The sequence below is a fragment of the Betaproteobacteria bacterium genome, from assembly GCA_016709965.1.
GTDB classification, from domain to species: Bacteria; Pseudomonadota; Gammaproteobacteria; order Burkholderiales; family Rhodocyclaceae; genus Azonexus; species Azonexus amarohabitans.
In genome coordinates, this window is sequence record JADJLT010000003.1 from 1 (window position 1) to 113,817 (window position 113,817).

General features: G+C 58.0%; 110 protein-coding genes, 1 tRNA gene and 4 pseudogenes (1 of these 115 only partly in view). 65 read left to right on the plus strand and 50 right to left on the minus strand.

From position 1 onward, the window contains the following. From IPJ12_12560 to rplQ, 35 genes and pseudogenes are all read left to right on the plus strand, one after another. Positions 1-164: hypothetical protein (locus tag IPJ12_12560; GenBank protein ID MBK7647956.1), on the plus strand; the 164-nt coding region annotated here is incomplete at its 5' end. A 21-nt stretch (positions 165-185) separates the two neighbouring features. Beyond that, positions 186-4,394: a DNA-directed RNA polymerase subunit beta' gene (gene rpoC / locus IPJ12_12565; GenBank protein MBK7647957.1), complete on the plus strand. Its 4,209-nt coding sequence runs from the start codon at positions 186-188 to the stop codon at positions 4,392-4,394. Positions 4,395-4,553: 159 nt separating this feature from the next. Continuing rightward, entirely contained in the window at positions 4,554-4,931 is a 378-nt protein-coding gene (gene rpsL / locus IPJ12_12570) for a 30S ribosomal protein S12 (GenBank protein ID MBK7647958.1), read from the plus strand. 110 nt (positions 4,932-5,041) lie between these two features. Continuing rightward, positions 5,042-5,512, plus strand: coding sequence for a 30S ribosomal protein S7 (rpsG, locus tag IPJ12_12575; protein ID MBK7647959.1), 471 nt, complete (start codon positions 5,042-5,044; stop codon positions 5,510-5,512). An 18-nt stretch (positions 5,513-5,530) separates the two neighbouring features. Then, the gene (gene fusA / locus IPJ12_12580; GenBank protein ID MBK7647960.1) at positions 5,531-7,624 is read left to right on the plus strand and encodes an elongation factor G; all 2,094 of its coding nucleotides are present in this window, start codon (positions 5,531-5,533) and stop codon (positions 7,622-7,624) included. A 17-nt stretch (positions 7,625-7,641) separates the two neighbouring features. After that, entirely contained in the window at positions 7,642-8,832 is a 1,191-nt protein-coding gene (tuf, locus tag IPJ12_12585) for an elongation factor Tu (GenBank protein MBK7647961.1), read from the plus strand. Positions 8,833-8,893: 61 nt separating this feature from the next. Continuing rightward, positions 8,894-9,205 carry a 30S ribosomal protein S10 gene (gene rpsJ / locus IPJ12_12590; protein MBK7647962.1) on the plus strand — a complete coding sequence of 104 codons (312 nt, stop codon included), beginning with the start codon at positions 8,894-8,896 and terminating at the stop codon, positions 9,203-9,205. A 110-nt stretch (positions 9,206-9,315) separates the two neighbouring features. Beyond that, complete coding sequence (gene rplC, locus IPJ12_12595; GenBank protein ID MBK7647963.1) at positions 9,316-9,954, plus strand: 50S ribosomal protein L3; 639 nt, start codon at positions 9,316-9,318, stop codon at positions 9,952-9,954. A 9-nt stretch (positions 9,955-9,963) separates the two neighbouring features. Continuing rightward, on the plus strand, positions 9,964-10,587 hold the full coding sequence (rplD, locus tag IPJ12_12600) for a 50S ribosomal protein L4 (protein ID MBK7647964.1): 624 nt from the start codon (positions 9,964-9,966) through the stop codon (positions 10,585-10,587). Further along, a complete protein-coding gene (gene rplW / locus IPJ12_12605; protein MBK7647965.1) occupies positions 10,584-10,886 on the plus strand; it encodes a 50S ribosomal protein L23 in 303 nt (100 codons plus the stop codon). The genes rplD and rplW overlap by 4 nt, the downstream gene beginning before the upstream one ends. Next, positions 10,886-11,713 carry a 50S ribosomal protein L2 gene (gene rplB, locus IPJ12_12610; GenBank protein ID MBK7647966.1) on the plus strand — a complete coding sequence of 276 codons (828 nt, stop codon included), beginning with the start codon at positions 10,886-10,888 and terminating at the stop codon, positions 11,711-11,713. The genes rplW and rplB overlap by 1 nt, the downstream gene beginning before the upstream one ends. A gap of 10 nt (positions 11,714-11,723) precedes the next feature. Beyond that, complete coding sequence (rpsS, locus tag IPJ12_12615) at positions 11,724-11,999, plus strand: 30S ribosomal protein S19 (GenBank protein MBK7647967.1); 276 nt, start codon at positions 11,724-11,726, stop codon at positions 11,997-11,999. A gap of 9 nt (positions 12,000-12,008) precedes the next feature. Further along, positions 12,009-12,338: a 50S ribosomal protein L22 gene (gene rplV, locus IPJ12_12620; GenBank protein ID MBK7647968.1), complete on the plus strand. Its 330-nt coding sequence runs from the start codon at positions 12,009-12,011 to the stop codon at positions 12,336-12,338. Positions 12,339-12,347: 9 nt separating this feature from the next. Next, positions 12,348-13,139, plus strand: a complete 792-nt coding sequence (rpsC, locus tag IPJ12_12625; GenBank protein ID MBK7647969.1) for a 30S ribosomal protein S3 — start codon at positions 12,348-12,350, stop codon at positions 13,137-13,139. 1 nt (position 13,140) lies between these two features. Next, positions 13,141-13,554: a 50S ribosomal protein L16 gene (rplP, locus tag IPJ12_12630; protein MBK7647970.1), complete on the plus strand. Its 414-nt coding sequence runs from the start codon at positions 13,141-13,143 to the stop codon at positions 13,552-13,554. A 2-nt stretch (positions 13,555-13,556) separates the two neighbouring features. Then, positions 13,557-13,751 carry a 50S ribosomal protein L29 gene (gene rpmC, locus IPJ12_12635; protein MBK7647971.1) on the plus strand — a complete coding sequence of 65 codons (195 nt, stop codon included), beginning with the start codon at positions 13,557-13,559 and terminating at the stop codon, positions 13,749-13,751. Continuing rightward, positions 13,748-14,014: a 30S ribosomal protein S17 gene (rpsQ, locus tag IPJ12_12640; protein MBK7647972.1), complete on the plus strand. Its 267-nt coding sequence runs from the start codon at positions 13,748-13,750 to the stop codon at positions 14,012-14,014. Before rpmC ends, rpsQ begins: the two co-directional genes overlap by 4 nt. A 154-nt stretch (positions 14,015-14,168) precedes the next feature. Next, the gene (rplN, locus tag IPJ12_12645; protein ID MBK7647973.1) at positions 14,169-14,537 is read left to right on the plus strand and encodes a 50S ribosomal protein L14; all 369 of its coding nucleotides are present in this window, start codon (positions 14,169-14,171) and stop codon (positions 14,535-14,537) included. A gap of 10 nt (positions 14,538-14,547) precedes the next feature. Then, complete coding sequence (gene rplX / locus IPJ12_12650) at positions 14,548-14,865, plus strand: 50S ribosomal protein L24 (protein ID MBK7647974.1); 318 nt, start codon at positions 14,548-14,550, stop codon at positions 14,863-14,865. Positions 14,866-14,874: 9 nt separating this feature from the next. Beyond that, positions 14,875-15,414 carry a 50S ribosomal protein L5 gene (gene rplE / locus IPJ12_12655; GenBank protein MBK7647975.1) on the plus strand — a complete coding sequence of 180 codons (540 nt, stop codon included), beginning with the start codon at positions 14,875-14,877 and terminating at the stop codon, positions 15,412-15,414. Positions 15,415-15,421: 7 nt separating this feature from the next. Next, the gene (gene rpsN, locus IPJ12_12660; GenBank protein ID MBK7647976.1) at positions 15,422-15,727 is read left to right on the plus strand and encodes a 30S ribosomal protein S14; all 306 of its coding nucleotides are present in this window, start codon (positions 15,422-15,424) and stop codon (positions 15,725-15,727) included. A gap of 15 nt (positions 15,728-15,742) precedes the next feature. Further along, positions 15,743-16,138, plus strand: a complete 396-nt coding sequence (rpsH, locus tag IPJ12_12665) for a 30S ribosomal protein S8 (protein MBK7647977.1) — start codon at positions 15,743-15,745, stop codon at positions 16,136-16,138. A 10-nt stretch (positions 16,139-16,148) separates the two neighbouring features. Then, positions 16,149-16,679 carry a 50S ribosomal protein L6 gene (rplF, locus tag IPJ12_12670; GenBank protein ID MBK7647978.1) on the plus strand — a complete coding sequence of 177 codons (531 nt, stop codon included), beginning with the start codon at positions 16,149-16,151 and terminating at the stop codon, positions 16,677-16,679. Positions 16,680-16,688: 9 nt separating this feature from the next. Further along, positions 16,689-17,045 carry a 50S ribosomal protein L18 gene (gene rplR, locus IPJ12_12675; protein MBK7647979.1) on the plus strand — a complete coding sequence of 119 codons (357 nt, stop codon included), beginning with the start codon at positions 16,689-16,691 and terminating at the stop codon, positions 17,043-17,045. 26 nt (positions 17,046-17,071) lie between these two features. Beyond that, complete coding sequence (gene rpsE / locus IPJ12_12680; protein MBK7647980.1) at positions 17,072-17,599, plus strand: 30S ribosomal protein S5; 528 nt, start codon at positions 17,072-17,074, stop codon at positions 17,597-17,599. A 3-nt stretch (positions 17,600-17,602) separates the two neighbouring features. Beyond that, positions 17,603-17,785 carry a 50S ribosomal protein L30 gene (gene rpmD, locus IPJ12_12685; GenBank protein MBK7647981.1) on the plus strand — a complete coding sequence of 61 codons (183 nt, stop codon included), beginning with the start codon at positions 17,603-17,605 and terminating at the stop codon, positions 17,783-17,785. A 3-nt stretch (positions 17,786-17,788) separates the two neighbouring features. Then, a complete protein-coding gene (gene rplO / locus IPJ12_12690; protein ID MBK7647982.1) occupies positions 17,789-18,223 on the plus strand; it encodes a 50S ribosomal protein L15 in 435 nt (144 codons plus the stop codon). Positions 18,224-18,242: 19 nt separating this feature from the next. After that, the gene (gene secY, locus IPJ12_12695; GenBank protein ID MBK7647983.1) at positions 18,243-19,565 is read left to right on the plus strand and encodes a preprotein translocase subunit SecY; all 1,323 of its coding nucleotides are present in this window, start codon (positions 18,243-18,245) and stop codon (positions 19,563-19,565) included. An 80-nt stretch (positions 19,566-19,645) separates the two neighbouring features. Then, a pseudogene (gene infA, locus IPJ12_12700) lies at positions 19,646-19,789 on the plus strand (translation initiation factor IF-1). Positions 19,790-19,864: 75 nt separating this feature from the next. Next, positions 19,865-19,978: a 50S ribosomal protein L36 gene (gene rpmJ / locus IPJ12_12705; GenBank protein ID MBK7647984.1), complete on the plus strand. Its 114-nt coding sequence runs from the start codon at positions 19,865-19,867 to the stop codon at positions 19,976-19,978. A gap of 51 nt (positions 19,979-20,029) precedes the next feature. After that, entirely contained in the window at positions 20,030-20,392 is a 363-nt protein-coding gene (gene rpsM, locus IPJ12_12710; protein ID MBK7647985.1) for a 30S ribosomal protein S13, read from the plus strand. 12 nt (positions 20,393-20,404) lie between these two features. Continuing rightward, positions 20,405-20,794 carry a 30S ribosomal protein S11 gene (gene rpsK, locus IPJ12_12715; GenBank protein MBK7647986.1) on the plus strand — a complete coding sequence of 130 codons (390 nt, stop codon included), beginning with the start codon at positions 20,405-20,407 and terminating at the stop codon, positions 20,792-20,794. 12 nt (positions 20,795-20,806) lie between these two features. Continuing rightward, positions 20,807-21,436 (plus strand): 30S ribosomal protein S4, encoded by a 630-nt coding sequence (rpsD, locus tag IPJ12_12720; protein MBK7647987.1) that lies wholly within the window; start codon positions 20,807-20,809, stop codon positions 21,434-21,436. Positions 21,437-21,459: 23 nt separating this feature from the next. Further along, positions 21,460-22,434 (plus strand): DNA-directed RNA polymerase subunit alpha, encoded by a 975-nt coding sequence (gene rpoA, locus IPJ12_12725; protein ID MBK7647988.1) that lies wholly within the window; start codon positions 21,460-21,462, stop codon positions 22,432-22,434. Between the two features lie 56 nt (positions 22,435-22,490). Beyond that, complete coding sequence (rplQ, locus tag IPJ12_12730) at positions 22,491-22,889, plus strand: 50S ribosomal protein L17 (protein ID MBK7647989.1); 399 nt, start codon at positions 22,491-22,493, stop codon at positions 22,887-22,889. A gap of 75 nt (positions 22,890-22,964) precedes the next feature. Here the strand turns inward: rplQ and IPJ12_12735 are convergent, their stop codons facing one another. Together IPJ12_12735 and IPJ12_12740 are read right to left on the minus strand one after the other, a co-directional pair. Then, positions 22,965-24,506 (minus strand): SpoIIE family protein phosphatase, encoded by a 1,542-nt coding sequence (locus IPJ12_12735; GenBank protein MBK7647990.1) that lies wholly within the window; start codon positions 24,504-24,506, stop codon positions 22,965-22,967. Between the two features lie 109 nt (positions 24,507-24,615). Further along, positions 24,616-26,436, minus strand: coding sequence for an ABC transporter ATP-binding protein/permease (locus IPJ12_12740; protein ID MBK7647991.1), 1,821 nt, complete (start codon positions 26,434-26,436; stop codon positions 24,616-24,618). Positions 26,437-26,540: 104 nt separating this feature from the next. Here IPJ12_12740 and IPJ12_12745 point away from each other — a divergent pair, with 104 nt between their 5' ends. From IPJ12_12745 to IPJ12_12760, 4 genes are read left to right on the plus strand one after another with little or no spacing between them, the layout of a single operon-like run. Further along, a complete protein-coding gene (locus tag IPJ12_12745; protein ID MBK7647992.1) occupies positions 26,541-26,954 on the plus strand; it encodes an acyl-CoA thioesterase in 414 nt (137 codons plus the stop codon). A 45-nt stretch (positions 26,955-26,999) separates the two neighbouring features. Beyond that, on the plus strand, positions 27,000-28,157 hold the full coding sequence (locus IPJ12_12750) for an outer membrane protein transport protein (GenBank protein ID MBK7647993.1): 1,158 nt from the start codon (positions 27,000-27,002) through the stop codon (positions 28,155-28,157). A gap of 21 nt (positions 28,158-28,178) precedes the next feature. Next, positions 28,179-28,679 carry a DUF2802 domain-containing protein gene (locus IPJ12_12755; protein ID MBK7647994.1) on the plus strand — a complete coding sequence of 167 codons (501 nt, stop codon included), beginning with the start codon at positions 28,179-28,181 and terminating at the stop codon, positions 28,677-28,679. Between the two features lie 8 nt (positions 28,680-28,687). Beyond that, positions 28,688-29,485, plus strand: coding sequence for an SPOR domain-containing protein (locus IPJ12_12760; protein ID MBK7647995.1), 798 nt, complete (start codon positions 28,688-28,690; stop codon positions 29,483-29,485). A gap of 5 nt (positions 29,486-29,490) precedes the next feature. On the opposite strand, the gene IPJ12_12765 is transcribed toward IPJ12_12760, so the two are convergent. The 4 genes from IPJ12_12765 to IPJ12_12780 all read right to left on the minus strand — a co-directional run bounded on the left by IPJ12_12765 (position 29,491) and on the right by IPJ12_12780 (position 31,334). Next, the gene (locus IPJ12_12765; protein MBK7647996.1) at positions 29,491-29,832 is read right to left on the minus strand and encodes a hypothetical protein; all 342 of its coding nucleotides are present in this window, start codon (positions 29,830-29,832) and stop codon (positions 29,491-29,493) included. Positions 29,833-29,922: 90 nt separating this feature from the next. After that, positions 29,923-30,465: a hypothetical protein gene (locus tag IPJ12_12770; protein MBK7647997.1), complete on the minus strand. Its 543-nt coding sequence runs from the start codon at positions 30,463-30,465 to the stop codon at positions 29,923-29,925. Further along, positions 30,466-30,900, minus strand: a complete 435-nt coding sequence (locus IPJ12_12775; GenBank protein MBK7647998.1) for a hypothetical protein — start codon at positions 30,898-30,900, stop codon at positions 30,466-30,468. Positions 30,901-31,007: 107 nt separating this feature from the next. Beyond that, entirely contained in the window at positions 31,008-31,334 is a 327-nt protein-coding gene (locus IPJ12_12780; GenBank protein ID MBK7647999.1) for a tetratricopeptide repeat protein, read from the minus strand. A gap of 53 nt (positions 31,335-31,387) precedes the next feature. Here IPJ12_12780 and IPJ12_12785 point away from each other — a divergent pair, with 53 nt between their 5' ends. The 3 genes and pseudogenes from IPJ12_12785 (at position 31,388) to IPJ12_12795 (ending at position 34,805) form a co-directional block, all read left to right on the plus strand. After that, complete coding sequence (locus tag IPJ12_12785) at positions 31,388-31,768, plus strand: RidA family protein (GenBank protein ID MBK7648000.1); 381 nt, start codon at positions 31,388-31,390, stop codon at positions 31,766-31,768. Between the two features lie 6 nt (positions 31,769-31,774). Then, on the plus strand, positions 31,775-33,820 hold the full coding sequence (recG, locus tag IPJ12_12790; GenBank protein MBK7648001.1) for an ATP-dependent DNA helicase RecG: 2,046 nt from the start codon (positions 31,775-31,777) through the stop codon (positions 33,818-33,820). 898 nt (positions 33,821-34,718) lie between these two features. Further along, a pseudogene (locus tag IPJ12_12795) lies at positions 34,719-34,805 on the plus strand (PEP-CTERM sorting domain-containing protein). Positions 34,806-34,914: 109 nt separating this feature from the next. Here the strand turns inward: IPJ12_12795 and IPJ12_12800 are convergent. Further along, positions 34,915-35,775: a LysR family transcriptional regulator gene (locus tag IPJ12_12800; protein ID MBK7648002.1), complete on the minus strand. Its 861-nt coding sequence runs from the start codon at positions 35,773-35,775 to the stop codon at positions 34,915-34,917. Positions 35,776-35,874: 99 nt separating this feature from the next. Between IPJ12_12800 and IPJ12_12805 the strand changes: the two genes are divergently transcribed. From IPJ12_12805 to IPJ12_12820, 4 genes are read left to right on the plus strand one after another with little or no spacing between them, the layout of a single operon-like run. Then, positions 35,875-37,077 (plus strand): YbfB/YjiJ family MFS transporter, encoded by a 1,203-nt coding sequence (locus IPJ12_12805; GenBank protein ID MBK7648003.1) that lies wholly within the window; start codon positions 35,875-35,877, stop codon positions 37,075-37,077. A 14-nt stretch (positions 37,078-37,091) separates the two neighbouring features. Further along, positions 37,092-38,075 carry an oxidoreductase gene (locus tag IPJ12_12810; GenBank protein ID MBK7648004.1) on the plus strand — a complete coding sequence of 328 codons (984 nt, stop codon included), beginning with the start codon at positions 37,092-37,094 and terminating at the stop codon, positions 38,073-38,075. Next, positions 38,075-38,278, plus strand: coding sequence for a 4-oxalocrotonate tautomerase family protein (locus IPJ12_12815; GenBank protein MBK7648005.1), 204 nt, complete (start codon positions 38,075-38,077; stop codon positions 38,276-38,278). The genes IPJ12_12810 and IPJ12_12815 overlap by 1 nt, the downstream gene beginning before the upstream one ends. A gap of 57 nt (positions 38,279-38,335) precedes the next feature. Then, positions 38,336-39,418 (plus strand): NADH:flavin oxidoreductase/NADH oxidase, encoded by a 1,083-nt coding sequence (locus tag IPJ12_12820; GenBank protein MBK7648006.1) that lies wholly within the window; start codon positions 38,336-38,338, stop codon positions 39,416-39,418. A 301-nt stretch (positions 39,419-39,719) separates the two neighbouring features. Here IPJ12_12820 and IPJ12_12825 read toward each other — a convergent pair whose 3' ends face one another. The 19 genes from IPJ12_12825 to IPJ12_12915 all read right to left on the minus strand — a co-directional run bounded on the left by IPJ12_12825 (position 39,720) and on the right by IPJ12_12915 (position 67,710). Further along, a complete protein-coding gene (locus IPJ12_12825; GenBank protein MBK7648007.1) occupies positions 39,720-40,607 on the minus strand; it encodes an alpha/beta hydrolase in 888 nt (295 codons plus the stop codon). A gap of 6 nt (positions 40,608-40,613) precedes the next feature. Further along, a complete protein-coding gene (locus tag IPJ12_12830) occupies positions 40,614-40,976 on the minus strand; it encodes a response regulator (protein ID MBK7648008.1) in 363 nt (120 codons plus the stop codon). A 122-nt stretch (positions 40,977-41,098) separates the two neighbouring features. Then, the gene (locus IPJ12_12835; protein ID MBK7648009.1) at positions 41,099-41,887 is read right to left on the minus strand and encodes a trypsin-like peptidase domain-containing protein; all 789 of its coding nucleotides are present in this window, start codon (positions 41,885-41,887) and stop codon (positions 41,099-41,101) included. A gap of 191 nt (positions 41,888-42,078) precedes the next feature. Continuing rightward, entirely contained in the window at positions 42,079-43,620 is a 1,542-nt protein-coding gene (locus IPJ12_12840) for a diguanylate cyclase (protein MBK7648010.1), read from the minus strand. Beyond that, positions 43,617-44,309 carry a hypothetical protein gene (locus IPJ12_12845; protein MBK7648011.1) on the minus strand — a complete coding sequence of 231 codons (693 nt, stop codon included), beginning with the start codon at positions 44,307-44,309 and terminating at the stop codon, positions 43,617-43,619. Before IPJ12_12845 ends, IPJ12_12840 begins: the two co-directional genes overlap by 4 nt. Beyond that, positions 44,306-45,787 carry a tandem-95 repeat protein gene (locus IPJ12_12850; GenBank protein MBK7648012.1) on the minus strand — a complete coding sequence of 494 codons (1,482 nt, stop codon included), beginning with the start codon at positions 45,785-45,787 and terminating at the stop codon, positions 44,306-44,308. Before IPJ12_12850 ends, IPJ12_12845 begins: the two co-directional genes overlap by 4 nt. Continuing rightward, positions 45,759-53,525: a DUF4347 domain-containing protein gene (locus IPJ12_12855; GenBank protein MBK7648013.1), complete on the minus strand. Its 7,767-nt coding sequence runs from the start codon at positions 53,523-53,525 to the stop codon at positions 45,759-45,761. Before IPJ12_12855 ends, IPJ12_12850 begins: the two co-directional genes overlap by 29 nt. An 82-nt stretch (positions 53,526-53,607) precedes the next feature. Next, entirely contained in the window at positions 53,608-54,966 is a 1,359-nt protein-coding gene (locus tag IPJ12_12860) for an efflux RND transporter periplasmic adaptor subunit (GenBank protein MBK7648014.1), read from the minus strand. 191 nt (positions 54,967-55,157) lie between these two features. After that, on the minus strand, positions 55,158-57,131 hold the full coding sequence (locus IPJ12_12865; protein ID MBK7648015.1) for a prepilin peptidase: 1,974 nt from the start codon (positions 57,129-57,131) through the stop codon (positions 55,158-55,160). Beyond that, entirely contained in the window at positions 57,128-59,305 is a 2,178-nt protein-coding gene (locus tag IPJ12_12870; protein MBK7648016.1) for an efflux RND transporter periplasmic adaptor subunit, read from the minus strand. The genes IPJ12_12865 and IPJ12_12870 overlap by 4 nt, the downstream gene beginning before the upstream one ends. 3 nt (positions 59,306-59,308) lie before the next feature. Continuing rightward, positions 59,309-61,078 (minus strand): HlyD family efflux transporter periplasmic adaptor subunit, encoded by a 1,770-nt coding sequence (locus IPJ12_12875; protein MBK7648017.1) that lies wholly within the window; start codon positions 61,076-61,078, stop codon positions 59,309-59,311. Between the two features lie 122 nt (positions 61,079-61,200). Further along, complete coding sequence (locus IPJ12_12880; GenBank protein ID MBK7648018.1) at positions 61,201-62,973, minus strand: EAL domain-containing protein; 1,773 nt, start codon at positions 62,971-62,973, stop codon at positions 61,201-61,203. Between the two features lie 192 nt (positions 62,974-63,165). Next, complete coding sequence (locus IPJ12_12885; protein MBK7648019.1) at positions 63,166-63,444, minus strand: type II toxin-antitoxin system HicA family toxin; 279 nt, start codon at positions 63,442-63,444, stop codon at positions 63,166-63,168. A gap of 55 nt (positions 63,445-63,499) precedes the next feature. Then, a complete protein-coding gene (locus IPJ12_12890; protein MBK7648020.1) occupies positions 63,500-64,027 on the minus strand; it encodes a phosphatidylglycerophosphatase A in 528 nt (175 codons plus the stop codon). Next, positions 63,969-64,946, minus strand: a complete 978-nt coding sequence (gene thiL / locus IPJ12_12895) for a thiamine-phosphate kinase (protein ID MBK7648021.1) — start codon at positions 64,944-64,946, stop codon at positions 63,969-63,971. Before thiL ends, IPJ12_12890 begins: the two co-directional genes overlap by 59 nt. 4 nt (positions 64,947-64,950) lie before the next feature. Beyond that, entirely contained in the window at positions 64,951-65,439 is a 489-nt protein-coding gene (gene nusB / locus IPJ12_12900; protein ID MBK7648022.1) for a transcription antitermination factor NusB, read from the minus strand. Next, positions 65,436-65,909, minus strand: coding sequence for a 6,7-dimethyl-8-ribityllumazine synthase (locus IPJ12_12905; GenBank protein ID MBK7648023.1), 474 nt, complete (start codon positions 65,907-65,909; stop codon positions 65,436-65,438). Before IPJ12_12905 ends, nusB begins: the two co-directional genes overlap by 4 nt. 3 nt (positions 65,910-65,912) lie before the next feature. Continuing rightward, positions 65,913-67,022, minus strand: coding sequence for a 3,4-dihydroxy-2-butanone-4-phosphate synthase (ribB, locus tag IPJ12_12910; protein ID MBK7648024.1), 1,110 nt, complete (start codon positions 67,020-67,022; stop codon positions 65,913-65,915). Positions 67,023-67,122: 100 nt separating this feature from the next. Beyond that, the gene (locus IPJ12_12915) at positions 67,123-67,710 is read right to left on the minus strand and encodes a polyisoprenoid-binding protein (GenBank protein MBK7648025.1); all 588 of its coding nucleotides are present in this window, start codon (positions 67,708-67,710) and stop codon (positions 67,123-67,125) included. A gap of 89 nt (positions 67,711-67,799) precedes the next feature. Here IPJ12_12915 and IPJ12_12920 point away from each other — a divergent pair, with 89 nt between their 5' ends. After that, on the plus strand, positions 67,800-69,299 hold the full coding sequence (locus tag IPJ12_12920; protein MBK7648026.1) for a polyamine aminopropyltransferase: 1,500 nt from the start codon (positions 67,800-67,802) through the stop codon (positions 69,297-69,299). Positions 69,300-69,306: 7 nt separating this feature from the next. On the opposite strand, the gene IPJ12_12925 is transcribed toward IPJ12_12920, so the two are convergent. From IPJ12_12925 to IPJ12_12965, 9 genes are all read right to left on the minus strand, one after another. Next, positions 69,307-71,058: an EAL domain-containing protein gene (locus IPJ12_12925; protein MBK7648027.1), complete on the minus strand. Its 1,752-nt coding sequence runs from the start codon at positions 71,056-71,058 to the stop codon at positions 69,307-69,309. Positions 71,059-71,280: 222 nt separating this feature from the next. Beyond that, positions 71,281-72,372 (minus strand): redox-regulated ATPase YchF, encoded by a 1,092-nt coding sequence (gene ychF, locus IPJ12_12930; GenBank protein ID MBK7648028.1) that lies wholly within the window; start codon positions 72,370-72,372, stop codon positions 71,281-71,283. A gap of 10 nt (positions 72,373-72,382) precedes the next feature. Continuing rightward, complete coding sequence (gene pth / locus IPJ12_12935) at positions 72,383-72,961, minus strand: aminoacyl-tRNA hydrolase (GenBank protein MBK7648029.1); 579 nt, start codon at positions 72,959-72,961, stop codon at positions 72,383-72,385. Between the two features lie 69 nt (positions 72,962-73,030). Continuing rightward, entirely contained in the window at positions 73,031-73,636 is a 606-nt protein-coding gene (locus tag IPJ12_12940) for a 50S ribosomal protein L25/general stress protein Ctc (protein MBK7648030.1), read from the minus strand. A 54-nt stretch (positions 73,637-73,690) separates the two neighbouring features. Beyond that, a complete protein-coding gene (locus tag IPJ12_12945) occupies positions 73,691-74,641 on the minus strand; it encodes a ribose-phosphate pyrophosphokinase (protein ID MBK7648031.1) in 951 nt (316 codons plus the stop codon). Between the two features lie 91 nt (positions 74,642-74,732). Then, positions 74,733-74,809 (minus strand) — tRNA-Gln (locus tag IPJ12_12950). A gap of 75 nt (positions 74,810-74,884) precedes the next feature. Further along, positions 74,885-75,733 carry a 4-(cytidine 5'-diphospho)-2-C-methyl-D-erythritol kinase gene (gene ispE, locus IPJ12_12955; protein MBK7648032.1) on the minus strand — a complete coding sequence of 283 codons (849 nt, stop codon included), beginning with the start codon at positions 75,731-75,733 and terminating at the stop codon, positions 74,885-74,887. Further along, the gene (gene lolB, locus IPJ12_12960; GenBank protein ID MBK7648033.1) at positions 75,730-76,302 is read right to left on the minus strand and encodes an outer membrane lipoprotein LolB; all 573 of its coding nucleotides are present in this window, start codon (positions 76,300-76,302) and stop codon (positions 75,730-75,732) included. The genes ispE and lolB overlap by 4 nt, the downstream gene beginning before the upstream one ends. Then, a complete protein-coding gene (locus IPJ12_12965; protein MBK7648034.1) occupies positions 76,299-78,014 on the minus strand; it encodes a tetratricopeptide repeat protein in 1,716 nt (571 codons plus the stop codon). The genes lolB and IPJ12_12965 overlap by 4 nt, the downstream gene beginning before the upstream one ends. A gap of 99 nt (positions 78,015-78,113) precedes the next feature. Between IPJ12_12965 and mutM the strand changes: the two genes are divergently transcribed. Continuing rightward, entirely contained in the window at positions 78,114-78,947 is an 834-nt protein-coding gene (gene mutM, locus IPJ12_12970) for a bifunctional DNA-formamidopyrimidine glycosylase/DNA-(apurinic or apyrimidinic site) lyase (protein MBK7648035.1), read from the plus strand. 66 nt (positions 78,948-79,013) lie between these two features. After that, on the plus strand, positions 79,014-80,963 hold the full coding sequence (locus IPJ12_12975; protein MBK7648036.1) for a dynamin family protein: 1,950 nt from the start codon (positions 79,014-79,016) through the stop codon (positions 80,961-80,963). Positions 80,964-81,071: 108 nt separating this feature from the next. Here IPJ12_12975 and IPJ12_12980 read toward each other — a convergent pair whose 3' ends face one another. From IPJ12_12980 to IPJ12_13005, 6 genes are read right to left on the minus strand one after another with little or no spacing between them, the layout of a single operon-like run. After that, positions 81,072-81,329 carry a YfhL family 4Fe-4S dicluster ferredoxin gene (locus IPJ12_12980; GenBank protein MBK7648037.1) on the minus strand — a complete coding sequence of 86 codons (258 nt, stop codon included), beginning with the start codon at positions 81,327-81,329 and terminating at the stop codon, positions 81,072-81,074. Between the two features lie 20 nt (positions 81,330-81,349). After that, on the minus strand, positions 81,350-81,844 hold the full coding sequence (gene coaD / locus IPJ12_12985) for a pantetheine-phosphate adenylyltransferase (protein MBK7648038.1): 495 nt from the start codon (positions 81,842-81,844) through the stop codon (positions 81,350-81,352). Further along, a complete protein-coding gene (gene rsmD, locus IPJ12_12990; GenBank protein MBK7648039.1) occupies positions 81,841-82,395 on the minus strand; it encodes a 16S rRNA (guanine(966)-N(2))-methyltransferase RsmD in 555 nt (184 codons plus the stop codon). Before rsmD ends, coaD begins: the two co-directional genes overlap by 4 nt. Then, positions 82,392-83,711 (minus strand): insulinase family protein, encoded by a 1,320-nt coding sequence (locus tag IPJ12_12995; protein ID MBK7648040.1) that lies wholly within the window; start codon positions 83,709-83,711, stop codon positions 82,392-82,394. Before IPJ12_12995 ends, rsmD begins: the two co-directional genes overlap by 4 nt. Further along, on the minus strand, positions 83,678-84,082 hold the full coding sequence (locus IPJ12_13000) for a hypothetical protein (GenBank protein ID MBK7648041.1): 405 nt from the start codon (positions 84,080-84,082) through the stop codon (positions 83,678-83,680). The genes IPJ12_12995 and IPJ12_13000 overlap by 34 nt, the downstream gene beginning before the upstream one ends. 17 nt (positions 84,083-84,099) lie before the next feature. Further along, positions 84,100-85,458, minus strand: a complete 1,359-nt coding sequence (locus tag IPJ12_13005; GenBank protein ID MBK7648042.1) for an insulinase family protein — start codon at positions 85,456-85,458, stop codon at positions 84,100-84,102. A gap of 129 nt (positions 85,459-85,587) precedes the next feature. Between IPJ12_13005 and ftsY the strand changes: the two genes are divergently transcribed. Genes ftsY through IPJ12_13025 form a run of 4 tightly spaced genes read left to right on the plus strand, consistent with a single transcriptional unit; the run spans position 85,588 to position 89,705 of the window. After that, positions 85,588-86,565, plus strand: a complete 978-nt coding sequence (gene ftsY / locus IPJ12_13010) for a signal recognition particle-docking protein FtsY (protein MBK7648043.1) — start codon at positions 85,588-85,590, stop codon at positions 86,563-86,565. Further along, positions 86,562-87,212: an ATP-binding cassette domain-containing protein gene (locus tag IPJ12_13015; protein MBK7648044.1), complete on the plus strand. Its 651-nt coding sequence runs from the start codon at positions 86,562-86,564 to the stop codon at positions 87,210-87,212. The genes ftsY and IPJ12_13015 overlap by 4 nt, the downstream gene beginning before the upstream one ends. Then, positions 87,209-88,108, plus strand: a complete 900-nt coding sequence (locus IPJ12_13020) for an ABC transporter permease (protein ID MBK7648045.1) — start codon at positions 87,209-87,211, stop codon at positions 88,106-88,108. The genes IPJ12_13015 and IPJ12_13020 overlap by 4 nt, the downstream gene beginning before the upstream one ends. Further along, on the plus strand, positions 88,101-89,705 hold the full coding sequence (locus IPJ12_13025) for an FAD-dependent oxidoreductase (GenBank protein ID MBK7648046.1): 1,605 nt from the start codon (positions 88,101-88,103) through the stop codon (positions 89,703-89,705). The genes IPJ12_13020 and IPJ12_13025 overlap by 8 nt, the downstream gene beginning before the upstream one ends. On the opposite strand, the gene IPJ12_13030 is transcribed toward IPJ12_13025, so the two are convergent. From IPJ12_13030 to IPJ12_13040, 3 genes are all read right to left on the minus strand, one after another. Beyond that, positions 89,690-92,797 (minus strand): PhnD/SsuA/transferrin family substrate-binding protein, encoded by a 3,108-nt coding sequence (locus IPJ12_13030; GenBank protein ID MBK7648047.1) that lies wholly within the window; start codon positions 92,795-92,797, stop codon positions 89,690-89,692. The two genes, IPJ12_13025 and IPJ12_13030, sit on opposite strands and share 16 nt — an antisense overlap. Before the next feature lie 148 nt (positions 92,798-92,945). After that, a complete protein-coding gene (locus tag IPJ12_13035; protein MBK7648048.1) occupies positions 92,946-94,160 on the minus strand; it encodes a DUF1343 domain-containing protein in 1,215 nt (404 codons plus the stop codon). Beyond that, the gene (locus IPJ12_13040) at positions 94,157-94,711 is read right to left on the minus strand and encodes a DOMON-like domain-containing protein (protein MBK7648049.1); all 555 of its coding nucleotides are present in this window, start codon (positions 94,709-94,711) and stop codon (positions 94,157-94,159) included. Before IPJ12_13040 ends, IPJ12_13035 begins: the two co-directional genes overlap by 4 nt. A gap of 168 nt (positions 94,712-94,879) precedes the next feature. On the opposite strand from IPJ12_13040, the gene IPJ12_13045 reads away from it, so the two are divergent. From IPJ12_13045 to IPJ12_13070, 6 genes are all read left to right on the plus strand, one after another. Then, the gene (locus IPJ12_13045) at positions 94,880-96,244 is read left to right on the plus strand and encodes a TrpB-like pyridoxal phosphate-dependent enzyme (protein MBK7648050.1); all 1,365 of its coding nucleotides are present in this window, start codon (positions 94,880-94,882) and stop codon (positions 96,242-96,244) included. 4 nt (positions 96,245-96,248) lie between these two features. Beyond that, entirely contained in the window at positions 96,249-96,959 is a 711-nt protein-coding gene (locus tag IPJ12_13050; GenBank protein MBK7648051.1) for an SPOR domain-containing protein, read from the plus strand. Continuing rightward, positions 96,956-97,579, plus strand: coding sequence for a dephospho-CoA kinase (locus IPJ12_13055; protein MBK7648052.1), 624 nt, complete (start codon positions 96,956-96,958; stop codon positions 97,577-97,579). The genes IPJ12_13050 and IPJ12_13055 overlap by 4 nt, the downstream gene beginning before the upstream one ends. A gap of 60 nt (positions 97,580-97,639) precedes the next feature. Beyond that, a complete protein-coding gene (gene zapD, locus IPJ12_13060) occupies positions 97,640-98,398 on the plus strand; it encodes a cell division protein ZapD (GenBank protein MBK7648053.1) in 759 nt (252 codons plus the stop codon). A 273-nt stretch (positions 98,399-98,671) separates the two neighbouring features. Beyond that, positions 98,672-101,278 (plus strand): hypothetical protein, encoded by a 2,607-nt coding sequence (locus IPJ12_13065; protein ID MBK7648054.1) that lies wholly within the window; start codon positions 98,672-98,674, stop codon positions 101,276-101,278. Positions 101,279-101,404: 126 nt separating this feature from the next. Beyond that, a complete protein-coding gene (locus IPJ12_13070; GenBank protein MBK7648055.1) occupies positions 101,405-101,614 on the plus strand; it encodes a DNA gyrase inhibitor YacG in 210 nt (69 codons plus the stop codon). Positions 101,615-101,687: 73 nt separating this feature from the next. On the opposite strand, the gene IPJ12_13075 is transcribed toward IPJ12_13070, so the two are convergent. Further along, positions 101,688-102,632 carry a Nudix family hydrolase gene (locus IPJ12_13075; GenBank protein ID MBK7648056.1) on the minus strand — a complete coding sequence of 315 codons (945 nt, stop codon included), beginning with the start codon at positions 102,630-102,632 and terminating at the stop codon, positions 101,688-101,690. Beyond that, positions 102,629-103,519 carry an ATP-binding protein gene (locus IPJ12_13080; protein ID MBK7648057.1) on the minus strand — a complete coding sequence of 297 codons (891 nt, stop codon included), beginning with the start codon at positions 103,517-103,519 and terminating at the stop codon, positions 102,629-102,631. The genes IPJ12_13075 and IPJ12_13080 overlap by 4 nt, the downstream gene beginning before the upstream one ends. A gap of 46 nt (positions 103,520-103,565) precedes the next feature. On the opposite strand from IPJ12_13080, the gene IPJ12_13085 reads away from it, so the two are divergent. Together IPJ12_13085 and IPJ12_13090 are read left to right on the plus strand one after the other, a co-directional pair. Further along, the gene (locus IPJ12_13085) at positions 103,566-104,795 is read left to right on the plus strand and encodes a murein transglycosylase A (GenBank protein MBK7648058.1); all 1,230 of its coding nucleotides are present in this window, start codon (positions 103,566-103,568) and stop codon (positions 104,793-104,795) included. Between the two features lie 159 nt (positions 104,796-104,954). Then, entirely contained in the window at positions 104,955-106,157 is a 1,203-nt protein-coding gene (locus tag IPJ12_13090; GenBank protein MBK7648059.1) for an ammonium transporter, read from the plus strand. Between the two features lie 109 nt (positions 106,158-106,266). On the opposite strand, the gene IPJ12_13095 is transcribed toward IPJ12_13090, so the two are convergent. Next, the gene (locus IPJ12_13095) at positions 106,267-107,364 is read right to left on the minus strand and encodes a hypothetical protein (protein MBK7648060.1); all 1,098 of its coding nucleotides are present in this window, start codon (positions 107,362-107,364) and stop codon (positions 106,267-106,269) included. Beyond that, on the minus strand, positions 107,357-107,800 hold the full coding sequence (locus IPJ12_13100; GenBank protein ID MBK7648061.1) for a hypothetical protein: 444 nt from the start codon (positions 107,798-107,800) through the stop codon (positions 107,357-107,359). The genes IPJ12_13095 and IPJ12_13100 overlap by 8 nt, the downstream gene beginning before the upstream one ends. 177 nt (positions 107,801-107,977) lie before the next feature. Between IPJ12_13100 and IPJ12_13105 the strand changes: the two are divergent. The 3 genes and pseudogenes from IPJ12_13105 to IPJ12_13115 all read left to right on the plus strand — a co-directional run bounded on the left by IPJ12_13105 (position 107,978) and on the right by IPJ12_13115 (position 111,540). Beyond that, positions 107,978-109,474, plus strand: a pseudogene (locus tag IPJ12_13105) (IS21 family transposase). Next, positions 109,467-110,213 carry an ATP-binding protein gene (locus IPJ12_13110; protein ID MBK7648062.1) on the plus strand — a complete coding sequence of 249 codons (747 nt, stop codon included), beginning with the start codon at positions 109,467-109,469 and terminating at the stop codon, positions 110,211-110,213. Before IPJ12_13105 ends, IPJ12_13110 begins: the two are co-directional and overlap by 8 nt. A gap of 463 nt (positions 110,214-110,676) precedes the next feature. Continuing rightward, positions 110,677-111,540 (plus strand): tetratricopeptide repeat protein, encoded by an 864-nt coding sequence (locus tag IPJ12_13115; GenBank protein MBK7648063.1) that lies wholly within the window; start codon positions 110,677-110,679, stop codon positions 111,538-111,540. A gap of 75 nt (positions 111,541-111,615) precedes the next feature. Here the strand turns inward: IPJ12_13115 and IPJ12_13120 are convergent, their stop codons facing one another. Together IPJ12_13120 and IPJ12_13125 are read right to left on the minus strand one after the other, a co-directional pair. Beyond that, positions 111,616-112,377: an MgtC/SapB family protein gene (locus IPJ12_13120; GenBank protein ID MBK7648064.1), complete on the minus strand. Its 762-nt coding sequence runs from the start codon at positions 112,375-112,377 to the stop codon at positions 111,616-111,618. A 79-nt stretch (positions 112,378-112,456) separates the two neighbouring features. Next, positions 112,457-113,626, minus strand: coding sequence for a DUF2252 domain-containing protein (locus IPJ12_13125; protein MBK7648065.1), 1,170 nt, complete (start codon positions 113,624-113,626; stop codon positions 112,457-112,459). Between the two features lie 95 nt (positions 113,627-113,721). Here IPJ12_13125 and IPJ12_13130 point away from each other — a divergent pair. Then, positions 113,722-113,817: pseudogene (locus IPJ12_13130) on the plus strand (IS21 family transposase) (it continues 1,409 nt past the right edge of the window).

Consider the following 113,817-nt stretch of genomic DNA (forward strand, 5'->3'; position numbering starts at 1 on the left):
AAATGTTGACCGTGAAGTCCGATGACGTGAATGGCCGTACCAAGGTTTACGAGAATATCGTCAAGGGCGAGCACAGGATCGACGCCGGCATGCCGGAATCTTTCAATGTGCTGGTCAAGGAAATCCGTTCGCTGGCGATCGATATCGATCTGGAACGTTACTGATTTAGGGCTGGGAGTTAAACGATGAAAGCATTGCTCGATCTATTCAAGCAGGTAACGGCGGAAGAGGAATTTGACGCGATTACCATTGGTCTCGCCTCGCCCGAAAAGATCCGTTCCTGGTCCTACGGTGAAGTCAAGAAGCCGGAAACTATCAACTACCGTACTTTCAAGCCGGAGCGTGATGGCCTGTTCTGCGCCAAGATCTTCGGCCCGATCAAGGATTATGAGTGCCTGTGCGGCAAGTACAAGCGCCTCAAGCATCGCGGCGTGATCTGCGAGAAGTGCGGCGTCGAGGTGACGCTGGCCAAGGTTCGTCGTGACCGTATGGGTCACATTGAACTCGCCTCGCCGACCGCTCACATCTGGTTCCTGAAGTCACTGCCGTCCCGTCTCGGCATGGTGCTCGACATGACGCTGCGCGATATCGAGCGCGTGTTGTACTTCGAAGCATATGTCGTGACCGATCCAGGTATGGTCAGCAACCTCCAGCGTGCCCAGTTGCTCACCGAAGAGCAGTATCTGGAAATGATGGAAGAGCATGGCGACGAGTTTGTTGCTTTCATGGGTGCTGAAGGCATCCGTGAGTTGCTGCGCAATCTCGACCTCAATAGCGAAGTCGAATCGCTGCATGCGGAGCTCGAAGTCACCGGCTCCGAAGCAAAGAACAAGAAGCTCGCCAAGCGTCTGAAGATTCTCGAAGGTTTCCAGAAATCCGGCATTAAGCCGGACTGGATGATCCTCGAAGTTCTGCCAGTGCTGCCGCCGGACTTGCGCCCGCTGGTTCCGCTCGATGGCGGTCGTTTTGCCACATCCGACCTGAATGATCTTTATCGTCGCGTGATTAACCGGAATAATCGTCTGAAGCGTCTGCTTGAACTGAAGGCACCGGAAATCATCGTCCGCAACGAAAAGCGCATGCTGCAGGAGTCCGTCGACTCCCTGCTCGACAACGGTCGTCGCGGCAAGGCCATGACCGGTGCCAACAAGCGCCCGCTGAAGTCGCTGGCCGACATGATCAAGGGCAAGGGCGGTCGTTTCCGTCAGAACTTGCTGGGCAAGCGCGTTGACTACTCTGGCCGTTCAGTCATCGTGGTTGGTCCGCAGCTCAAGCTGCATCAATGCGGCCTGCCCAAGCTGATGGCGCTGGAACTGTTCAAGCCATTCATCTTCCACAAGCTGGAAGTGCTTGGCTACGCGACCACCATCAAGCAAGCCAAGAAGATGGTCGAAAGCCAGGAGCCGGTGGTTTGGGACATCCTCGAAGATGTCATCCGCGAACACCCGGTCATGCTGAACCGCGCGCCGACACTGCACCGCTTGGGTATCCAAGCCTTTGAGCCGACCCTGATTGAAGGCAAGGCCATTCAGTTGCATCCGCTGGTTTGCGCCGCGTTCAACGCCGACTTCGACGGTGACCAAATGGCTGTCCACGTCCCGCTGTCGCTCGAAGCACAGATGGAGGCACGCACGCTGATGCTGGCTTCTAACAATGTGCTGTCGCCTGCGAACGGTCAGCCGATCATCGTGCCCTCACAGGACATCGTGCTCGGCCTGTATTACGCTACGCGTGAAAAGATCAACGGTAAGGGCGAAGGCATGTACTTCGCTGACATCAATGAAATCGAGCGTGCCATGGCAGCCGGCCAGCTGGATGTGCACTCGCGCATTTCGGTTCGCCTCAAGCAATATGAGCCTTCTGCGGTCGACGGCGAATTTGTCGAAAAACTGGTTCGCGTCGAAACGACCGCCGGTCGTGCGCTGCTTTCGAAGATTCTTCCGAAGGGTATGCCTTTCAAGACGATTGATCGTGCCTTGAAGAAGAAGGAAATTTCCAAGCTGATCGACGAATCCTTCCGTCGCTGTGGCCTAAAGGAAACGGTTGTCTTCGCCGACAAGTTGATGCAGAACGGTTATGCCTTGGCTACCCGCGCTGGTATTTCCTTTTGCTCTGACGACATGCGCGTCCCGGCCAAGAAATACGAAATCATTGCTTCTGCCGAGGCTGAAGTTAAGGAAATCGAAATCCAGTACACCAACGGTCTGGTGACCAACGGCGAACGCTACAACAAGGTCGTCGATATCTGGGGCCGTACTGGCGATCAGGTTGCCAAGGTGATGATGGACGAACTCGGTCACGAGGAAACCGTCGACCGTCACGGCAAGAAGGTCAAGCAGGACTCGTTCAATTCTATCTACATGATGGCCGATTCCGGCGCCCGCGGCTCCGCGGCTCAGATTCGCCAGTTGGCCGGTATGCGTGGTTTGATGGCGAAGCCGGATGGCTCGATTATCGAGACACCGATTACGACTAACTTCCGCGAAGGTCTGAACGTTCTCCAGTACTTCATCTCGACCCACGGTGCCCGTAAGGGGCTGGCCGATACGGCGTTGAAGACGGCGAACTCCGGTTACCTGACACGTCGTCTGGTCGATGTCACGCAGGATCTGGTTATCACCGAAGATGACTGCGGAACCCGCAACGGTTTTGTCGTCAAGGCCTTGGTTGAGGGCGGTGAAGTTATCGAAGCCCTGCGCGAGCGTATTCTCGGCCGCGTCGTGGTTGATGACCTGATCGATCCGGAAACTCAGGAATCGGTGATTTTCGCCGGCACCATGCTGGACGAAGACTTGGTCGACCTGATCGACAAGCTGGGCATCGACGAAGTCAAGGTACGTACTCCGCTCACCTGCGATACGCGTTATGGCCTGTGTGCCCAGTGTTACGGTCGCGACCTTGGTCGCGGCACGATGGTCAATGCCGGTGAGGCTGTCGGCGTTATCGCTGCCCAGTCGATCGGGGAGCCGGGAACCCAGCTCACTATGCGTACCTTCCACGTCGGTGGAGCGGCTTCCCGTGCTGCCGTCGCTGACAAGGTCGAGGGCAAGTCTGCCGGTACCGTGCGCTATAGCACGAACATGCGCTATGTGACCAGTGCCAAGGATGAAAAGGTTGTTATTTCGCGTTCTGGCGAAGTCTTGATTGTCGATGATCATGGCCGCGAGCGCGAGCGTCACAAGGTGCCTTACGGAGCCATCCTTTCGGTTGATCAGGACAGGGCTGTCAAGGCCGGCGCCAAGCTGGCAACCTGGGATCCGCACACCCGTCCGATCATTACCGAATACGCTGGTACCGCCCGCTTCGAGAACGTTGAAGAAGGCGTCACTGTGGCCAAGCAGGTCGATGATGTAACCGGCCTTTCCACGCTCGTCGTTATCGACAACAAGCGTGGTGGTAAAGCGGCCGTCAAGGGTTTGCGTCCAGTCGTCAAGCTGCTTGATGAAAGTGGCCAGGAAGTTCGCGTTGCTGGTAGCGATCACACTGTTTCCATCGCCTTCCAGGTCGGATCCATCATTTCCGTGCTGGATGGTCAGCAGGTTGGTGTCGGTGACGTACTGGCCCGTATGCCGCAAGAGTCCGCCAAGACTCGCGACATTACCGGCGGTCTGCCGCGTGTGGCCGAACTGTTCGAAGCGCGTACGCCGAAGGATGCTTCCGTGCTTGCGGAATATACCGGCACAATTGGTTTTGGTAAGGATACTAAAGGAAAGCAGCGCCTGATCATTACTGATCTCGAGGGTGTTGCTCATGAGTATCTCATTCCCAAGGACAAGCACGTACTGGTGCATGACGGCCAGGTCGTCAACAAAGGCGAGAAGATTGTGGAAGGTGCTCCGGACCCACACGATATCCTGCGATTGCAGGGCGTCGAGGAGTTGGCCCGCTACATCACAGACGAAGTTCAAGATGTTTATCGTTTGCAAGGCGTAAAGATTAACGACAAGCATATTGAAGTCATTGTTCGCCAGATGCTTCGCCGTGTGGCGATAACTGAGCCAGGGGATACCAAATTTATCAAGTCTGAGCAGGTGGAACGCGCAGAATTGTTGGCAGAAAACGATCGAGCGATTGCGGAGGGTAAGTTGCCTGCTAATTTTGATCATATGCTGCTCGGTATTACGAAGGCTTCCCTGTCCACTGACTCGTTTATTTCTGCAGCGTCTTTCCAAGAAACTACGCGAGTGCTGACCGAGGCTGCCATTATGGGTAAGCGCGACGAACTTCGCGGGCTGAAGGAAAATGTAATCGTCGGACGTCTAATCCCGGCCGGTACCGGTTTGGCTTATCACCGCAGCCGCAAGGCTCAGGTGGCAGCCGAGGGTGCAGCAACCAGCCGTCCGATTGACGATGTCTTTGCCGAGAATGCAACGCAAGGAGTGGCAGAAGACTAGTTATTTGATTACCAAGCCCCAGTCTCGTTGACATGGGGCTTGATCGGCCATAAAATTTATGGTTCTTGTCGGCGGGGACTAATCATTGTCTCCGCTTTGGATAACAAAATAGCCGTCGTGTACTAGTTATTGGTGCCCGGCCGTTAAAGGAAGTTTGATATGCCGACCATCAACCAGCTCGTGCGCAAGCCGCGCGTAGCCGAAAAGGCCAAGAGCAAGGTGCCTGCTCTGGAAAAATGCCCGCAGAAGCGTGGCGTCTGTACCCGTGTGTATACAACTACTCCGAAGAAGCCAAACTCCGCTCTTCGTAAGGTGTGCAAAGTGCGCTTAACCAACGGCTTTGAAGTGATTTCCTATATTGGTGGCGAAGGTCACAACTTGCAAGAGCACTCCGTAGTTTTGATTCGCGGTGGTCGTGTCAAGGACTTGCCGGGTGTTCGCTACCACACCGTGCGTGGCTCCTTGGATACCCAGGGCGTCAAAGATCGTAAGCAGTCCCGTTCCAAATACGGGGCCAAGCGTCCGAAGGCTGCTTGATTTATATAGTGGCTTGAGTAAGTGGCTGCTCTTTTGGGTGGTCGGGAGAGGCCGGGAGGGTAAAACCCTAGCCCGGCTTTTCAACTGAATCGTATTTATTAGAGGTTAATATGCCCCGTCGTCGTGAAGTACCTAAGCGTGACATTCTGCCGGATCCGAAGTTTGGCAATGTCGATGTTTCGAAGTTTGTGAACGCCATTATGCAAAGTGGAAAAAAGTCTGTTGCTGAGCGCATTGTCTACGGCGCTTTCGATATCATTACTACCAAATCTGGCAAAGATCCGCTTGAGGTCTTCGGTTCTGCCATGGCCAATGTTCGCCCGATGGTTGAGGTGAAGTCGCGCCGAGTTGGCGGTGCCAACTATCAGGTTCCGGTTGAAGTTCGTCCGGCTCGTCGTGCCGCGCTAGCTATGCGCTGGTTGCGTGAGTCTGCTCGCAAGCGTTCCGAAAAGTCCATGGGTCAGCGTCTGGCTGCCGAAATGCTGGAAGCCGCCGAAAACCGCGGTGGTGCCGTCAAGAAGCGCGACGAAGTGCACCGTATGGCTGAGGCCAACAAGGCCTTCGCTCACTTCCGCTTCTAATTTTCAAAGGGCTTTAACGTGGCACGCAAAACCCCCATCGAGCGCTACCGTAATATCGGTATCAGCGCTCACATCGACGCCGGCAAAACGACGACGACCGAACGTATCCTTTTCTATACCGGTGTTAACCACAAGATCGGTGAAGTACACGATGGCGCTGCTACTATGGACTGGATGGAGCAGGAGCAAGAGCGCGGCATTACCATTACGTCGGCGGCAACGACTTGTTTCTGGAGTGGCATGGACAAGCAGTTCCAGCCGCACCACATCAATATCATTGATACTCCGGGGCACGTTGACTTCACAATCGAGGTTGAGCGCTCGATGCGAGTCCTCGATGCAGCCTGCATGGTTTACTGTGCGGTTGGTGGCGTTCAGCCACAGTCGGAAACGGTTTGGCGTCAGGCCAACAAATACGGCGTGCCGCGTCTGGCCTTTGTGAATAAAATGGACCGTTCGGGTGCCAATTTCTTCAAGGTTGTTGATCAGCTGAAGTTGCGCCTGAAGGCCAATCCGGTGCCTATCGTTATTCCTATTGGCGCCGAAGATAAGTTCGAAGGTGTCGTAGATCTGATCAGGATGAGGGCTATCTACTGGGATGAGGCTTCTCAGGGCATGAAGTACGATGCTCGCGAAATTCCTGCGGACTTGGCTGATGATGCCGCGACTTGGCGTGAGCAGATGGTCGAGGCGGCTGCCGAGGCTTCTGAGGAGCTGATGAATAAGTACCTCGAAGAGGGTGACTTGTCGGAGGCTGATATTATTGCGGGCCTGCGTATCCGTACCCTTGCTTGTGAAATCCAGCCGATGCTCTGTGGCACAGCCTTCAAGAACAAGGGCGTGCAGAAGATGCTGGACGCTGTTATCGAGTTGCTGCCTTCGCCGGTCGATATCCCTCCCGTTAAGGGCATTCTCGAAAACGAGTCCGAAGGCGAGCGTCGTGCTGCTGATGATGAGGCTTTCTCGGCGCTGGCATTCAAGATCATGACTGACCCGTTCGTTGGTCAGCTGATCTTCTTCCGCGTTTATTCCGGTGTTATCAATTCTGGCGATACCGTTTACAACCCGGTCAAGGGGCGTAAAGAGCGTCTCGGCCGCATCCTTCAGATGCACGCCAATCAGCGTGAAGAAATCAAGGAGGTGCGCGCTGGAGACATCGCCGCTGCCGTTGGTCTCAAGGAGGCTACAACCGGCGACACCTTGTGCGATCCGTCCAAGGTCATTACGCTTGAACGGATGATCTTTCCGGAGCCGGTGATTCACGTTGCTGTTGAGCCGAAGACAAAGGCAGACCAAGAGAAGATGGGTCTAGCGCTGGGCCGTTTGGCTCAGGAGGATCCGTCTTTCCGTGTGCGGACCGACGAAGAGTCCGGTCAAACCATTATTTCCGGCATGGGTGAGCTGCACCTTGAGATTCTGGTTGATCGTATGCGCCGCGAGTTCAATGTCGAAGCGACAGTTGGTGCTCCTCAGGTGGCATACCGCGAATGCATCAAGAAGTCGGTCGAGCAGGAAGGTAAATTCGTCAAACAGTCGGGTGGTCGTGGACAGTTCGGTCATGTCTGGCTCAAGATCGAGCCGAACGAGGCTGGTAAAGGCTACGAGTTCATCGATGCCATCAAGGGAGGTGTTGTGCCTCGTGAGTTTATCCCAGCGGTCGACAAGGGGTTGCGTGATGCCGTAACCAGCGGCGTGCTGGCAGGGTTCCCGGTTGTTGATGTTAAGTTCACGCTATTTGATGGCTCATACCACGATGTTGACTCTAACGAAAATGCTTTCCGTATGGCTGCTTCGATGGCGTTCAAGGAAGGTATGAAGAAGGCGAGTCCGACGTTGCTCGAGCCGATGATGTCGGTTGAGGTAGAGACTCCAGAGGAGTACATGGGTAACGTCATGGGCGACCTTTCGTCGCGTCGTGGCATCGTTCAGGGTATGGAAGATCAAGTTGGCGGTATCAAGCTCGTCAAGGCCGAAGTTCCTCTTTCCGAAATGTTCGGTTACTCGACTTCTGTCCGCTCCTTGTCACAGGGTCGGGCCACCTACTCGATGGAATTCAAGCACTACACCGAAGCGCCGAAAAACGTCGCTGAGGCCGTCATTAACAAGAAATAATTGCCGGAGAACTGATAATGGCTAAGGAAAAATTCGCGCGTACGAAACCGCACGTCAATGTTGGCACGATTGGTCACGTTGACCACGGCAAGACGACGCTGACGGCTGCAATCACCACGGTGCTGGCTGCCAAGTTTGGCGGTTCCGCCAAGGCGTATGACCAGATTGACGCGGCGCCGGAAGAAAAGGCGCGCGGTATTACGATTAATACCGCCCACGTCGAATACGAAACCGCCAACCGTCACTACGCCCACGTTGACTGCCCGGGCCACGCTGACTACGTCAAGAACATGATTACCGGTGCTGCCCAGATGGACGGCGCCATTCTCGTCTGTTCCGCTGCTGACGGCCCGATGCCGCAGACCCGCGAGCACATCCTGCTTGCCCGTCAGGTTGGCGTGCCGTACGTTCTCGTGTTCATGAACAAGTGCGACATGGTTGACGACGCCGAGCTGCTCGAGCTCGTCGAAATGGAACTGCGCGAGCTGCTCTCCAAGTACGACTTCCCGGGTGACGACACCCCGATCATTCACGGCTCTGCACTGAAAGCCCTCGAAGGCGACCAGTCCGAAATCGGCGAACCCTCCATCTTCCGCCTGGCCGATGCCCTTGACTCCTACATCCCGACCCCGGAGCGCGCTGTTGATCTGCCGTTCCTGATGCCGGTTGAAGACGTCTTCTCCATCTCCGGTCGCGGTACCGTCGTTACCGGTCGTATCGAGCGCGGTATCGTCAAGGTTGGCGAAGAAATCGAAATCGTCGGTATCCGTCCGACCGTCAAGACCACATGTACCGGTGTCGAAATGTTCCGCAAGCTGCTCGACCAAGGTCAGGCGGGCGACAATGTTGGTGCGCTGCTCCGTGGTACCAAGCGTGAAGACGTCGAACGCGGCCAAGTGCTGTGCAAGCCGGGCTCCATCACCCCGCACACCCACTTCACCGGCGAAGTGTACGTTCTGTCCAAGGACGAAGGTGGTCGTCACACCCCGTTCTTCAACAACTACCGTCCGCAGTTCTACTTCCGCACGACCGACGTGACGGGCGCGATCTCCCTGCCGGAAGGCACGGAAATGGTTATGCCGGGTGACAACATCCAGATGACTGTCAAGTTGATCGCGCCGATCGCCATGGAAGAAGGTCTGCGCTTCGCCATCCGTGAAGGCGGTCGTACCGTCGGCGCCGGCGTCGTCGCCAAAATCATCGAGTAATTGTTCTTTTCGAAAATCGGGGCGAGTTGACGCTCGCCCCATTGTTCTTTGGAAGCCAAAAATGCAAAGCCAAAAAATCCGTATCCGTCTGAAGGCCTTCGACTATCGCCTGATCGATCAATCCGCTCAGGAAATCGTCGAAACCGCCAAGCGTACCGGTGCTGTTGTTCGTGGCCCGGTTCCGCTGCCGACGCGTAAGCAGCGTTTCGACATCCTTCGTTCGCCGCACGTCAACAAGGCTTCCCGTGATCAACTTGAAATTCGTACCCATCTGCGTCTGATGGATATCGTTGATCCGACTGACAAAACCGTTGATGCGCTGATGAAGCTGGACCTCCCCGCAGGCGTCGACGTCGAAATCAAGTTGCAGTAATACGGTAGTTGCGGATATAATCCGCGCCTTTCGGGGGTGGCCGGCGACGGCTGCCCATTTGTTGTTTTACATCGACCGGCCAATCGCAGCCGGCGATGAGGAGAATAACCATGAGTCTAGGCCTTGTTGGTCGCAAGGTTGGCATGACTCGCATTTTTGCCGAGGATGGCGCGTCCATTCCGGTAACTGTGCTTGACGTGTCTAACAATCGAGTGACCCAAGTAAAAACGCCGGAGATCGATGGCTACTCAGCCATTCAGGTCGCATTCGGCAAGCGCCGTGCCTCTCGTGTTTCGAAGCCCCTTGCTGGCCATCTGGCCAAGGCGGGTGTTGAAGCCGGGCATGTGCTCAAGGAATTCCTGATCGGTGCTGATCAGCTCGCCACTTTCAAGGCGGGCGACCAGGTTGCTGTCACTATTTTTGCCGAAGGGCAAAAGGTTGACGTGACCGGTAGCTCCATCGGTAAGGGTTTCCAGGGTGGCATCAAACGCCACAACTTCAGTTCAAACCGTGCAACCCATGGTAACTCGCTGTCGCACAACGCGCCGGGTTCTATCGGTATGGCGCAGGATCCGGGTCGTGTTTTCCCGGGTAAGCGCATGGCCGGGCATATGGGTGATGTTCAATCCACGATGCAGGGACTGACGATTGTTCGCGTTGATGTCGAGCGCCAGTTGCTTCTGGTCAAGGGTGCTGTTCCTGGCGCCAAGGGTTCCGACGTCGTTGTGCGTCCGGCGGTCAAGGCTTAAGGGGGCGGCATGGAACTTAATGTAATTAACGAACAAGGTCAGGAAGCTGCCAAGTTGCAGGCTTCCGACGTGCTGTTCGGTCGCGATTTCAACGAAGCTCTGGTTCACCAGATCGTCGTCGCCTATCAGGCGAATGCACGTTCCGGAGATCGCCAGCAGAAGGATCGCTCCGAAGTCCGTCACACCACGACCAAGCCGTGGCGCCAGAAGGGTACGGGCCGTGCCCGTGCTGGTAGCAATGGCAGCCCGCTGTGGCGTGGGGGTGGTCGGATTTTCCCGAACTCTCCTGAAGAAAATTTCAGCCAGAAGGTCAACAAGAAGATGTTCCGCGCCGGTATGGCTGCAATCCTCTCCGAGTTGGCTCGTCAAGGTCGCATGGTCGTCATCGACGATCTGACCATTGAGGCTCCCAAGACCAAACTATTCACGCAAAAGCTGAAGAGCTTGGGTCTTGAGGGCAATCTTCTGGTTATTACGGATACGCTGAACGAGAATCTTTATCTGTCGTCGCGTAACCTGCCCAACGTTCTGGTCCTGGAGGCGCAAGAGGCCGATCCGGTTTCTCTGGTCCGCTTCGCCAAGGTTCTGGTAACCAAGAATGCGGTGGCCAAGTTCGAGGAGATGTGGGGATGAACCAACAGCGTCTGATGCAGGTGCTGCTAGCACCGCAAATCTCCGAGAAGGCAACCTACGTTGCTGACAAACACGATCAGGTTATTTTCCGTGTTTGCTCCGATGCAACCAAACCCGAGATCAAGGCCGCAGTCGAGCTCTTGTTCAAAGTTGAAGTTGAGGCCGTTCAGGTCGCCAACGTCAAGGGCAAGGTCAAGCGCTTCAAGGGTGCAACTGGTCGTCGCAAGGGCTGGAAAAAAGCCTACGTTAGCCTTAAGGCCGGTCAGGAAATTAATTTTGTTGAAGGGGGGAATGCCTAATGGCTCTCGTTAAAGTCAAGCCGACTTCCCCTGGTCGTCGCGCCGTCGTGCTGGTGGTCAATGCCAATCTGCACAAAGGTAAGCCATTCGCCGCCTTGGTTGAGGCCAAGTCGGGTAATGCCGGCCGCAACAACAATGGTCGCATCACTGTTCGCCATCAGGGCGGTGGTCATAAGCAGGCTTATCGTGTCATCGATTTCAAGCGCAACAAGGACGGGATCCCGGCCAAGGTTGAGCGTCTGGAATATGATCCGAACCGCACTGCCAATATCGCGCTGCTGTGTTATGCCGATGGCGAGCGCCGCTACATCATCGCCAACAAGGGCATGGTGGTTGGTCAGCCGATCATGAGTGGCTCTGAAGCTCCGATCAAGTCTGGCAATGCTCTGCCGATTCGCAATATTCCGGTTGGTACGACCATTTGCTGTGTTGAAATGCTGCCAGGCAAGGGTGCGCAAATCGCTCGCTCTGCCGGTACTTCCGTTCAGCTGCTGGCTCGTGAAGGTTCTTACGCCCAGATCCGTCTCCGCTCTGGCGAAGTGCGTCGCGTGCATGTCGAATGCCGCGCAACCATCGGTGAAGTTGGCAACGAAGAGCACAACCTGCGCAAGTTCGGCAAGGCCGGTGCTATGCGTTGGCGTGGTATTCGCCCGACCGTTCGTGGTACCGCCATGAACCCGGTCGATCACCCCCACGGTGGTGGTGAAGGTCGTACCGGCGAAGGTCGCGTGCCAGTCAATCCGTGGGGTCAGCCCACCAAGGGTTACCGCACCCGCAGCAACAAGCGCACGAACAGCATGATCGTTCAGCGCCGTCATAAGCGTTAAGGGGTAGGAAATGGGACGTTCTCTCAAAAAGGGCCCGTTTGTTGATGCACACCTGATCGACAAAGTCGAAGCAGTTCGTGCTACCAGCGACAAGCGCCCGATCAAGACATGGTCGCGTCGTTCAACGATCCTCCCCGAGTTTATCGGTCTGACTATTGCTGTCCATAACGGAAAGCAGCATATCCCGGTGTTCGTCACCGAGAATATGGTCGGTCACAAGCTCGGCGAGTTCTCGCTGACCCGGACGTTCAAGGGTCATACCGCCGGCAAAAAGGCCAAGAAGTAAGGAGCTGACATGGAAACTCGTGCAAGTCTACGGGGCGTACGCCTCTCCGAGCAAAAAGGCCGCCTAGTGGCGGACTTGGTGCGCGGCAAGCCGGTTGGTCAGGCTCTAAACATCCTGGCTTTCTGCCCGAAAAAGGGCGCTGGTATTGTCAAGAAGGTTCTTGAGTCGGCAATCGCCAACGCCGAGCACAACGATGGTGCTGATATCGACGAACTGATGGTCAAGACCATCTACGTCGAAAAAGGCATGGTGCTGAAGCGCTTTACGGCGCGCGCCAAGGGTCGTGGCAATCGGATCGTCAAGCCGACCTGCCATATCTATCTGACCGTTGGTAACTAAGGAAGAGCCATGGGACAGAAAATTCATCCGACTGGCTTTCGTCTGGCAGTCACCAAAAACTGGAGTTCACGCTGGTACGCTAACAGCAAGGACTTTCCGGGCATGCTTAATGAAGACATCAAGGTTCGTGAGTATCTGAAGCGTAAGCTCGCGCACGCGTCTGTCGGCCGTGTGCTGATCGAGCGTCCAGCGAAGAATGCTCGTGTCACGGTTTACTCGGCTCGACCGGGTGTCGTTATCGGCAAGAAGGGCGAAGATATCGAACAACTTCGTTCGGATCTTCAGCGCATCATGGGCGTTCCTGTCCATGTGTCGATCGAAGAAATCCGCAAGCCGGAAATCGATGCGCAGCTGATCGCAGATTCGATTGCCCAGCAACTCGAAAAGCGCATCATGTTCCGTCGTGCCATGAAGCGTGCAATGCAAAATGCAATGCGTCTTGGTGCCCAGGGTATCAAGGTCATGAGTGCTGGTCGTCTTAATGGTGCTGAAATTGCTCGCAGCGAGTGGTATCGCGAAGGCCGTGTGCCATTGCATACCCTGCGTGCTGACATTGACTACGCAACCTCGGAAGCGCTGACCACCTACGGCATCATTGGTATCAAGGTCTGGGTTTACAAGGGTGACATGCTTGATCGCAATGAGCAGCCGGCAGTTGAAGAGCCAGCAGCTGATGACCGTCGTCCGCGTCGCGCTCCGGGCAAGCCGGAAGGCGACAAGCCGCGTACCCGTACCGTCAAGAAGGCTGATGGTAATGGCGCTGGCGCTCCGGACAAGCGTGTAAGAAAGGCAGGTGCTTAACATGCTGCAACCAAATCGCCGCAAGTTCCGCAAGGAGCACAAGGGGCGCAACGAAGGTCTGGCTACCCGCGGCACCAAGGTGTCGTTCGGTGAGTGGGGCCTGAAGGCGACCGGTCGTGGTCGCTTGACGGCTCGTCAGATCGAAGCTGCCCGCCGTGCAATGACTCGTCACATTAAGCGTGGCGGCCGCATCTGGATTCGTATTTTCCCGGATAAGCCAGTTTCGAAGAAGCCTGCCGAAGTCCGTATGGGTAACGGTAAGGGGAATCCGGAATACTGGGTTGCTGAAATCCAGCCGGGTAAAGTTCTATATGAAATGGATGGCGTGAATGAAGCGCTGGCTCGCGAGGCTTTTGCCCTTGCTGCTGCCAAGTTGCCGATTGCCACCACCTTCGTGACTCGTCATCTGGGGTAATCATGAAAGCTAGTGAATTGAGAACCAAGAGCGTGGACGAGCTCAACAAGGAATTGCTGGACCTGTTGAGGGCCCAGTTCGGTATGCGTATGCAGCTCGCTACCCAGCAGCTGTCCAATACCAGCCAAATGTCCAAGGTGCGTCGCGACATCGCTCGCGTTCGCACGCTTATCCGTGAAAAGGCGGTGCAGCAATGAGCGAAACCACCAGTAGCAAACGTACTCTCGTCGGTCGTGTTGTCAGCGACAAGATGGAAAAGACGGTTACCGTCCTCGTCGAACGTAAGGTCAAGCACCCCATGTACGGCAAGGTGATGGTTCGTTCCAAAAAGTATCACGCCCACAATGAGGGTAATTCGGCCAGGGCTGGCGATCTCGTCGAGATCGTCGAAACCCGTCCGGTTTCTCGCACGAAGACTTGGGCAGTGACAAGTGTTCTTGAGAAGGCGATCGTCGTATAACGAAAGTTTCTTAAAATGCTTGCGCAGTCTTGAGAGAAGCCGGTATAATCCGGCTTCTTTTTTGCAGACGTCTTCCTGACAGACTGCAAATTTGTTCAACCCGTACGGGTTCCAAGACTGACCGCGCAGGCGGATTAAGTTGGAGTTAATTTAAATGATTCAGATGCAGACAACTCTGGATGTCGCCGATAACACCGGCGCACGTTCAGTAATGTGTATCAAAGTGCTGGGTGGGTCCAGGCGCCGTTATGCAGGCATTGGTGACATCATCAAGGTCAGCATCAAGGATGCTGCGCCGCGTGGCCGCGTCAAAAAAGGCGACGTATATAACGCCGTGGTGGTTCGTACCGCCAAGGGTGTTCGTCGTGCGGATGGCTCGCTGGTTCGCTTTGATGGCAATGCCGCAGTTCTTCTCAACAACAAGCTCGAGCCGATCGGCACGCGCATCTTTGGCCCGGTGACCCGCGAACTGCGTACCGAGCGCTTTATGAAGATCGTGTCCTTGGCTCCAGAAGTGCTGTAAGGGGCTGGCCATGGAAAAAATTCGTAAAGGCGACGAAATCGTCGTTGTTACCGGTAAAGACAAGGGCAAGCGCGGTACCGTGCTACGTCGTGTCGATGATGAGCATGTGCTTGTCGAGGGTGTCAATCGTGCCAAGAAGCACGTGAAGCCGAATCCTGTAAAGGGTGTGGCTGGTGGCATCGTAGATAAAGATATGCCTATTCATATCTCCAATGTTGCGCTGTTTAATCCTGCTACCAAGAAAGCCGATCGCGTTGGCTTCAAGGCGCTTGATGACGGCCGCAAGGTTCGCGTGTTCAAGTCGAACGGCGAACTGGTAAACGCATAAGGAGTGGTCATGGCGCGTTTGCAGCAGTTTTACAAGGACACCGTTGTTGCTGATCTGAGTAAACAATTCGGTTACAAGTCCGTTATGGAAGTCCCGCGTATCACCAAGATCACCCTGAACATGGGTGTCGGTGAGGCTGTCGCGGATAAGAAGGTTCTCGAAAATGCCGTTGGCGACATGCAGAAGATCGCAGGTCAAAAGCCGGTGACGACCAAGGCCCGCAAGTCTATTGCTGGCTTCAAGATTCGTGACGGCTACCCGATTGGTTGCATGGTCACGCTTCGTGGTCCGCGCATGTTCGAATTCCTTGATCGCTTGGTGACTATTGCTTTGCCTCGTGTTCGCGACTTCCGTGGTGTTTCTGGCAAGGGTTTTGATGGCCAGGGCAACTACAACATGGGTGTCAAAGAGCAGATCATTTTCCCGGAAATCGAGTACGACAAGATCGATGCTCTCCGGGGTATGAACATCAGCATCACCACGACCGCGAAATCCGACGCAGAAGCCAAGGCTCTGTTGGCGGCGTTCAAGTTCCCGTTCAAGAATTGAGGCAATCATGGCAAAACTTGCTCTGATCAACCGTGAAGAAAAGCGCCGCAAGCTGGTGGCTCAGTACGCCAAGAAGCGTGCTGCCCTCGAGGCGATTTTCAATAACGCGAGCCTGTCTGACGATGAGCGTTACGCTGCCCGTCTGAAGTTCCAGGCCTTGCCGCGTAACTCGAGCCCGTCTCGTCTGCGCAATCGTTGCCAGCTGACCGGTCGTCCGCGTGGTGTTTTCCGTAAGTTCGGTCTGTGCCGTCACAAGATCCGCGAACTGGCCTTCAATGGCGAAGTTCCGGGTGTTGTTAAAGCCAGCTGGTAAAAAGGAGATTCAGAAATGGCTATGAGCGATCCGATCGCGGACATGCTGACTCGCATCCGCAACGCCCAGCTCGCCGAAAAGGCGTCTGTCTCCATGCCCTCGTCCAAAGTCAAGGTGGCCATTGCTGCTGTGCTGAAAGATGAAGGCTACGTCGATGATTTCGCAGTTCGTCAGGCTGATGGCAAGCCGACCCTCGAGATTGCACTCAAGTATTACGCCGGTCGTCCGGTCATTGAGCGCATCGAGCGTGTTTCCAAGCCTGGTCTGCGTATTTACAAGGGCTGCGAGGATATTCCTCGCGTCATGAACGGTTTGGGTGTCGCCATTGTGTCGACTCCCAAGGGCGTCATGACTGATCGCAAGGCTCGCGCCAGCAAGGTCGGCGGCGAAGTTCTTTGCATCGTGGCGTAAGGGGAAATTTATGTCTCGTATTGGTAAGAATCCAATTATTCTCCCCGCCGGCGTTGAAGTTTCGGTTGGTGAGCAAATCACTGTCAAGGGCCCGCTGGGTTCCTTGAAGACGATTGCTCATCCGTCCGTAAAGGTTTCCGTCGAAGGTCAGAATGTTCAGGTGTCCAAGATTGATGGTGCGGTGAATGCCGATGCCATGTGGGGCACGATGCGTGCGAATCTGAACAATATGGTTAACGGTGTGTCCAAGGGCTTCGAGCGCAAGCTTCAGTTGGTTGGCGTGGGATATCGCGCCCAGGCTCAGGGCGATGTCCTGAATCTGTCGCTGGGCTTTTCACATCCTGTGGCGCATAAGATGCCCGCAGGTGTGAAGGTCGAGTGCCCGACCCAGACCGAAATCCTGATCAAGGGGGCTGACAAGCAACAGGTCGGCCAGGTTGCTGCCGAAGTTCGTGCATATCGTAAGCCGGAGCCCTACAAGGGCAAGGGCGTTCGGTACTCGGACGAAGTGGTGGTTATCAAGGAAACCAAGAAGAAGTAAGGGTGGCATATGTTTAATAAGAAACAAGCGCGTTTGCGCCGTTCCCGCCAAACCCGGGCCAAAATTGCCGAGCTTAAGGCTGTTCGGTTGTGTGTCAATCGCACCAACTGTCATATTTACGCACAGATCATTTCGCCTTGCGGCGGTAAGGTTCTGGCTTCGGCTTCCACGCTGGAAACGGGTGTCCGCAATGACATTCCGAACGGCGGTAACAAGGCTGCTGCCACTTCGGTGGGCAAGCTGATTGCCGAGCGCGCCAAGGCGGCCGGCATTGAGCAGGTGGCTTTTGATCGTTCCGGCCTTCAGTATCACGGTCGTGTTCAGGCGTTGGCGGAAGCTGCGCGTGAAGCCGGTCTGAAGTTCTGATTGCTGCGAAAGGATAAGGTTAGAAAATGGCTAAACCTGATAGAAACAAGAAGCCGCAACAGAATGAAGAGCGCGATGATGGCATGCGCGAAAAAATGGTTGCGGTCAATCGCGTCACCAAAGTGGTTAAGGGCGGCCGTATTCTCGGTTTCGCAGCCCTGACCGTTGTCGGTGACGGCGATGGCAGCATCGGCATGGGCAAGGGCAAGTCCCGCGAAGTCCCGGTCGCTGCCCAAAAGGCAATGGATGAGGCTCGTCGCAAGATGGCCAAGGTCAGCCTGAAGAACGGCACTGTTCATCACACCGTGATGGGCCGTCATGGCGCAACGACCGTGATGATCCAGCCGGCTCCCGAAGGTACTGGCATTATCGCTGGCGGCGCTATGCGTGCCGTCTTCGAGGTCGTCGGCGTCACCAATGTGGTTGCCAAGGCTCATGGCTCAACCAATCCCTACAATATCGTGCGTGCCACTATCGACGGTTTGTCGAAGGTGAATACGCCGGCCGAGATCGCCGCCAAGCGTGGTCTATCGGTTGAGCGAGTCCTGGGGTAAGTCATGGCTGACAAGAAAATCACAGTGAAGCTCGTCAAGAGCATCATCGGTACGAAGCAGGATCACCGCGCTACGGTGCGTGGTCTTGGTCTTCGTAAGCTGAATAGTTCTTCTGAACTGGTGGATACGCCGGCAGTGCGCGGCATGATCCAGAAGGTTCAGTATCTCGTCAAGGTTGAGGGTTAAGCCATGCGTCTGAATACCATCAAGCCGGGTGAAGGCTCCAAGAAAGCCGCCAAGCGCGTCGGTCGTGGCATCGGTTCCGGTCTCGGCAAGACCTGCGGTCGTGGCCACAAGGGTCAAAAATCCCGTTCGGGCGGCTTCCACAAAGTTGGCTTCGAGGGCGGTCAAATGCCTTTGCAGCGTCGCCTGCCGAAGCGCGGTTTCAAGTCGCTGACCCGCGCCCGCAACTACGAAGTTCGTCTAACCGATCTGGATCGTCTGCCGGTTGAGGAAATTGATCTTCTCGCACTGCAGGCTGCCGGTATTGTCCCGGGTGACGCTCTCTCTGCCAAGGTTATCCTTTCCGGTGCTATTGCCCGCAAGGTGGTCTTGAAGGGTGTTGGTGCCACCAAGGGTGCAAAGGCAGCTATTGAAGCAGCCGGCGGATCGATCGCTGAGTAAGTAGGGAAAGGTTAGAATTTTGGCTGCAAATCCTAATACCGTTGGCAAGGGCGGAAAGTTCGGCGATCTAAAGCGCCGGCTCTGGTTCTTGCTTGGCGCGCTGGTTGTTTACCGCATTGGCGCCCATATTCCGGTTCCCGGGATTGATCCCAATGCTCTGGCCGATCTCTTTAATTCGCAACAGGGCGGCATTCTGGGCATGTTCAACATGTTCTCGGGTGGCGCTTTGTCGCGATTTACAATTTTCGCACTGGGGATCATGCCGTACATTTCGGCGTCGATCATCATGCAACTGATGAGTGTTGCTAGCCCGCAACTTGAAGCCCTTAAAAAAGAGGGTGAGGCTGGGCGGCGCAAAATCACGCAATATACCCGCTACGGCACCGTCGTCCTTGCGCTCTTCCAGGGTCTTGGTATCGCTGTGGCGCTTGAGGCGCAGGCCGGGCTGGTTAACGATCCTGGCTTCATGTTCCGTCTGACCACGGTGTCCACGTTACTAACCGGTACGATGTTCCTGATGTGGCTTGGGGAGCAGATTACCGAGCGTGGTTTAGGCAACGGCATCTCGATCATTATCTTTGCTGGGATTGCTGCGGGCCTTCCTAATGCGATCGGTGGGTTGCTCGAACTGGTTCGAACTGGCGCGATGCATCCCCTTACGGCGTTGATTATTTGCGTTCTGGTCGTCCTCGTTACCGCGTTCGTAGTTTTCGTTGAGCGTGGTCAGCGCAAGATCTTGGTGAATTACGCCAAGCGCCAGGTTGGAAACAAGATTTATGGTGGTCAGAGTTCGCATCTGCCACTCAAGTTGAATATGTCCGGTGTTATCCCGCCGATCTTCGCTTCCTCAATCATCCTGTTTCCGGCGACCGTCGCTAACTGGTTTGGTGCTAGCGAATCAATGCACTGGTTGAAGGACGTCGCTGGCACCTTGTCGCCGGGCCAGCCGATTTACGTAATGCTTTACGCCTCGGCAATCGTATTTTTCTGTTTTTTCTATACCGCCCTTGTGTTCAACTCCAAGGAGACGGCGGATAACCTGAAAAAGAGTGGTGCATTTGTTCCTGGTATTCGTCCGGGTGAACAAACTGCTCGCTACATCGACAAGATCTTGATGCGCCTGACGCTGATTGGCGCGGCCTACATCACTGTCGTTTGCCTGTTGCCGGAATTCTTGATTTTAAAGTGGAATGTGCCGTTCTATTTCGGCGGTACGTCGTTGCTGATTATCGTTGTTGTGACCATGGATTTTATGTCGCAGGTTCAGGCATACGTCATGTCCCACCAATATGAAAGCCTGCTGAAAAAGGCAAATTTCAAAGGCTCGCCGATGATCAAGTAATCGCCTATGGCAAAAGATGATTACATGGAAATTCAAGTGAGGTCGTTGAAAACCTCCCAAATGCGACCTTCAAGGTCAAGTTGGAAAATGGCCACGTTGTGCTGGATTTTATTTCCTGAAAGATGCGTATGCACTACATACGAATTCTTCCTGGGGATAAGGTAACCGTGCAATTAACGCCGTACGATTTAAGCAAAGCCCGGATAGTTTTCCGGGCCGAGTAAAGAGTTCTCTACGCAATAAACCGCAGGGCAAGGAATCACGGCTGCTTCCAAGCTCTCGCAGACGAGGAGTAAAACATGAAAGTGCAACCTTCAGTGAAGCGCGTTTGCCGCAATTGCAAAGTTATCCGTCGCAAGGGTGTCGTTCGCGTCATTTGCAAGGATCCGCGTCATAAGCAGCGCCAGGGTTGATTTCCTGGTGAGTCCGGCATTCGTTAATTTTGGAAATATTGGAGTGATTCAATGGCCCGTATTGCAGGGGTAAACATTCCGAACCATCAGCATGCAGAAATCGCTCTGACTGCGATTTTCGGCATCGGCCGTACCCGCGCACAGAAAATCTGTGACGCGGCCGGCATCGTTCGTTCTACCAAAATGAAGGACCTGTCCGATGCGGACATGGATCGTCTGCGTGACGAAGTGGGCAAATTCACCGTAGAAGGTGATCTGCGCCGCGAAGTCACAATGAACATCAAGCGCTTGATGGACCTCGGTTGCTACCGTGGTCTGCGCCATCGCAAGGGCTTGCCCTGCCGTGGTCAGCGCACCCGGACCAATGCTCGTACTCGCAAGGGTCCGCGCAAGGCCATTGCTGGCAAGAAGTAATAGGGACAGAACATGGCAAAGACTGCTACCAAAGTTCGCAAAAAGGTTAAAAAGAACGTCGCTGAGGGCATCGCCCACATCCACGCATCGTTCAATAACACCATCATCACCATTACCGACCGCCAGGGCAATGCATTGTCCTGGGCGACATCGGGTGGCGCAGGCTTCCGCGGTTCGCGTAAGTCCACGCCGTTCGCTGCCCAGGTTGCTGCTGAAGCCGCCGGTAAGGCTGCTCAAGAATGCGGCGTCAAGAATCTGGAAGTGCGTATCAAGGGCCCAGGTCCTGGTCGTGAATCGTCGGTCCGCGCACTCAATGCGCTGGGCATGAAGATCACCGCTATTTCCGACGTGACGCCGGTGCCGCATAACGGTTGCCGTCCGCCCAAAAAGCGCCGCATCTAAGGAGAAAGACAAGTGGCTCGTAATCTCGATCCGAAATGCCGTCAGTGCCGCCGCGAAGGCGAAAAGCTGTTCCTGAAGGGCGAAAAGTGTTTTACCGACAAGTGCGCCATTGAGCGTCGCTCGTACGCTCCTGGTCAACATGGTCAAAAATCAGGTGCTCGCCTGTCTGACTATGGCGTCCATTTGCGCGCAAAACAGAAGATCCGTCGTGTTTACGGCGTATTGGAAGGCCAGTTCCGCAAGACGTTTGCCGAAGCTGATCGTCGCAAAGGCCAGACTGGTGAAAATCTGCTTCAGTTGCTTGAAGCCCGTCTGGACTCGGTTGCCTACCGTATGGGTTTTGGTGCCTCGCGTACCGAATCCCGTCAGATCGTTCGCCACAACGGCGTTCTGGTAAACGGCAAGCGCTGCAACATCCCTTCCTTTATCGTCAAGCCTGGTGATGTCGTCCAGTTGACCGATCGTGCACGTGCGTCCTTGCGTTGCAAGGCTGCGCTGGAAGCTGCAGAGTCTCGCGGTTTCCCAGAGTGGATTTCTGTGGATATCAAGGAAGGCAAGGGCACATTCAAGGCCATGCCGCAGCGCTCTGAGCTGCCGGCGACCCTGAATGAAGGTCTCGTCATCGAACTTTACTCGAAGTAAGCACTGAGCAGAGGATCTAGCCCATGCAAAGCAGTGGACTTCTTAAGCCCCGTATTATCGACGTGCAGAGTGTTTCGCCCGTGCAAGCCAAAGTGGTCATGGAGCCGTTCGAACGCGGTTATGGCCACACCCTTGGCAACGCGCTGCGTCGCATCCTTCTGTCCTCGATGGTCGGGTACGCACCGACTGAGGTTGGTATCGATGGCGTTCTTCACGAATACTCCACCGTTGATGGCGTTCAGGAAGATGTCGTTGACATCCTTTTGAATCTCAAAGGCGTCGTATTCAAGCTTCACAATCGTGACGTTGTCAATCTGAAATTGGTCAAGGAAGGTGAAGGCCCCGTCCGTGCCGGCGATATTGAATTGCCGCACGATGTGGAAATCATCAATCCGGAACACGTGATTGCTCACCTCTCTACCGGCGGCAAGCTGTCGATGGAGATCAAGGTGGAAAAAGGCCGTGGCTATGTGCCTGGCAATATGCGCAATCTCGGCGATGCCAAGACAATCGGCAAACTCGTGCTGGATGCTTCTTTCAGCCCGATTCGTCGCGTTGCCTACTCGGTTGAAAGCGCTCGCGTCGAACAGCGTACTGATTTGGACAAGTTGATTGTCGATATCGAAACCAACGGTGTTGTCGAGCCGGAAGAAGCCATCCGCTACGCCGCACGCGTGCTGATGGAGCAGCTTTCGGTCTTCGCCGATCTGGAGGGCACCGCTCCTGTGGCCGAGGCTTCCAAGCCGGCTCAGGTTGACCCGGTTCTGCTCCGCCCGGTAGATGATCTTGAACTGACGGTTCGTTCCGCGAACTGCCTGAAGGCCGAGAACATTTATTACATTGGCGATCTGATTCAGCGTACCGAAAATGAACTTCTCAAGACTCCGAATCTGGGTCGCAAATCTCTTAACGAGATCAAGGAAGTTTTGGCCGCTCGTGGTTTGACGCTTGGCATGAAACTGGAGAATTGGCCGCCCGCCGGTCTGGAAAAGGCGTAAGCCTTTTTCAGCACGGGTCGTCAAGGGACGCCTGCAGAATATAGAAAGGATTAACCATGCGTCACCGCAATGGACTTCGCAAACTGAACCGTACCAGCAGCCATCGTTTGGCGATGCTGCGCAACATGACTGTTTCCCTGCTCAAGCACGAGGCTATCAAGACCACCGTGCCGAAAGCAAAGGAACTTCGTCGTGTTGTCGAACCAATGATCACCCTCGGCAAGACTCCGACGCTGGCTAACAAGCGTCTGGCTTTTGACCGTCTGCGTGACCGCGATATCGTGGTCAAGTTATTCGCCGAAATCGGCCCGCGTTACGCAACTCGCCCGGGTGGCTACCTTCGCATTTTGAAGTGTGGTTTCCGTGTTGGTGACAATGCACCGATGGCGTTCGTCGAGCTGGTCGATCGTCCGGAAATTACGGAAGCAGTTGAAATTGAAGAGACCGCCGCCTGATAGGGCTGGATGCTTCTTTGAAATTAAAAAGGCCGGAATTTCCGGCCTTTTTAATGGGTGCAATCTTCTGCGATATCATGGGCAGTCGATTAACATCAGAGAAATATCGTCGCTCGCCGGGCAGGTGCTCTGATGACGAATGAGTGCTGTCTCGATTTTTTCGAATCGGCTGGAAGGTGAGGTATTCGCTGCTGCGGCGATCAGGCCTTCAGCGCCAAATTGAATATTGTCCGGGTTGGTCGCTTCGAGCAGTCCATCCGAGCAAAGAACAAGTTGGCTTTCGGCTTCCCAGCTGAAGTGATGCGGATCTCCTCCCAGTTCGTTATTATTAACGATGCCAAGCGGGAGATTGTCTGACGGGAATCGTTGTGCAACACGTCCCCAACGGTCGAATAGAAACGCTTCCGGCGTTCCGCCAACCCAGATATCTCCCTTGCGGGTTGTTTCGTCCAGGCTCAACAATGTAATTGCTACAAATCGACCAATTGGCATCGATTGCTTTAGCTGCTGATTAAGTTCCAGCACGATATCGCGAATAGATCGACTTCGGGTGGTCATGCGATAGAACAACGCCAAGACCGGCAGCACGCTGATCGCTGCAGTTAGGCCATGGCCTGTGGCGTCTGCGAGTAATGCGTAAAAACGACCGTCAGGGGATCGGGATGCAGCGACGATATCGCCACTGAAATTTTCTGCTGCGATTACTTTGTAGCGTAGTCGGGGGTCTTGTAATTCACTACGGTGCAACTGCTTTTCCATCAAGCGAAGCGCTAGCTGCTGTTCTGCCTGTGTCTGGTCAAAATAAGTTTGTAGTTGCCTAGCATTTTCGCGGAGCTTTTGCTCGGTTCGCTTGCGCTCAGATATATCCCGAATGACACCAATGATCATTCGTTGATTCTCGAGAGTGATCTGGGATAGGGAAATCGTGCCGGGAAACAGGTGGCCATCCTTGTGTAGCGCTTCGATCTCTCGCTCTTGGCCGATAGTCAGTTGCAGATTGACTGATCCAAAATTTCTAACAGCCTCTTCGTCTCCAGAAGCAGCAGTCGCCGGCATCAGCATGGATATGTTTTTTCCAACCATTTCGGCGCTGCTCCAGCCGAAAATACGTTCAGTGGACTGATTTACTGAAACGATTTTCCCGTCTTCGTCGCTTGTAATGATTGCGTCAAGCACGTTGTCCGAAATGGTTTGAACACGCCGTAGTGATTCGATTGACTGCTGCTGCAACGCGAGGGAGCGTTGCATGGACCGTAATTTCGCTTCGAGAACGACAAAATTGATTGGTTTGGTCAGATAGTCGTCGGCACCAGCATCAAGTCCTTCGACTAGATTCTCATCGCGATTGAGGGCTGAGAGAAAAATGACCGGGGTCCATCGGTCTCGGGTCATCGCTTTGATGCGGCGAGCAGCTTCGAAGCCGTCCATAACCGGCATCATGATGTCCAGCAATACCAAATCTGGAGACTCCGATTCGAACTTGCGCACAGCTTCTTCGCCGTTTTCAGCGAGAACGACGTCATGTCCGAGTTTTTTCAGGAAAACCTGAAGAATGTGCAGGTTGGTGCGGTTGTCATCAACTGCGAGCACCTTTATCTTGGTCATTATCGAATTCATGGTCGAGTCTTGCTCGCGGTCAACTTGGCGACAAAGCCGGGTTAATGCGGTGGTTTGTTCCGGAAGGCAATCGTATCATGCGACCTCGGCCCGATAAGTGGACTGGTTGCTATTCGCCTGCGATTGCCTTGGTGTTCCGGTCTTCTTGTTGTTGCAGCACCCACATTCGCGCGTAGGTTCCATTGGCTGAGAGCAAAGCCCCATGAGTACCACGCTCAATGATGCGCCCCTCGCTCATGACCAGGATTTCGTTGGCATTCATTACCGTGGAAAGGCGGTGGGCGATGACGAGCGTAGTGTGACCAATCGCAACCTGTTCAAGTTGGCCCTGGATGGCTCGTTCTGTCGCAGAGTCAAGCGCAGAGGTGGCCTCGTCAAAAATCAGGATGGGTGGATTTTTCAACAAAGCACGGGCAATAGCGACGCGCTGCTTCTCGCCACCGGATAGCTTGAGGCCGCGTTCGCCAACGCGAGTTTCGTATTTGAGCGGGAGAGACTCGATGAAGCCATGCAACTGGGCCGCGCGCGCAGCGGCAAAGACCTCATCGCGGCTTGCTTCCGGGCGACCGTAGTTGATGTTGTAGAAGATGGTGTCATTGAATAGCACGGTATCCTGCGGCACGATGCCAATCGCCGCACGCAGGCTGCCTTGTTTCAGATTGCGCAGGTCATGGCCGTTGATCCTGATGGCGCCGCCGGTGGCATCATAAAAACGGTAGAGCAGTCGCGACAACGTTGATTTGCCGGCGCCGGAGTGGCCGACCACCGCGACAGTCTTGCCCGGCGGGATGACAAAGCTGAGGCTGTTAAGGATCTGCCGATTCGGTTCATAGGAAAAATCCACGGCATCGAAATTTATTTGCAAGGGGCCGGTGGGCAGATCGCGAGCATCGGGTGCGTCCGCAATTTCCCGGTTTTCCCCAAGTAACCGGAACATCCGCTCGATATCGGTCAGTGCCTGGCGAATTTCACGATAGACGACGCCGAGAAAATTCAAGGGAATGTAGAGTTGAATCAGGAAGGCGTTGACCAGTACGAGGTCGCCGATTGTCATTTGCCCGTCTACCACGCCGCTTGCGGCGCGCCACATCATTGCCGTGACGCCAAGGGCGATAATGGCCTGCTGGCCGATGTTTAGGGTGGCCAGTGTAGTCTGGCTGCGGGTGGCCGCTTCCTCCCATTTGAGCAGCTGTTCGTCGTAGCGGCGGGCTTCCCAGGTTTCGTTGTTGAAATATTTGACCGTCTCGTAGTTGAGCAGGCTGTCGATGGCGCGTGTATTGGCGGCCGAGTCGCTTTCATTCACGGCACGACGGATGTCGATGCGCCAGTTGCTGACTTTGACAGTAAAAACGATGTAGCTGACCAGCGAGACCAGCGTAATCAAGACGAAGCCGATATCGTATTTGAAGAACAGTATGCCGAGTACCAGCCCCATTTCGACCAGCGTCGGCAGGATTGAGTAAAGTGTGTAGGAGATCAGGCTGGAGATCGAGCGGCTACCGCGTTCGATGTCGCGCGAAATGCCACCGGTTTGCCGTTCCAGATGAAAGCGCAGTGACAGTGCATGCAGATGGCGAAAAACCTCCAGTGACACTTGGCGGACGGCGCGTTGCGTGACGCGGGCGAAGAGAATTTCGCGCAACTCGGTAAACAGGGAGGTCGAAAAGCGCAGGACGCCATACAGGATCAGAAGCAGAATCGGCAAGGCAAGCCGTTGCTCGGTGACGGAAAGGCTGTCGATCATCTCCTTGAATATCAACGGTACGCTGACATTCGTTACCTTGGCCCCGATCAGGCAGGCCATCGCGGCCACCACGCGCAGCCGGTAACGCCACAGGTAGGGGAATAGTGTACGCAGGGTCAGCCAGATATGACTGTCGGGCAGCGGTTGCCCGGCGGGCGGTTTGGGGAGGGCGGTGCTGCGGCGCATAATGAAGCCTGACGGGGAAGTAAACGTTTGAAGTAATTTCTGCGAGTATATGAAAACTGCCCGCTTTCCGGGAAAATCACCAGACATTTCGATTTTGGACAAATATGCCGGTTGACCGTCTCACGCTCCCCAACAAGCACTGCACGCTGCGTCTCATGCCTATGCCCGCCGAACTCAACCCGCATGGTGATGTTTTTGGTGGTTGGGTCATGGCTCATGTCGACGTAGCAGGGGCTATTCCCGCCATGCATCGAGCGCAAGGTCGTGTCGCCACGGTGTCGGTGAACTCTTTTCTTTTCAAACAGCCCATTTCGGTCGGGGACATTGTCAGTTTCTACGCTGATATAGTCCGGGTTGGTTCGACTTCAATCACGGTCAAGGTCGAGGTTTATGCCGAGCGCAATTACGCGGCGCCGATCATCGTCAAGGTGACGGAAGCGGAGCTGACCTATGTGGCGATTGATGGCGACGGTATGAAGCGTAAGGTTCCGCCCGAAAACTCAACGAAAATGGTCTAAAATCCAAGGGTTAATCAATTACCCCGTTTGTTAGGGAGTTATCCAATGAATAAAATGACCCTGCGCGCTTTACCTGCCTTGTTGCTGGTTGCGTTTTCCGGTGCTGCTTCTGCCGCCGCTTTTCAGCTTTTGGAACAGAATGCCAGCGGCCTTGGCACTGCCTATGCCGGCTCAGCTGCAGTGGCGGACAACGCCAGCACGATATACTTTAATCCGGCAGGGATGACCCAACTCGGCGGATACCAGCTTTCTGCTGGTTTGACCGGTGTTCGGCCGAATTACGAATATCGCGATCAGGCCGGGGTGAAATCAGGCGGCGATGCAGGTAGCTGGGGCGCGGTTCCCAACGCCTATTTGTCCGGCCAACTGACTAAAGATCTATTTGTCGGCGTTGGCGTGTCAGCACCATTCGGGCTGGCTACCGAATATGACAGTGCCTGGGCCGGACGGCTTATCGCCATCAAATCAAAAATCACCACGGTCAACCTCAATCCGTCCATTGCCTACCGGGTCAACGACAAGGTATCGCTGGGCTTTGGCCTGAATTACCAGAAAATTGATGCGGAACTGACCAGAACTGGCGTTGATCTCAAAGGCGACGATACGTCCTGGGGCTGGAATGCGGGTGCATTGTTCACCCTTTCTCCTGCCATGCGAGTCGGCGTTTCCTATCGCTCTCCAATCAAATACACCCTTGAAGGCACACTCAACGGGTCGCTTCCGATCCGAGCCGATGTCAAGTTGCCGGACACCTTTATCCTGTCTGTGTGGCAGCAGGTGTCTGATCGCTGGGAAGCGATGGGTGATCTTTCCTATACGCGCTGGGGCTCTCTGGACAGTCTGACCGTGGTTAGCCGGAATTCCGGTGCGCCGATTGGTGCCCCCGAGGTTTTCAATTACGAAAATTCCTGGCGCTTTGCCTGGGGCGCCGCTTACAAGGCCAGCCAGTCCGCCAAAGTCAAGTTTGGCATTGCCTTTGACCGCACGCCGGTGCGCGATCAATACCGTTCTCCGCGTGTGCCGGATAACAACCGCCTGTGGCTCTCGCTGGGTGGCCAGTGGAATACCGGCAGCTACGGCAAGGTTGATGTTGGTTATTCCTATCTTTATGTCCTCGACCCCGTCATTTCCCAGCCCGGCCTGCTCGGCAAGTACGACGCCAGTGCCCATGTGCTGGGTGCGCAATATTCGGTGGGTTTCTAAACTGACGGCGCAGGGGGCAAAATGCCGGCGCTTGAACTGGGCGGCATGACGCTGGGGCTGCGTGAAGGCGTGATGATCCTGATCGCGCTGGTCGCGGTCTACATGGCTTTTGTTATTTGGCGCATGCGCCGCTTGCGCAAGCCGTCGAGCACTAATGCCGAGTCCACGGCGCCGTTGGTAGTCTCAGACCAGTTGCCACCACATGTTGCCGAAATCGACGAAAAGTGGGCACAGGCCTCCGAAGAAATCGCGGGCGGCGCCCTGCGTAGCGGGCTGGAACAGGAGCTTGACCAGTTGCGCAATGAAGTCGATGCCATGCGTGGCGAACTGGCTGCCCTGCGTGATGACATGTTGCACGAATTGGCTCATCTGCGAGCCAGCCAGACGGTTTCCCCGATTTATGGTGATGCGATGCAGATGGCTGCCTCCGGTTACGACCCGCTGGCGATTGCCGAACGTTGTGGCATCGCGCGGGCCGAAGCAGAACTGGTTGTCGCTCTGGCCAAAAGCCAGGATCGCTGAGGTAGGGAATGACAGAACAAGAAAAAGTGGCGGATAACGAAGAACACGCAGGCGATATCCGCAGCAAGCTGATTACCCGTCTGGCGGTTGCTGCCGTGTTGGTCGCCTTGCTGCTAGGCATGTTGGCCTTCTTCGATTATCTGTCCACCGCACCGGATGATTCCGAAGGGATGGTGTTTACCAAGCCTGTCCCGGTTGTGCCGAAAAAGCAGCTGATCCAGCCGGTGACGCCAGTGGACAATCTGCCAGAGCCACCGGTGCCTGAAAAGACCGAAGCACCGGTTGAAAAGTCGCCTTCGCCTACTGTCGAAGCGAATGTGCCGGCTGTTGTCGAGGCCAAGCCGGATGCAGTTTCGGAAAATCGGCAAAAATCCCCGTCGACCGTAGCAAGCCAAAAAACAGCGGTTGTACGGAGTACGGCGCCTGTCATCCAGCAGGGTCTGCCGGAGTCTGAGGGGGCGCCTGCACCAGAAAGCACACCGGCGCTACAACGAGCGCATGTTCCCGTCGAGCCGGTGGCCACCAAGCCCTCAGCCCGAGTTCTGGAGGCAAAGCCAGCTAGCGTCGCGGCACCCGCCGTCTCTCGGCTATTCTCTGGTTTCTTGTTGCAGGCAGGGGTGTTTTCCAGTGTTCAGCGTGCTGAGGAATTGCATGCGCGCCTGACGCTGAGCGGTGTTCCCTCTTCCTTGGAAACACGGGTTCAGGTCGGCCCGTTCAAGACCAAGCAAGAGGCGGAGGCCGCACAGTCCAAGCTAAAGGAACTGGGCGTCGAGACCATTCTCGTGCCGCCCAGAGGCAAAAACTAGCCCGTTCAGGGCATGCCTGGCAGGCGCGGCAGGCCAAGGCTGCGCCGGATTTCCCGATGCAGTTCCAGGGGCGGTGGCAACGGCATATCCCGTTGGCGCGGTTCTTCATAACGTCGATTGTCGTAGCGCCGATCATCGTAGTACCTGCCGCCTCGGTCGTCGTAGCGCTGGCGACCGTCGCCGTAATAAACGTTAGGACCCGAGTAGCCATAGGCCGGGTAGCTTTCGACGTATACCGGCGGTGCACGGCGATAACCCGTTTGATAAGGAACCACGGCGCAACCACCCAGTGTGCCGAGGATTACCGAGGCCAGGCTGAGACGGATAATGGTTTGCTTGAGGTTCATTGGGATGTGCTTCCTGTGGTTACGTAAGCAATTAACGCAAGCACACTCCTCCCGGCATACGTTGAAGCCGGGTTAGTTTGTAACAAATCGTTAGAGGTTCAGCTCAGCGATTGCTTTGATGCCCTGCTCGATATTGTTGCGGCTTGCTGCCTCAACGGCCAGGCGCAGGCGGGTGACAGCTGCGAATGCGTCGCTCATGGTCGCGGTGCCGCTTGATTTCACGGATTTGCGCATGGCAACCAAGCGATCACTGACTTTGGTCAGAGACCAGGCCGTTTCCATATCCACGGTGAATGTTCCGCCGAATAGAGGCTTTGAAAGACTGATCACTCGTACGCTCAGTTCGTAGTCGCCATCGTTGCCCGATACGATGCGTTTGAACAGTTGGCTCTGGGTAACTGCTAATTCAATAGCCGCCTTTAGATCAGCGTTTGCGATGTTGCTGCTGTCCAGGGCACCGGTTTCTGCGCCTCCGCTGGTTTGTACACCCAAACTGTAAGGATGGTGCTTGTTGATAATGAGGTTCTGCGGTGTCATCGCCGAGCGGTCGGCCGGAGAGGCACAAGCGCCAAGGATCAATATTGAAGCTGCGATTGCAAGAAGCCGCTTTGAGTGCATGGCAGGACCGATCATTTACTTGGCTCCCTTGTAAATGTTGTCGACGACTTCATTCACCATTTCCTTTGGAGAAAGGCGTGTCAGAGAGGTATGGAAGGAGTTGCCGGTTGCCAGTGGAAAATCGGTTTTCGGGTCGCGAATGGTGATGGTCAACTCCAGCATGTACATGGTGATGTCCCACATCCATTTGTCGAGGTAGGTAACCACGGCATCGACTCCGGCCGGGGCTGCTTCGCTACCGGTGGTGACTGTCACGCCCTTGGTGCGCAGCTTGTCGGCGATCAGTGCATAAGTGTTGTCGTCGTCGGCGAGCTTCTTGACGTACATGCTCTTGATCGATGAAAGATTGGCCGACGGGTCAACGCTGCCTGTCGCACGGTTGACCGCGCAACCCGTCATCAGGGAGGCAACAAGTCCGAACAGAATCGCCAGCTTCACAAATTTTGTCATGATCCCTTCCTCCTTGATTGATGAATAGCGTCAGCCTATTCCGATTGTTCAGCAGCGTTTTTGACTTGGCTCAGAGGTCGTTCATTCTGGGGGTTGCCGTAACGTGTCTATTGCCCCAAAGCCTTGCGGACGCGATTGGCAAATACCGTCATTTCTTTCGCCGCCTGGATGTCGCCGCGGGCTTCTGCCACAGCGATGCCTTGTTCATAGGCAGTCAGGCAACCGATGTTGTCGCCTGCTTCGGCTCGCGCCTTGCCAAGTGCTTTCCAGGCGGCGGAATATTGCGGGTCGCGGTCGACAGCTTCTTTGAAGCAGGCGGCGGCTTCGGCTGGGTCGCCCGCTTTCAAATATTCATTGCCGAGCGAGAAGCGGAGCAGGGCGCCATCGCGCGGGCCGCCGAGCATTTTTTCCAGGGATTCGATACGTGGGTTCATGGGCTTCCAAGGCTAAAATAGGGTTTTGCAATCCGGATAAAGGAAGCTTACTCATGGCCAAGACCATCATCGCCACCCCGAACGCCCCGGCTGCCATCGGTACCTATTCGCAAGCCGTGCGTGTCGGCGACACCGTTTACATGTCCGGGCAGATCGGGCTCGATCCGGCTTCCATGCAGATGGTAGACGGAATCGACGCACAAATCGTTCGCGTATTTGAAAATCTCAAGGCCGTGGCTGCGGCGGCGGGTGGTTCGCTGGCCGATGTGGTCAAGCTCAACGTTTTCCTGACCGATCTGGCCAACTTCGCCAAAGTTAATGAAACCATGGCCAAGTATTTCAGCGAGCCTTTCCCGGCCCGTGCTGCGGTGGGGGTCAAGGAATTGCCGCGCGGTGCTTTGGTTGAGGCCGATGCGGTGATGTTCATCGGCTAAATGACGATGACCGGGGCTTCGGTCCCGCCTTCTCCGCCGATTCGCGCCTCTGAGGCGCTGCAGAAGAAGCTCGCCAAGATCGGCCTCCACAGCGAGGCCGATTTGCTGGTGCATCTGCCGCTTCGCTATGAGGACGAGACCCGCATCACGCCGGTCAATGGCGCTTTAGGCGGCGAACCGGTGCAGATCGAAGTCGTCGTTCAGAGCAACGAAATCCAGTTTCGACCACGCCGGCAAATGATTGTGCGAGCGGCGGACGAGAGTGGCGAAATTACGCTGCGTTTCTTCAGTTTTTACCCCAGCCAGCAGGCTGCGCTGAGCGAAGGCTCGCGCCTGCGGGTGTTTGGCGAGGCGCGCGGTGGCTTCTTTGGTGTAGAAATGGTGCACCCGCGTTTCCGCAAGGTCGGCGAAGACGAGCCTATACCTGTCGAATTGACGCCGATTTACCCGTCGACCGCGGGATTGGCCAATTCCGCGCTGCAAAAGCTGATTGGCAAGGCCTTGGCCGTCGGCGATCTCTCTGAAACGCTACCTGAAGCGTTACGTCAGCAACTGAAACTGCCCGGGCTGGCCCGCAGTCTGCGTTTCCTCCATACGCCGCCGCCGGGTACCGATCTTGATACTCTGCATGCCCGTAACCATCCGGCCTGGCGACGGGTCAAGTTCGACGAAGTGCTGGCCCAGCAACTCTCCTTGCGCCGCGCCTATCTGGCGCGCCGTGAACAGGGGGCGCCGGTGCTGGTGGCGCAGGATGATCTGGGGGCACGCCTGCTGGACAAGTTGCCATTCGGGCTGACCGGAGCACAACTGCGGGCGATGGCGGAAATCGCCGATGACCTCGCGCAGCCATACCCGATGCAGCGCTTGCTGCAAGGCGATGTCGGCGCCGGCAAGACCATTGTCGCGGCGCTGGCGGCGTGTCAGGCGATTTCAGCCGGCTGGCAGGCAGCTTTCATGGCGCCGACTGAAATCCTTGCCGAGCAACACTATCTGAAGCTGAAGGGGTGGCTGGAACCGCTCGGTGTTCGCGTGGCTTGGCTGTCCGGCAGCCTGAAAAGCAAGGCCAAGCGCGAGCAACTGGCGGCGACGGCAGCCGAGGCGCAACTGGTCGTCGGCACGCATGCGCTGATTCAGGAGGGGGTCGATTTCGCCAAACTTGGGTTGGCTATCGTTGACGAACAGCACCGCTTCGGCGTCGCCCAGCGGCTGGCGCTGCGCAAGAAAGGCGATAACCCGCACCAGTTGATGATGTCCGCCACGCCCATTCCGCGCACCTTGGCCATGAGCTATTACGCCGACCTCGACGTGACGGTGCTCGACGAACTGCCACCCGGGCGGACACCGATCAAGACGCGGCTGGTGGCCGACAACCGGCGCGATGACGTCGTCGGCTTCGTCAGGAAAGCGGTGGAGGAAGGTCGACAGGCTTACTGGGTCTGCCCGCTGATCGAAGAATCCGAGGCGCTTCAACTCCAGACAGCGCAGGAAACCTACGATTTCCTTTTTGAGCAATTTTCCGGGTTGACCGTGGGACTCGTCCACGGGCGGCTGAAGGCCGACGAAAAGCAGGCCGTGATGGCGGCTTTTGCTGCAGGTGATATCGACGTGCTGGTGGCGACGACGGTCATCGAAGTTGGCGTCGATGTGCCCAATGCCAGCCTGATGGTCATCGAGCACGCCGAGCGTTTTGGCCTTTCGCAATTGCACCAGCTGCGCGGCCGGGTCGGGCGCGGCCAGTACGAATCGAGTTGCGTGCTGATCTACGCCGGGCCATTGGGCGAGATTGCCCGGCAGCGCCTGAAGATTATTTTTGAGAATACTGACGGCTTCGAAATCGCTCGTCAGGATCTTCAGATTCGTGGCCCGGGCGAGTTTGTCGGCAGCCGGCAGAGCGGCGTGCCATTGCTGCGTTATGCCGATCTGGAAATGGATGCCGATCTGGTCGAAATGGCGCGGGATGTGGCCGAAGAAATGCTGACGCAACATCCGGCGCTGGCCGAGAAACATCTGCAGCGCTGGCTCGGTTCGCGGGAAGAATTACTCAAGTCCTGACGCCTTGGTGAGGCGTAAATCCGACGCTGAAAATATTTTCAGATTGAATAATGTTGCCCGTATATTTTGGTGTATGTTTATGCCGTGCGGGTCGTGACTTGGGTGAACAAAATCGATCGGCAATACACGCGAAATTGGGGTTGTTTGTTCGCGTCCAAGACAGTCAATTCGATCGGGGGTATCCATGTTCAAGAAGCGTATGGCAGCACTGTCACTCAGCCTGGTTTGTCTGGCTGGAGCAAGCGTGGCGCATGCAGCGGATTCGGCAGTAGGTAGCTGGTTGTGGAGCACTGCCGACGAGTTATCAGTCATTACACTCATGGCCGATGGACGTTATATGGATGCTGGCGTCTTTCACTCGAGCCCAGGCGTGCTGGACACCGCCCATACGCAGATCGAATGGGGTACTTATTCCTGGAACGCAACGACCGGGGCAATCAACGCCACCTCGTTGGGTGACCTGAATGGCAACTGGGGTTTGGCCAACGATGTTGATGGCATCCAGTATCTGACCGTGTCCGGTAACACGGGGACGCTCTTTCAGCCTGGCTGTTGCTCAGGCACGCTGACCCGCATCCTGTCTTCGCCGTCTTCGGCAATTGTCGGTACCTGGACTGACGGTGAGTATGGCGTCAACACCTTCCTGGCCGACGGGCGCTACATAGCAGCGCAGGTTGTTCCTGGCGACGCGGCGCATACGGGGATTGAATGGGGTACTTATTCCTGGGATGCGGCCAGCGGCAAAATTACGGCCACTGCGCTGGGGGACCGGAATGGCGATTGGGGTATTGCGGGTGACGTCGATGGTCCGCAATACGCGACTATTTCCGGAAATGTGGCGACGGTCTTTCAGCCAGGTTGTGCAGATTGCGGGGGGATACAGACCCGGATATTGCCCGTGCCGGAGCCTGAAAGCTATGCCATGTACTTGGCCGGCCTGGGGCTGCTTGGCGTGATGATTCGCAGACGGAAAGCCAGGATTTGACGACTGAGCATTCGTCAGTTGATGTGAAAATAGGATCGCGGATGCGGTCCTTTTTCGTTTCCGGCCCCGCGCCCTATCAATCGTTTAATCGGTTTGCAGCAGGCATTGCTCAAGTTTTGGCACGCTTGGCCGACGTGATAATCCCGTCGCTCAGCGTTTTCAGGGCAGCCATTGGTGACGCTGCGCGCAGGTAGATCATGCCGGTGGGGACACGGCTGAACTCATCCGGCACGGTTTCGATAACCAGGTCGGCGGCATGGCTGGATTGCTCGACGACGCGGCGCGGCATCAGTGTCCAGCCGAGGCCGACTGCGATGCAGCCGAGGATGCCTTCCAGCGTGCCGAACTCCATAGCATCTGATACTGCGTGGCCTTGCGCCCGTTGCCAGGCGATGGCGCGGGTGCGGTAGGCGCAGCCTTCGCGGAAGAGGATCAGCGGCAGCAATACGGGGTCGGTGCCGGCGGCGTGCACCTGAACCAGTTCTTCAATGATCAATTCGTCAAATTGCAGATCAGGGTGAATGACCGGGCCGGCCACGAAGGCGCAGTCAAGCTTGTGGTCGAGGACCTTGCCGGTCAAGGTGCTGGTGGTGTCGGTGGAAACGCGCAATTCGAGACCTGGATGTTCGTTGCGCAAAGCTTTCAGGGCGCTGGGCAGGTGCAGGGCGGCGAAGGTCTCCATGGCGCCGATGCGCAGTTCGCCGGCACTTTCACCCACCTGCCGCACCGCAGCGCTGGTCTGCCGTTCCAGCATCAGCATGCGTCGTGCGTAGTCGAGCAGCACCTTGCCCGACGGCGCGAGCTCCAGGCCACGCCCCTTGCGGAAGAAGAGTTCGGCGCCCAGCTCTTCTTCCAGGCGCCGGATGCGGCCGGTGACATTTGATTGAACGGTGTTCAGCTTGCGCGAGGCGGCGAGGATGCCGCCTTCTTCGACGACGGCCTGAAAGGTTCTGAGGGCAACGAGTTCCATATGTATCTCAAAAAACGAATGGTTGCTTCTAAACAAATCACTTGAATGGATACTTTACTCTGTTTATTGTTCGTCTACCAATAACAAAGGGAATATCCCATGACTACACAGAGAGAACGCCTCAAGGTGCTGAGCGCCGGGATTTTCAGTTTGATCCTGGCGATGGGCGTCGCCCGATTTTCTTATACGCCCTTGTTGCCGCTGATGCAGAAGCAGGCCGGACTCGGGCTGGCCGAAGCGGGCTGGCTGGCGGCGCTGAACTACGCCGGCTACCTGACCGGTGCGGTGATCGCATCCTTGATCAGCGATCTGGTCCTCAAGGATCGCTTGTACCGGATTGGCATGGTGGTTGCCATTCTCAGCACGGCGATGATGGGCCTGACCAGCGATCCGCTGATCTGGATGCTGTCGCGCTACATCGCTGGCCTGAGCAGTGCGGCGGGTATCCTGCTTGGTACCGGCCTGATTCTGAACTGGTTGATTCGGCATAACCATCGACCCGAACTAGGCATTCATTTTGCCGGAATTGGCTTGGGGATCGCGGGGTGTTCGGTGGCGGTCTGGCTGATGACGGGCTGGCTGGACTGGCGCGAACAGTGGTTTGCCTTGTCGGCCATGGCCTGCGTGCTGATCGTGCCGGCGCTGGCCTGGTTGCCGGCGCCGGATACCAGCGCCGTGACCAAGAGTGGTGCGCCCATGCATGACAACCCGCCGAGCAAGCTCTTCCTCGGCATCTTCATGGCTTCCTACTTCTGCGCCGGCTTTGGCTATGTGATCAGTGCCACCTTCATCGTCGCCATCGTCGACCACTTGCCCGGTCTGGCCGGGCAGGGGGCGCTGGCTTTCCTGGCCATTGGCCTGGCGGCGACGCCGGCCTGCTTCAACTGGGATCTGATCGCCCGCTACACCGGCGACATCAATGCGCTGATTCTGGCGGCGGTGCTGCAGATCATCGGCATCATCCTGCCCGTGGCCGTGGGTGGCTTCTTTGCCACGATGTTCGGCGCCCTGCTGTTTGGCGGGACCTTTATCGGCATGGTCAGTCTGGTGCTGACCATGGCCGGGCGTTACTACCCGACGCGGCCGGCCAAAATGATGGGCAAGATGACGCTTTCGTATGGCGTGGCACAGATCATCGGGCCGGCCATCGTCGGCTGGCTGGCCACCAGGTTGGGCAACTATTCGATTGGCTTGTACATCGCTGCCGGTGTGATGGTGGTGGGCGTCGTGCTCTTGGTTATACTGAAATTTGTAGAAAAGCGGGACGCCATGCAGGCGCTCGAACCCAGCTTGCAGCACTGAAACGGAGACAGGACATGTTCAAGGGAATTCTGATCGAGAAGGATGACGCCGGCTATCGCGCGTCGGTGCAGGAGATTGACGAAAGCCAGTTGCCGGAGGGCGATGTGACCGTGCGGGTGGCGATGTCGTCGCTCAATTACAAGGATGGCCTGGCGATTACCGGCAAGGGGCCGGTGGTGCGCAAGTTTCCGATGGTGCCGGGGATCGACATTGCCGGGACGATTGAAGCCAGCGATAACCCGGATTACAAGGTTGGCGACCGCGTCGTACTCAATGGCTGGGGCGTTGGCGAAACCCATTGGGGCGGCCTGGCGCAAAAGGCGCGGCTCAAGGGTGACTGGCTGGTACCGCTGCCGGCCGCATTCAGCGAGAAACAGGCTGTCGCCATCGGCACCGCTGGTTACACCGCGATGCTGTGTGTGATGGCGCTGGAGCGGCAGGGCGTCAAGCCGGCGGATGGCGAAATCGTCGTCACCGGTGCGGCGGGCGGCGTCGGCAGCGTGGCGATAGCTGTGCTGGCCAAGCTCGGCTATACGGTCGTGGCCGTCAGCGGCCGGTCAGAAGAAACCGATTACCTGAAGCAGCTCGGCGCGACCGAGGTGCTCGACCGCAGCGCCTTCTCTGCACCGGGCAAGCCGCTGGGCAGGGAGCGCTGGGCGGGGGCGGTTGATGTGGTCGGCAGCCATACGCTGGCCAATATTTGTGCGACAACCAAGTATCGCGGTGTTGTAACGGCTTGCGGCCTGGCCGGCGGCATGGATTTTCCGTCGTCGGTGGCGCCTTTCATTCTGCGTGGCGTGACGCTGGTCGGCATTGACAGCGTGATGTGCCCGCGTCCGGAGCGTCTGGTGGCATGGCAACGTCTGGCCGCCGATCTTGATGTCGCGAAGCTCGGCCTGATTACCCACGAAGTGTCGCTGGCCGAGGCGATTCCGACGGCGGCACAACTGATGGATGGCAAGGTGCGCGGTCGCGTCGTGGTGGATGTGAACCGCTGATGCCTTACGTCAATATCCGGATTACCCGCGAAGGGGCGACGGCCGAGCAGAAAGCCCGGCTGATCGCCGGGGCAACGCAATTGCTGGTCGATGTCCTCGGCAAGAACCCGAATACCACGGTGGTTGTCATCGATGAAGTCGATACCGACAACTGGGGTGTGGCGGGCGAGTCGATCACCGTCCGGCGGGCGCGTGGTGCGTAGGGATGCCTGTTTTCAAACCTCCACGGTCAACCGGAAATTTTGGTCAAAATTGAAATAATGAGTCACTTGTTCGAACCCCTGCAGCTGCGCGAAATCTCCCTCAAAAGCCGGATCGGCATTCCGCCCATGTGCCAGTACTCGGCCGAGGATGGCATGGCCGGCGACTGGCATTTTGTTCATTACGGCAGCCGTGCCGTCGGCGGTGCGGCGCTGATGATTCTCGAAGCGACGGCAGTGACGCCGACTGGCCGGATCAGCCCGGGTGATCTGGGTTTATGGAAAGACGAGCAGATCGAGCCCCTGGCCAGAATCGCCCGTTTTGCGCAGGCACAGGGCTGCGTGCCGGCTATCCAGCTTGCCCATGCCGGGCGCAAGGCCAGCGTTGGGCTGGGCTGGGAGGCGCAGAAAACTCTCTCCTCGGACGAAGGCGGCTGGATTCCGGTGGGCCCGTCGCCGATTGCGTTTGGTGACGCTTACATCCCGCCGCACGAACTTTCAGTGCCTGAAATTGCCGAGATCATCGGCCTGTTTGTCGCCTCGGCAAAACGTGCCCTGGTAGCCGGTTTTCAGGCCATCGAGATCCACGCGGCGCACGGTTATCTGGTGCATCAGTTCCTGTCGCCGCTGGCGAATCAGCGCACCGATGCCTATGGCGGCAGTTTTGACAATCGTACGCGTCTGGTGCGCGAAATCGTCGCCGCGCTGCGGGCGGTCTGGCCGGATCGACTGCCGCTGCTGATTCGGCTGTCTGCTACTGACTGGGTAGAAGGTGGCTGGTCGGCCGATGAAACGGTTGAACTGTGCCGTCAGTTGAAGGGGCTTGACGTGGACCTGGCCGATGTGTCGACGGCAGGTTTGGTCCCAACCGCCAAAATTCCGGCCGGCCCGGGTTTTCAGACCGAGTTTGCGATGCGGGTTCGTCACGAGGCCGGGTTGCCGACGGCAGCGGTGGGGCTGATTACATCGGCCGCCCAGGCTGATCACATCATCCGCAGCGGTCAGGCCGACATGGTTCTGCTCGGCCGCGAATCCCTGCGCAATCCGTATTGGCCGGAGCAAGCTGCCCATGAACTGAGCCAGACAGCTGCCTGGCCCAAGCAGTATCTTCGTGCGGCGCCAGTAGGTTCGGCCGGGCGCTAAGGTCTGGATGTAAAGAAACATCAGGTCCAACACGGCTTCGCTCGGTGGGAACTTTTTCAGGGAGCGCTGTCTACCTCAGCTCAAAAATTTTATTTAACTTTGATGAGGTAATTCATGGACGAGCTTTCATTCGTTGGTATTGGTATTCCTGTACTCATTCTGTGCCTGGCGATTTTGATGGGCCTGAAGCTGTCGTCCAAGACGGCGTACCATTAAGAAAAAAGCCGGGGATCCCCGGCTTTTTTGATGTTGAAAGTTTCAATTTTTGCTGTTTTTTCCGGTTGACCGCAGCAAGCGCCATTCAGGTCAAAAAAGCCTCAAGCAAGCGCGCAACTTCGGTGGGCTGGTCGTGGTGGAGCATGTGGTCGGCCTGATCGATCCATTCTTCACGAACATTGGCAAAGCAAGCGCGGCGGGCCTCCCAGTCGCCGGGACGGGTGGCGTAATCGCGGACAACCCATGATTGCCGTCCGGCTACCCAGAGTACCGGGCAGGTGATCTGCCGCCAGATTGCCATCGACTCTTCAAGGCGGAACAGATAGGGCGAAGGTGCCTTGTGCCACGGGTCGCCGTTCCAGATGATGCCATGACGGCGGTCGCCGCCGCGGGTGTCGCCATCGCCGACGCGGGCCAGATGCTTGGCGAGGAACTCGGCGCGCTCCGGTGTCAGGAACCGGTCCATGTGCAGCAGGCGACGAGCGAAGGCGGCACGGTCCTTGTAGGCATGCATGCGCGGCGGCTTTTTCAACGCGCCCATCCATTGCTGGTAACGTTCAGGCGCCATGTCCGGCGTCGTTGGCGCAATGCCGAAGCCTTCCAGCGTCACCACGCTGTCGACGCGCTCGGGGCGAATGCCGGCATAGAGGCAGGCTAGAATGCCGCCCATGCTGTGGCCGACCAGCCTGACCTGACCTTGCGGCGCATAGCGATCCAGGATGGCGTCGAGATCGCCCAGGTGTTCGGCAAAAAAATAGGGCCGGCTCAGCCATTCCGAACCGCCGAAGCCCCGCCAGTCGGGGGCGATGATGTTCCATTCCTGCGCTAATTCATCAACCACAAACTGGAATGACGCGGAAACGTCCATCCAGCCATGCAGCAGGAACAGCGTCGGCGCCTGCGGGTTGCCCCAGCGCCGGATGTGCAGGCGAACGTCCGATAGATCGAGATACTCCGCGCGCGAAGGCTGCATCGGCGGTCAGGCCAGCAGCTTTTTCAACGCCGCCTCCAGGCGTTCCGGCGTGAACGGCTTGGACATCCAGCCACTGGCGCCGGCCGCGCGGAAAGCCGCTTTCATTTCATCAGAAGTCTCAGTGGTCAGAACCAGAATGGGGACGTTCTGATTCAACGTGCCTTCGCGAATCGCCTTGACCATGCCCAGACCATCCAGACCAGGCATGTTCTGGTCGGAGATGACGAGGTCGATCCTGGCTTGTTTGACTTGTTCAAGGCCGGCTCGACCGCCGGCTGCCTCGAGAATTTGGTAGCCCATCGGTTGGAGTGTAGCTCTCAGCATATTGCGGATGCTGGTGGAGTCATCGACGATCAGGATGGTGGTCATGGCGAAGCTGCCTTGGCAGTTGAGTTACCGGGATTGTGCCACGCGTTTTCGGGATCTGCCGCAATTGTTCGGCGCGCTGTGCAGACGGACAGTGGCTCAGGTCTGAGCCACTGAATTGACGATCAGCGGAGCGGCTTCCCTGAGGGCGAAGGGCTGGTCACGGCTTTTTGAGCGGGTGGAGCACTCTCGGTCAGTTTCATCAGGATGTCGGCGTACCAGGCACCGTTCAGTCCCAGTGCCTCGTCCTCGATCAAATCGCGGTCGCCCACATCGAATCGGGACGAATGAATGCCGAGCAGCATCCATGGCAGATCGCCGTGTGCCGGCAGCGGTTTGGCAATGCGCATGACGACGGGGGCGCCGCTGCTGCCACGATGGGTGCGGGCATCGGTCAGAAAGAAAGCTTCCCCCTGAAAGCGCAGGCCAAATGACGATGCAATGATTGCATGGCGAGCCACCGGGGTGTGATGAAGGGCGTCATGGAAGCCGAGAGGGAAGCCGACAATCAGCAACGATGAGCCAACTTCAACCAGATCAAGACTGCTCAACAGGTGTTGCGGACTAAAGGCACGATAGACCGCAGTTTTGGGGAGGGCGCTGCGGTTAAGCTCGATTACCGCAACGTCAATCTCACCGACGGCGTCCAGTCCGGTACGCCAGAGACTCTTTCCTTCGTGGTAAAGCGGGATAGAGAAACCGGTGGATTCCGCAATGTTGTCCACATTGGTGTGCAATTCGATTTCAATCCGGGTCGGGAAGTGTTCTTCCTTCTTTCCGAACAGCACATGGCGGCTCGTCACCAGGAACAGGCGATCTTCGCGCTCGAAGAAGAAGCCGCTTGCATTGGTCAGCAGCACTTTTTCATTGAACGTGGAGATGCGTGCGGCAGACAGCAGAATCGGTTCGATCATGATGGATGGCGAGTGGCGTCGCAGGAAACAGTGAGATGGACAGTATAGGCGCATCGTAGGCCGGGCTCGGTGCGTAACTGCACATAGCCGCGGCGATTTGCATAACGTTTGTCAGGGGAGTTTTACCAGGTTCCGGTTTGTGTGAGCAGGTGGCGTGTGGCTTTAGGCAAGGCGGTACGGCGGCTGGTGCTTCAACTCGCCTTGCCGCCGATCCCGATGCTGGGTTCCCAGATGGTTGTCCGGTTCCGGCCATTTGCTTTCGATGCATAGAGCGCGCTGTCGGCTTGTTCTATCAGATGCTCGACCGTGCCGGCACCATCGGCAAGTGATGCGATGCCGAAACTTGAGGTGATCTGGTGAACCTCGATGCTACGGACCGCGGAATTTCCATGGTTTTCCAGCGCAATTCGAATGCGTTCAGCAATGTTGAAGGCAGTTTCGGTATTTACGTCGAACAGAACGATGCAGAACTCTTCACCGCCATAGCGACAGAGCAGGTCCTCCTGGCGGAGCTGGCGTTCGATATTGGTCGCGACAGTGCGGATAACCTGATCGCCGACTGCATGACCATAGAGATCGTTGAAGTTCTTGAAATGGTCGATGTCCGTCATGATGCAGCACAGGTTGTCGTTGTTGCGTAGTGCTGAACTGAATTTGGGGGCCAGCTGTTCGAAGAAGGCGCGCCGGTTGAAGCACGCGGTCAGGGGGTCGCGCGAGGCGAGGTGTTGCAGCTTTTCGTTCTGGGCCTTGATTCGGGCGCGTGACTGGCCGATTTCAGCGATCGCGTTTCGTAATTGTTCGTTGCTTCTTTCGAGTTCGCTCTGGTCGGTGAGGCTGACCAGACAGCCGCGCATTGTGCCGTTGTCGTCGCGAACGAGCGAGCAACTGACGGAAAGATCGATGGTAGTAGCAGCATCGTTGATGGCGCGCATATGAATATCGGTCACCGCAACCTGTTCTCGTAACGCCCGTTCCCATGGCGCACCCAGCGGCCCCATGCTGATCGTCGCATTTTTTAGCCAGGCTATTTCGGAAATGCCCATCCCGATAGTGATCTTCTTCGTACTGCCGTTCATGCGCTGAAAGGCCGCATTGGCGAGCAGAATGCGCCCGTCGGTATCGAGTACGAGCAAGGCATCGGCCAAGGTGTCGAAGGCCTTATGTACGCGCTCCGGAACAGCGGCAGACGGATCCAGATAGTGCATGGCACGGCGCAGGTAGGCGTAATAAATCAGAAATCCACCCACACTCATCAGCATGATCATCATGCTCATCGGTTGGCGGATCATGTCGAGCAATCCGGGTTTGGCCGTCGGGTTGAAACTGATTTCGAGCTGCCCCCATTGGGCCTGATTGGCGTAGATGGGTACGCTGACTTGCTCCAGTGATGAGCGTGCGCTGTTGCGCAATTGCCAGTGCGTGTTGTGGTCGCCTCGTTCAATTAGCAGGCTGCCATCACTGCGGCGCACAGCCAGGGAGCGCATGTCGGGATTGGCGGCAAGTATGCGGTTGAGCGTCTTGCCGAGAGCGGGCTGATTATCCTGTTCGATCAGGACTATCGATTGTGTTGCGACCGTTTCCGTCAGCCGTTTCCGTAAATGCTGAACAATCAGCGCGTCGTTTGCGCCAAGGCCAAACAGGAAGTCGCCAATCATCAGCAAGCTCAGCGAGAGCGCTGCCAGACCGAGACTGAGTCGGGCAATCGGTCCGAAACGGAAGGCTTTGCGACTCATGTTCGGTCTTCCGGCGAAGCATTCTTTTTCGTGCTTGCCCCAGAGGCCTGGTCATCGAGAATCATCGTGATATCGATGCCGCGCCATACCGGCAGCGAGGCCGCAAGGCTGGCGAGAAGACCACCGGCCCGTAGCGTCCACCAGACCACTCCCACCGACAGCGTCACACCTGCGGCCTTCGCAGGCGTGATATCCAGCAACCATTGCATGCCCCCGGCATCATCACCAAACGTGCCCGGCTGGAATTCAACGCTACCGTCGTCTGATCGGGATGCGTTGCCAATGGTGCGGAATATCGGCTTCCACAAATACTCAAGGCTGGCCTCATCGATGTTCCACAATTCCGGATTTTCGCGACTGGCGGCGAGTCGGCTTGGGGGGGGTTCAATTGCCGCGGCAACATGGCTGATGCTCTTGACGTTGGTGGTGGCGGCCACCTTATCGCTGCCATTGCTGCTTGTGTTGGCAGGGTCGGCACGTCCCAGAACGATCTGTGAGGAAGGCGGGCCAGACTTGCTGCCGTCGTTGCCAGAGCCGGGCTGCTGCGTGCCGGTGTCGCCTGGCGTTGTATCGCCGGCGCCGGTGGTGTCGGTGGGTGGTTGCGGTGGCGGGATGATGATGCCTGCGCCGGCGGGGCTGACGCTGAGCGCCACGCTGTAGACGCCCGTGCCGCCCTGCCCATCGCTCACCGAGTAGGTAAGTTGTCGGGACCGTTGTAATTGGCCGTGGGCTGATAGCTGAACTGGCCATTTGACAGAACGCTCACCGTGCCATGGCCGGCAGGATTGAGCAGCCCGTAGCTGATCGGGTCCCCGTCGACGTCAGTGGCAGCCGGCAGGGTTGCAGTCAGCAAGGTGTTTGCTTCGGTGCTGGCGGCAAAATTGGCCGCGATCGGGGCGTCATTGACCGGCGCTAGCGTTATATCGATACGGTAATTCTGGCTGCCGCCCTGGTTGTCGGAAACGCTGAAAATAAAGCTGTCGTTGCCGTTGAAATTCTGGGCCGGGAGATAGTTGTAGCTACCGTCGGTATTGATGGTCACGCTGCCATGGCTGGCGGCGCCAGCCAGCGCGTAGATGATCGGGTCGCCTTCGATGTCGGTGGCAGCGGGTAGCAGACCGCTACCCGGTGTATCTTCTGTCAGGTTCAACATGGCGTTGGCAGATGTCGGCGCATCGTTGACCGGCGTCAGGTCGAGGCTGGCGGTAGTGGCCGTTGATTTTGGATCGGCAGCACCGTTGCTCGTCCCGTTGTCCGTAATGATGTAGCTGAAACTGACGGCCGTGTCGTCATTGGCGGCCGGGGTGTAAGTCCATGTGCCGTCACCGTTGTCGACCAAGCTGCCATTGCCGGCGCTAATCAGCAGGTTGCTGGCAGTCAGTGGGTCGCCGTCGACATCGGCAGCGTTTGCCAGCAGTGCCGCCTGGGTGATCAGATGGGCGCCACTATCTTCCGCGATGGGCGCCAGGGTAACCGGCGTGGTGGTCGGTGCATCGTTGATTTCTGTCACAGTCAGGCTGGCCGTGTTGGCAGCGGTCGTCGTGCCATCGCTGACGGCAAAGCTGAAAGAGACGTTGCCGTTCCAGTTGCTGGCTGGCGAGAAGGTCCACGTGCCGTCACCGTGGTCGGTCAGCGTGCCGCTACCGCCAACCAGTGCAAGGTTGATGGCCGTCAGGGCGTCGCCATCAACATCGCTGGCGCCGGCCAGAAGATTGGCCTGGGTAATCAGCAGCGCATTGTCCTCGGCCAGGTTGGCCAGCGTAATCGGGCTGACGACCGGCGAGTCGTTCATCGGTGTAACGGTGAGCGTTACGCTGGTCGGCGTGGAATTCAGGGTGCCGTCACTCGCCTGATAGCTGAAGCTGTCACTGCCATTCCAGTTGGCGGTTGGCGCGTAACTGAAACTGCCATCGTTATTCAGCGTCAGCGTGCCATGGCTGGGGCCTGCTACCAGTAGGGCTGTGAGCGCATCACCGTCCGGATCGCTGTCGTTGCTCAGAATATTTCCCACGATAGACGTATCTTCGTTGCCAGTGAAGGTATCTGCGACCAGCGTCGGTGCCTCATTGACATTGGTGACGGTCACCGAGAGGGCCTGGGTATCGCTCAGGCTGCCGTCGGAGACGGCGACGATGACCTCATAAACCCCATCGCCATTGGCATCCACGGTCGACTCCGAAATTCGGGCTGAAACTGAAAACCAGCACGCCGGAATTGCTATCGATCGTGAAGCGGCCGGCATCGCTGCCGCCGGCGATACTGTAGGTGAGCACCGCGCCGACATCCGGATCGGTCGCGGTGACGGTGGTCACGGCGCTCTGATTCTCGGCGGCATTGACGCTGGCGGTAGCGCCGCCACCGTTCGAGGTGATGACTGGCGCGTCATTCACATTGCTGACGGTCAGCGTAAAACTCTGGCTGGCGGTCAGGGCCCCATCGGACACCTGCAAGACCACACTGTGACTGCCGACCTCGGCATTGCCCGGTGTCCCGGCCAGGGTCGCCGTGCCGTCACCGTGATCGGTCAGGGTCAGCCAGGCCGGCAAGGTCGGGGCCGAGATGGACAACACCGCACCGCTATCCGGATCAGTCGTTGTGATGGTGTAACTGTAAGCCGTATCCTGCGTCCCGGTGGTCAGCGCGGCACTGGTAAAGCTCGGTGTCTCATTGACATCGCTGACCGAGATGAGCAGGGCCTGATCATGGAACAGGCCACCGCCATCGGTCACCCGGACGGTCACGGCATACGACGACTTCGTCTCGAAATCGAGGGTGCCGGCGGTGATCAGCAACTGATCGCTGCTCGCCCCGCCGAGGCTGAAGACCCCGGCGTCGGCGCCGCCGACGATGCTGTAGGTGGTGCTGTCGGCGGCATCCGGATCGCTCGCCGTCAGACTGCCGACGACGGTACCGGCCGAGGTATCGGTGTTCTCGGGCAAGGTGCTGTTCGACAAGGCGACCAGCGTCGGTGCCTCATTGACATTGGTGACGGTCACCGAGAGGGCCTGGGTATCGCTCAGGCTGCCGTCGGAGACGGCGACGATGACCTCATAAACCCCATCGCCATTGGCATCCACGGTCGACTCGAAATTCGGGCTGAAACTGAAAACCAGCACGCCGGAATTGCTATCGATCGTGAAGCGGCCGGCATCGCTGCCGCCGGCGATACTGTAGGTGAGCACCGCGCCGACATCCGGATCGGTCGCGGTGACGGTGGTCACGGCGCTCTGATTCTCGGCGGCATTGACGCTGGCGGTAGCGCCGCCACCGTTCGAGGTGATGACTGGCGCGTCATTGACCGGGGTAACGCTGACATCGACCACATCGGTCGCGCTGGAAAAGGCAGTGGTGCCGCCATTGGTCGAGGTATCGACCTTGGTCCCGGCCGTGCCGCTGGTCTGATCCCAGGCGCGAAGGGTAAGGGCAGAGGTGGAAGATCCGTTGTAATTGGCGGCCGGCGAGAAATACAGGCGGGTACTGGCGTTGTTGGCGAGCAGTAGCGACGAGGTGGCGTTGACTGTGCCGACAGTCGTCCAGTTGGTGCCACCGTTGGTGGTGTAGTACCAGCTGCCATTGGTCTCATTGCTGGCGACCAGGGCAATGCCATTCACGGCACCGCTATCCACATCGCTGATGCCGCCGGTGAAGGCGCTGAGCAGTGAGCCGACTGCCCCGGATGGCACGCCGGCATCCTCAGCGACGGTCAGGGAAAGTGGGGTGTCGGCAAGAATTGGGGCGTCGTTGACGGCGGTGATGGTGATGTTGCGCGTGGCGGCAGCGCTGTTGTCTGTGCCATCGTTGGCGACGAAGGAGACTGTACGGGTGCTGGTGCTCGGGGCCTCGGAGGTGTTGACGTATGTCACGCTGCGCAGAGCAGCCTGGTAGTTCGCCAGTGTGGCGCTGCCGCTGAGCGTCAGTACGCCGGTGCTGCTGTTCCAGCTGCCGGTGATGCCATTCTGATTGCTGAAAGCGAGCGTATCCTGTCCGCTGGCGAATCCGGCGGTGATGCTGACCGTAGCACTGGCCAGGTTCGCGTTGTCCACGTCGCTGACCGTAAAGCCGGGATCGACGGCGGTGGCGACCTGGTTCTCGGTGTAGGCGAGTGCGCTGCCGCTGGTGGTGGTGATTGGCAGATCGTTCACTGCGGTGATGGCGACGGTTGTGCTGCCCGTTACGCTCAGTATTCCTCCCGCACCCTGGCTGCCAGTATTGCCATCGCTGAAGGTCCAGTTGATCTGCGCGCTGGTTGGTGGCGAATCACTACTGTTGCTGTAGGCGATCTGCTGCATTGCCGAGTTCACTAGCGCGTTGGTCGCGTTGGCATTGAAGGCAAGGAGCAAGGTGCCGTTGCTATTGGTAGTGACGGCGCCAATAGTCGTGCCGCCTACTATCAGGCTGCCTCCCTGTGTCAGGGCGCCAAGCGTGCCCGTAGCCGAGAATAGGTCCTGGGCGTTGGTGCCGCCGTTGCGCGTGAGCGTCAGCGTCGCACCATTAAAATTGTTGGCGGCACTGAGTTCCGCGTCGGTGATGGTGACATCGGCATCGAGCACGACCGCCGCAGCATTCTCGGTATAAGTCGGCGTGCCGTTGAGGTTGGAGAAGAACGGTGCATCATTGACCGGGGTGATGCTGACGGCCACCGTATCGGTGTCGGTCATCGTCATGTCGCTGGCGAGGGTGGCGATTTCGATAGCGCTGAGCGCGCGATTGTAAACGCGCGCTTCGTCGATCAGTCCTTGGAAGTTGAAGTTTGGCTGGCCATTCCCGTGGGTGCCGATGAAGGTTGTGGTGCCCTGCGTGTAGCTGATCGAATCGGCCGTGCTGATCTGGGCGACCAGGGTGCCGTCGAGATACAAGGCCGTCGCATTGGCTGTGTCATTGAAGCTAAATGCTACATGGTGCCAGCCAGTGCCGGCCAGGACGGTATTGTAGGAGGTGCCAACCCAGGTGATGCCGTTGTAATACCCGCCGATCATGGCTCCGCCAGCATCGAGGCGCAGCAAAACATTGTCACCCAGAGAGATGACTTCGGCACCGGACGTATCGGCAGCGGTCAAGTTAACCCAGGCAGCAATGGTCACGTTGGCTGGTGCGCCGAAAGTGCCGGTAATCTGCAGGTTGCTGTTGGCGGTGCCGTCCAGTGACACAACCTTGCCGCGCGTCCCGTCTACGACGCTCGTGGCTCCGACCACAGCGGCCATGTTGCCGGCTGCCGGACTGCTGTCATTGCCCAGGAAGGCGCTGTCGAAGGTGTAATGGCCGAGGAGGCTGGTGTCAATGTCCAGACTCAATAGTACGGCGTCCTTGGTTGCCAGAGTTAGCGTGGCGTTGCCGTTGTAGTTGGCGGTCGGGCTGTAGCTCAGGCCATTGAGCGCGGTATTGATCGCGCTGGCGGTGCCGCGGAAGGTCATTGTCGCGTCGCTGCTGCCATCGCCGCTGACAAATGTCAGTCCGCCGGTGCTGGCCAGAGTCAGTGTGCCGTTGGTGACGCTGAGCGTAACTTGATTGTTTACTCCGCCGGCGTCTATATCCGTGATTGAGATCGCATTGCCGTTGGCAGAGGAAAATACCGTGGCGGTGTCCTCGTTGGTGCTTTGAGCACCCGGCACGCTGTTGACTGGTGGATCGTTAACCGCAGTCACGCTGACATCGACGACATCGGTGGCGCTGGAAAAGGCGGAGGAGCCGCCATTGGTCGAAGTCGTCACCTTGGTCCCGGCCGTGCCGCTGGTCTGATCCCAGGCGCGAAGAGTAAGGGCCGAAGAGGAAGAACCGTTGTAGTTGGCGGCCGGCGAGAAATACAGGCGCGTACTGGCGTTGTTGGCGAGCAGTAGCGACGAGGTGGCGTTGACTGTGCCGACAGTCGTCCAGTTGGTGCCACCGTTGGTGGTGTAGTACCAGCTGCCATTGGTCTCATTGCTGGCGACCAGGGCAATGCCATTCACGGCACCGCTATCCACATCGCTGATGCCGCCGGTGAAGGCGCTGAGCAGTGAGACGACTGCCCCGGATGGCACGCCGGCATCCTCAGCGACGGTCAGGGAAAGTGCGGTGTCGGCGAGAATTGGGGCGTCGTTGACGGCAGTGACATTGAAGGTAAAGGTGTTGGGTGTCGGATCGAGATCGACACCGCCATTGCTGGTGCCGCCGTCGTCCTGAACCTGGAAGGTGAAACTGGCATAGGCAGCGCCATTCGCATTCGCGACCGGCATGAAAACCAGCTTGCTGGCCGCGATGTCGGCGGCGGTGATCGTCTGGCCTGCGGTCACTGCCGCGCCGGATAGCGTCAGGCTGCCTGCCGTTGGCAGGGTCGAGATCTTTACAGCGAGAAGATTGTTGGCCGGACTGTCGCTAGGGTCTGAGAAGCCAAAATCTGCGGTGCTGAATATGTGGCTCGCATCCTCCAGAATCGTTTGCGTTTTGTTGGTGCCGCTTGGCGCGTTATTTGGCGCAACCGCAGTGACATTCTGCGCGAATTCGGAGGTGTCAGTAAAAGTTGTATAGCTGGCGTTGGCCTTGGTTGCAGTGGCGGAGACGTACTGGCCTGCCGCGACCGAGACCGATAATGTAGTATTGAACGTTGCGTTGCCGCTGCCGTTGGTGTTTACATTGGCGTAACCGAGATAGGTCCGACCTTCGCCGTATCCGGTGCCATCCGCCGACGAATTTGAGAAAAACTCGATGCGGTAGTAACCGGAGGCAGTGCTGTTGAGTGAGCCGGCAATGACAATCGTGCTGCCATTTGTCGTCGCGCCAATTAGCGCCGGGAAGTTCTGCAGGTTGTTGGCGCCGCTATCTGCGTCGCCAGCATCGTTGGTCGTGACCCCATTATTGCCGAGGTCTATCCCCAAACCCGTATTGCCGTAGATCGAATTCGTGAGAATCTGGATGTTGCCCGGATCCGCCAAGACCGCAACACCCGCGCCCGTGTTGCCGGCGATGGTGTTGCCCTGGCTTGCGCCGGTGCCGCCAATAAGTACGTTGCTCGAACCGCCCGCCTCGAAGATGCCGGCGGTGGATGCTCCGCCGCCATTACCCAAGGTGACCGTCCCCGTGGCGTCCAGACCGATGATGTTGCCCTGGATCGTGGCACCGTTGGCATACAGATAGATGCCACCTCTGGAAGCGCTCCAACTGGTGTTGGTGTTGCCAGAGATCACGTTGTTCAGGATGCTGGTGTTGGAAGCGGCATAGTCGATTACCACGCCGAAACCACCGTTTGACACCGCTGCCGTACCAGCCGCATTGGTGCCCAGGTAATTGCCCTGGATAATGTTGTTGGTGGTGGCGCCAGCTTGGGCTGAGACGATCACCCCGTACTGCGTATTGCCCGAGATGACGTTGCGAGCAGCAGCGGTAGCACCGCCAATGGTATTGCCTGAGGCGCCGGTATCAATCATTACGCCGGTTTCGCCATTGGCGATGGCGGCGGTGCCGGCAGCGTTGACGCCGATGTAGTTGCCGGCGACGGTGTTGCCGGTGGCTGATGCGCTGGTGATTTCGACGCCGGAAAGACCATTGCCGGAGATGATATTGCGCGAACCGGCGCTGGTGCCGCCCACGGTATTGTTTGCCGAGGCGAGAGCAATACCCAGCCCGGAATTGGCAATGGCTCCGGTGCCGGTCGCGTTGGTGCCGATGTAGTTGCCGAGGATGAGGTTGCCGGTGGCCCCCGCGCCACTGACGTTGATACCGTCGAAGCTGTTGCCGGAGATGATGTTTCGGCTGGCGGCGGTGGTCCCGCCGATCGTATTGTTGGCGGAACTGGCGATGACGATACCGAAACGGTTGGCAGCGGCTGCCGTACCGGCGGCATTGGTGCCGATATAGTTGCCCTCGATAAGGTTACCGCCACCGGTGATCATATAGATGCCGTAGTGGCCGAAATTTTCAATTACCAAGCCGCGCACGGTGCTGCCACCTACGGTAATGCTCAGACCATCCGCCGAATTCGGGGCATTGATGCCATTGATGACGATCAGCGGTGTGCCGGCATAGCCCGGCTGAGTCCAGCCGTCGATCACGACTGCATTGGTGATGCCGGGCAGGGCCGTTGCGCCGAGCGTGATCGTCTGCACGCCGCCACCTGCGATATTGAAGGCGATGACATCCGCCCCGCCCGAGCCATTGGCGGTATTGTTTGCCGCAGTGATTGCTTCGCGCAGACTGATCTTTCCGTCGGCGCCCTTGTTGGCCATGAGGCTGGCAATACTGGTGACCGTGCCGTCGACCGTATCGCTCGCTGTGTCGACGTAAAGCGTGTTGATCGTGTCGTTGTCAGTATTGCTCAGACTGATGTCGCTGGCATTTAGCCCGTTGTAGCTTGCGTCGGCGCTGCTCGCTGCAGCGGTGATGACACTGTAGGCGATGTTGCCATCGATAAAACTGTCATCGACACCGGTCACGGTGACTGTTTGCGGTGTGCTCCAATTGGCTGTCGTGAAGGTCAGGCTGCTGGTTGACAGCGTACCTTCGCTGCTGTCGGAGGAGCTCAGGGCAATCGTGACATTCGCCGTTGGGGCCTTGTCGAGAACCACGTTAAAGGTGGCCGTGCCGCCGGCTTCGGTCGTGGTCAGTCCACTGGTGGGGGTGACGGTGATGCCAGCTGCAGTCTTCATTGACACCGCAGCGATTTCCCATTGCACTGATCCACTCAGATTGCTGCTCATCACGACGCTGGCGGCGCCTGCTTCAAGAGTGGCGCCGCCACCCATCGTGCTGTTGGTTTGCGACCAGTATGAAGTTTGCCCTGCACCGGGGGTAGCACTGGTGGCTGGACTGTTTCTCCAATACAAAACGTCTATGACCTGTTCACCGGCGGCACTGGATGCAGTCACTGAAGCGGTGGTGCCGGTCCCCGTTGCGCTGACGAAGGTGCCGAATGCAGTGCCTATGGTCTGGGCAACGCCATTGAACGTGCTTGCACCGCCAGCAGCGGCGGTTGTCCCTGAAAATGACGCCACCACATTGGCCGTTCCGACAGTGGGGTTGATCAGCGCCCAGAGTTCGACCGCATGATTGCCCGTGCCGCGACCGATCTGGGTAAGGGCGACACCGCCGTAGGTAACCGAGGAAGCCGGTGCGCCCAGTCCGTCGAGGGCGAGCTCGACAACCAGTACCCGGTTGCTGCCGGCGCTGACAGTGTGGGACCAGGTGAGGCTGGTGGCGCCGGTTGTCTGGGTGGATGTGACGGTGCCATTGCTGGTGATGGCCAGCGTGCCAGCCCACTGGGTTGGTTCGGTAGTGCCAGCAACGCTCTGTGTTTCGATGCTGCCAAATTTGTATTCGAACTGCCAGTTGCCGCCTTGCGCGGCATTGCCGGTCTTGTCCGAACTCGCGGCAACGTCAGCGCCGGTCAGTGCGCCCAGGCGGGCGACGAAGGCTTGTCCGTCAGCCGTGCTGGCAACATCGCAACCGTAGAGCAGGAGGTCGGCATTGCCATTGAGGGCCGTTTGCCAACCCTGGATTTGAGCGGCGCGAGTAGTCAGCATCGCACCGTCTAGCTGAGTCGTGCCCAGCTGCAGCGTGCCGGCGCTGCCGTGCGAGATGATGTGGATGGCGTCGAGGTCATCGCGGCTGGCCAGTGCTGCGCTAATCTGGTCGATACCGTCGCGGCTGGCATCGATCAGTACGACATCGAGTTTGTTTTTTCCGGCGGCAGCTTCGATATCGCTGACCAGGGTTTCCCAGTGGTCGACACTGGTGTCGACGAATACGATTCCGCGCCGAGCGGCCTCGATCTGGCTGCTTTCCGCCAGATTGCTGAGGTTTGCGTTGTTCGTCGGTGCAATCTGGCGAACCTCGGCGGTGTCGAGCAGATGGGCGCCGGTCAGGGTGGCGAGGTCAGCCGAGAAGAGAATGCGCGGTTCCAGTTCCTCGACAACCGGCCGGTGGCGCCGACTCATGCTGAGGCCCGTTTCTGCTGGTCAGCCCGGCGCTCGCCGTTGATCAGGGCGAGCGGCTTTGAGGCGCGTCGCTCTCCATCGCTCACAGCAGGGTGCGCTCCTGAACAATCAGCCAGCGTCCGGCTTGCTTGCGCCAGAGCAGTGCCTTGTGGACGGTTTCGGTGAAATCTCCGGCCTGGTAGTGCTGCTCGAAGGTGGTCTTAACCTCGTTGGGCGTCGGGCTCGTGGTTTGGAGTTGCTCGATGCTCAGCGTGATCGGCTCGGGCCGTGCCAGGCGCTGCTGCCGTTCTTCGGCCCATACTTCCCGGCTGGGGTGGTGCGTTGGTTGGAAGTTGCCGGCATAAAAGGCGAGATAGCGCTCGACCTGTTTACTCGCCCAGGCTTTGCGCCATTGTTCGACCAGTTCACTGACGGCTTCGCCCGGCGACTTGCTGGTGGCCTTGGCGAGAGGTTTGCTGGCTGGCGGCGCCGATTTGAGCGCCGGCTTGGGGCTTGTATCGCTGGCCTTGGGCGGTGCAACAGCCGGGACGGAAATTTCCGGTTTTGGCTCTTTTTTCGGGTTGACCGCAGCAATGGCTGGCGAGGCTGCTGTCAGTGGTGGATTCGTCGCGCTGGCACTGATTTTTGCGAAATCAGCCTTGCAGCGCAGGCCGGCGGGTAGTGTGTGCGTCGGGTTGTCGAGGCGGAGCAGGGTGCGGAAGGTGTTGCTGGCCGGATCGATGACCTTGTCGACACGGGTGACCTGGGCGCGGACAGTGCCAGCCCCCGGCAGTTCGGGCTGAATGGAGGCGCTGTCGCCGGGTGCGATCTGGCCGTAGAGGCTGATGGGAACGACCACCTGAACACGCAGCGGGTCAATTTGTGCCACGCGCAGGATTGCTTTTTCCTCGACGCGTTCGCCCGGGGCCAGGTAGCGTTCGGTGACGACGCCGTCAAAGGGGCTGATGATCGAGCGCTGACTCAGCAGAGCGCGCGAGTAGTCCACTTCATTGCTGGCGACGCGGCGGTTTTCACGCGCTTGTTCCAATTTCTGGCGAGTAACTTCGGCATCGGCGCGGCTTTGGTCCAGGGCGTTGTGCGAAATGAAGTTCCGCTTGAACAGGTCTTCGTTGCGCGCCAGTTGCTGGGCAGAAAATCGGGCGGCGGCTTCGGCGGCGTGAACCTCGCCCTCCGCTTCTTGCCGCGCCTTGGCCAGAGCGACGGCTGCGCGCTCGGATTGCGCTTTGAGGACGGCCAGAACCTGGCCTTTCTTGACCATGTCGCCACGTTCGACGGGAATGGATTCGATAATGCCCACGACCTGACTGCCGATATCAGCCGTCCGCTCGGCCTCAATCAGGCAGCCCAGCGGCTGCGCCGCGTGGGCGCTGCCGACAACCAAGGCGACAAGACCGAAAAGCTGCAGCGCTCGGCGACGCAGGTGGTCTGGTGGCGAAATCATGTGGTGAGTTTCATTTTGCTTGAGGTGACAGACACAATTTTCAACGCGCCGGGTTATGTAGGCTGTCGAATATTTCCGAATTGAGACATATTTTACATTTTAAGTACACGCAAGCTGGGCGTCGTCTTAATTACGGCAAAAACGCCGCAGTCTTGAGTTTGCATGTCCATAGCAGGGTGAATCCTTAGCGTTCATTCTTGAGTCGCCGAAAAAGCCAGTTGTCGATTTTGCTGTTTTATCTGCGCTAGCAGCCGTCGGCGCAACAGGGCGTCGTGACTTTCCCGCGCTCGTTGTGGCCAGGCAAAGAGCGCGGCCAGCAGGCGCGGTGAGTTGATCGGGCAGCGTCTGGCCAGCCAACGACGCAATCCGGCGGGCAGGGTGCTGCGCAACAGGTGGCTGTCGAGTGACAGCCAGGTTTCAACGCTGCCCGGATCGCCCTGCCGGGCGCATCGCCCGATCAGTTGCCGGTCGATGCGGCGAGCATCGTTGAGCTGGCAGTTGATGATGTGCAGGCCGCCACGTTCGGCTACTTCGGGCGCTAACAGAATATCAGTGCCGCGACCGGCCATGTTGGTTGCCACCGTGACCCGTCCGGCTTGGCCAGCGTGGGCGACGATGGCGGCCTCCTCGCTGTCGTTGCGGGCATTGAGCAGCAAGTGGGCAATGCCGGCTGCCTGCAAGTGCCGGGCGAGCGCTTCGGAGTCGAGGACAGATTCCGTGCCGATCAGCACCGGGCGCCCGGCGTCGATCATTTCCCGGATGCGGACGCAAACCGCTGGCCACAGGCTGGCGTGATCGGTAAACAGGCGCGGCGGCAGGGTCACGCGGGCCGATGGTCGGCGCAGCGGAACACGGCAAACGGCCAACCCGTAGGTGGCGAACAGCTCGTCCCGTGCCTCGTGCAGGGTGCCGCTCAATCCACCGAGGCGAACGTAACGCGGGAAGAAGCGTTGAAAACTGGTGGCGGTCAGCGGTGCCGCCGGCAAAGTGGGCGTGCAGCCCTCTTTCAATTCGACCAGTTGGTGCAGGCCTTGTGACCAGGCGCGGCCCGGCGCCGTGCGTCCGGTGTTGAGGTCGATGATGTGCACGGCATTGTCGGCGACCAGGTAGTCACGATCGCGCTGCAGGGCATGCAGCGCGACGAGGGCGATGGTGACCATCGCCTCGCGATGCGTGCGGTTGTGCCAAGGCCGGCTCAGCCAGCCGGTGCCTTTTTCAATACGCTTTTTTCCTTGCGCCGTCAGCAAGGCATGCTCTGCCCGGGCGTCCAGTATGAAGTCCTCACCGCTCTTTAGGCCGCGGGCGAGGGCCAGTGATTCTTTGAAAAAAGCGTCTTTTTCCGGGTTGACCGCAGCATCCGACAAAATCAGTGGCACGCGGGCTTCATCGATCAGGATGCTGTCGGCTTCGTCGATGATGCCCAGACAGAAGCCGCGCAGGGTAGTCGGCCGCGCTTTGCCGAGCAGGCGGTCGGTGTGCCAGCGCAGGCCCTCGGCACCCGGCACCATGCGGTCACGCAGACTGTCAAAAACCAGCTCCTTGGCCGTCGCATACACGATGTCGGCGGCGTAGGCGATGCTTCGCTCGGCGGGCGTAGCCGCCTCGGTGATGTAGGCGACTGACAGCCCGAGCATCGCGTAAAGCGGGCTGAGCGCTTCGGCATCGCGGTGGACGAGGTAATCGTTGACCGTCATGACATGGACCGGCATGCCGGCCAGCGCACCGCAGGCCGCCGCCAGCGCGACTGTCAGGGTTTTCCCTTCGCCGGTGGCCATTTCCGCCAGGCTGCCGTCGAGCACGATGCGGGCACCGATCAGTTGCACATCAAAAGGTCGTCGTCCGAGGCATCGCTGGCTGCATTCGCCGAGGATGGCGAAGGCCTCGGCAAGTAGCGTTTCCGGTAGCGCGGAGTTGCGCAAACGTTGGCGGATGCGGCGTATGCGTTCAGTCAGCGCTGCATCGTCAAGTGACTGAAGTGGCGCTTCAAACTGTCGAACCCTGGCCACAAACTGCGGAAAGGCAGCTTCGCTCCGGCGTCGGCTCAAGGGCACGGCAAGTTGTTGCAGCCAGCGCTCAAGGCGAGGCAGCTCGGACCATGGGCGACGATTTTCCGGGTATGGCCCCCAGACCGGTCCGGGGACTGGCAAGGGGAGAGATTTCATCATCGAGACGTGCTTGGGCTGGCTGGCATCATCGGTGGCGCGCCACTGAACTGCTTGAGGAAAACCTGCGCGATCCGACGATAAAGCTGCGTGGCCAGCGGCGCATAGCCGTGGTCGAAGCGCACCCAGGCTCGTTCGCCGACATGCTTCAGCTCATCGTCGGCCAGTTTCAAGTCGACCAGAAAGACAGATTCTTGCAAACGCCGGCCATTTTCGTCACGTGGATCAGTCAGGTAAGGTCCGCCGCCACGGTCGCCGAGTGCCGCGCTGGGCAATTCGCGGCTGGCGGCCGGGGTGTCGGCCTGAACGCTTGCCGCCAACGGCCGGCCGGGCATTTCAGGCAGGCGTACCTCGGCCGATCGGGTGTGCTGCTGAACGAGGGAAATATCCTTCTCCGGCACGGCCGCGCGAATCACTGCCAAGCCATCGGCCAGCACATAGCCCATGGGCTCGCCATTGCGAATGAAACGGCCGGGCAGGTCGGTCTGTCGGGGCATCACCAGGCGGCCATCGACCCGGGCGCGGATCTCGAGGTCGCCGAGTTTGGCTTGGGCGCGGGCCAGTTCGGCTTCGGTCTTCTCGATGACTTCGGCCTGATTCTGGGCACCCTCGGGATCCCTGAGAAGCAGGCGGTAACGTTCGGCTTGCAAGCCGATCAGGCGGCTTTCAAGTTTTTCCTGTTGTACCTGTAGCTCGGGATTCTCGAGGCGGACAATCAGCTCGCCAATGTGGACCTGGCTACCATCCTTGACCGGCAACTCACTGACGAAGCCATCCACCTCGGGGCGAATCTGCGCCTTGTCCGGCAACCAGACGATACCGGGAGCAACAGTGCTGTAGGGCAGCGGCAGTGCAAAGATCAGCAAGGCCGGAACCGCCAGCAAAACGGCCAGCCGGCGGCGCGTGCGCGCCATTTCGTTGCCTGGCGTTGCACTGGCCAGCGATTGGGTGAAGCCACGCCAAAGCGGCAGGGCGATCATGGTTGCGGCGAAGTAGATGGCGGCCACGCCGGCGGCGAAGAGCCAGAGCCCGGCCAGCCAGAACAGAATGGTCAGCGTGATCAGCAGCCGGTACGCCAGGGAAAGCGGCGCGTAGGCCAGCAGCCATTTACGTTCGCCGTGGCCCATCTGCGGAGTTTCCGAGGGCAGGCGCAGGAGGTGCCGGTGCAACAGGTGGCGCCAGTAGGCATTGCTGCGTGAGGCAAGGTTGGGCAGGTCGAGGACGTCGCAGAGGACGTAGTAGCCATCAAAGCGGAGCAACGGATTTCCGTTGAAGAGCAGTGTCGACAGGCTGCCGATAAAGAACAGCGCGAAGCCGATGTCGCGCATTGTTTCGCCACTGAGTTGCGACCAGATCAGCAGGCCGATGGCCGCGATGAGCAGTTCGATCATGATGCCGGCAGCGCTGACCAGCGCGCGTTGCTGGCGGCCGAGAAAACCTGATGCGGCCGAGGCGTCGACATAGGGAGCCGGCATCAGGACGAGCAGCGCCACGCCTGCCTCATGCACGTCTCCACCCCAGCGACGTACGGCCAGCCCGTGCCCGGTTTCATGGAGCGCCTTGATGAGGGGAAAGGTCAGCCAGAGCAGGCCGAGATAGGCGGGTGAGTGAAGGCGAGTCGAACCGAACGCAAAAAGTTCGCGCCACTCGCCGGCCGCCGACAAGGCTGCGAACCCGATGAGCAGCAGCCAGAGCCAGAAGGTGACGGGCTGAAACAGCAGTTTGCCCAAGCCGTCCAGACGCGCCAGCAGCGCGTTCGGGTCGCCCAACGGTAGCCGGAAGGCCAGCGGATTGACGAGGCTGCGCAGGCGTCGCTGCCTTGATTCGTCGCGGCGCTGGAAGAGGCTGTCGACATCGGGAATGCGGTCGAATTGAATGAGCTCTGCTTCGTTCAGGCTGACCAGCAGATCGACCACTTCATCCTGCGTCGAGGCGTCATCGGCATGCATCTGAAGCACGCCGTCCCAGACTTGTTGTACGTTGCGCAGGCCGTTGCAGCGGCCGATGAAGTGGTAGGCGGCATCGTTGATCCGGTGATGGCGGCCGCTGGCTTCGTCGGTCAGGACGAACCAGCGCTGGTCGCGCCAGCGCTTGCGCTGGATGCGGACTTGCGGGCGCAGGCGCGGCTTGAGGTCGGCGACTCGATACCAGCGCGCGCTGAACAGCGTCGCGGTCACGTCCTACAGTCCCCAGCCGAACAATTGCAGGCGCAGCCAGTCAATGCCGCGATGAGCAAGGCGCCAGATCAGCGCACGGTTGTCGGCATCGACCCGGGCCACGCCCAGCATGCCGGGACGCAGACTGGGCGGGTCTTCGGTCAGTTTGGCTTCGACTTCGAAAATGTTGTTGCCATCGCGACTGACGGCGACCGGCACGATACGCTCCACCGAGAAGCTCAGCGCCTCGCCGGGCAGCGCGGTCAACGCGAGATTGCCCTGGCGGCCGCTGGCGATGTCGCCGATGTCGCGTTCATCGACGTCGAGCAGCAGGCGATGGCGTCCTTGCGGGGCGAGCGTCAGCAGTGTGTCGCCGCGCCGTACCGGGGAGCCAAGTGATTGGGTGAGGTCGCCCTGGACGATGATGCCATCGCTCGGCGCAACGATGCGCATCCGGGCGAGTTGGCTGCGCACCAGGTCGAGCTGGGCCGAGGCTTCATTGGCCTTGGCGCGGCTGACCGAGAACGCGGCGCGGTCAGCCCGGGCCATGGCGGCGATGTAAGCATTTTCGTGCTGGGTAAATTCAGCCTGCCACTTGCTTTCTTCCAGGCGCAAATCCTGGTCGGCCATTTGCGCCAGCGTCTGTCCGGCTTTGACGATGTCGCCTGGACGAACGTTGGCTTCCTTGAGAAAGCCATCAGTTGGGGCAACCAGAACATGTTGTTCGGCACCTTCAATACGGGCGCCGGCCGTTACCTGGTAAGGCAGTGGTATCAGCAGCAAGGCAAGCAGGGTGAGCGCAAGGCCGCCAAGGGCCATGCGCGACAGGCGGGATTCGCCAGCGCGGAGCGTTTGCCGGAGCTGACTCAGCTTTTCGAAAAACCGCTGCACCAGCGAACGCTCGGCCTGACGACGCAGGGCGATGATGGGTGCAGCCAGCGCGGCCAGATGTTCACATTGGGTTACTTCGTTGCGACCGGGGGGCAGCGAGCCGAGGCGCTCCAGGGTCAGGATGCCGATCATGCGGTCATCATGGACCATGGGCAGCGAACATAAACTGGTTCCTGCGCGGGCGGAAAATTCGGTGTGAGCGAGCAGGATATAGGGCGGGTCATCGGGGCGTGGTGGCTGGGTGAGCGTGGCGCCCTGGTCGGCGGCTTCTTCCATCGCCGCGGCCAGGCTGCGCAGCAATTCCTGCTTGTGTTCGAAGGTGGCATTGTGCGAAATGGCGCCAATCCGAATCTGGTCATCCTCAAGCAAGCCGAGGCTGACACGCTCGAAGCGGAAGGTGCCCGCCAGTTCGTTGACGAAGGCAACCGTCGCAGATTCCAGATTTTCCTTGCCGAGCAAGGCTGACTGCAGCCCAAGCAGGGTGGCTGCCGGCCCGCTGCTGAGGTCATTTGGTGCATGCAGCAGCTTGTCCAGCGTGTTCTTCAGGCTGCGCAGATCGTTCAGGTAACCCTGGGCGACGTTGTCGTTGCTGCTCTTCAGGCCGAGGGCCATGATGCAGGGGGCACCGGCATCGCCCAGCAGAACCTGGACAATGCGCTGCGGACCCTGATCGGTCAGCATGACGGGGGGGACGACGATGTCCTCGAGTTTCCGCTTGAGGGAGATGGTGGCCGCATCAATGAGCGGCAGGTTGACGTCGCTGCGCTCGGGCCATTCCGCCAGAATGCGGATGTTTTCGCCCGCCAGGCTGGCGCCGACCACGACACAGCCGGTAATGACCGCTGACTGGTTGCAGTAGTCTCGAAGCCAGCGTTGCAGGGAGGCCGTGTTGATATCGTTCATGTGGACGTGCGGTTTGAAACGGCTCGGCCGATGGTGTGTTTCACGCAGTTTCTCTGGATGCGGACGGCGGTTTTATGTGTCATTTTGCTATTGGCCATCAGGTGGGCGGAGTATATCGGCCATTAATCAGTCATCGCAACGCCGTTGGCAAGCAGGGCGGCAAATTGATCGGGGGCCACTGCCGGGCTGAAAAGGAATCCCTGGCAGGTATCGCAGTGGTGCGTGCGCAGAAATTCAAGCTGCTGGCGGGTTTCGACGCCTTCGGCGACGATCTTCAGACCCAGCTGGTGCCCCATGGAGACGATGGCGGTGACAATGGCGGCACTGTGCTCGTCGCTATGGATGCCGGTGAGAAACGAGCGATCAATTTTCAGTTCGTGTAGTGGCAGGCGCTTCAGGTAGGCGAGTGAGGAATAGCCCGTGCCGAAATCATCCACCGAGAGTTCGATGCCCAGCGAGCGCAGTGTTTCCAGCGTGCTCAGGTGGCTGTTGATATTGTCCATGATCACGCTTTCGGTGATCTCGACACTGATGCGTTGACCGTCGATGCCGTGGCGGATGAGTGTGGCGGAAAGTTCGTCGACGAAATTTTTCTGGCTGAACTGCGGTGACGAGATATTGATGGCGATGCGTGGCGGCTGGATGCCGGCATCTAGCCAGAGGCGGATCTGGCGGCTGGCGATATTCAATACCCGGTCGCCGATCCGGTTGATCAGGCCGGATTCTTCGGCCACCGGAATGAACTCGGCGGGGCTGACCAGGCCGCGAACGGGATGTTGCCAGCGGAGCAGGGCTTCGGCGCCGCAAATTTTGCCGGAGACGATATCAACCTTGGGCTGGTAGGCGAGGTGGAATTGATCACCATCCAGGGCATGGCGGAGATCGGCCTCAAGGTTGAGGCGATGGATGGCGCGCTCGTTGAATTTTTGCGAGAAGAAGCGGAAGCCGTCACCGCCGGCCCGCTTGACGTCGTGCATGGCGTTGTTGGCGGCGGAGATGATTTCGTTGCTTGTCTTGCCGTCATTGGGGAAGACGGAAATCCCGATCGAGCAGGTGGAGATCAGCTCGTGGCCGCCCGTGGTGAACGGTGTCTTGACCATGTCAAGGATGCGCTGGGCTACGATGGCCGCACTGTCCGGCCGGTCTATGCCGCAGAGCAGGACGGTAAACTCGTTGCCGGCAAGGCGGGAAAGCATGATCGACTGTTCGCGGACATCCTGGCGGGCGACGATGTCGGTGTCGCGTATGCATGTGCCGAGATTTTTCGCGACGGCGCGCAGCAGGCGGTCGCCGTTTGCCCAGCCAAGCGCTTCGACAACTTTCTTGAAGCGGTCGAGGTCGACGTGGAGTACGGCGCCGAGGATGTTGTAGCGCTGCGAATACTTGATCGCCCAGTCGAGGCGGTCGGTATAGCGCTCGCGATTGGGCAGCCCGGTCAGGTCATCGTGATAGACGACAAGGTTGCGGTAGGCTTTGGCGGCCAGCGTGTTTTGCAGGCGCAGTTTCATCTCGCCCGCATCGACCGGTTTGTTCAGGATATCGTTGGCGCCTTGGCCGAGCACCCGCAGGCGGAGCGCGCGACTGTCGTCGGCGGTCAGGACGATGATCGGCAGATGTCGGTGCACGGAATTATTCCGTACCTGCTCAAGAATATCGCTGCCGTCGATGGTGACCAATACTTCGTTGTCGATGAGTACGAGGTCGATGTCCAGCTCGTACAGCAGGTCAAGGACGGAACCTGAGCCGACGATGGAGAGGGCGTTTCGATAGCCGGCCGAACGCAGAAAGTGGAGCATGATTTCGGCGCTGGCGTTATCGCGCTCAACAATCAGGATGCAGGCGTTCAGAAACTCGGTCGAGCGTTCCGGCGAGGCGTTCCGGCGATCAAGATTCATCGGCAAGTGGCATGGGTGGGGTGGCGGCAAATGAGGTACAGCATACCGCAGCGGCGCGCCGCGATTACAGCTTGGCTGCGGTCAACCGGTAAAAATGGGCAAATTTGAAAAACGAGCAGCGAGCGTCGATCCCGGCTCACCGCAAGTCCGATGCGTTTGCAATCTGTATTTCACGCCAGCAGGCTGGCGGTGTCAGGTATTTCCCGCCTCGTAGGCGGACAGCGTGACCCCGGCGTGGCTGAGCATCTCGCGGATCGTCTTGATGTCGGTCTTGCTGCAGGTGCTGCTGTTGTGCGGATGGTGCAGGAATGCTTCGACCTTGTTCAAGGTGATCTTGAAGCGGGCGCCATGTGACGGTTCGATGTCGGCGCCCAAGTGCTTGAGCAACGATTCGATTTCGCGCCAGTGGATATTGGCCGGTAGCGGGTCCTGGAAGATGCTGCGCATCAGGTGGTCATGCTTGTGACTCATGATGAAGCTCCAAGCGTTAGGAACCCCAATATTCTATGCCTGTGCGGCCAGCTCGTCAGGCGAAAACGATCTTCAGCAGGGCCAGACAGAGCAAAGTGTACCCGGCCGCAACAAGGTCGTCGGCCATGACACCGAAGCCGTTCTTGACGTGCTGGTCAAAGTAGCGGGCCGGTTGCGGCTTGGTGATGTCGAAATAGCGGAACAGCGCGAAGGCAGCCAGTTGCCACAAGAAGGTATCGGGCGTCATCAGCAGGATGAGCCAGAAGGGAACGATTTCGTCCCAGACAATGCTGCCGTGGTCGGGGTCGCCGATCGCCTTGCCGGTAACGTCAATAAACCAGATGCCGCCGAGGTAGGCTGCGGTCAACAGGAATAAAAGGCCAAAATCGGAAAAATATTGATGGAAGAGGGCATAGGTCAGCCACGCGAACAGCGTGCCGAAAGTCCCTGGCGCCTTCGGCGCCAGGCCGCTGCCACAACCCAGCGCGAAAAAGTGCGCCGGATGGGCGAGCAGGAAGCGGACGCTAGGCGGTTTGGCCAAAATGGTCGTAGCCTTTGCGGTCGAATTGGACCGGCTTGCCATCCGGGTCGAAAACCGTGACATCGCCCGTGGTGCCGGCCACCATCTCGCCGATGTTCCACAGCGGCAATTCCAGTGTGGCGGCGATTTGCGCGATGGCCAGACTTTGCGTGCCGGGCGCGGTGAAGCAGAGTTCGTAATCGTCGCCACCGGTCAGTTGGCATTCGAGGGCGATGCGGCGCAAATCAGCGTCGTAGCTTTCTCCCTTGGGCAAGTGTGGCAGCTGAACCAACTTAACGGCGGCGGCGCAGCCCGAGCGTTCGGCAATGTGGCTGAGGTCGGCCAGCAGGCCGTCGGAGACGTCGATCGCGGCGCTGGCAATGCCGTTCAGTGCAAGGCCGAGGGCCACGCGCGGACGTGGCTTTTCGAGGGCGCCAATGCACAGGCGCGGCCAGGGTTCGGGCAGTTTGATCTTGCCTTGCAGGAAGGCGAGGCCGAGGCTGGCCAGGCCGGGGCGACCGGAAACCCAGATCTGGTCGCCGACCTTGGCGCCATCGCGGCGAAGGGCGTGGCCGGGTTCGACTTCGCCCATGGCAGTAACGCAGAGGTTGAGCGGGCCTTTGGTTGTGTCGCCGCCGATGACATCAACGCCGTATTCGGCGGCGCAGGCAAAGAAGCCTTCGGCGAACTGGGCAATCCACAGCTCATCGACCACCGGCAGCGCGCCGGCCAGCGTCACCCAGCGCGGCTGGGCGCCCATTGCGGCGAGATCGGAAAGATTGACGGCCAGGGCCTTCCAGCCGAGGTTCTTGGGGTTGGTGTCGGGCAGGAAATGCGTGCCGGCGACCAGCATGTCGGTGGTCACTGCCAGCTGCTTGCCCGGTGCTGGCTGAACCAGCGCGCAGTCGTCGCCAGGGCCGAGGATGGCCGAGGGCGTGGGCCGGGCAAAATACTTGTTGATCAGTTCAAATTCGCCGGCCATGTGCCTACTTGCCTTGCTTGCGGGCGGCAACCTCTTCGGCACGAACGATGCCGGCAACCTTGTCGAGCACGCCGTTGACGTACTTGTGGCCGTCGATGCCGCCGAAGGACTTGGTGAGTTCGATGGCCTCGTTGATGATCACGCGATAAGGCGTGTCGACGTAGTTGATCAGCTCGAAACTGCCCAGCATCAGGATGCAGGCTTCAACCGGCGACAGCTCTTTAAATGGCCGATCGATATGGGCGGTAATGTGCTCGATCAGCGCTTCCTTCTGGCCGATGACGCCGCGCAGCGTGCCAACGAAAAATTCGCGGTCAGCCTTGGCGAAGCCTTCCATTTCCGGCGCATAGGCTTCGATGGCGGCTTCGTCGGCACCGCCGACGCGCCACTGGTAAAGACCCTGGACGACGAATTCACGGGAGCGGCGGCGGGCGGACTTGGGCGGGGCCTGGACGTCGTGCGGGTGTTCGCTGTCGCTGAGGAAGGTGGTCATTGGGTAAGTGCTTTCTGAAGATTGGCCATTTCGACGGCGGCCTGGGCGCAGTCGCTGCCCTTGGGTTGGGTGCGGACTTCGGCCTGTTCGTCGGTGTCGCAGGTCAGGATGCCGTTGGCGATGGGGATGCCGGTATCGAGCTGGACTTCCATGATGGCGCGGCAGGCGTCATTGGAAACGACTTCGAAGTGATAGGTGTCGCCGCGAATGACGGCGCCAAGGGCCACCAGTGCATCGAAGCAGCCGCTCTGCGCCATGGTTTGCAGCACCAGCGGAACTTCCAGTGCGCCGGGCACGTTGGCGATGGTCATGTCGGCATCGGCTACGCCAAGGCGCTTGAGTTCGTTGACGCAGGAAGAGAGCAGGGCTTCGCAGATCGGCAGGTTGAAGCGTGCCATCACGACGCCGACTTTGAGGCCGGCGCCGTTCAGGTTGTTGTCGTATTCAAAGATGTTGTCGAAACGGGACATGGCTCAGAGCTCCGCAGGTGAGGTGACGAAACCGGTGACTTCGAGGCCAAATCCGGTCATGGAGGGCATCTTGCGTGGGCTGGCGAGCAGCCGCATCTTGCCGACACCGAGATCGCGCAGGATCTGGGCGCCAATGCCGTAGGTGCGCGGGTCCCATTTCATCGGGGCGCTGGGGGCGGTGCCGGTGAGGCGGGCAAGCAGGGCTTCGCCGTCTTCCGGGCGATGCATCAGCACGATGACCCCGTGGCCGAATTTGTCCATGGCGGCCTGCGCTTCTTCGATGGAGAAGGACTGACGCTTGCTGGCCGGGTCGAGGAAGTCGAGCACTGACAGCGGCTCATGAACGCGGACCAGCGTTTCACCACCGGCCGGAATGCTGCCCTTGACCAGCGCCAGATGGGTCGCGCCGCTGGCCTGGTCGACGTAGGCGTGCATGGCAAACTCGCCGTGGGCGGTGCTGATGGTCTTGCTGGAGACGCGTTCGACCAGTGTTTCGGACGAGGCGCGATAGTGGATGAGGTCGGCGATGGTGCCGATCTTAAGGCCGTGTTCGGCAGCGAATTCCATCAGTTCCGGCAGGCGGGCCATGGTGCCGTCGTCGTTCATGATTTCGCAGATGACGGAGGATGGCTCCAGACCAGCCATGCCGGCGAGGTCGCAGCCGGCTTCGGTGTGGCCGGCGCGGACCAGCACGCCGCCTTCGCGGGCGGTGATCGGGAAGACGTGGCCGGGCTGCACGATGTCGTCGGCGGTCGATGCCCGGGCGACGGCGACCTGGATGGTGCGCGCGCGGTCGGCGGCGGAAATGCCGGTGGTGACGCCTTCGGCCGCTTCGATCGAGACGGTGAAGGCGGTGCCGTACTGAGCCTTGTTGTTCTTGGCCATCTGGACGAGGCCGAGCTTCTTGCAGCGGGCTTCGGTCAACGTCAGACAAATCAGGCCGCGGCCATGCTTGGCCATGAAATTGATCGCTTCGGGGGTGATGTGCTCGGCGGCCATGACGAGGTCGCCTTCGTTTTCGCGGTCTTCTTCATCGACCAGAATGACCATGCGGCCGGCCTTGAGTTCGGTGACGATCTCGGCGGTGCTGGCAATGGTGGGATGGGGGGGCATGGGTGGAATCCGGGAACAGCAGAAGGGGGGTTATTTTCGCAGAAACAGGGCGTCGGCACATGACTTTAGTGAGGTGCCGGGGTGTTGGTGCGGCGCGTGTTCAGGGCAGATAGGCTTCGACCTGAATGCGCAGACGGACTTCATCGCCGATGAAGGGCAGGCCGTTGTCGAGGCCGAATTCGGAGCGACGCAGTACGCCGACTGCATCAGCGCCACAGCCTTGCTTGCGTTTGGCGAGATTAAAGCCGCATTTGAAGCGGCTGATGTCGAGTCGCATCGGGCGGACTTCACCGAGCATGGTCAGCGTGCCGTCAACGGCGCTTAACTTGTCGTCGGTGAACACGAGTTTCTGGCTGCGAAAGAGGATGTTCGGGAAATCCTTGACCTTGAACCAGGTGTCGCCGCGCAAGACGTCGTCGCGCAAGGCGAAGCCGGTATCCAGAGAGGCGGCGTCGATGGTGATGTCGATGCGGCCGGTTTTGCCTTCCGGGTCAAATTCCACAATGCCGCTGCTGCGGTTGAACTGGCCTCGCTGTGTCGAAAAGCCGAGGTGGTCGATTTCGAAACTGGCATAGGTGTGCGAGGCATCAATGTTGTATTCGGTTGCCAAGCTTGGCTGGGCAAAAGACATTGCGGCGGCAAAAAGTATGGCGGAGAGGCGTGCGGCGATGGGTTCTGCGGTCAACACGAAATTTTGCCCAAAAATGAAATGTGGATGCCGGTCTGACCGCGGCCATGGCGCACCGTTCCCGCAATTTCGGGTTAGCATCTTCGCCCATGCGGCACGCCCTCCTTTTTTCCGTCTTTGTCATCGCCTCCTGCGGGCTGGCCTATGAGCTGATCGCTGGCGCGCTGTCGTCCTATCTGCTGGGCGATTCGGTGACGCAGTTTTCGACGGTGATCGGCACCTATCTGTTTGCCATGGGCGCCGGCTCGTGGCTGTCGAAGTACATCACGCGTGACCTGATCGGGCGCTTCATCCAGATCGAGTTGATGGTCGGGCTGTTGGGTGGATTTTCGGCCATTGGCCTGTTTCTCGTTTTTGCCTGGCTGTCGGGGCCATTCAAGCTGGTCCTTTATCTGGCCGTGTTCGGGGTCGGCGTGCTGGTCGGGCTGGAAATTCCGCTGGTCATGCGTATTCTGAAGCGCGAATTGGCCTTCAAGGATCTGGTGTCGCAGGTGCTCACTTTTGATTATCTCGGTGCGCTGGTGGTCTCCATCCTCTTCCCGCTGGTGCTGGCGCCGCAGATCGGCATGGTGCGCACCGGCTTGCTGTTTGGGATGCTCAATGTTGCCGTCGCGCTCTGGGCATTGCATCTGTTTCGCGATCAATTGCCGTCGCGGCGCTGGCTGGCGGTGCAAAGCTGGACGATATTCGGTCTTCTCGCAGCCGGCTTTGCCGGGGCCGGGCAACTGACCGGGATTGCCGAAGCGCATCTCTATGCAGATGAAATCATCTACGCCGAAACGACGCCTTATCAGCGTCTGGTCGTCACCCGTTGGCGCGATGATCTGCGCCTGTTCATCAACAACAATTTGCAGTTTTCATCGCATGACGAATACCGCTACCACGAGGCGCTGGTCCATCCCGGTCTGGCCAGCCTGCCCGGCGCCAAACGCGTGCTGGTGCTTGGTGGCGGTGACGGTCTGGCGGTGCGTGAAATTCTCAAGTACCCGAATGTCGAGTCGGTGACGCTGGTCGATCTTGATCCGGCGATGAATTCGCTATTTTCTACAGCGCCGGCATTGGTGGCGTTAAATCAGGGATCGCTGAACTCGCCCAGGGTCAAGGTGATCAACGCCGATGCGCTGCAATGGCTGGAAGAAAACCGCGATTTCTACGATTTCATCGTCATCGATTTTCCCGATCCGACCAATTTTGCGCTCGGCAAGCTCTACACCTCGGCCTTTTATCGCCTGCTGGAAAAGCGCCTGTCGGCGCGTGGCCTGCTGGTTGTGCAATCTACTTCGCCGCTCTATGCCCGGCAATCCTTCTGGTGCGTGGTGACGACGCTGGAAAGCGTCGGCTTCAAGACGGCACCGTACCACGCGCTGGTGCCGTCGTTTGGCGAATGGGGCTACATCATCGCGGGCCGCCAGGATTTCTCGATTCCCGCGGTCAACCCGGAAAATACCCGATTTTTGACATCCGAAATCCTGCCCGGCCTGTTCCAGTTCCCCGCTGACATGGCGCGCGTACCGGCCGAGGTCAATCAATTGAACAATCAGGTGCTGGTGCGCTACTTCGAAGCCGAGTGGCGCAAGGTCATTCGCTAGCCTGTGCTCAGGGATGAGCGGCCTGGTAGGCCTTGAGGTAGGCGATGGTTTCGTCGAATGGCATCGGCCTGCTGTACAGGTAGCCTTGCAGCATGTCGCAGCCGAGTCGTGCCAGAAAAGCTCGCTGTGCTTCGGTTTCCACGCCTTCCGCGACCAGTTCCAGCCCCAGGCTGTGACCCAGCGCGATCGTGGCGGCACAGATGGCGGCATCGTTGGGGTCGGTTTCGATGTCCGTGACAAAGGAGCGGTCGAGTTTCAGGCGCTGAATCGGTAAGTGCTTGAGGTAGGCGAGCGACGAGTAGCCCGTGCCGAAATCGTCGATAGCCAACTTGATTCCCATGGCGGACAACTGGTCGAGGATCGAGAGGGTTGTTTCTGGGTGTTGCATGGCAGTGCTCTCGGTGACTTCCAGTTCAATGTCTTCTGGCGACAGGTCATAACAGGCCAGGGCGCCACGAACGAGCAGCAGCAGGTTGTCGTGGCCCAGCTGCTGGGCCGAGATGTTGATGGCGACGCGAATGCCCGTGATTCCCTGCTGCTTCATGTTGCGAATCTGGCGACAGGTTTCCCAGATCACCCAGTCGCCCAGTGGCTGGATCAAACCAGTCTCCTCGGCAATGGCAATGAAGCGCACCGGCGAGATTTGGCCGAGTTTTGGATTATTCCAGCGCAGCAGCGCTTCCAGACCCAGCACGCGACCCGAGACGGTCTCGATCTGCGGCTGGAAGTTCAGCGAAAACTCACAGCCGCTCGGCGAAATTGACGAAATAGCCTGCCGGAGTTCGTTCTCCATCTGCAGACGTTCGCCCGCCGCTTCGTTCATGCGTGCGGTGTAGAACTGGTGATTATTGCGGCCGGCACTTTTTGCGTGGTACATCGCCGTGTCGGCGTTGCGCAGCATGGTGCCGGGGTCGTTCCCATCAAACGGGTAGAGACTGATACCTATGCTGGGTGTGGCGTACAGGACGTGATCGCTGATTCGGTAGCTGTCGGCCAGGTTGCTTTGAATCTTGCTGGCAACCCGTGCTGCGGTCAGTGGCGATTCGATTTCCGGCAGGACCACCACAAATTCATCGCCGCCCAATCGCGCGACAAGGTCACTTGAGCGGACGCACTCGCTCAGACGCAGCGCCACTTTTTGCAACAACTTATCACCAACATGATGCCCTAGCGTGTCGTTGATATTCTTGAAATTGTCGAGGTCGATCAGCATCAATGCCAGCTGATGATTTTCCCGTTCGCAAATGCGCAATGCCTGCCCCAGTTGTGACTCGAAGGCCAGTCGGTTGGGCAGATTGGTCAGCGGGTCATGATAGGCAAGGTAGGCCAGCCGGTCGGCCGCTTCATGGTTGGCATGGATATCGGTGAAGTTGGCTACATAGTTCTGGATTTTTCCATCGGAATCGCGCAGGACGGCAATTTTCAGCCAGCTGGGATGGCTTGAGCCATCATGATGCTTGTTCCAGATTTCGCCTTCCCAATAATTCTTGCTGTCCAATGCTTCCCACATGGCGACATACAACTCCGGGGCTGCACGGCCCGAAGCCAGAATGCGCGGGTTCTTCCCGAGCAGTTCATTCGGCGAATAGCCCGTCAGCCGCGAAAAAGCCCCATTGACAGCGATGATCAGATTGTTGCAGTCCGTGATCAGAATACCTTCGTGACTTTGCTCGAACGCACGTAACAACACCGCAGACGGCAACGGCGTGCTGTCCGTGGGGGAGCTGTTGGTATCGGCTGGCACTGAAGGCAGGATCATGCGGGCGGTTTCTCTAGATAGGCGTTAAGCGCGTTACCTATAGTTTAGACCTGATCGGCTGTGCGTAAACAAGAGCTTTCTCTCTGCTACATGAAATATAGATGCGCGACTGCTGAAAGCGGAAGGCGCTAGAGAGCTCAGGGGGCGTGTCTTGTGATAACGCTTTTGCAGGTATCCGATGCGTTGCCTCGGCTAGCCAGATGGCTGCCGAGGTCTATCGAATCAGACGTTGAACAGGAAATTCATTACATCGCCATCCTTGACGACATATTCTTTTCCTTCAGCGCGCATCTTGCCGGCTTCCTTGGCGCCCGCTTCGCCCTTGTAGGTAATGAAGTCGTCAAAGGCGATGGTTTGGGCACGAATAAACCCACGCTCGAAGTCGGTGTGGATGACGCCGGCCGCCTGCGGCGCAGTATCGCCCTGGTGAATGGTCCAGGCGCGCACTTCCTTGACGCCCGCTGTGAAGTAGGTTGCCAAACCGAGTAATTTGTAACCAGCGTGAATCAGACGGTCGAGGCCCGGCTCTTCAAGGCCGAGGTCGGCCAGGAACATCTGCTTTTCCTCGTCATCGAGATCGGCAATTTCAGATTCGATGGCCGCACAGACCGAAACGACTTCTGCCTTCTCGGTTGCGGCATGGGCACGCACGGCGTCAAGCAAGGGGTTGTTCTCGAAGCCGCTTTCGGACACGTTGGCCACATAGAGCACGGGTTTGCCGGTGATCATGCAGAACGGTTTGATCAGTGCCAGCTCTTCTTTCGACAAGTCCAGCGCGCGAACGGCCTTGGCCTGGTCGAGCTGGGCAAAGCATTTTTCAAGGACGGCAACCAGGGCCTTGGCTTCCTTGTCACCGGAGCTGGCCGGTCGACGATAACGGTTCAGCGCCTTTTCAACAGAAGCCATGTCGGCCAGCGCCAGTTCGGTATCGATAACTTCGATGTCGCGCAGCGGATCGACACCACCCGAAACGTGAATCACGTTGTCGTCAGCGAAGCAGCGCACAACGTGCACGATGGCATCCGTTTCGCGGATATTGGCCAAAAACTGGTTGCCCAGGCCTTCACCCTTCGAAGCGCCGGCCACCAGACCCGCGATATCGACGAATTCAACAATGGCTGGCTGCATTTTCTGCGGCTTGACGATGGCAGCCAGTTGGGCCATGCGCTTGTCAGGCACTTCAACGATGCCGACATTTGGCTCGATGGTGCAGAAAGGATAGTTTTCCGCTGCAATACCGGACTTGGTCAGGGCGTTGAAGAGGGTGGATTTGCCGACGTTGGGCAGGCCGACGATGCCGCATTTCAAAGACATGGGTTATTCCTTAGACGGCTTTGCCGTGCAACTGTTGTTGAGCGCCGGCAAAGTCTCCGGCGGCGAGTTTTGGCCAGGCCAGCAGGCAGCGGGCGAGGGCGTGTTCGATGTCTGGTAGTTCTTCTTTGCGCGGCTGATGCAAAACGAAATCAACGACTTGTTGTGACAGACCAAGCGTGCGCGGGTGGCCGATGCCGAGGCGCAGGCGCCAGAAGTCCGGCGTGCCTAGTTTGGCCTGAATATCTTTCAAGCCATTGTGTCCACCATTGCCGCCGCCCTGTTTGAGGCGAATGCCGCCGGGCGGCAGGTCGAGTTCATCGTGGATGACGAGAATTTCTTCAGGCGGGATCTTGTAAAAATTGGCCAGTGCCGCCACCGATTGGCCTGAACGGTTCATGAATGTGCTTGGCTCAAGCAGCCAGGTTTCGCCAATGCGGGCGGCTTTACCGAAAAATTTGGCTTGCGGGGCGAGCGAGGCCTTCAGCTTGTCGGCCAGGTGGTCGACAAACCAGAAGCCGGCATTGTGCCGTGTGGCTTCGTATTCAGGGCCAGGATTACCAAGGCCGACGATCAGGCGAGGTGGGTTCATCAGGGGCTAAATGAAAAAGCCGCCGGCGGCAAAATGCCAGCGGCGGCCATAACAGCACGGAGCCGAAAATTACTCGGCAGCAGCTTCGCCTTCTTCAGCAGCTTCGCTGGAGCCGCCCTTGCCGACGACGCCGACGACGACATCGTCAGTCGCGTGGGCAACCAGCTTGACACCCTTCGGCAGATTGAGCTGGGAAAGGTGAATGCTGTCGCCGATCTTCAGGGTGCTGAGGTCAACTTCGATGAAGCCAGGAAGGTCAGCTGCGAGGCAGTGAACGTCGACTTCAGTCATGACGTGGTTAACGAGGCCGCCGTTGAGCTTGACGCCCGGAGCGACTTCTTCGTTGACGAAGTGCAGCGGCACCTTGACGTGGATTTCGTGCGTGGCATCGACGCGCTGGAAGTCGAAGTGCAGAACGAGCGGACGGTAAGCGTGCATCTGGTAGTCACGCAGCAGGGCGGCTTCCTTCTTGCCGTCGATTACTAGGGTAACGACGGAAGAATGGAAGGCTTCTTTCTTCAGCTTGAGCAGCAGGTCGTTGTGAGCCACTTCGATCGACTGCGGAGCAGCTTCGCCACCGTAAATGATACCCGGCACCATGGCAGCGCGACGCAGGCGGCGGCTCGCACCCGTTCCCTGCAGCGTACGCGCTTGCGCGATTAGTTCAAAAGTCATATTGATACTCCAAGTTTTTCCCGGTCCGCGACCAGAACGGGAAGTTAAAAAAGCTTAATCGATGAACAGCGACGAAACAGAGTCATCGTTGCTGATTCGGCGAATGGTTTCGGCCATGATTTCGGCCACGGAAAGCTGGCGGATGCGCGAAGAGGCAGCAGCTTCATCGCGCAGCGGAATGGTATCGGTAACGACCAGTGCGTCGAGGTCAGAGCTGTTGACACGATCAACTGCGGGGCCTGACAGGACGGGATGAGTGCAGTAGGCGACGACCTTCTTGGCGCCATTGGCCTTGAGGGCGGTAGCTGCCTTGCACAGCGTGCCGGCAGTGTCGACCATGTCGTCCATGATGATGCAGGTACGCCCATCGACTTCGCCGATAATGTTCATTACTTCTGAAACGTTGGCTTTCGGACGACGCTTGTCGATGATCGCCAGATCACATTCGAGGCGCTTGGCCAGCGACCGGGCGCGAACCACGCCGCCGTGGTCGGGGGAAACAACCATCGGGTTTTCGTAATGCTGTTTCTGGATGTCTGCGAGCAGAATGGGCAGGGCGTAGATATTGTCCACCGGGATATCGAAGAAACCCTGAATCTGTTCGGCGTGAAGATCCATGGTCAGCACGCGGTCGACGCCGGAGGCGACGAGCATGTTGGCCACCAGTTTGGCGGCAATCGGCACCCGCGAGGAGCGCGAACGACGATCCTGGCGAGCATAGCCAAAATACGGGATGGTGGCAGTGATTCGACCGGCTGAGGCGCGTTTCAGGGAGTCAACGATAACCAGCAATTCCATCAGGTTGTCGTTGCAGGGGGCGCAGGTGGATTGCAGCACGAAGATATCGCGGCCACGAACGTGCTCTTGCAGTTCGACGCTGACTTCGCCATCGGAAAAACGACCGACGTTGGCGCGACCGAGATCCACGTTAAGCTGTGCTGCAACATCAGCTGCCAGTTTTGGATTGGCATTGCCAGTGAAGACCATCAAGCTGTTGTAGGCCATTCCCACATTCCTCCGGACCTTCTGCATGCTTACGTGCATTTGCCCGCCACAATGAAAATCGGGCAGGCTTATGACCTGCCCGAAAGAAATTTGGCTGGGGAAGAAGGATTCGAACCTTCGAATGCCGGAATCAAAATCCGGTGCCTTGACCAACTTGGCGACTCCCCAGCGGGTTGCTCGAACGGGTTCGCGTCCGAGCGAGGCGCGAATAATACAGTAGCCCTATCCGAAAATCCAGTCCTCTCAGCAAATTTTTGCGAGCGGGTGCTGGTCGAGTCCATCAGCAATCCAGCCATTCAGTTCAGCCGGACATTGGGCGAGAAGGGCTACCGCATCTTCGTGGCGGTTGAATTCAGCAAAGACACAGCTGCCGGAGCCGGTCATCATAGCCAGTGGTGCGCGCGCCTTGAGCCAGGCGAGGGATTCGGCAACAGCCGGAAACTCGGTGCAGGCTACCGGTTCAAGGTCGTTGTGACCTTGCCCGTGAAGCCATTCTTCGGGGCGCATGGCAATCGTGTCGCGTTTCAGTTCGGTTGCGCCGAAAATACTGGCGGTTGGTACTTGAACCGCAGGATGTAACACCAGATAACTGGCCGGAGGAAGGGTTACATTGGTAAATGTTTCGCCAATACCCTCGGCAAAAGCGTTGTGGCCGTGCACAAATATAGGCACGTCGGCACCAAGCGAGAGGCCAAGTGTCTCAAGTTGGGCGCGGGAAAGTCCCGTTTGCCACAAATGGTTGAGGGCGAGCAGCACGGTTGCCGCATCGGATGAGCCTCCGCCCAACCCTCCGCCCATCGCTAATTGCTTGTCGAGATGAATGGTGACGCCTTTGCGGCAGTTGCTGGCTTGTTGCAGCAAGCGGGCGGCGCGGACGGTGAGGTCCCTTTCTGCAGGAACCCCGGGAATGGGCGTGGCGAGGTGAATTTCTCCGTCATCCCGCGGCAGAAAACGCAGCGTGTCAGCGCGGTCGATAAAGCGAAAGACAGTTTGCAGAAGATGGTAGCCGTCAGGCCGCCGGCCGACGACGTGCAGGAAGAGATTCAGTTTTGCCGGTGCCGGCCAGTGGCTGTCCCAATTCCAAGTGTTCATGGAGCATCTTTCCATTCTTCGATTCGCAGACGCAATTCGATTTCTCCATTGCGCGACAGCGTTAAACGGGCAGGCAGGGAGTCCGGGTTTTCATCGTCAAAGCTGTAGTCGATTTGCCAGCCATCTTCGATCAGCCTGAGCGGACGGCCGTGGGTGTCGTGTTCGATTCGTCCTTCGCCATCCGGGCGGCCAAGCAACCAGGCCGGGAATCGACTGACCGGCAGGCGTTGTCCGGTGACATCCTCCATCAATGCATCCGGGTCGATTGATTCACGGGTTTTGCCGTCAGCGGTACGTAACCGGGAGAGTTCGGGAGTTGTATTGATTTCGGCCAAGCCGTAGCCCAGCGGGTTGGAGATCATTACGCGATCACTGGCGTTTTGATGGGTCCAGGTCAATCGACCCCCCGAGTTTTGCGGGGCTTGCCCGGCCAGGGTTACGCGTAGCGCGAAGCGGCCATCCAGGGAAAAATTGCGGATATTGTCGCGTGGCGCCAGGGGCGTCGGCGGTGTGCTCGCGCAACCGGCGAGCAGGCTGGCTGCAAGGAGCAGGGCGTAACGCAGTTTCAAGGAAAGAGTTTCTTGATGACGAGGTTGAGCACTTCGTTGTCAGGATTGGCCTTGGCTGCATCATTCAGCAGGCTGCGTGCGTCGTCCTTTCGATTTACAGTCCACAGTACTTCACCGAGGTGGGCGGCAATTTCAGGGTCGGCTCTGAGCTTGTAGGCCTTTTCCAGTGTTTGCAGGGCTTCGGGTAGTTTGCCTTGGCGAAACAGGACCCAGCCCATGCTGTCCATGATGAAAGGGTCTTCCGGCGACAGCTTGAGTGCCTTGGCGATCAGGTCATGCGCTTCCGGCAACCGGGTATTGCGTTCTGCCCATGAGTAGCCAAGGGCGTTGAGCGCGTGCGCATGTTCCGGTTTGAGTTCAAGCAAATGTTTGAGGTGCTTGTCGAGTTGTTCCGGCTTTCCGATGCGTTCGGCGGTCAATGCTGTCTCGTAAAGCAGTTCCGGATTGTCGGGATGGGCTGAAAGTGCGGCTTCCAGAACGATGTAAGCATCGTTCTGCCGATTGGCCTCTCGCAGCAATTGTGATTCCGTCAGGATGAGCTGGGTGCGGTCGGCATTTGAGTTGCTATGCGTGTCGTGCAGGACTTCGCGAGCATCATCGATCTTGCCTTGCTGGATCAGGATTTGTGCAGTTCGCGAGCGGGCGGGGATGTATTGTTCGCCAGTGGTGACCTGACGGTAATGTTCGAGAGCATCCTGCGGCCTTTTTTGCTCCTGATCGAGTTGGCCCAGGAAGAAGTGAATCGTACTCTTGTCCGGAAAATCCGTCTCCAGCAGGTGTTCGAGTTGCGTGCGACCGGTGGTGGTGTCGCCGTGCTGCAGGGCAAGCATGGCAACCGGGTAGATAACGTCGGGATTGTCCGGGTTTTCCTTGAGCAGGCGATCGAAGTGGCCACGAGCGTCGTCGTAGCGTTTTTCGCTGATCAGTAGCCGGGCCAGTGCCAGACGGGCATCGCGGGCGGCAGGATTGCTGTCGACAAAGTTGGTCAGGCTGTCAATCGCAGTTTGCGCCGACTGTCGGGCCTGAAGCTGGGCGCGGGCGATGGCTGCGATTTCCCAGTCCGGACGAAGCTGAAGGGCTTTTTCGGCTTCGTTCAGCGCGCGCAGGTTGTCGCCGGCATTCGCCGCGGCTTGGGCCATGGCGAAATGCGCTTCCGGCAAGTTGTCGTAGGGGGTGGCGACGCGGTCGACCAGTGACTGGACCGCTTTTTTGTCGCTGATTTTGCCCAGAATGCGGTTCAAGTGCAGCAAGTTGTTGCCGACGTTGCTTTTGTCTTGCGCAAGCAAGGCGCTCATTTGCGGCGCAAGGTCGTCAATACGATTGCTCTGGATCAGCAGCGACGATTGGGCCTGCTTGGCCTTGACTGAGTCTGGTTCAGCTTCCAGCCATAGTTTGGTGAGTTCGAGGGCGCGGTCGTATTGGCGGGCAAGGCTGGCGACTTCCGTGGCGCGGGCCAGGACTTTTGGGTCGCGTGTGCGTTGGGCGAGGTCTGCCCAGGCGTCGGAGCTCAACTTGGCATCGCCACGCCGAAGGGCGAATTCGCCAAGCAGTGCCTGAAAGACCGTGCGTGCAAGCAGATCTTCGGAGGCGGCATGGGTGATCGGCCGCTTGCCTGAGGGCTTGGTGGCCGGGTCGCCAGCGGCCAGGCCATATCCCCAATGGGTCAGGCCGATAGCCAGGGTGAGGGCGGCTGCGATTCGCTTCGGTTGCATGGACGGCTTTCAGTCGAGGTTAATGCTGGATTGCGCATTTGAACGCATAGAATCCATTAAGTTTGCGATGTTATTTGGGTTTCGTCGGAGGAACAAGCAATGCCGGAATTGCCAGAGGTGGAAGTTTGTCGTCGTGGCTTGGCGCCGGAGTTGGTTGGCGCCCGCATTGAGGGGGTGAAAATCCGCGCGCCAAAGTTGCGCCAGGATATTCCGCGCGAGTTGCTTGAGGTGCTGCCGGGGTGTCAAATCGTTGCCGTTCGGCGGCGTGCCAAGTATCTGCTGATCGATTGTCAGCGTGAGGGCGTGCAGGGTTCTCTGATCATTCATCTGGGGATGTCGGGCAATTTGCGCTTCGTGCCACATGACCAGCCGGTCGAGAAGCATGACCATTTTGAACTGGTGCTGGCTAAATATATATTGCGCTTTGCCGACCCGCGTCGCTTTGGGGTTGTGCTTTGGCAACCGGGGCCACCGGCGCTTGCTGAACTGCATCCTTTGCTCGCATCGCAGGGGGTTGAGCCGCTATCAGAGACTTTCACGGTCGACTGGATTTTTAAGGCTATTTCGAAAAGAAGTGGGCCAATCAAGCCGACCTTGATGGACAGCCATCTGGTTGTTGGCATCGGTAATATTTATGCGTCGGAGAGCCTTTTTCGGGCCGGCATCTCGCCGCTGCGGGCGGCCAACCGGATCAGTCGGGCGCGTTACGAAATTCTTGTGCCGGCGATTCGTGAAACCCTGTCGGATGCCATTGCCGCCGGTGGCAGCAGCATTCGTGATTATGTGCATAGCGATGGTGGTGCCGGATGCTTTCAAATTCAGGCCGGTGTTTATGATCGTGCCGGCAAACCCTGTCTGCGCTGCGGTGGTGTCGTTCGGCAAATTCGGCAGGCCGGACGCAGCACCTATTACTGCACGGGTTGCCAGCATTAAACACTACCTGCAAGTCTCTGTTTTTATGCTAAATTGAGATTTCCGTAAGCCTCCGGAAATACCGTTATGTCGCTCGCCAATCAATTTGCCGCCTATTCCGTCTGGCGCTCCCGTCTCGCTACCAATATCGGCGAGTTGCAGAGCTGGCTGAATCACAACGAATTGTCCGATGCCCAGAGCGATCTGCGGCTGACACAACTGCTTGAACGCTTGCGCGAAGATCGCCTTAACGTCGCCTTCGTTGCAGAGTTCTCACGCGGCAAGTCGGAACTGATCAACGCCATTTTCTTTGCCGATTACGGCAACCGGATGTTGCCCTCTTCGGCCGGCCGGACGACGATGTGTCCGACAGAACTGCTGTTTGACGGCAACAAGCTGCCCTGTATCGAGTTGTTGCCGATCCAGACGCGTGCATCCAATTCCAGTGTCAGCGAGTACAAGCGCTTTGCTGATGAGTGGACCAAGGTGGATCTCGATACCGAATCGGCGGATGCCATGCAGGATGCGCTGCGCCATGTCAGTGAAACGACACGGGTGACGCCTGAAGAGGCTGGCCGACTTGGGTTCGAAGTTGGTAGCGGCCAGATTGATTTGTACGTAATCGGTGACGACGGCCTGGTTGAAGTGCCGCGTTGGCGTCATGCGATGATCAATTTCCCGCACCCGCTGCTCAAGCAGGGGCTGGTCATTCTCGATACCCCGGGCCTGAATGCAATTGGCGCCGAACCGGAGTTGACGCTGTCGCTGCTGCCGAATGCCCACGCCGTGCTGTTCATTCTGGCGGCGGATACCGGTGTCACGCAGTCGGACATGGCGATCTGGCGCGAACATATTTGCGGTGGTGGCATGGCCAAGCGCGGGCGCATGGTGGTGCTGAACAAGATCGACGGGCAGTGGGACGAACTGAAGACCGAGGCGGAAATCGATGCCGAAATTCAGCGTCAGGCCGATACCAGCGCCAACTTGCTTGAGTTGCCGGCCAGCCAGATTTTCCCGGTTTCGGCCCAAAAAGGGCTGGTCGCCAAGATCAACGGCGATGATGCCTTGCTCGCCAAGAGCCGTCTGCCCCAGCTGGAGGCAGCACTCTCCGAAGAGCTGATTCCGGCCAAGCGCGATATCGTTTGCGATAGCACCGAAAGCGAGTTTGGCGATGTCACCCGTCGGGTGCGTGTTCTGCTCGATTCACGCTTGCTGGGCCTGCGTGAGCAATTGACCGAACTGACCGAACTGCGTGGCAAGAACAAGGGCGTGGTCGAATACATGATGGGCAAGGTTCGCGCCGAAAAGGATGAGTTCGAGTCCGGCCTGCAGCGCTACTACGCCGTGCGCAGTGTTTTTTCGACGCTGACCAACAATCTGTTCAGCCATCTCGGTCTCGACGTGTTGCGCCAGTTGACCCACCAAACCCGCGAAGCGATGCTGGATGCTGCCTTCTCCAAATCCTTGTCAGATGCGATGGCCGCTTTCTTTACGGGTTCGCGTGATGCGCTGGCCAAGTCAAATGGCGAGATCGGCGAAATCCTGTCAATGATGGAAGCGGTGTACAAGAAATTTGCCATCGAGCATGGCCTCAAACTTGGGTCGCCAACGACGTTCTCCCTGCTTCGCTACGAAAAGGAGCTCGATCGATTGCAGGCCTGGTGTAACGATCACCTGAATACCATGGTCAGTTTGTTGACTCATGACAAGAAGAACATCACGCAGAAGTTCTTTGAGGAAGTGGCGACTCAGGTGCGGCGTGCTTTCGAACACGCCAATCGCGATGCCGAAATATGGCTGCGAGCCATCATGGCGCCGATGGAAACCCAGGTTCGCGAGCATCAGATCCAGCTAAAGCGTCGTCTTGAAAGTATCAAACGCATCCATCAGGCGACCGATACGCTGGAAGATCGTATTGCTGAGCTTGAGGGCGTTGAAAAGAGCCTGCAGCAACAGATCGAAGGCCTGGAGGAAATTGTCGGCCGGGTTCAGGACATGCTGGTGCCGCTCAACAAGCAGGAATTGCAGGCGGCCTGATTTTGCGGTCTTCGGGGGCATTGCTGCGGTCAACCGGAAAAAACAGCCAAAACTGAAAAATAAAAAACCCGCGAAATTCGCGGGTTTTTTATGGCGCGGTGAAAAAGCTCAGGCGCGCTTGTTGCCGGTCAGCTTTTCATATTTGACCCACAGCATGTCTTCGGATTCGACGTGGTTCGCATCCTTGGGAATGCAATCGACCGGGCAGACTTGAACGCACTGCGGCTCGTCGTAATGGCCAACGCACTCGGTGCACTTGTTCGGGTCGATGATGTAGATTTCCTCACCCTGGGAAATGGCCTCGTTAGGGCATTCCGGTTCACAAACGTCGCAGTTGATGCACTCGTCGGTAATAGTTAGAGACATAGCTGATCTTCCTCTTTCGGTTAAGCTGTGATTTTCGCCCGCAGGCGCTTTTCGACACAAGGTTGCACAAATTTGCTGACATCGCCACCCAAGCGCGCAATCTCACGCACCATGGTAGCGGAGATAAACATGTATTGCTCTCCCGGGGTCAGAAACACGGTTTCGACCTCCGGATACACGCTACGGTTCATTCCGGCCATCTGAAATTCATATTCGAAGTCGGAAACGGCGCGCAGGCCGCGGACCACGACCTTGGCTTCCTTCTCATGCACGAAGTTCATCAGCAGTGAGTTGAAGCCGACGATTTCGACGTTGGAAAGATCGCCGAGAATCTCGGTAGCCATGGCCACACGATCCGCGAGCGGAAAGCGAGGCTGCTTGGACGGGCTTTCGGCAATGGCCAGAATCAACTTGTCGAAGAGCGTCGACGCACGACGGACGAGATCTTCGTGACCCCGGGTAATCGGGTCAAAGGTGCCCGGATAAATCGCAACGCGATGATTAAGTTTCTTCAATCTGTTTCCCCGCCCGCATCTCGTCGCAACAATTGATAGTGTACTTCGCCCGCCCGCCCATGACGCACGGTGCGCCATTCGCCAAGCGATTCGATTTCATGTTCTGCTTCGACATAGATCGCTGCATCTTCGTTCAGGGCGCCGGGAAGGAGTGGCTCCAGGCGGGCAATCCAGCCTTTTTTGTAGGGTGGATCGAGGAAGATCAGGTCGAACTTTTCCTTCGTCGAGGCCAAATATTGTAGCGCATCCGCGCGAATGATCGTCATCGATGCCGGTTTTTGCAGCATTTCGTGGTTTTCATGCAACGCGGCGAGCACCTTGGGCGCTTGTTCAACCATCACCACCCTGCTTGCGCCACGCGAAACCGCTTCGAAGCCGAGCGCCCCACTGCCGGCAAAGAGGTCCAGGCAGTGCCAGCCATCCAGTTCCTGCCCGAGCCAGTTGAACAGTGTTTCGCGTACACGATCCGGCGTTGGGCGCAGGCCTTCGCTGTCGGGAAACTTGAGGGCGCGGCGACGATAATCGCCGCCGATGATACGGACCGAGTTCAATCGGCGGCTACCGTCACCGTGATCAGGTTTTCCGGACGAACGTGGCGTGCAAATGCCTGCTTGATCTGCTCGGCCGTTACTGCTTGAACCCTGGCCTGGTAGTGGTCGAGATAATCGAGTGGAAGGCCATAGAAGCCGATCACCGCTACGTTCTCGAGCAGCTTCTTGTTGCTGTCGAGGCGTAGTGGGAAGCTGCCGGTCAGGTTGGCCTGGGCGGCGGTCAGTTCTTCTTCTGTCGGCCCGTCCTTCAGAAAGCCATTCAGGACGTCCTGGGCAACCTTGACGGCGTCCCCGGCTTGCGAACGCTTGGTTTGCAGTCCGATCTGGAACGGGCCAGTCTGCTTCATGGGGGAGAAATAGCTGTAAACACTGTAGGCGTAGCCGCGTTTGTCGCGGACTTCCTTCATCAGCCTCGAGACGAAGCCGCCGCCACCGAGGGAATAGTTGCCGACGAGCAACGGAAAGTAGTCAGGATTGCCTCGCTCTATCGCCGGCAGGCCGATAAAAACATGGGCCTGGCTAGCCGGGTGGGCAAGCTGGATCAGACGTTTTTGTGGCTTTTCCGGTATGGCTGGGAGCGCGGCCGGTTCGCCCTTGGGCAGGCCGGCGGCGATGGACTCGGCGATTTTCTCGGCGTCATTGCGGGAGATGTCGCCCACCAGCGTGATGCTGGCGTTGGCCGCGTTGTAATAGCGGGCGTAGAAGGCGGTAAGGTCATCGCGAGTCAGTGATGCAATGCTTTCTGGCGTGGCTTGGCGACCGTAGGGGTGATTCGGGTACATCGCCGCCCAGAACGCCTTTCCGGCAATGCTGTCGGGGCGGGTCATGGCCTCCTTGAGGCCGGCAATGGTGCGCGCCTTTTCGCGTTCGAAGATGGCGCCATCGAAACGTGGGGCGTGCAGTACGCTTCTCAGGATGTCGAGTGCCGGGTCACGCTTGTCCCTGGCCGACAGGGTGCGCAAGGCGACGCTGGCACGGTCGGTGTCGGCGCCGCCGGCAAGATTGGCGCCGATGTCGGCCATCTGCTCGGCGATGGCGGTTTCATCCAGCTTGCCGGCCCCGAGGTCCAGGGTGCCGCGGGTCAGGGCTGCAGTACCTGATTTGCCCGCGGGATCGAACATCGAGCCAGCGGCAAAGTCGACCTGAACGTCTAGCATTGGCAAGACGCGACTTTCGATAAAATAAACGCGGGCGCCCGAGGGTGAAACCCAGTGCTCGATCTTGACGCCAGCCAATGCGACTTGCGAGATCATCAGGACGATTACTGCGGTCAACAGTCTTTTCATGCGAAAAACTCCGTTAAGCGGGGTTGCCATGCAAAAAGCAGGGCAAGGCAAGCGACGACTGCCGTCAAGGCAAGGCCCCAGGCCAGGCGCCGGGCGAGCCGACGGAAATTATCAACTTGCGCCACAAGCAGTGCATTTTGTTCGCTCAGCGCCTGGATGAGTTCACCGGAAGCGAGCATTTGCGTACGCAATTTCCGTTGGACGGCTTCCAGCGCTGCCAGCCTTGTTGCGAGATCGGCATCGGGCGAAAGATTGGGTTCTGCCATCAAATCTGATCCTGAGCCGTCGCCATTCTTGCGGCTCATGCCCTTCCACAGCTTCTTGGCGCCATCGGCGATGATCGGCGCCTTGCCGAGTACGTCGCTCCACGGCACGCTGGTGAGGATTATTTTCCACGGCAAGGGCATGGTTTCCTGGCTCAGTGGCGAGTGGCAACAGCCGGCCGACGCGGCTTGCTATCGAGCGGTTGCGGATCAAGAAGGCCAATGGTGAGGGCGTCGTCGTCAAAATACTTTCTGGCGACGGCCTGGACTTCGGCCGCAGTGACGGACTGCAGCTTTTCAAGCATTCGGTCGATTTTCTGGTAAGGCAGGCCGACCGCCTCGATCTGGCCGATTTCCATGGCTTGGCCAAACATGGAGTCGAGCTTGTAGACTTGCCCTGCCAGCAGTTGTGCCTTGGCGCGTTTGAGTTCCTGCTCGCTGACCCCGTCTTTCTGGACGCGGGTGATTTCGGCACGCAGGGCGGCTTGCAGATCGGCCACCGTTTTGCCTTCCGAGGGTATGCCGTGCAGGTACAACATGCCCGGGCCGCGCGCCGTGTTGTCATAGTCGATACCGACTGACAGTGCGACCTTCTCCTCGCGTACCAACTTTTTGTTGAAGCGGGCTGCATCGTGGCCATCGAGAATCGAGGCGAGCATTTCCAGTGCATAGGGATCGCTGTCACGCTCGATGTCGCGCAGGATTGGCGCCTTGTAGCCCATGATCAGTATTGGCAATTCGGCCGGGGCCTTGACGGTGACGGAGCGTGGGCCTTCTTGCCGAGGTTCTATCTGCTGGCGGCGGAGAGGCAGGGCACGCCCTTCAAGCGGGCCGTAGTATTTTTCCGCCTGCGCGAACACGGCCTTGTGATCGACGTCGCCGGTAATGACTACGTAGGCGTTGTTCGGCACGTACCAGGTGTCGTACCAGGCCTTGGCATCGGCGGCGGTCATTGTTTCGAGATCGTTCATCCAGCCGATGATCGGTCGGCGGTAGGGGTGAGCCTGAAAGGCGACGGCATTCATCTGCTCAAACAGCTTGGATTGCGGATTGTCGTCGGTGCGCATGCGGCGCTCCTCCATGACGACCTTGATTTCCTGGGCGAATTCCTTTTTATCCACGTTCAGATGACGCATGCGGTCCGCTTCGAGCGCCATCATCTCGTCCAGTTTTTCCTTGGGTACCTGCTGGAAGTAGGCCGTGTAATCGCGGCTGGTAAAGGCGTTGTCGCGCCCGCCGGCCGCGGCAACGCGCTTGTTGAATTCACCGGGGCCGACGCTCGGCGTGCCCTTGAACATCATGTGTTCGAGCACATGGGCGACGCCGGAGTGACCATCAACTTCGTCGATACTGCCAATGCGGTACCAGACCATTTGTACTGCGGTCGGCGCGCGGTGGTCTTCCTTGACGATGATGCGCAGGCCGTTTTTCAGCGTTGTTTCAAAGGGGTTGGCGAAAGCTGCGGTAGACAGCGAGGCAGCAAGCAAGACGGGGAGCAGGTATTTGATACGCATGGCAAAGGGCGTGAGCGGGGCTTTCTGCTAGAATTGGAGGTTGATTTTGCATCGATCCGGACGGCATCTTAACGGCTTGCCGCCCGCCTGTCAGCAAGGCTTCAGACCCCGCTTGAGACAACTATTCCCATGTTCAGTTTCCTGAAAAAATCCGCTACCGACAAGAAAGCCGAAGTTGCGGCTGAAACACCCGCTGCGCCCAGTTGGCGCGAGCGCCTGTTCAAGGGGCTGGCCAAGACCCGTGCCCAGTGGGGCGGCAAGCTCAAAACCATTTTTTCGCGCGGCAAGGTTGACGATGAGCTCCTGGAGGAACTGGAAACCCTGTTGCTGACCAGTGATTGTGGCATTGAGGCTACCCAGCACCTGCTTGATGAGCTGAAAAAAGCTGCCAAGCGCGACAAACTGGATACGCCTGAGGCTATTCAGAAAGCACTGCACGATGCCCTGCTCGAAACCTTGTCGCCGCTTGAAAAACCGCTCGATATTTCGACACACAAGCCTTTCGTGATCATGATTGCCGGCGTGAATGGTGCCGGCAAGACAACGTCAATCGGTAAGCTGGCCAAATATTTCCAGACTCAGGGCAAGACGGTGCTGCTGGCGGCTGGCGACACTTTCCGCGCGGCGGCTCGCGAACAACTGGAAACCTGGGGCGAGCGCAATAACGTGACGGTGATCGCGCAGGACAACGGTGATCCGGCAGCCGTCGTTTTCGACGCCATTTCGGCCGCCAAGGCGCGTGGGATCGACATTGTGCTGGCTGACACGGCAGGTCGCCTGCCGACGCAGCTGCATCTGATGGAAGAAATCGCCAAGGTACGCCGCGTCATTCAGAAAATCGACCCGGAGGGTCCGCACGAAACCCTGCTGGTGCTCGATGCCAACATCGGCCAGAACGCCCTGCAGCAGGTCAAGGCTTTTGACAAGGCGATCAAAGTGACAGGACTGGTGCTGACCAAACTCGACGGAACAGCCAAGGGTGGTGTGGTGACGGCGATTGCCAGACAGTGCCCCAAACCGATCCGTTTCATTGGTGTTGGTGAGCAGATCGACGATCTGCGTCCTTTCTCGGCGCGTGATTTTGTGGATGCAATGTTCGAGCAATGATTGTTGCCAGCAACCTGAGCAAGCGCTATCCGGGCGGATTCGAAGCCGTCAAGGATGTCAGTTTCCAAATCGAAGCCGGACAGATGGTGCTGATCACTGGTCACTCTGGCGCCGGCAAGACGACGCTGGTCAAGCTGATGTCGACCATCGAAAAACCAACTTCCGGCAGCCTGGTCGTCAATGGCCAGAATTTGTCAGCCATGCGGCGCAGCGCCATCCCGCACGTCCGGCGTCACTTCGGACTGGTTTTTCAGAATCAGAAACTGTTGTTCGACCGCAACGCCCTCGACAATGTCCTGTTGCCGCTACAGATCGCCGGTCTGCCGCGTCGCGAGGCGATTCGTCGCGCGCAGGCCGCCCTCGACAAGGTGGGCCTGCTCCTTCGCGAAAAAGCCAATCCGATTGCGTTGTCCGGTGGAGAGCAGCAACGGCTGGCGATCGCCCGGGCCGTGGTCAATCGTCCGACGGTCCTGCTGGCCGATGAGCCCACTGGTAACCTTGATGTCGAATCCGGGGCCGAAATTCTGGAGATTTTTGCTGACTTCCATCGCGTCGGTGTCACTGTGGTGGTTGCCACGCATGACCAGAGCTGGATCGAGCGTTATCACCCGAATGTGTTGCGCCTTGATCATGGGCGCCTGTTATGAGCCAGTGGTTTTCACTTCATCGCGCCGCGCTGGCTTTGGCTTTTCGCCGGCTATGGGCGACGCCGCTCAATACCTTGCTTTCGCTGCTTGTTATCGGTATCGCGCTGACCTTGCCGGCTTTCGGTTATGTGGCGCTCGATAATCTGCGAACGCTCGGCAACAGCGCCTCCGGTGTGCAGCAGATCAGCCTGTTCATGAGCCTCGATGCCGGCAAGAAGGAAATCGGTGAAATCGAAAGCAGGTTGCGCCAGGCAGCGAATGGCAAGTGGCGTTTCGTGCCGAAGGAGGATGCACTGAAGCACATGCAATCGAGCGAAGGCATGGCTGAAATCGTTGCCAGTCTGCCGCGCAATCCACTGCCCGATGCCTTCATTGTCGAGCCGGCCAATACCGAGCCGGAAGCGCTCGAAGTCCTGCGCAAGGAAATATCCGGCTGGCCCAAAGTGGCACATGTCCAGCTGGATTCGGCCTGGGTGAAGCGTTTCGATGCCTTCTTGCGGCTGGGCAAGCTGGCACTCTGGATGCTCGCCGGTTTGTTTGGCGCAGGCTTGGTGGCAGTGACGTTCAACACCATCCGCCTCCAGGTGATGGCGCAGTCGGCAGAAATCGAGGTGGCGCGGATGATTGGTGCGACCGATGGCTTCATTCGCCGGCCGTTCTATTATTTCGGCGCCTTGCAGGGCGCACTTGGCGGCTTGCTGGCAGCGCTGCTGGTGGTCGGTGCCTTGCGCATGCTGGCCGGGCCGGTGGGCGAACTGGCGACCCTCTACGGTGGCAGTTTTGCCTTGCGCTTGCCGGGGCTGAGCGAGATTCTGGGGCTGGCCGGGGTGGGTGCCTTGCTGGGCTGGATAGGAGCCCAGCTTTCCGTCAGTTTGTCGCTGCGTAAATTTGACTGATCGGCGGGAATTTTTGCGCATCGTCGGGGCCGCGGCCCTGACCGGATGCTCACCCGCTGCCAAACATCCCTTGCCGCCTGGCGACTTGCTGGGCATGAATCACGCGCTTGGCCATCGCCTGCGCGATGGCGGTTTTCCGCCGCCTTCCGAAACGAGAAAGACCGGCGTGCTGATCGTTGGTGGCGGCATCTCCGGGCTATCGGCAGCCTGGAAACTGGCCAATGCTGCGGTCGACGACTTTTTGTTGCTGGAAATGGAAAGTGAAGTCGGTGGCAATTCGCGTGCCGGACAATCACAGCTTGTCGCCTATCCGTGGGGCGCGCATTACCTGCCGCTACCGACGCGTGAGGCCGTACATGTCCGCGACTTGCTGGCTGAACTGGGTGTTTTGCAGGGTGATCCGGCGGCGCTCAGGCCAATTTACGACGAACGTTATCTGTGCGCGACGCCGCAGGAGCGGGTGTACCGCAATGGCTTCTGGGAAGAGGGTTTGCTGCCCCATCGCGGCCTGGATACAGCCGAGCGTGCGCAGCAGAAGCGCTTTCAGCAGCAGATGGAAGTGTTCAAGCGGGCGATTGGTCGGGATGGTCGGCGTGCCTTTGCCATTCCCATGGCCTTATCCAGCAGTGACCCGGCGTGGCGCGAGCTCGACAGGATTTCCTTTGCGCAATGGCTGAACGAAAACGGTTTCACGGCGAAGACTGTGCACTGGCTTGCCAACTATGCTTGCCGCGACGACTTCGGTATGGCGCATGATCAGGTATCGGCCTGGGCCGGCTTGCACTATTTTGCCTGTCGTAACGGAGAGGCTGGCAACGCGGCGAACGATGCGGTGCTGACGGCGCCGGAGGGCAATGCCTGGCTGGCACGTGGTTTGGCCCGCAAGGCTGGCGCACGCGTGCTTACCGGGGCTATGGTCTGGCATATTGAAGAAGGAAAGTCGGGTGTTTCGGTCGATGCCTTGGTCGGTGAAAAATCCATCCGCTTCGAGGCGCAGCAATTGATTTGGGCGGCGCCCGCTTTTGTCTTGCCGCGCGTCTGGCCGGGCATTCCAGAGGCATTGAAATTGGCGGCGCTGGCAGGTGATTACGCGCCGTGGCTGGTCGCCAACCTGCATCTTTCGGATTTGCCGGAGGAGCGCTTGGGTGCGCCGGCCGCATGGGATAACGTTTTCTACGACAGCCCCGGTCTTGGTTACGTGAGCGCCACGCATCAACTGATTCGCCGCCGGCTGACCGGTACGGTTTTGACCTACTACCGGGCGCTTCACGATGTGGCGCCAGCCGAGGGGCGACGCCTGCTGCTAGATACCCCGCGCGAAGCGTGGGCGGAAGGTATTCTTTCCGAGTTGGAGCGGGTGCATCCGGATATCCGCAAGCTGACGACCCGCCTCGATGTCTTCCGGCATGGCCATGCCATGCGTCGTCCGGTGCCGGGCAGCCTGTTCCACGGTCAACGGGAAAAAATGGCCAATTTTGAAAACCTGCACATCAGCCTGGCCCATGCCGATTTGTCGGGATTCTCTTTGTTTGAAGAGGCGCAGTATCGTGGTGTCCTGGCGGCCGAGCGGGTAATGCGGCGCTACGACGCCAGATAGTGCAGCAGCAACATCTTGAGGTCTTGCGGGTCAACCGGCTTGACGATGAAGTCATTCATGCCTGCATCGAGGCAACGCTCGCGATCCTCGGCGAAGGCGTTGGCTGTCATGGCAATGATGGGCAGCAGCGTGTACTGCGACTGGGCCCGGATATGACGAGTTGCCTCCAGCCCATCCATTTCAGGCATCTGCATGTCCATCAGAATAAGGTCGAAGGTCTTCGTTTTGAGGATGTCGAGGGCTTGGCGGCCGTTTTCGGCCGTGTCGGCGGTGATGTCGTATTCGCGGAGCAGTTCCAAGGCAATTTCGCGGTTGATCGGTTCGTCTTCAACGACCAGCAGATGGCGTCCGGCCAGACTGTCGTGTACCGCTTGCATTGAAAGGCCGGCAAAGGTTGAGGTCAGCGCATCCATGGCTTCATCACCGGGTTTGAGTCGGGCGCTGAACCAGAAGCGGCTGCCCGCGCCAAGGCGACTGGTTACGCCAACGCGGCCCCCCATCAGTTCGGCGAGGCGGCGAGTAATGGCCAGGCCCAAACCGGTGCCACCGAATTTACGGCTGGTTGAGCTGTCGGCCTGTTCAAAAATACCGAACAGGCGAGGGATGGACTCTTCGGCAATGCCGATGCCGGTATCTTCGACTTCAAAGCGGAGTTGAACGCCGTCGGCGTTTTCAGAGAGGCGACGGGCTCTGATCGTGACGCTGCCCCGTTCCGTGAACTTGATGGCGTTGGCGGTGTAATTGATCAGGCATTGGATGATGCGCGTCGGGTCACCGATCAGCGTGTGTTCAAAGGGGTCGGATTCGGTCAAAAGCTCCAGCCCTTTTTCGTGGGCGCGTTCGCCGAGGACAGAGGTGACGCGTTTGAGAATGCTGTTGATATCGACCTTGGTCTCGTCAAGCTGCAGCTTGCCGGCTTCGATCTTTGAAATATCGAGGATATCGTTGATGACGGCGAGCAGATGCTGCGAAGCATTGTCGATCTTGTCGAGGCGATCGATTTGCACTGGGGTCGGGTTGTCGCGACGCAACAGGTAAACCATGCCGAGAACCGCATTGAGCGGCGTGCGGATTTCGTGGCTCATGTTGGCGAGGAAGGCACTCTTCGAACGACTCGATGCCTCCGCTGCCTGACGGGCAATTTCGAGCTGTGCGGTGCGTTGTTCGACCTGTTTTTCCAGGTTTTGTCGGTGCTCTTCAAGCGCCTTGGCATGGCGCAAGGTCTCGCTGATGTCCGAAAAGGCAACAACGACGCCAGTAACGACGCCATCGTGCCGTTTGGGGGTTATCGTCAGGCGCACCGGAAAGGCTGTCCCGTCCTTGCGCCAGAATACATCTTCCGTCCGGCGCAGTTTGCCATCCTGGGCGGTAAGCCGGATTGGGCATTCAGATTCCGGATACGTGCTTCCATCAGATCGATGGCGATGGAACAAGGTGTGGGAATTTCGGCCCAGCACCTCTTTTTCCTCGAACCCCAGTTGTGCCAGACCGGCTGGATTCATGAAGGAACAGACGCCGTAGAGGTCGGTCCCGAAAATGCCTTCCCCCAGTGTTTCAAATATCATGCGCTGGCGCGCTTCGCTCTCGATCAGCGCACGTTCGGCGCTGGCCAGATCGGCCAGGTCAATATCCAGGCAGAACATCATGGGGCCGCGATCGGCCGTATCCAGAATGGTGTGACTGGAATACACCTCGACAGGTTGTCCATTTTTGTGGCGCAGCGTCATTCGACCCGCCGGAATGCCGGTCTTGTGCTCGAACATCCATTGCACCGCATTGTGCACGCCTTCATGCATCGCCGGCGGGATGATCAGTTCCAGCAATGATTTTCCCAGCGCCTCTTCCTGTGTATAGCCGTAAAGCGTTTGCGAGGCGTGGTTCCAGTAAGCAACGGTGCCATCTACCAGATAGCCCTGAATGGACAGGGCATCGACATTTTCGAAAATGGCACGAAAGCGGGCTTCGGTCGAGGTCAGCTCCGCCATGGTCTGCTTGTTGCGCGCGCGCTCGGCCTTGAGGCGCCGATTGTTCCTGAACAGTATGAAAACGGCGAGCAGGACAGCGCCCAGAATCAGCAGGGTGACGATCGCAACCACCCAAGCATATTGTGCAATGACCTCGGCCAAGCTGACATTGGGGGCAGTGTCGAAAGGCGGGAAGCGCATTTTGCGCAACAAATCCTCGACCGGGCGGTAGTCGGCGGGAATGCTGAAGCCGTAAATGTTGGCGGCCATGGCGACATCACCGTTGTGGGGCAAGGTCAGAATGGCAGCAGCGAGTTGCCGGGCAAAGCGTTCATCCGCCCAGGGCATGGCCGCCAGCGGCCATTCCGGATACAGGCGGGTCGAGTGGATCAGGGGATAGTCGTCTTCCTTGGCGTTGATGATGCGCAGGCGTCGGGCGTCCAGCTTCTTGTCTTTTTCCATCGCTTCGATCAGGCCGGTGCGCACAAAGGCAGCGTCGGCATGGCCGGCCAGCAATTCGACGATTGCCTGATCCTGGGATGGCCCTGTTTCGAGAATCCTGGCATCGTCCGGGAGTTGGATTCCCCGCTGCATCATTTCATAGGCTTGCGCCATGTAGCCACCCAGCTCGGCCTTGCTGCTGACAGCAATGCGCTTGCCGGCGAGGTCGGCAAGGCTCTGAATGTCCTTCTGGTCTGAACGGGCGGCAATGACGCCGCTAATACTGGGCAAGGGTTTGTCTCCCAGTTTTTCGATCAGAGTGGCGAGTGGTGACAGCAAGCCCTCGCGTTGGGCGAGCAAAATGTAGTGAGCGGGTTGGGTCAGGACGAAGTCGACCTGCTTTTCGCGGATGGCGGCTTCCAGGTCCTTCTGGCCAAGAGCGACCAGCTCAAGGCGTCGGCCGAGATTGGCGTTGTTGAGGTAGTCGATCAGCGGTTGCCAGCGTGCGATGGTTTCGGGCTGGGGGCGAAAGGCCAGAATTGCGAATTTGGCTGGTTTTTTACCGTTGACCGCGGGAGTCGCCGCGGGGATGGTACTCGCTTCCATGATTGCGGCTGACGGTTGTTCGTCCGCATTGGCCTGCGACAGGCCAAATGCCAAGCTGAATATCAGGCCAAGTATCGCCATGGCTCGCCAAAGCCAATGATCGACCACCTTATGGAAGCATACGTGCACACCGACCCCATTGGACCTTGCCAGCAATATCCTATGATAGTCGCAATTGGCAATACTCACGAATGGTTATTTCCATATGGCATAGACATTTGCCTTTAAGTCAGTAGAGCATGAAATCGTTGATTTGTTCCTGCCAGGCATGCTCGTCGGCCTTGGCAAACCGATCCAGATCGGCTGCTGCCGAGGCTGAATCGTCCACCCATTCGCGCAACAGTGGCGAACCGTTGATGAGATCGATGGCCAGCCGGTCATGTTCGTATTCGTAGGCAAAATCACGCCACAGCGGATAATCGGGGTAGAGCCGACGAATGGCCTTGAAGGCTAGCGCCTGCAAGCGCCAGGGGCGGAAGGCGGCATGCTCGTAGCTGGCGTCTTCGACATGAATCTGCAGGCCGTTGCAAAGCTTGCCGGCATGCTTGTGAAAAGTTGGCTCGAACCAGCATTCGCGCAGCTTGCAGCCTTGCAGCCAGTGCGGGGCGAAGCGGCGCATTTCAGCAAGAACGGCGCGCGCATCGATATCAGGTGCGCCGAACAGTTCCAGGGGGCGCGTCGTGCCGCGTCCTTCGGACAGCGTAGCGCCTTCGAGCATCACTGTGCCGGCGTAGGCGCGGGCCATCCACAGGTTGGGTGCGTTCGGGCTGGGGTTGATCCAGGTTCGTTCGCCGAGTGGCCAGCCGTAGCCGGGCGCGGTATCCGGCTGCCAGCCTTGCATCGTGACCACTTTGTAATCGACATTGAGCTTCAGGGTGGCGATGAACCATTGGCCAAGTTCGCCCATGGTCAGGCCGTGGCGCATCGGCATGGCGCCGGCGCCGACAAAACTCTCCCAGCCCTCGCGCAGCGTCAGGCCTTCGATCGGCCGGCCGGCCGGGTTGGGGCGGTCGAGCACCCAGACGCTTTTGCCATGCCTGGCCGCGGCTTCGAGCACGTAACGCAGCGTGGTGATGAAGGTGTAGATACGGCACCCAAGGTCTTGCAAATCGACGAGCAAAACGTCGAAGCTGTCCATCATCGCATCAGTCGGCCGCCGTACTTCACCGTAAAGGCTGAAGACCGGAATGCCGAGTTGCGGATCGAGGAAGTCGGGTGACTCGACCATGTTGTCCTGTTTGTCACCGCGCAGACCGTGCTGGGGCCCGAAGGCCGCACTCAGTTTGAGGTCGGGCAGCGCGGCAAGGGCGTCGAGCGAATGGGTCAAGTCGGCGGTCACCGATGCCGGGTGGGCGAGCAGGGCGATGCGCTTGCCGGCCAGCGTTCGGCGCAGGTCCGGGTCGGCAAGCAGGCGGTCAAGGCCAAACTGGATGGGCTGTGTCATGGCATGTTTCGGTGGAAGGTCAGCGCGAAGCTCTGACGGAGATGAAAATCGGGTTGCGGCGCACCGTGTTCAAGTGCCCAGTAGCTTTTGCTGCTGTCGGCAGTTTCGATCACCAAGCTGATGCCTAGTAACAGCGTCTGCTCGTCAGGCAGCAATTCGCGGGCGATGGATGCATCAAGCTGGAAGCCATCGGGTCGTGATTGAAGGGAGATCAGCGGTGCTGCGGCAGGGACAAAGTCGGCATCACGTTCCCGGTAATCGTTGAAACGATAGGCTGCCCACTGGCCCGAGGGGGAAAAATTGAATTCCTGGTATTTTTTCCGGTTGACCGTGGCAATGAAGGCTTCGCAGCAGGTGTGCTGCCAAAGATTGTCAGCGGGGCCGGAAGGCTGCGCGAGGGGAAGTTGGATGTCTTCAGTCCTTCCGCTCACGCGAAATGACAGATCAAGGCCGCCGGCAGCGTTGCCGTGCACCACGATTTCGATGCAGTCGATGGCGCTACAAGGGCTGGCTTGATGACAACTCAGGGTGGCGTGGTGCGCTGGGTTCAAGGTGGCGTCGGGCGGTGAATACGGAAGGCAGGCGGTACTTTAACTGCTTGTTCCGGATGTTGCTGCGGTCAACACCGAAAAATGGCCAAAATCCGCATACGCCCTTGGTCGGACAGGGCATTTGGAGTAACTTACCGCCTTTCAACAAATGCTTTCCGGGAGAGAAAAGTGACCCCGCTGCGCATCAATTTAGACCAAGAAGATATCCCAACCCACTGGTACAACGTGGTTGCTGATCTGGCACATCCGCCGGCCCCGCCACTCGGGCCCGATGGCAACCCGGTGCCGCCGGAAGCAATGGGCGCCATTTTCCCCGGGCCGATTCTTGAGCAGGAAATGTCAGCCGAGCGCTGGATCGCCATCCCCGAGGAAGTCCGTCAGATTTACGCGCTGTGGCGTCCCGCCCCGCTCTGTCGGGCGCTGCGTCTGGAGCAGGCGCTCGGTACGCCCGCCAAGATTTTCTACAAATACGAAGGCGTTTCGCCCGCTGGTTCGCACAAGCCGAACTCTGCCGTGCCGCAGGCCTACTTCAACAAGATTGCAGGCACCAAACGCCTGACCACCGAAACCGGCGCCGGTCAGTGGGGTTCGTCGATTGCCTTCGCCGGTCAGATGTTTGGCCTGCCGGTGCGCGTTTTCATGGTCAAGGTCAGCTATCAGCAGAAGCCATTCCGTCGTTCGATGATGCAGACCTGGGGGGCGGAGGTCTTCGCCAGCCCGAGTGACCTGACCAATGCGGGTCGTGCGGCGCTGGCTGCCGATCCGGATAATCAAGGGTCGCTCGGATTGGCGATTTCAGAAGCGGTTGAAGAGGCCGCCGCCGATCCTGGCACCTGCTATACCTTGGGCTCAGTTCTCAACCACGTGCTGCTGCACCAGAGTGTTATTGGTCTTGAGGCCAAGAAGCAGTTCGATAAAATCGGTCTCTACCCGGATGTGATCTTCGGCCCTTGCGGCGGTGGTTCCAGTTTTGGCGGCATTGCCTTTCCGTTTCTCGCCGACAAGGCGGCAGGTGACAAGCGCGCGACCAAGCTGCGTTGCGTCGCGGTCGAGCCCACCTCTTGCCCGACCCTGACCAAAGGGCATTACGCCTACGATTACGGCGATGTTTCCGGCTACACCCCGATCATGAAAATGTACACGCTCGGCCACGACTTCATGCCGCCGGGCATCCACGCTGGCGGCCTGCGCTACCACGGTGATTCGCCACTGGTCTCGCAGCTGCTCCATGATGGCCTGATCGAGGCGCAGGCCGTGCCGCAGGTTGCCACCTTCGAGGCGGGCGTTCAGTTTGCCCGCGCCGAAGGCATCATTCCTGCGCCCGAGTCATGCCACGCCATTCGCGCTGCCATTGACGAGGCGCTGAAATGCAAGGTGACTGGTGAAGCCAAAACAATCCTCTTCAGCCTGACCGGCCACGGTCACTTTGACATGGCTTCCTACGACAAGTTTTTTGCCGGACAGCTAGAGGATTTTGACTATCCGGAAGAGGCCATTGCCGAATCCCTGAAGCATTTGCCAAAGGTGGGTTGAGCCTGTGAAAATCCTTGTTTTTCTGCTCGTGCTGGGCAATCTTCTGTTCTATGCGTTTGGCGCCGGCTACTTCGGCAGCGCGGAAAATCCGGATTCTGAACGAGTCAATCAACAAGTCGTACCGGAACGTATGAAGATTGTCTCGCGCGGCGAAGCGCCGGTTATCTCCCCCAAGCCCGAGCCAGCGGTTGAAGACCCCAAGCCGGAAGCCGCGCAAGAGCCGGAAGCGCCGATCAAGGAGACAAAGGCGGACACCACGCCGGTCTGCCTTGCCTGGCGCCAGCTTTCGGTGGCCGATGCTGATCGCCTTTCGGTCTTGTTGGCGAAGCGTTTTTCGGGCTTCAAGTTGATTCGCAAGACGCTTGCCGCGGAGGGAAACGGTTGGTGGGTATTCGTTTCCCCTCAGCCCAACAAGGCAGAGGCAGACAAGAAGGCTGCCGAGTTGCGTGAATTCGGTGTCAAGGATTTCTTTGTTATCCAGGATGGCCCAAATCGGTTCGCCATTTCGCTGGGGGTATTCTCTACCGAAAAAGGCAGTCAGGATCGCTTGGCTGAACTGAAAGCCAAGGGGGTTCGCTCGGCGGCGGCCGGACCTCGCCCCGGCAAGGATAGCGTCGTGAACTTGCAGGCCAGAGGCCTGGCGTCCGAAAAGCCGGCGCTACTGGCAGCGGTTGCTGATGCGCTTCCGAAGGTTCAACTGCAGGCTTGCAAGTGAGCGATTTCATCGTCGGGGTGACCGGGGGGATCGGCAGTGGCAAGAGTACGGTGGCGGATGCCTTCGTTGGGTTGGGGGCGGGCCTGGTTGACACCGATGTGATCGCCCGCGAACTGACCATGGCGAACGGCGCGGCAATGCCGGCATTGGTCGCCGAATTTGGCCCGGAAATTGTTGGAAAAGATGGGGCCATGGATCGATCGGCCGTGCGTCAACGGGTATTCGCAGATCCCTCGGCCCGGGAAAGGCTTGAGGCAATCCTGCATCCGCTGATTCGACAGATATCGACAGAGCGTTGTCTGGCCGCGACCGAACCCTATGTTATTTTGGCTGTCCCGCTATTGGTTGAGTCGGGCAATTACAACGAGCGTTGCGACCGGATTGTTGTGGTTGACTGCCCGGAAAGTGTTCAAATCGAGCGTGTCATTGAGCGTAATGGTCTGTCGGTTGACGAGGTAAAGGCCATCATGGCGGCGCAGGCAACGCGTCAACAACGACTTTTTGCTGCAAATGACGTTGTTGTTAATGATGGCCTGAGAACAAAAATTTACGAACAGGTTAATGCCTTGCATTTAAAGTATCTGGCACTGGCTGGTGAAAAACTTAAAGCAAGCTGTTGAGATTTGCCTGCAAATAGCTCAGAATAAACATAATTTTCCGTTTCTTCGGACCCTCGCCGCGTGATTACTTACGAATACCCGTTCAATGAGCGCATCCGCACACTGCTGCGTCTCGAGGACCTGTTCGAAAAATCCGCCTACTTTGCGCAGGATGACGGTGCGCTTGAGCACCATACGGCACTCGTTTCCCTGTTTGAAATTCTTGAAGTGGCCGGTCGCGCCGACCTCAAGATGGATCTGATTCAGGAACTGGAAAGACAGCGTCAAACCCTGCTGGCCTTTCGCAATAATCCCGAAATTTCCGAAGAAGCGCTTTCTGGTGCGCTTTATGAAATCGAGCAGTCATCTGCCGCATTGCTTGGCATGACCGGCAAGATTGGCCAGTACCTGCGCGAAAACGACTGGTTGATGGGTATCAAGAGCCGGGCGGCAATTCCAGGTGGCGTCTGCGAATTTGATCTGCCGTCCTACCACTGGTGGTTGCATCGCCCGAGTGAAGTTCGGCGCAGCGCGCTGGAGGGGTGGACCAAGCCGATGTTGCCCTTGCGTGATGCGGCAACGATTGTCCTGCGCCTGCTGCGATCCAGTGGTCGCCCCAAAAACTACGCTGCTACCAACGGACAGTTTCAGCTCAATCTGAGTGGTTCGGCGGCGCAAATGGTTCGTGTCACCTTGAGTGCCGAGGAACAGGCCATCCCCGAAGTCAGCGCCAACAAGTATTTCCTGAATATTCGTTTCACCAAGCCGCCGGCCGGTGAAATCAAGGCGCGTAGCTGCGAGCGCGACGTCGCGTTCGATCTGACCTTCTGTAATCTTTAGGCCGGTTAGGCCCCAAGTCGAGCTGCGCTTTTCGCGTTTAGCCGCCTCCCCCTTTTCTTTCTGCTTCCTGCTGATTTTGGCTTGCCTCCGGTGCTTTAAGCGTGCTGCTTGCTTGGTCGTCTATACGTCAATCGCTCATTGTTTTTGCCATGTAATTGCAGTAGTCTGAGATTGCATTTGTCATTGGCGTGAGGCGGCCGTCAACATGCTCTCCACTATTGATCTTTTGCCGGGTTTTATCTTGCATTTCCGTTTCGGAAAAGGAAACTCATCATGTTCCGTCGATCATTTTCTCTAGGATTTTTTTTGCTGCTCGGTGTTCTGCATTGCCAAGCAGTGTTGGCACTTGGAGCAAAAGATGCCTGTTCCTGGAAAGCCAGTTTTATTGCCACGGGATCGATGTCTGCTCCGCGGGCGGGCCATGCTGCCACGGTTTTGCTTGACCGGCGGGTCTTGATCAGCGGGGGAAGTACGCCTGTCAATGCGGTCAATGTGGGAGAAATTTTCAGTCCGGCGACCGGGCTTTTTGTGCCGACGCAAAATTTGATCTCGCCGCGCTATTTCCATACTGCAACCTTGCTTGACTCCGGGAAAGTCCTGGTTGCGGGTGGCAGTATCGGCGGTGGAAGCGCGGGGGCGCTGGCCAGTGCCGAGATCTTTGATCCAGCGAGTAATGGTTTTGCCGCAACCGGTTCATTACTCAAGGCGCGTGTCGACCACAGCGCGACGCTGTTGGGCGATGGCAAGGTGCTTCTGGTTGGAGGCAGTGGGGTGGCTGGCGGCTCGTCGACAGGGCCGGTTGCCGAGCTGGAATTATTTGATCCGGCATCTGGAACGTTTAGTGTGGTTGGCAATCTGGCCACGCCCCGTTCTCACCATACCGCGACCCGTCTGACGGGAAGTCCGGCAGGTATTGACGAAGTCCTGATTGTCGGTGGCAACGGCCCGTTCAGCGCGACTGAAAATGTTGAAATCCTTTCCTACAACAGGGCGACACGAACGGTAAGTACACGTGCCGCGCCTTCACTGGCATCCGCTCGTCAGGATCATGCGGCGACCTTGCTGGCGGATGGCAGCGTTCTTGTGACCGGCGGGGCCGATCGTAACTATCAGCCTGTGGCGGCAGTTGAGCGCTGGAACAGAACGGTGGTTGCACCAGCCGGCGTGCTGAGTCATCCCCGCATGAATCACTTCGCAACCTTGCTGCCCACCGGGCAGGTGCTGGTGGCTGGCGGACTGGATACTCAGGCAGTCGCGCCCACCGAGCTTTACACCCCAGGGGCCGGCTTCAAGGACGCGGGCAATATGGTAACGCCGCGCTTCTACGCTGTAGCAGCCCCTTTGCCGAACGGACAGGTCTTGTACGCCGGCGGCTTTGATGCCTCGTTTCTGAATCAAGTGGCAGGTGCCGAGATTTACGATCCGTTCTGGGCCGGCGTCGGCCCGATGAACGAGGGACGCTCCAGTCATTCGAGTACCTTGCTGGTCGATGGTAGGGTCTTGCTTGCCGGTGGCGGTGATGGCATGGGCGCCGCAAGAGGCAGTGCGGAGTTGTTCGATCCGGCGACGATGAGTTTTACTCGGGTCGCCATGCAGGGCGCTCGCGAGAAACATTCGGCAACACTACTGACGAGTGGCGATGTGTTGTTGACCGGCGGGCAAAATGGCACAGGTCATTTCTTATCTGCATCCGAAATATTCAATCCGGCGGCCAATAATTTCAGTGGTACTGCCGCCCTCTCTGTACCACGCCTTGATCATACGGCTACCTTGCTGTCTGACGGGCGGGTACTAGTGACGGGTGGCTTTTCGCCCACGCCCCAGCGGACGACGGAGTTTTTCAGCTGGAATGCTGTTAGCAGACAAGGGACGTTCGCCGCAGGTCCGGACATGACGCGGGACCGGCGCGGTCACGCTGCGGTTCGCGTGAGCAATGGGCGGGTTCTGGTATCGGGTGGCTGGAGCGATCTGGTGAGCGGAATTACCTATGCGGTGGAAGAGTTTGATCCCGTCGCCAACGCATTTTCGGCTTTTCCGAATTCGTCGTGGATGGTGACCAATCGTAAGGATCACCGCATGGCAGCAGTCGCCGGTCAGGCGTCGGCGCTGCTAGTTGGTGGGCTGACTTCCGGGATTACCCCGACGAAGTCCTTCGAAACGGTGCCAGCCGGCAGCCAGGGGCAAACCCAGCAAGCTCGTTTTCATCATGCCATGACCGAGATTGGGCGGGGCGCCAGTGCTTTTTGGGTGATTGGCGGACAAGATACGTATTCCGGGAATCCTCTGGCCACGGTCGAGAGTCTTGACCCGACCAATCTGGGAATGACGAACGTGGTTCCTGAGTTGGGGACTGGTCGGGCCAACCATACGGCAACGCTTCTTGCCGATGGGAGAGTACTGGTCGCAGGTGGAACGCGAACCATGGATGGCACGACGCCTACTGCTGAAATTTCGAAATCGACGGTCTGTCGGCTGATTGCTGTACATCCCAGGCCGGGGCATTTTTCATTCGAGAAGGTGTACCTTCGTATCGAATCCAAGGCCGTCGCGCTTAGGGCGCTGGTTGGCAATGCCGGGCGGGTCAATAACCCGGCATCGACCATTCGTTACGATGTTGTTGCGCGGGATGGCTCCGATCTGCGCGTCGCCGCTGGTGAAATGCGGGTGCCGAAACTTGGCCCGGGTGAGAAGGTTCGTCTGAGCTCACGTTTTGATATACCTGCCCGTTTGCCCAAGGGGGCGTATGGCATTCAGGCCTGTCTGCCGCCGCAATCCGGTGTGGCCGGCCAGTGTTTTGATACCACAGGCCGCATTGAGGTCGTCGGGCTAAAAAGTGTTTCAGTGATGCAGTTCCCGTTTCTCGGTGAATCCGGGAAGTAATTTTCGCTAGCAGCATGCTTGGAGACTGCGGCGTCCGCATTTCAGGGCGTCGCAGTCTTCAGCCCGTCTGAGTTATCGGGGATAATTCCATTTTTAGCCTGATTGTCTTTTCGGTAACGGTACACCATGACTTCTCAACGCAAAGTTCGTTGCCCACAATGTGGTAAGGATGCCCTTTGGGCGCCCGAAAATCCGTATCGCCCATTTTGTTCCGAGCGCTGCAAGCAGATTGATCTGGGGTGCTGGGCTAGCGATTCTTATCGCATCGGTGGCGCAGTGAGCGACGAAGAGGCCGGTATGCCGGGTATCGATTTTCCGGATCAGCCCGAACGTTGAAGTTGGCCGTCCGGTGATCTTCTACGGTCAACCGGAAATTTTGCCCAAAATCGAAATATTCTGGCGGCGAGGTTTACCAGCCGCGCATCAGCGCGATGCCGTGGGCACCGTGATTTTCCGCTTCGCGCAGCATGTCCGGCAGCATGCCACCCAGGGCAAAAACTGGCAGCGTGTTGCCGATAAGTTGCTTTTCAACTTCTGCCCAGCCAAGTCCTTTGGCTTCGGGGTGGGTTGGCGTTGGCAAAACGGGGCCCAGCAATGCGTAGTCGAAGTCGAGATGGCCCGCGCGGGTGATTTCGTCGGCGCTGTGGCAGGAGGCGCCTACCCAAGCGAAGTCAGGGCGCTGCGCGCAGTTGGCGAGGCGGACTGACGAAAAATGGATGCCATTGGCGCCGACCTGACGGGCGATTTCTTCATCGTCATTAATGACAACCAGCGCATCGTAACGATGTGCCATTTGACAGACCATTTTTGCAAACGAATGGCGTTCGGCTGCTGACAAGCCTTTGTCGCGTACCTGGATTAGTCGCAGGCCGCCTTTCAGGGCGTTTTCCAGTCGTTTCAGCTGGCGTTCGACGCCTTCGATTGCGGCCATCGTGATGGCCATCGTTGTCGGCAGCGACAGCGCTTTCAGGATGGGATCGTTGGCCGGCAGGATGGGGGCGACGGTGGCAGCCTTGCCCGTTATTTGCCAGTCAACCGCTGAGTGCTCCAGTGGCGCGGTAATCCCGATTTCGCCTTGCCAGGCCGTGACCCGCCAGAAGTTAAGGCGTACGGTGGCGTGCGGGTAGGTGAATTGGCGGGTTAGCCACGGCGAACATTCGGTCACAGTGATGCCTAGCTCCTCCTGCAATTCGCGAATCAGCGCCTGACGAACGGTCTCGCCGGGCTCGACCTTGCCACCGGGGAACTCCCAGTAACCAGCGTAAACCTTGCCCTCCGGCCGCTGGGCCAGCAGGAACTCGCGGCCGTTGGCGCGCAGCATGACGGCAGCAGCCACTTCGACGATCTTGGTCACTTGTTTTTCTTTCGCTTTGGCTTCTGACGACCGGCCAGATCCTTGGCGAATTGCCAGGCTACACGGCCGGAGCGTGAGCCGCGGCTAAGTGCCCAGTTCAGTGCTTCACGTTCGCACGCAGCGATGACTTCTTCGGTAACACCCAGTTGGCGTGCCCAGTGATTGGCGATGGCCAGATAGTCGTCCTGGCTGAAAGGGTAGAAAGAAATCCAGAGACCGAAACGTTCGGATAGCGAGATCTTCTCTTCAGTCGTCTCGCCGGGATGAATTTCGTCGTTAACGCGATGCGTTTCGAGATTTTCCGAAAAGTATTCCGGCATCAGGTGGCGGCGATTCGAAGTCGCGTAAATCAGCACGTTGTCGGGCGGTGCGGCGATGGAGCCGTCGAGAACCGATTTGAGTGCTTTGTAGGCAGTCTCGCCGGCTTCGAAGGATAGGTCGTCACAAAAAATGATGAATTTCTCCGGTCGACCGTTAATCAGATCCACGATGTCCGGCAGGTCGATCAGATCTTCCTTGTCTACCTCGATCAGGCGTAGACCCTTACTCGAAAAATGGTTGAGCACCGCCTTGACCAGAGAGGATTTCCCCGAGCCGCGGGAGCCGGTCAGCAGTACGTTGTTGGCCGTCTGGCCGGCAACAAATTGGCGGGTATTGGCGGTAATGCGTTCTTTCTGGTTGTCAATGTTCTCCAAATCGCTCAGGCGAATCGGGTGCGGCTGACGAACCGCCTGTAACCAGCCACGCCCATTACTCTTTCGCCAGCGAAAAGCGACAGCGGCACCCCAGTCCGGTAGCTCCGGTGTAGGGGGCAGTACCGCCTCAAGGCGAGCAAGGACGGCCTCGGCACGGACAAGCAGGTGTTCCAACGACGTTGGTTTGGGCATGGTGGCAGGTATACTTCTCGGCAAATTGAGAACTCTAGCGAAACCCATGCGAAAAATCCAAGCAGTCGCTCTTTTATTTATTACCTTACTGGCAGGCTGTTCCACGGTGCCGCCCGCCACAGTTCCTGCGGCTTGTACGCCCAGCGTCTCAAGCTGTCCGGCTTGCCCGGTATGCCCGACGGTGCAGCCGGTAGCTACGCCGACGACGCCGCCTGTTTTTTCGCGCACTTTCCAGGCGGCAAGCTGGAGTGATCTTCCCGGTTGGTCGGAGGATGATGTTGCTGCGGCATGGCCGGCCTTCATGCTCTCCTGTCGTGGGGTGGCAAGCAAGCCCAATGGCCCTGGCTGGAAACGAGTCTGCGATCTGGCGCGGGCAGCAGACGGGAAGCCCGGCCATAACCCGCGCCGCTTCTTCGAGCAGCACCTGAAACCTTATGCGGTTTCATCCGGCGATGGCGTGATCAGCGGAATGGTCACTGGCTATTACGAGCCACTACTGAACGGCAGTCGAACACGAGCCAAAGGCTATGAACAGCCTGTGCGTGGTGTCCCGGATGACCTGCTGACGATCGACCTGTCAGCGGTATTTCCTGAATTGAAAGACAAGCGAGTGCGCGGCCGTCTGGAGGGAAACAAGGTCGTTCCCTACTGGTCGCGCGCAGAAATCTCCGCACGTGGCGAAAAACTGCCGGGCAAAGCGCTGCTTTACGTTGACGATGCGGTTGAACTTTTCTTCCTGCAAGTGCAGGGTTCAGGGCGGGTCAGGCTGACTGATGGCAGTACCGCTCGCTTGAATTACGCTGATCAGAACGGACACCCTTATCAATCCATTGGCAGGTTGCTTGTCGAACGCGGTGAATTGAAACTGGAAGAGGCCTCGATGCAGGGGATTCAGGCTTGGGCTCGCGCCAATCCTACGCGCCTGGATAACTTGCTGAATTCAAACCCGAGTTACGTCTTCTTCCGTGAAGTGCCAAACGGTCAGGGTGGCCCGACTGGCGCACTGGGTGTGCCGCTGACGGCGGAGCGAAGTATTGCCATTGATCCACGCTCGATACCACTGGGTTCGCCGGTCTTTTTGGCGACGACCCGTCCAAATTCTGCGCTGCCGTTGAATCGCCTGGTCATGGCCCAGGATACGGGTGGGGCGATCAAAGGGGCGGTGCGCGCCGATTTTTTCTGGGGCTTCGGCAAGGAGGCTGGTGACCTCGCCGGGCGGATGAAGCAGAGTGGTCGGCTATGGATTTTGCTGCCGCACGAGCTCTCCCCTAAATGATGCGTTATGGCACCAAGATGGAACTTGTGCGTCACAAAATGCACCATTAAAGTGCCATTTGGTCGGTGTTCGGTTTTGCAATGCACTGATTTGCATCATTAATGGCGCACTGGAATGGTGCTTGCTTTCTAAACGCCCATTCTTTGTTTGGGGTGTTTCATGGAAACGTATCAATCCAGCAGTAATGTGTTGTTCATCTTATTGGGCGCCATCATGGTGCTCGCCATGCACGCCGGTTTTGCCTTCCTCGAAGTGGGCACGGTCCGCAAGAAAAATCAGGTCAACGCCTTAGTCAAGATTCTGAGTGATTTTGGAATCTCGACGGTTGCCTACTTCTTCGTTGGCTACAGCATTGCCTACGGCGTCAATTTTTTCTCTGGCGTTGAAACATTGATGGAAAAAAATGGATATGAACTGACCAAATTTTTCTTTCTGCTGACTTTTGCGGCCGCTATTCCGGCGATTATTTCCGGCGGAATAGCCGAGCGGGCCAAGTTCAATCCGCAATTGATAGCCACTTTTCTGCTGGTCGGTTTTGTCTATCCTTTTTATGAAGGTATCGCCTGGAATCAGGCATTCGGCATCCAGGCCTGGCTGAAGGCAAGCTTTGGCGAAGAGTTTCATGATTTCGCCGGTTCGGTTGTGGTTCACGCCATGGGCGGCTGGATTGCACTGCCTGCGGTTCTTCTGCTCGGCGCACGTTACGGCCGCTATAGCAAGGATGGCCGGATCTCGGCGCATCCGCCATCATCGATTCCCTTTTTGGCGCTGGGTGCCTGGATTCTGACTGTCGGCTGGTTCGGATTCAATGTCATGAGCGCTCAGACCCTCGACAAGATATCCGGTCTAGTGGCCTTGAATTCCTTGATGGCCATGGTCGGCGGTACGCTGGTTGCGCTGGTCGCCGGGAAAAATGACCCGGGCTTTCTGCATAACGGCCCTTTGGCGGGCCTGGTCGCGGTCTGTGCCGGCTCCGATTTAATGCACCCAATTGGGGCGTTGGTCGTCGGTGGTGTGGCGGGGGCTCTCTTCGTGGGTATGTTCACCTTGGTGCAGAATCGCTGGAAAATTGATGACGTGCTCGGCGTCTGGCCGCTGCATGGCATGTGCGGTGCTTGGGGCGGGATAGCCGCAGGAGTCTTCGGCAGCAAGGCCTTGGGAGGTGCGGGCGGTATTGCCTTCATGCCGCAACTGATCATGACGGCGTTGGCGATCCTGGTTGCCCTGATCGGTGGCACCCTCGTTTATGGCGTGCTCAAGGCAACCTTGGGCCTACGCCTGGATCAGGACGAAGAATACGATGGGGCAGATATCAGCATCCATAGAATTACCTCCACGCCGGAGCGCGAGCCAAACTGGTAATTGACGTTGATCGCAATAAATAAAGTCTGTCGGAGTGTAATAAAGTCGGTCGGACAGAACTTAGTGAAGCCCCGCCATTGTGCGGGGCTTTTTGCTGATGGGCCTCCGGCTAAAACACATAGGCTTCAGCCAAACTTTTCTGAATCAGTTCCCGGTTGTACGAGTAGATGGGCTGAAGCTCTTTGGCAATATCTGCGGCAAGTTCCTCAACTTCCGCTTTCAAAAGGCGCAGCCCTTCGAATTTATCAGGGGAGTCAAACACTTTTCTTGACATGTCCGGAACGTCGATCATTTTTGCCTGTGCCGAATTGGCCTCAAGGTACTGCAAATAGGCGAGTATTTCCCCAACTAGAGACAGCTCAAGATAGTAGGGTTTATTCAGCGCTTGGCTATCGAGGTTCCACACAATCGACGCAATGTCGTAACTGCTCAATTTGATGTCTTTTGATGAATCTCTCTTGAGGTTTTTAAGTAACCGAATAACCTTTTTTGTTCCGCCATTGGTTAGGGACTCCTTGTCCTGAATTTTTTGCATGTGGAGGAAAGGTCTGTTGGCGATAAGCTTTTTCTCAAACTTGTCCAGAATGCGAATTTCACGATCGTGTTTTTCTCGTGATATCTGATATGCCGCCGAGTCATGCCAATGACTCGGAACGACATCGATTTTTCGTTGCAATGAGCCACCTGATACACAAATAGACTTGGCTCCTGATTTATCTACCTTGGCCGAAGGAAATTTCTGGTCAAGAATCGATTCGCAACGGCTGCGGAGCGCAACCATCTCATCTAGAACAGTGCCTGACAACGTTACGTAGGTAGATGCTTTGCATCCTGTCCAGTCTACCGTGACAAAACCGCCGTGAAGTACGAGCAGATCAATGTCACTCGTACGACGGATGTGGATATCGAGAGGCACAGATCCTTGGTACTCAAAATAGGCAGGAATTCCAAGCGTTTGGAGACCTGCGTCGAGTTGTTTCTTAACGCGATCGCCTTCCTGGATGCTGACCTCGGTGTATTTTGCGTCGAGTGCTTGCATCGCACCTAACGCATACTTGATGGCCTCTGTTTTTCCGCGGGTTTCATATGCTTCAGTTAGCGATTTATGTAGTGATGCGCTGTCGAAGGCGGCAGATAGTGCCGCGCTGGCATCAAGGCCAAGCCGGCGACTGCGCATATTCGCCAGTTTTTGGGTGTAATTAGACATTCGCTGGCTCCTTGCGGACAAGTTTCATGCGGCCAAAAGTTACCCGACCACGATTGTTGAAATAGTTTCCTTCCGCCGTGCTCAAACTCTCATCAAGTTGCAGCTCACAGTAACCCACGTGCGTTCGAAGCTCGGGCTCTCCTATCTTTGGCTCGTTTTGATAGCTATACATCAGTACATATCCTCGCCCAGGTTCTCGCACTAATGCTGCAGATTTGCTTCTGGAGCACGATTGACCTGTGTTGAGGTAGATCCTGATTCTTTCCCAAGTCTGATTGATCGTGACCTTGGCGTTCCAGTGGTATGTCACACAGCCATCCTCGCCTATGGTTTCACCTTCGCATTCCCAAACGCCATTCAAGTCTGGAATGCCTAGTAGTGATTGAACGAATTTCCGTCGCCAAATCCACTTATCAAATGAGGCATGGCCAATCAAGTAAAAAGTTGCCGCATTTAGCGGAACCAGAACAACGTTTGTTTCACTAGTAGGCAGCCCGAGTGTTGACGCTCGTTGAAAACTGACCAGAAAAGCGAGGTTGTGCGCGCTGAAAATTGACCAGGGTGATTAACTAGTCCGCTCATTTTTTGAGCAGGATTTTAGGAGATGATCACCATGAAGGATCTGGGAAGGATTCGGCGGTTGTTTTACCGGGATGGCGTGTCGCTATCCGAGATTTCGAGGAAGACGGGGTATAGCCGGAACACCGTCAAGCGTTGGTTACGGACGCCGGAAGGCACGGAGCCGAAGTACGAACGGGAGAACCCGAACGTCAAGATTGCGCCCTATGCGGCGCGACTCATCAAGGCGCTGGAAACGGATGCTCGGCGCCCGAAACGGGATCGGCGTACGGCGCTGAAACTCTTTGGTGAATTGCAGGCGGCCGGATTTACGGGCACCTACTGCCGGGTCACTGAGTTCATCCGGCGCTGGCGTTCCGATGGTGGCGCGGCGGTCAGCAAAGCCTTCGTTCCGCTCCACTTTGAATTAGGCGAAGCCTTCCAGTTCGACTGGAGCGAAGAGCATTTGGTGATCGGTGGTGTCTGGCGCAAGATTCTCGCCTCGCATCTGAAGTTCTGTGCCAGTCGGGCCTTTGTGGTTCAGGCCTACCCGACGCAAGGCCACGAAATGCTGTTTGATGCCCATACCCGTTCGTTTGCGGCCTTGGGCGGCATTCCTCGGCGCGGCATCTACGACAATATGAAGACGGCCGTGGATAAGGTGCAGAAGGGCAAGTCCCGTATCGTCAATGCCCGCTTCTCGGCCATGGCCTCCCACTACCTGTTCGACCCGGATTTCTGCAATGTCGCCAGCGGCTGGGAGAAAGGCGTTGTCGAGAAGAATGTCCAGGATAGCCGGCTGCGGCTCTGGCAGGATGCCGGCAAGGAACGCTTCAGCTCTTTCACCGAACTGAACGTCTGGCTGCTCGAACGCTGCCGTAGCCTGTGGCAGGAATTGCGCCATCCTGAGTACGCGGATCTGACGGTGGCCGAGATGCTGGAACACGAGCAACCGAGCCTGATGCCAATGGTGGCGCCCTTCGATGGTTATGTTGGAAACCCTGGGCAAAGTCTCCAGCACCTGCCTAGTCACGCTGGATCGTAATCGCTATTCGGTGCCGTGCGAGTTGGTCGGCCAGGTCGTTAGCCTGCGTCTCTATCCGGAGCGGATTGATATGGTGGCGCACGATCTGCGCATGGCCAGCCATCCGCGTAGTTTCACCCGGCAACAAACGCTCTACGACTGGCAGCACTACATTCCGCTGATTGAACGCAAGCCGGGTGCCTTGAGAAATGGCGCGCCATTTGCCGACATGCCGGAAGCTTTGCAGCGCCTGCGCAGTTTGTTGCTGCGTCGAGAAGGTGGTGATCGGGTCATGGCCAAGGTCCTGTCAGCGATTGCGCAGTTCGGTCTGGAGTCTGTGCTGGTGGCGGTCGATCTGGTTCTGGAATCAGGCTTGCCCAGTGCCGAGCACGTCGAGAACATGCTCAATCGACTGAAGTCTGGACCCATGCCACCACCGGTGGAGACCCGCTGACGATCAGCGAAGCACCGATCGCCGATACGGGTCGCTACGACCAGCTGCGCGTGGAGGTGAGCGACCATGCGTGAGCTGATGAGTGAGTTCAAGGAGCTGCGCCTGCACGGCATGGCTGGTGCCTGGGAAGAGCTATCGGCCAACGGTGGCGCCGGCATCGACACTTCTCGCTGGTTGATCGAGCATCTGCTGCAGGCCGAACATACTGACCGGGTCATGCGCTCGATTGGCTACCAGATGCATGCGGCCCGCTTCCCTGTACATCGGGATCTAGCGGGATTCGACTTCGATCAATCGAAGGTAGATCAGAAACTGATTCGGCAACTGGCCGACCTGTCCTTTACCGAGGAAGCGCAGAACGTGGTGTTCATCGGTGGCACGGGAACCGGCAAGACGCACCTGGCCACGGCACTGGGTGTTTCGGGGATTGGGCACCATAACAAGCGGGTTCGGTTCTTCTCGACGGTGGATCTGGCCAATGCCCTGGAACAAGAGAAGGCGGCCGGCAAAGCTGGCCGGATTGCCTTGGGACTGCTGCGCATGGATCTGGTGATTCTCGATGAGCTGGGCTATCTGCCGTTCAGCCAGGCTGGTGGTGCCTTGCTGTTTCACTTGCTGTCGAAGCTCTACGAGCACACCAGCGTGATGATCACGACCAACCTGACCTTTGCCGCCGTCCTCCACGGCTTCCCCAACGCATTCATCGTGGCTCGGAAATCGGTTGTTCTGAGCTACACTTATCCACAAGCCAACCTATGTCAGGTGGCTATCACACCTGGTCAAAATTCAACGAGCACAGGTGGTCAAAATTAAACGCGCGCCGACAGTTGATAGCTGACAGTTGGTGGGCGAGGACCAATCGTTGGATCTGGCTGACTACCTGCCTGTACGATCTGATCAGAAGTCGCTTTAACGATGTGTTACCGACTACATTTTTTGTCCCAATCGGGAGTGGCTTTAGTAGAGGCCTTGTTACGGACAGAGAGGTTTTTTTAGTGCGCTCACGACGCTTGATTTCTCGTGTTCAGCTGTTACGGACTTTGTTAGTAAGATCAGACGATGATGGGGATGGCGTATTGAGTCTGTCCGGTAGCGCAAAAAAGGGAGCAGGGTTGCTCCCTTTTTTGTTTTTGTCTCGCGCGGAACCGAACGGTTCCCGAAATGATTGGTTACCAAATGTCGCAGAACATAGCTTGAAAGCACGACAGGCAATTCATATCTTGGACACCAAGGAGATTCCATGAACGGTAGCTCCAATAAACGTCTGGAGGCTTGAATGAAAAAGATCATCTTTGCTTTTATCGTGTTTGCCTCTGTCGGCTTTTGTCTGCCGACATTTGCTTCCGAGCCCTCACTTCATGAGGTGTATCAAGCGGCTGGTGCTGGTAAAGTGAATGATGCCCAACGAATGATGCGTGAAGTTTTACAGGCGCATCCAAACAGCGGAAAGGCGCATTATGTTGAAGCCGAATTGCTGGCGAAACAAGGGCTGTTGAAACAGGCGGCAAATGAACTGGAGACAGCGGAAAAACTTGCGCCAGGTTTGCCATTTGCAAATGGGCAATCTGTTTCCCGTCTCAAAGACAGTCTGGTTTCCCACAAAGTAACCGCTGCTTCAGGGCTACCGGTTCAGCGTGCAGTTTCTCCTGCAGCGTCGGAAACGAATTCGAACCCTCCGTGGGGAATTTTGTTCATCGGATTAGGGCTTATAGCTTTTATTGTGTGGGCAACCAAATTCATGGGGCGCCGTAATTCCACCAACAATGGTGGTGCAGATCAACCAGCATTTGGTGGTTATCGTCCGGCTTATCCTTCATCGCCAAATGGTGGCGTTGCACAGGGCTATGGTGCAACGGGTGTTCTACCGGTCGCCGGCCAGGGGATTGGTTCGCAAATGTTGGGTGGCTTGGCGACAGGTGCTGCTGTTGGGGCTGGAGTCGTCGCCGGCGAGGCATTGATGCATCGTTTCATGGATGGGCACAAAACTGTACCGGCCAGTGACCAGGCATTCTCCAGTTTTGACAGTATCCCCAATTTGCCGTCGACACCGCTGGACGATATGGGTGGTAACGACTTCGGTATTGCAGATAGTTCTTCCTGGGATGATGGTGCTTCCAGTGCCGATAGCGACTGGAACTAATCGTCGTCAGAGGATTTGATTTCCTCGGTGTCGCTCCATGGCACTGCCTGACATGAGCCTACCGAACCGAGGGGGCTAGTTTCTTGCGTGCGACAGATGAAACTCTTCAACCCCGTCAAAGCGACCAAGTTCAGCGGCCAGGCTGGAAAGAGACATGGCTGCATCTTTTTTCAATGCAATCGCGACATAGCGCCATTCTTCTCGATCATTGATCCGGTGTATCTGAAATGAACCGCTTGCAACTTCGTAGCCGCGTTCGCTGGCGACTCTGGACAACACGTCTTCACGCGGACTAAATCCGGGTCGAAAACATAATGTGATAGCGACTGCTGGTCGTGATGGCAGCCATTGCTCCAGCTTTGCTGCCCACATCATCAGGGCGGCGGAGAGTATCGTCAGCAATATGGCTGCTGAATAGAAGCCTATGCCGACGAGAATGCCAATCGCTGACGAGGACCAGATAGACGCGGCAGTCGTTAGTCCGCTGATATTGAAGCCGTCCTTCATGATTACCCCGGCCCCAAGAAAGCCGACGCCAGTGACGATCCCTTGAATAACGCGTGTCGGATCAGGCGGGTTGTGGCCGAACGTTTGAGCCACTGAGAGTCCGCCGTACCAGAAAGACGGATAGCCAACGATCACGGTAATGGCACAGGAGGCCATGCAGACCAGGCCATAAGTGCGCATACCGGCAGCGCGACCATGATAGGTGCGTTCATAGCCGACAATGAGTCCCAGTAAAAGCGCGCCGAACAGATTGGAAAATACGATCAGGTTGACCGCCAGTTCCTGCGGAGACCAGTAGTTCGCAAAAGTACCGTTCGGGATCAAAAGCATGGTTCGGGTGAAATCCAAGGAGGATTGACAAGCCTCAACAGTACAGAAAATCGGGCGTGAGTGGGCTGCGTCGGGATTTCTATTTTTTGGCGTTGAGGTCCGCGCTAAAGGATTGCCAGTCCTTCTTGACCTGTTGCGCGTAGCTTTGGGCGTAATCGAGGAGTGTTTTTCGCCAGGTGGTGCTCTTGTTGCCAAAAGCGGTCCACTCCTCAATGCCGGCAGAACCTTGTCGGCTGTTGGCGCGAATATGAGCCCATGCAACCACTTCGCCCATGGTTTGTATTACGCCTTCCAGACGTCTGAGCTTACCGTCCCACTGGTCGAGTGCGATCCTGTCCTGGCTGGGGAGGAGTTCTCTCAAAACGTACGAGCGGTCGGCGATGGATACTGCTGATAGAAACGCTGGGGGAATCGCTTGTGCATGCCGTTGGATGCTCACAACGCGCTGTGCTTCACTTTCCCAGACGGGCTGTTTGATGCGAACAAAAGGAACAAGCGAGGAGGGCGGTTGGTATTTGAAATCGAGCAGGAAATTGCCTTCAGCGCCACCACGTCCACGCACAAGTATCACGTAGCGCTCCAGGCCAAGGCTGCCCGTGCCGGCGATGCGACGGGCGATATCCAGCACTTTGAAAAACTCGGGCCTGTCTTGGGTTTTGGCGAAGTCCTTCATGAAGCTGCCTATGCTTTCATGGCTCTCAACGTCAATCGGCAGGGCCTTCTTTCCATCAAGGCGTAACTTGCGCTTGCCACCTTTGATGTCTGTTCTGCTGTCGAGCAGAGCGGCGCGTGGGCGCTTTCGCAATTCGCTCAATAGATTGCGGACCATGCCGGTGGCTGTCGTTCGTTCTATCCAGCGAGCCGTACCGCTGGCCAGATTTGACGCATAGACATCCAGAAAGCGCTGACATAAAGCGATGGCCTGTGCCGGATTCAGTTTAATCGACTCCGCGGCCACCAGCGTGCTGACGAGAAAGCGCGAAAGATCCCAATGGGCAGGCGCGAGAATGCCTTCGTCAAAATCATTGAGGTCAAAGTAAGTCAGGCGATTTTCGCCTTTGTAGGTGCCAAAGTTTTCGAGATGCAGATCACCGCACAGCCAGCCTGCTGGCGCGTCGCTTAGAAAATCGCTGGCGGGAAAGTCTTCATAAAACAGGTGGCAGGTGCCGCGCAAGAAAGAAAACGGGTTGTCGGCAATCGCACGATATTTTCGCGCCAGCCGCTCCGGGTCGCGGCCTTTGTAAAACAGCGTGCAAAACTTTCCAGATTTCCGGGGTGATCAGCGTCCAAAAGTTGCCACCCTGGGTTGTGTAACCTGCCGGCGTTTTAGCCGGGGAATCTGGGGTGTTAAACATGGAAGTCATAGCCGAAATCCGGCGTCGTCATTGGGTCAGCGGCGAGAGCATCAGCTCGATTGCGCGTGACCTGAAACTATCCCGT

Bases quoted from the DNA above. Each gene is read 5' to 3' on its own strand.
- rpoC (MBK7647957.1), top strand. From the start codon at position 186: ATGAAAGCATTGCTCGATCTATTCAAGCAGGTAACGGCGGAAGAGGAA.
- rpsL (MBK7647958.1), top strand. From the start codon at position 4,554: ATGCCGACCATCAACCAGCTCGTGCGCAAGCCGCGCGTAGCCGAAAAG.
- rpsG (MBK7647959.1), top strand. From the start codon at position 5,042: ATGCCCCGTCGTCGTGAAGTACCTAAGCGTGACATTCTGCCGGATCCG.
- tuf (MBK7647961.1), top strand. From the start codon at position 7,642: ATGGCTAAGGAAAAATTCGCGCGTACGAAACCGCACGTCAATGTTGGC.
- rpsJ (MBK7647962.1), top strand. From the start codon at position 8,894: ATGCAAAGCCAAAAAATCCGTATCCGTCTGAAGGCCTTCGACTATCGC.
- rplC (MBK7647963.1), top strand. From the start codon at position 9,316: ATGAGTCTAGGCCTTGTTGGTCGCAAGGTTGGCATGACTCGCATTTTT.
- rplD (MBK7647964.1), top strand. From the start codon at position 9,964: ATGGAACTTAATGTAATTAACGAACAAGGTCAGGAAGCTGCCAAGTTG.
- rplW (MBK7647965.1), top strand. From the start codon at position 10,584: ATGAACCAACAGCGTCTGATGCAGGTGCTGCTAGCACCGCAAATCTCC.
- rplB (MBK7647966.1), top strand. From the start codon at position 10,886: ATGGCTCTCGTTAAAGTCAAGCCGACTTCCCCTGGTCGTCGCGCCGTC.
- rpsS (MBK7647967.1), top strand. From the start codon at position 11,724: ATGGGACGTTCTCTCAAAAAGGGCCCGTTTGTTGATGCACACCTGATC.
- rplV (MBK7647968.1), top strand. From the start codon at position 12,009: ATGGAAACTCGTGCAAGTCTACGGGGCGTACGCCTCTCCGAGCAAAAA.
- rpsC (MBK7647969.1), top strand. From the start codon at position 12,348: ATGGGACAGAAAATTCATCCGACTGGCTTTCGTCTGGCAGTCACCAAA.
- rplP (MBK7647970.1), top strand. From the start codon at position 13,141: ATGCTGCAACCAAATCGCCGCAAGTTCCGCAAGGAGCACAAGGGGCGC.
- rpmC (MBK7647971.1), top strand. From the start codon at position 13,557: ATGAAAGCTAGTGAATTGAGAACCAAGAGCGTGGACGAGCTCAACAAG.
- rpsQ (MBK7647972.1), top strand. From the start codon at position 13,748: ATGAGCGAAACCACCAGTAGCAAACGTACTCTCGTCGGTCGTGTTGTC.
- rplN (MBK7647973.1), top strand. From the start codon at position 14,169: ATGATTCAGATGCAGACAACTCTGGATGTCGCCGATAACACCGGCGCA.
- rplX (MBK7647974.1), top strand. From the start codon at position 14,548: ATGGAAAAAATTCGTAAAGGCGACGAAATCGTCGTTGTTACCGGTAAA.
- rplE (MBK7647975.1), top strand. From the start codon at position 14,875: ATGGCGCGTTTGCAGCAGTTTTACAAGGACACCGTTGTTGCTGATCTG.
- rpsN (MBK7647976.1), top strand. From the start codon at position 15,422: ATGGCAAAACTTGCTCTGATCAACCGTGAAGAAAAGCGCCGCAAGCTG.
- rpsH (MBK7647977.1), top strand. From the start codon at position 15,743: ATGGCTATGAGCGATCCGATCGCGGACATGCTGACTCGCATCCGCAAC.
- rplF (MBK7647978.1), top strand. From the start codon at position 16,149: ATGTCTCGTATTGGTAAGAATCCAATTATTCTCCCCGCCGGCGTTGAA.
- rplR (MBK7647979.1), top strand. From the start codon at position 16,689: ATGTTTAATAAGAAACAAGCGCGTTTGCGCCGTTCCCGCCAAACCCGG.
- rpsE (MBK7647980.1), top strand. From the start codon at position 17,072: ATGGCTAAACCTGATAGAAACAAGAAGCCGCAACAGAATGAAGAGCGC.
- rpmD (MBK7647981.1), top strand. From the start codon at position 17,603: ATGGCTGACAAGAAAATCACAGTGAAGCTCGTCAAGAGCATCATCGGT.
- rplO (MBK7647982.1), top strand. From the start codon at position 17,789: ATGCGTCTGAATACCATCAAGCCGGGTGAAGGCTCCAAGAAAGCCGCC.
- rpmJ (MBK7647984.1), top strand. From the start codon at position 19,865: ATGAAAGTGCAACCTTCAGTGAAGCGCGTTTGCCGCAATTGCAAAGTT.
- rpsM (MBK7647985.1), top strand. From the start codon at position 20,030: ATGGCCCGTATTGCAGGGGTAAACATTCCGAACCATCAGCATGCAGAA.
- rpsK (MBK7647986.1), top strand. From the start codon at position 20,405: ATGGCAAAGACTGCTACCAAAGTTCGCAAAAAGGTTAAAAAGAACGTC.
- rpoA (MBK7647988.1), top strand. From the start codon at position 21,460: ATGCAAAGCAGTGGACTTCTTAAGCCCCGTATTATCGACGTGCAGAGT.
- rplQ (MBK7647989.1), top strand. From the start codon at position 22,491: ATGCGTCACCGCAATGGACTTCGCAAACTGAACCGTACCAGCAGCCAT.
- IPJ12_12735 (MBK7647990.1), bottom strand. From the start codon at position 24,506: ATGAATTCGATAATGACCAAGATAAAGGTGCTCGCAGTTGATGACAAC.
- IPJ12_12740 (MBK7647991.1), bottom strand. From the start codon at position 26,436: ATGCGCCGCAGCACCGCCCTCCCCAAACCGCCCGCCGGGCAACCGCTG.
- IPJ12_12745 (MBK7647992.1), top strand. From the start codon at position 26,541: ATGCCGGTTGACCGTCTCACGCTCCCCAACAAGCACTGCACGCTGCGT.
- IPJ12_12750 (MBK7647993.1), top strand. From the start codon at position 27,000: ATGAATAAAATGACCCTGCGCGCTTTACCTGCCTTGTTGCTGGTTGCG.
- IPJ12_12755 (MBK7647994.1), top strand. From the start codon at position 28,179: ATGCCGGCGCTTGAACTGGGCGGCATGACGCTGGGGCTGCGTGAAGGC.
- IPJ12_12760 (MBK7647995.1), top strand. From the start codon at position 28,688: ATGACAGAACAAGAAAAAGTGGCGGATAACGAAGAACACGCAGGCGAT.
- IPJ12_12765 (MBK7647996.1), bottom strand. From the start codon at position 29,832: ATGAACCTCAAGCAAACCATTATCCGTCTCAGCCTGGCCTCGGTAATC.
- IPJ12_12770 (MBK7647997.1), bottom strand. From the start codon at position 30,465: ATGATCGGTCCTGCCATGCACTCAAAGCGGCTTCTTGCAATCGCAGCT.
- IPJ12_12775 (MBK7647998.1), bottom strand. From the start codon at position 30,900: ATGACAAAATTTGTGAAGCTGGCGATTCTGTTCGGACTTGTTGCCTCC.
- IPJ12_12780 (MBK7647999.1), bottom strand. From the start codon at position 31,334: ATGAACCCACGTATCGAATCCCTGGAAAAAATGCTCGGCGGCCCGCGC.
- IPJ12_12785 (MBK7648000.1), top strand. From the start codon at position 31,388: ATGGCCAAGACCATCATCGCCACCCCGAACGCCCCGGCTGCCATCGGT.
- recG (MBK7648001.1), top strand. From the start codon at position 31,775: ATGACCGGGGCTTCGGTCCCGCCTTCTCCGCCGATTCGCGCCTCTGAG.
- IPJ12_12800 (MBK7648002.1), bottom strand. From the start codon at position 35,775: ATGGAACTCGTTGCCCTCAGAACCTTTCAGGCCGTCGTCGAAGAAGGC.
- IPJ12_12805 (MBK7648003.1), top strand. From the start codon at position 35,875: ATGACTACACAGAGAGAACGCCTCAAGGTGCTGAGCGCCGGGATTTTC.
- IPJ12_12810 (MBK7648004.1), top strand. From the start codon at position 37,092: ATGTTCAAGGGAATTCTGATCGAGAAGGATGACGCCGGCTATCGCGCG.
- IPJ12_12815 (MBK7648005.1), top strand. From the start codon at position 38,075: ATGCCTTACGTCAATATCCGGATTACCCGCGAAGGGGCGACGGCCGAG.
- IPJ12_12820 (MBK7648006.1), top strand. From the start codon at position 38,336: ATGAGTCACTTGTTCGAACCCCTGCAGCTGCGCGAAATCTCCCTCAAA.
- IPJ12_12825 (MBK7648007.1), bottom strand. From the start codon at position 40,607: ATGCAGCCTTCGCGCGCGGAGTATCTCGATCTATCGGACGTTCGCCTG.
- IPJ12_12830 (MBK7648008.1), bottom strand. From the start codon at position 40,976: ATGACCACCATCCTGATCGTCGATGACTCCACCAGCATCCGCAATATG.
- IPJ12_12835 (MBK7648009.1), bottom strand. From the start codon at position 41,887: ATGATCGAACCGATTCTGCTGTCTGCCGCACGCATCTCCACGTTCAAT.
- IPJ12_12840 (MBK7648010.1), bottom strand. From the start codon at position 43,620: ATGAGTCGCAAAGCCTTCCGTTTCGGACCGATTGCCCGACTCAGTCTC.
- IPJ12_12855 (MBK7648013.1), bottom strand. From the start codon at position 53,525: ATGAGTCGGCGCCACCGGCCGGTTGTCGAGGAACTGGAACCGCGCATT.
- IPJ12_12860 (MBK7648014.1), bottom strand. From the start codon at position 54,966: ATGATTTCGCCACCAGACCACCTGCGTCGCCGAGCGCTGCAGCTTTTC.
- IPJ12_12865 (MBK7648015.1), bottom strand. From the start codon at position 57,131: ATGATGAAATCTCTCCCCTTGCCAGTCCCCGGACCGGTCTGGGGGCCA.
- IPJ12_12875 (MBK7648017.1), bottom strand. From the start codon at position 61,078: ATGAACGATATCAACACGGCCTCCCTGCAACGCTGGCTTCGAGACTAC.
- IPJ12_12880 (MBK7648018.1), bottom strand. From the start codon at position 62,973: ATGAATCTTGATCGCCGGAACGCCTCGCCGGAACGCTCGACCGAGTTT.
- IPJ12_12885 (MBK7648019.1), bottom strand. From the start codon at position 63,444: ATGAGTCACAAGCATGACCACCTGATGCGCAGCATCTTCCAGGACCCG.
- IPJ12_12890 (MBK7648020.1), bottom strand. From the start codon at position 64,027: ATGGCAAGCCGGTCCAATTCGACCGCAAAGGCTACGACCATTTTGGCC.
- thiL (MBK7648021.1), bottom strand. From the start codon at position 64,946: ATGGCCGGCGAATTTGAACTGATCAACAAGTATTTTGCCCGGCCCACG.
- nusB (MBK7648022.1), bottom strand. From the start codon at position 65,439: ATGACCACCTTCCTCAGCGACAGCGAACACCCGCACGACGTCCAGGCC.
- IPJ12_12905 (MBK7648023.1), bottom strand. From the start codon at position 65,909: ATGTCCCGTTTCGACAACATCTTTGAATACGACAACAACCTGAACGGC.
- ribB (MBK7648024.1), bottom strand. From the start codon at position 67,022: ATGCCCCCCCATCCCACCATTGCCAGCACCGCCGAGATCGTCACCGAA.
- IPJ12_12920 (MBK7648026.1), top strand. From the start codon at position 67,800: ATGCGGCACGCCCTCCTTTTTTCCGTCTTTGTCATCGCCTCCTGCGGG.
- IPJ12_12925 (MBK7648027.1), bottom strand. From the start codon at position 71,058: ATGATCCTGCCTTCAGTGCCAGCCGATACCAACAGCTCCCCCACGGAC.
- ychF (MBK7648028.1), bottom strand. From the start codon at position 72,372: ATGTCTTTGAAATGCGGCATCGTCGGCCTGCCCAACGTCGGCAAATCC.
- pth (MBK7648029.1), bottom strand. From the start codon at position 72,961: ATGAACCCACCTCGCCTGATCGTCGGCCTTGGTAATCCTGGCCCTGAA.
- IPJ12_12940 (MBK7648030.1), bottom strand. From the start codon at position 73,636: ATGACTTTTGAACTAATCGCGCAAGCGCGTACGCTGCAGGGAACGGGT.
- IPJ12_12945 (MBK7648031.1), bottom strand. From the start codon at position 74,641: ATGGCCTACAACAGCTTGATGGTCTTCACTGGCAATGCCAATCCAAAA.
- ispE (MBK7648032.1), bottom strand. From the start codon at position 75,733: ATGAACACTTGGAATTGGGACAGCCACTGGCCGGCACCGGCAAAACTG.
- IPJ12_12965 (MBK7648034.1), bottom strand. From the start codon at position 78,014: ATGCAACCGAAGCGAATCGCAGCCGCCCTCACCCTGGCTATCGGCCTG.
- mutM (MBK7648035.1), top strand. From the start codon at position 78,114: ATGCCGGAATTGCCAGAGGTGGAAGTTTGTCGTCGTGGCTTGGCGCCG.
- IPJ12_12975 (MBK7648036.1), top strand. From the start codon at position 79,014: ATGTCGCTCGCCAATCAATTTGCCGCCTATTCCGTCTGGCGCTCCCGT.
- IPJ12_12980 (MBK7648037.1), bottom strand. From the start codon at position 81,329: ATGTCTCTAACTATTACCGACGAGTGCATCAACTGCGACGTTTGTGAA.
- IPJ12_12995 (MBK7648040.1), bottom strand. From the start codon at position 83,711: ATGGCAACCCCGCTTAACGGAGTTTTTCGCATGAAAAGACTGTTGACC.
- IPJ12_13005 (MBK7648042.1), bottom strand. From the start codon at position 85,458: ATGCGTATCAAATACCTGCTCCCCGTCTTGCTTGCTGCCTCGCTGTCT.
- ftsY (MBK7648043.1), top strand. From the start codon at position 85,588: ATGTTCAGTTTCCTGAAAAAATCCGCTACCGACAAGAAAGCCGAAGTT.
- IPJ12_13015 (MBK7648044.1), top strand. From the start codon at position 86,562: ATGATTGTTGCCAGCAACCTGAGCAAGCGCTATCCGGGCGGATTCGAA.
- IPJ12_13020 (MBK7648045.1), top strand. From the start codon at position 87,209: ATGAGCCAGTGGTTTTCACTTCATCGCGCCGCGCTGGCTTTGGCTTTT.
- IPJ12_13030 (MBK7648047.1), bottom strand. From the start codon at position 92,797: ATGGCGATACTTGGCCTGATATTCAGCTTGGCATTTGGCCTGTCGCAG.
- IPJ12_13035 (MBK7648048.1), bottom strand. From the start codon at position 94,160: ATGACACAGCCCATCCAGTTTGGCCTTGACCGCCTGCTTGCCGACCCG.
- IPJ12_13065 (MBK7648054.1), top strand. From the start codon at position 98,672: ATGTTCCGTCGATCATTTTCTCTAGGATTTTTTTTGCTGCTCGGTGTT.
- IPJ12_13070 (MBK7648055.1), top strand. From the start codon at position 101,405: ATGACTTCTCAACGCAAAGTTCGTTGCCCACAATGTGGTAAGGATGCC.
- IPJ12_13080 (MBK7648057.1), bottom strand. From the start codon at position 103,519: ATGCCCAAACCAACGTCGTTGGAACACCTGCTTGTCCGTGCCGAGGCC.
- IPJ12_13085 (MBK7648058.1), top strand. From the start codon at position 103,566: ATGCGAAAAATCCAAGCAGTCGCTCTTTTATTTATTACCTTACTGGCA.
- IPJ12_13090 (MBK7648059.1), top strand. From the start codon at position 104,955: ATGGAAACGTATCAATCCAGCAGTAATGTGTTGTTCATCTTATTGGGC.
- IPJ12_13095 (MBK7648060.1), bottom strand. From the start codon at position 107,364: ATGTCTAATTACACCCAAAAACTGGCGAATATGCGCAGTCGCCGGCTT.
- IPJ12_13110 (MBK7648062.1), top strand. From the start codon at position 109,467: ATGCGTGAGCTGATGAGTGAGTTCAAGGAGCTGCGCCTGCACGGCATG.
- IPJ12_13115 (MBK7648063.1), top strand. From the start codon at position 110,677: ATGAAAAAGATCATCTTTGCTTTTATCGTGTTTGCCTCTGTCGGCTTT.
- IPJ12_13120 (MBK7648064.1), bottom strand. From the start codon at position 112,377: ATGCTTTTGATCCCGAACGGTACTTTTGCGAACTACTGGTCTCCGCAG.